The sequence below is a fragment of the Pantoea sp. V106_11 genome, from assembly GCF_029967885.1.
In the GTDB taxonomy this organism is placed as follows: Bacteria; Pseudomonadota; Gammaproteobacteria; order Enterobacterales; family Enterobacteriaceae; genus Pantoea; species Pantoea ananatis.
The window spans coordinates 690,227-805,569 of the sequence record NZ_JASCAK010000037.1 but is presented as its reverse complement, the minus strand read 5'-3'; the positions used below and the strand labels follow the sequence as shown (position 1 = coordinate 805,569).

The 115,343-nt window shown below is 54.4% G+C and carries 108 protein-coding genes (1 of these 108 cut by a window edge); 43 read left to right on the top strand and 65 right to left on the bottom strand.

Annotation, left to right across the window (positions count from 1 at the left end; translation table 11 throughout):
* The first annotated feature begins 266 nt into the window (after positions 1-266).
* Entirely contained in the window at positions 267-1,367 is a 1,101-nt protein-coding gene (locus tag QLG08_RS22595; protein ID WP_238493349.1) for an NADH:flavin oxidoreductase/NADH oxidase, read from the top strand.
* Between the two features lie 29 nt (positions 1,368-1,396).
* On the opposite strand, the gene QLG08_RS22590 is transcribed toward QLG08_RS22595, so the two are convergent.
* Both QLG08_RS22590 and QLG08_RS22585 read right to left on the bottom strand, forming a co-directional pair.
* The gene (locus tag QLG08_RS22590) at positions 1,397-2,071 is read right to left on the bottom strand and encodes a hypothetical protein (RefSeq protein ID WP_014605840.1); all 675 of its coding nucleotides are present in this window, start codon (positions 2,069-2,071) and stop codon (positions 1,397-1,399) included.
* A 142-nt stretch (positions 2,072-2,213) separates the two neighbouring features.
* Positions 2,214-2,606, bottom strand: a complete 393-nt coding sequence (locus tag QLG08_RS22585) for a VOC family protein (RefSeq protein ID WP_238493348.1) — start codon at positions 2,604-2,606, stop codon at positions 2,214-2,216.
* A 67-nt stretch (positions 2,607-2,673) separates the two neighbouring features.
* Here QLG08_RS22585 and QLG08_RS22580 point away from each other — a divergent pair, with 67 nt between their 5' ends.
* The 4 genes from QLG08_RS22580 (at position 2,674) to QLG08_RS22565 (ending at position 6,443) form a co-directional block, all read left to right on the top strand.
* Positions 2,674-3,270, top strand: coding sequence for a GNAT family N-acetyltransferase (locus QLG08_RS22580; protein ID WP_014605842.1), 597 nt, complete (start codon positions 2,674-2,676; stop codon positions 3,268-3,270).
* A 661-nt stretch (positions 3,271-3,931) separates the two neighbouring features.
* Positions 3,932-4,201, top strand: a complete 270-nt coding sequence (locus QLG08_RS22575) for a hypothetical protein (RefSeq protein ID WP_227022863.1) — start codon at positions 3,932-3,934, stop codon at positions 4,199-4,201.
* Between the two features lie 722 nt (positions 4,202-4,923).
* On the top strand, positions 4,924-5,637 hold the full coding sequence (locus tag QLG08_RS22570; RefSeq protein ID WP_014593707.1) for a bacteriorhodopsin: 714 nt from the start codon (positions 4,924-4,926) through the stop codon (positions 5,635-5,637).
* The gene (locus QLG08_RS22565; RefSeq protein ID WP_013025775.1) at positions 5,634-6,443 is read left to right on the top strand and encodes a Brp/Blh family beta-carotene 15,15'-dioxygenase; all 810 of its coding nucleotides are present in this window, start codon (positions 5,634-5,636) and stop codon (positions 6,441-6,443) included. The genes QLG08_RS22570 and QLG08_RS22565 overlap by 4 nt, the downstream gene beginning before the upstream one ends.
* A 284-nt stretch (positions 6,444-6,727) precedes the next feature.
* Here QLG08_RS22565 and ycgZ read toward each other — a convergent pair whose 3' ends face one another.
* Entirely contained in the window at positions 6,728-6,979 is a 252-nt protein-coding gene (gene ycgZ / locus QLG08_RS22560) for a regulatory protein YcgZ (protein WP_013025774.1), read from the bottom strand.
* Positions 6,980-7,289: 310 nt separating this feature from the next.
* Here ycgZ and QLG08_RS22555 point away from each other — a divergent pair, with 310 nt between their 5' ends.
* The 3 genes from QLG08_RS22555 (at position 7,290) to arsC (ending at position 9,495) form a co-directional block, all read left to right on the top strand.
* On the top strand, positions 7,290-7,643 hold the full coding sequence (locus QLG08_RS22555) for a metalloregulator ArsR/SmtB family transcription factor (protein WP_013025773.1): 354 nt from the start codon (positions 7,290-7,292) through the stop codon (positions 7,641-7,643).
* Positions 7,644-7,733: 90 nt separating this feature from the next.
* Positions 7,734-9,017, top strand: coding sequence for an arsenic transporter (locus QLG08_RS22550; RefSeq protein ID WP_238493347.1), 1,284 nt, complete (start codon positions 7,734-7,736; stop codon positions 9,015-9,017).
* 49 nt (positions 9,018-9,066) lie between these two features.
* A complete protein-coding gene (gene arsC / locus QLG08_RS22545) occupies positions 9,067-9,495 on the top strand; it encodes a glutaredoxin-dependent arsenate reductase (protein WP_014593704.1) in 429 nt (142 codons plus the stop codon).
* Between the two features lie 410 nt (positions 9,496-9,905).
* Here the strand turns inward: arsC and QLG08_RS22540 are convergent, their stop codons facing one another.
* Genes QLG08_RS22540 through QLG08_RS22530 form a run of 3 tightly spaced genes read right to left on the bottom strand, consistent with a single transcriptional unit; the run spans position 9,906 to position 12,170 of the window.
* Positions 9,906-11,009 (bottom strand): M20 peptidase aminoacylase family protein, encoded by a 1,104-nt coding sequence (locus tag QLG08_RS22540; protein ID WP_029570007.1) that lies wholly within the window; start codon positions 11,007-11,009, stop codon positions 9,906-9,908.
* Positions 11,010-11,026: 17 nt separating this feature from the next.
* A complete protein-coding gene (locus tag QLG08_RS22535) occupies positions 11,027-11,494 on the bottom strand; it encodes a YjiG family protein (RefSeq protein WP_013025769.1) in 468 nt (155 codons plus the stop codon).
* Complete coding sequence (locus QLG08_RS22530) at positions 11,487-12,170, bottom strand: nucleoside recognition domain-containing protein (protein WP_014593702.1); 684 nt, start codon at positions 12,168-12,170, stop codon at positions 11,487-11,489. Before QLG08_RS22530 ends, QLG08_RS22535 begins: the two co-directional genes overlap by 8 nt.
* Positions 12,171-12,544: 374 nt before the next feature.
* On the opposite strand from QLG08_RS22530, the gene QLG08_RS22525 reads away from it, so the two are divergent.
* Complete coding sequence (locus tag QLG08_RS22525; RefSeq protein WP_019105226.1) at positions 12,545-13,441, top strand: LysR substrate-binding domain-containing protein; 897 nt, start codon at positions 12,545-12,547, stop codon at positions 13,439-13,441.
* A 190-nt stretch (positions 13,442-13,631) separates the two neighbouring features.
* Here QLG08_RS22525 and QLG08_RS22520 read toward each other — a convergent pair whose 3' ends face one another.
* The gene (locus QLG08_RS22520) at positions 13,632-14,354 is read right to left on the bottom strand and encodes an SDR family oxidoreductase (protein ID WP_019105227.1); all 723 of its coding nucleotides are present in this window, start codon (positions 14,352-14,354) and stop codon (positions 13,632-13,634) included.
* A 98-nt stretch (positions 14,355-14,452) separates the two neighbouring features.
* Between QLG08_RS22520 and QLG08_RS22515 the strand changes: the two genes are divergently transcribed.
* Positions 14,453-15,352 (top strand): LysR family transcriptional regulator, encoded by a 900-nt coding sequence (locus tag QLG08_RS22515; protein ID WP_116584504.1) that lies wholly within the window; start codon positions 14,453-14,455, stop codon positions 15,350-15,352.
* Between the two features lie 233 nt (positions 15,353-15,585).
* Positions 15,586-16,023 carry a VOC family protein gene (locus QLG08_RS22510; RefSeq protein ID WP_234033875.1) on the top strand — a complete coding sequence of 146 codons (438 nt, stop codon included), beginning with the start codon at positions 15,586-15,588 and terminating at the stop codon, positions 16,021-16,023.
* A gap of 137 nt (positions 16,024-16,160) precedes the next feature.
* Here QLG08_RS22510 and QLG08_RS22505 read toward each other — a convergent pair whose 3' ends face one another.
* A complete protein-coding gene (locus tag QLG08_RS22505; protein WP_028715127.1) occupies positions 16,161-16,547 on the bottom strand; it encodes a hypothetical protein in 387 nt (128 codons plus the stop codon).
* A 486-nt stretch (positions 16,548-17,033) separates the two neighbouring features.
* Between QLG08_RS22505 and QLG08_RS22500 the strand changes: the two genes are divergently transcribed.
* Positions 17,034-17,639, top strand: coding sequence for a sugar O-acetyltransferase (locus tag QLG08_RS22500; protein ID WP_041930794.1), 606 nt, complete (start codon positions 17,034-17,036; stop codon positions 17,637-17,639).
* A gap of 395 nt (positions 17,640-18,034) precedes the next feature.
* Here the strand turns inward: QLG08_RS22500 and QLG08_RS22495 are convergent, their stop codons facing one another.
* Positions 18,035-19,111 (bottom strand): LacI family DNA-binding transcriptional regulator, encoded by a 1,077-nt coding sequence (locus QLG08_RS22495; protein WP_238493346.1) that lies wholly within the window; start codon positions 19,109-19,111, stop codon positions 18,035-18,037.
* 195 nt (positions 19,112-19,306) lie between these two features.
* Between QLG08_RS22495 and QLG08_RS22490 the strand changes: the two genes are divergently transcribed.
* The 6 genes from QLG08_RS22490 (at position 19,307) to QLG08_RS22465 (ending at position 25,382) form a co-directional block, all read left to right on the top strand.
* The gene (locus tag QLG08_RS22490) at positions 19,307-20,128 is read left to right on the top strand and encodes an ABC transporter substrate-binding protein (protein ID WP_014605854.1); all 822 of its coding nucleotides are present in this window, start codon (positions 19,307-19,309) and stop codon (positions 20,126-20,128) included.
* A 73-nt stretch (positions 20,129-20,201) separates the two neighbouring features.
* Entirely contained in the window at positions 20,202-21,008 is an 807-nt protein-coding gene (locus tag QLG08_RS22485; protein WP_014605855.1) for an amino acid ABC transporter permease, read from the top strand.
* A 1-nt stretch (position 21,009) separates the two neighbouring features.
* Positions 21,010-21,756, top strand: a complete 747-nt coding sequence (locus QLG08_RS22480; protein ID WP_028715124.1) for an amino acid ABC transporter ATP-binding protein — start codon at positions 21,010-21,012, stop codon at positions 21,754-21,756.
* Positions 21,756-22,829: a Gfo/Idh/MocA family oxidoreductase gene (locus QLG08_RS22475; RefSeq protein WP_116584508.1), complete on the top strand. Its 1,074-nt coding sequence runs from the start codon at positions 21,756-21,758 to the stop codon at positions 22,827-22,829. The genes QLG08_RS22480 and QLG08_RS22475 overlap by 1 nt, the downstream gene beginning before the upstream one ends.
* A gap of 28 nt (positions 22,830-22,857) precedes the next feature.
* The gene (locus tag QLG08_RS22470) at positions 22,858-23,979 is read left to right on the top strand and encodes an FAD-binding oxidoreductase (protein WP_015700323.1); all 1,122 of its coding nucleotides are present in this window, start codon (positions 22,858-22,860) and stop codon (positions 23,977-23,979) included.
* A 371-nt stretch (positions 23,980-24,350) separates the two neighbouring features.
* Positions 24,351-25,382, top strand: coding sequence for an NADP-dependent oxidoreductase (locus tag QLG08_RS22465; RefSeq protein WP_238493345.1), 1,032 nt, complete (start codon positions 24,351-24,353; stop codon positions 25,380-25,382).
* A 50-nt stretch (positions 25,383-25,432) separates the two neighbouring features.
* Here QLG08_RS22465 and QLG08_RS22460 read toward each other — a convergent pair whose 3' ends face one another.
* The 6 genes from QLG08_RS22460 to QLG08_RS22435 all read right to left on the bottom strand — a co-directional run bounded on the left by QLG08_RS22460 (position 25,433) and on the right by QLG08_RS22435 (position 31,753).
* Positions 25,433-26,290 (bottom strand): PfkB family carbohydrate kinase, encoded by an 858-nt coding sequence (locus tag QLG08_RS22460; protein ID WP_238493344.1) that lies wholly within the window; start codon positions 26,288-26,290, stop codon positions 25,433-25,435.
* A 2-nt stretch (positions 26,291-26,292) separates the two neighbouring features.
* A complete protein-coding gene (locus tag QLG08_RS22455; RefSeq protein ID WP_014605861.1) occupies positions 26,293-27,150 on the bottom strand; it encodes a MurR/RpiR family transcriptional regulator in 858 nt (285 codons plus the stop codon).
* Positions 27,150-28,121: an ABC transporter permease gene (locus tag QLG08_RS22450; protein ID WP_014605862.1), complete on the bottom strand. Its 972-nt coding sequence runs from the start codon at positions 28,119-28,121 to the stop codon at positions 27,150-27,152. The genes QLG08_RS22455 and QLG08_RS22450 overlap by 1 nt, the downstream gene beginning before the upstream one ends.
* Positions 28,122-28,150: 29 nt before the next feature.
* Entirely contained in the window at positions 28,151-29,650 is a 1,500-nt protein-coding gene (locus tag QLG08_RS22445) for a sugar ABC transporter ATP-binding protein (RefSeq protein ID WP_014593689.1), read from the bottom strand.
* A 16-nt stretch (positions 29,651-29,666) separates the two neighbouring features.
* Positions 29,667-30,707: a substrate-binding domain-containing protein gene (locus QLG08_RS22440; RefSeq protein WP_089517357.1), complete on the bottom strand. Its 1,041-nt coding sequence runs from the start codon at positions 30,705-30,707 to the stop codon at positions 29,667-29,669.
* Positions 30,708-30,772: 65 nt separating this feature from the next.
* Positions 30,773-31,753, bottom strand: coding sequence for a TIM barrel protein (locus QLG08_RS22435; protein WP_014593687.1), 981 nt, complete (start codon positions 31,751-31,753; stop codon positions 30,773-30,775).
* A gap of 321 nt (positions 31,754-32,074) precedes the next feature.
* Between QLG08_RS22435 and QLG08_RS22430 the strand changes: the two genes are divergently transcribed.
* Entirely contained in the window at positions 32,075-33,541 is a 1,467-nt protein-coding gene (locus tag QLG08_RS22430; RefSeq protein WP_210531824.1) for a catalase, read from the top strand.
* 53 nt (positions 33,542-33,594) lie between these two features.
* Here QLG08_RS22430 and QLG08_RS22425 read toward each other — a convergent pair whose 3' ends face one another.
* The 19 genes from QLG08_RS22425 to QLG08_RS22335 all read right to left on the bottom strand — a co-directional run bounded on the left by QLG08_RS22425 (position 33,595) and on the right by QLG08_RS22335 (position 49,884).
* On the bottom strand, positions 33,595-34,224 hold the full coding sequence (locus QLG08_RS22425) for a DapH/DapD/GlmU-related protein (RefSeq protein ID WP_238493343.1): 630 nt from the start codon (positions 34,222-34,224) through the stop codon (positions 33,595-33,597).
* Positions 34,225-34,850: 626 nt separating this feature from the next.
* Positions 34,851-36,152: a sorbosone dehydrogenase family protein gene (locus QLG08_RS22420; RefSeq protein WP_014593685.1), complete on the bottom strand. Its 1,302-nt coding sequence runs from the start codon at positions 36,150-36,152 to the stop codon at positions 34,851-34,853.
* 12 nt (positions 36,153-36,164) lie between these two features.
* Positions 36,165-36,572 carry a hypothetical protein gene (locus QLG08_RS22415; RefSeq protein ID WP_014605867.1) on the bottom strand — a complete coding sequence of 136 codons (408 nt, stop codon included), beginning with the start codon at positions 36,570-36,572 and terminating at the stop codon, positions 36,165-36,167.
* 115 nt (positions 36,573-36,687) lie between these two features.
* Positions 36,688-37,155, bottom strand: a complete 468-nt coding sequence (locus tag QLG08_RS22410) for a thiol-disulfide oxidoreductase DCC family protein (protein WP_089517358.1) — start codon at positions 37,153-37,155, stop codon at positions 36,688-36,690.
* Entirely contained in the window at positions 37,106-37,747 is a 642-nt protein-coding gene (locus tag QLG08_RS22405) for a glucokinase (RefSeq protein ID WP_238493342.1), read from the bottom strand. Before QLG08_RS22405 ends, QLG08_RS22410 begins: the two co-directional genes overlap by 50 nt.
* Complete coding sequence (locus tag QLG08_RS22400) at positions 37,744-38,181, bottom strand: PTS sugar transporter subunit IIA (RefSeq protein WP_089517360.1); 438 nt, start codon at positions 38,179-38,181, stop codon at positions 37,744-37,746. The genes QLG08_RS22405 and QLG08_RS22400 overlap by 4 nt, the downstream gene beginning before the upstream one ends.
* Positions 38,182-38,190: 9 nt before the next feature.
* On the bottom strand, positions 38,191-38,460 hold the full coding sequence (locus QLG08_RS22395; RefSeq protein ID WP_013025741.1) for a hypothetical protein: 270 nt from the start codon (positions 38,458-38,460) through the stop codon (positions 38,191-38,193).
* 66 nt (positions 38,461-38,526) lie between these two features.
* Complete coding sequence (locus tag QLG08_RS22390) at positions 38,527-39,369, bottom strand: class II fructose-bisphosphate aldolase (RefSeq protein WP_014605870.1); 843 nt, start codon at positions 39,367-39,369, stop codon at positions 38,527-38,529.
* Entirely contained in the window at positions 39,356-40,723 is a 1,368-nt protein-coding gene (locus tag QLG08_RS22385; RefSeq protein WP_238493341.1) for a PTS sugar transporter subunit IIC, read from the bottom strand. Before QLG08_RS22385 ends, QLG08_RS22390 begins: the two co-directional genes overlap by 14 nt.
* Complete coding sequence (locus tag QLG08_RS22380) at positions 40,716-41,030, bottom strand: PTS sugar transporter subunit IIB (protein WP_013025738.1); 315 nt, start codon at positions 41,028-41,030, stop codon at positions 40,716-40,718. Before QLG08_RS22380 ends, QLG08_RS22385 begins: the two co-directional genes overlap by 8 nt.
* Before the next feature lie 9 nt (positions 41,031-41,039).
* The gene (locus QLG08_RS22375; protein ID WP_014593680.1) at positions 41,040-42,020 is read right to left on the bottom strand and encodes a 6-phosphofructokinase; all 981 of its coding nucleotides are present in this window, start codon (positions 42,018-42,020) and stop codon (positions 41,040-41,042) included.
* 521 nt (positions 42,021-42,541) lie between these two features.
* Positions 42,542-43,126, bottom strand: a complete 585-nt coding sequence (locus QLG08_RS22370) for a YceI family protein (RefSeq protein ID WP_022622759.1) — start codon at positions 43,124-43,126, stop codon at positions 42,542-42,544.
* A gap of 118 nt (positions 43,127-43,244) precedes the next feature.
* A complete protein-coding gene (gene pqqF, locus QLG08_RS22365) occupies positions 43,245-45,506 on the bottom strand; it encodes a pyrroloquinoline quinone biosynthesis protein PqqF (protein WP_238493339.1) in 2,262 nt (753 codons plus the stop codon).
* Positions 45,506-46,648, bottom strand: a complete 1,143-nt coding sequence (gene pqqE / locus QLG08_RS22360) for a pyrroloquinoline quinone biosynthesis protein PqqE (RefSeq protein ID WP_072138043.1) — start codon at positions 46,646-46,648, stop codon at positions 45,506-45,508. Before pqqE ends, pqqF begins: the two co-directional genes overlap by 1 nt.
* Complete coding sequence (pqqD, locus tag QLG08_RS22355; RefSeq protein ID WP_013025733.1) at positions 46,635-46,913, bottom strand: pyrroloquinoline quinone biosynthesis peptide chaperone PqqD; 279 nt, start codon at positions 46,911-46,913, stop codon at positions 46,635-46,637. Before pqqD ends, pqqE begins: the two co-directional genes overlap by 14 nt.
* 2 nt (positions 46,914-46,915) lie before the next feature.
* A complete protein-coding gene (pqqC, locus tag QLG08_RS22350; RefSeq protein ID WP_013025732.1) occupies positions 46,916-47,671 on the bottom strand; it encodes a pyrroloquinoline-quinone synthase PqqC in 756 nt (251 codons plus the stop codon).
* Between the two features lie 3 nt (positions 47,672-47,674).
* On the bottom strand, positions 47,675-48,592 hold the full coding sequence (gene pqqB, locus QLG08_RS22345; protein WP_014593676.1) for a pyrroloquinoline quinone biosynthesis protein PqqB: 918 nt from the start codon (positions 48,590-48,592) through the stop codon (positions 47,675-47,677).
* Between the two features lie 52 nt (positions 48,593-48,644).
* A complete protein-coding gene (pqqA, locus tag QLG08_RS22340) occupies positions 48,645-48,716 on the bottom strand; it encodes a pyrroloquinoline quinone precursor peptide PqqA (RefSeq protein ID WP_009090272.1) in 72 nt (23 codons plus the stop codon).
* A 145-nt stretch (positions 48,717-48,861) separates the two neighbouring features.
* Positions 48,862-49,884, bottom strand: a complete 1,023-nt coding sequence (locus QLG08_RS22335; RefSeq protein WP_089517364.1) for a dipeptidase — start codon at positions 49,882-49,884, stop codon at positions 48,862-48,864.
* 186 nt (positions 49,885-50,070) lie between these two features.
* Between QLG08_RS22335 and leuA the strand changes: the two genes are divergently transcribed.
* Positions 50,071-51,735: a 2-isopropylmalate synthase gene (gene leuA, locus QLG08_RS22330; protein ID WP_064373745.1), complete on the top strand. Its 1,665-nt coding sequence runs from the start codon at positions 50,071-50,073 to the stop codon at positions 51,733-51,735.
* On the opposite strand, the gene QLG08_RS22325 is transcribed toward leuA, so the two are convergent.
* A complete protein-coding gene (locus tag QLG08_RS22325) occupies positions 51,707-52,489 on the bottom strand; it encodes a helix-turn-helix transcriptional regulator (RefSeq protein ID WP_015700336.1) in 783 nt (260 codons plus the stop codon). The genes leuA and QLG08_RS22325 overlap by 29 nt on opposite strands.
* Positions 52,486-53,346, bottom strand: coding sequence for an NAD(P)-dependent oxidoreductase (locus QLG08_RS22320; RefSeq protein WP_042676632.1), 861 nt, complete (start codon positions 53,344-53,346; stop codon positions 52,486-52,488). Before QLG08_RS22320 ends, QLG08_RS22325 begins: the two co-directional genes overlap by 4 nt.
* 385 nt (positions 53,347-53,731) lie before the next feature.
* Here QLG08_RS22320 and pqqU point away from each other — a divergent pair, with 385 nt between their 5' ends.
* Positions 53,732-55,858, top strand: coding sequence for a TonB-dependent receptor PqqU (gene pqqU / locus QLG08_RS22315; protein WP_282473178.1), 2,127 nt, complete (start codon positions 53,732-53,734; stop codon positions 55,856-55,858).
* A 910-nt stretch (positions 55,859-56,768) separates the two neighbouring features.
* Here pqqU and QLG08_RS22310 read toward each other — a convergent pair.
* Together QLG08_RS22310 and QLG08_RS22305 are read right to left on the bottom strand one after the other, a co-directional pair.
* Positions 56,769-57,326 carry an isochorismatase family protein gene (locus tag QLG08_RS22310; protein WP_238493337.1) on the bottom strand — a complete coding sequence of 186 codons (558 nt, stop codon included), beginning with the start codon at positions 57,324-57,326 and terminating at the stop codon, positions 56,769-56,771.
* Between the two features lie 152 nt (positions 57,327-57,478).
* On the bottom strand, positions 57,479-58,024 hold the full coding sequence (locus QLG08_RS22305; RefSeq protein WP_014605881.1) for a helix-turn-helix domain-containing protein: 546 nt from the start codon (positions 58,022-58,024) through the stop codon (positions 57,479-57,481).
* 92 nt (positions 58,025-58,116) lie between these two features.
* On the opposite strand from QLG08_RS22305, the gene QLG08_RS22300 reads away from it, so the two are divergent.
* The 4 genes from QLG08_RS22300 (at position 58,117) to QLG08_RS22285 (ending at position 66,142) form a co-directional block, all read left to right on the top strand.
* Complete coding sequence (locus QLG08_RS22300; protein ID WP_033776305.1) at positions 58,117-59,292, top strand: benzoate/H(+) symporter BenE family transporter; 1,176 nt, start codon at positions 58,117-58,119, stop codon at positions 59,290-59,292.
* 162 nt (positions 59,293-59,454) lie between these two features.
* Entirely contained in the window at positions 59,455-60,804 is a 1,350-nt protein-coding gene (locus QLG08_RS22295) for an SrfA family protein (RefSeq protein ID WP_072138037.1), read from the top strand.
* Between the two features lie 2 nt (positions 60,805-60,806).
* Positions 60,807-63,770: a virulence factor SrfB gene (locus QLG08_RS22290; protein WP_238493336.1), complete on the top strand. Its 2,964-nt coding sequence runs from the start codon at positions 60,807-60,809 to the stop codon at positions 63,768-63,770.
* A complete protein-coding gene (locus QLG08_RS22285) occupies positions 63,767-66,142 on the top strand; it encodes a virulence factor SrfC family protein (protein WP_282473177.1) in 2,376 nt (791 codons plus the stop codon). The genes QLG08_RS22290 and QLG08_RS22285 overlap by 4 nt, the downstream gene beginning before the upstream one ends.
* Here QLG08_RS22285 and QLG08_RS22280 read toward each other — a convergent pair.
* The 3 genes from QLG08_RS22280 to QLG08_RS22270 form a co-directional block, all read right to left on the bottom strand.
* On the bottom strand, positions 66,139-66,402 hold the full coding sequence (locus QLG08_RS22280) for a barstar family protein (RefSeq protein WP_014605885.1): 264 nt from the start codon (positions 66,400-66,402) through the stop codon (positions 66,139-66,141). The genes QLG08_RS22285 and QLG08_RS22280 overlap by 4 nt on opposite strands.
* Before the next feature lie 2 nt (positions 66,403-66,404).
* Positions 66,405-66,842 carry a ribonuclease domain-containing protein gene (locus QLG08_RS22275; protein WP_282473176.1) on the bottom strand — a complete coding sequence of 146 codons (438 nt, stop codon included), beginning with the start codon at positions 66,840-66,842 and terminating at the stop codon, positions 66,405-66,407.
* A 96-nt stretch (positions 66,843-66,938) separates the two neighbouring features.
* Positions 66,939-67,286, bottom strand: a complete 348-nt coding sequence (locus QLG08_RS22270) for a helix-turn-helix domain-containing protein (RefSeq protein ID WP_013025716.1) — start codon at positions 67,284-67,286, stop codon at positions 66,939-66,941.
* Positions 67,287-67,588: 302 nt separating this feature from the next.
* Between QLG08_RS22270 and QLG08_RS22265 the strand changes: the two genes are divergently transcribed.
* The 3 genes from QLG08_RS22265 to QLG08_RS22255 all read left to right on the top strand — a co-directional run bounded on the left by QLG08_RS22265 (position 67,589) and on the right by QLG08_RS22255 (position 73,309).
* Positions 67,589-68,743, top strand: coding sequence for an efflux RND transporter periplasmic adaptor subunit (locus QLG08_RS22265; protein ID WP_013025715.1), 1,155 nt, complete (start codon positions 67,589-67,591; stop codon positions 68,741-68,743).
* A gap of 12 nt (positions 68,744-68,755) precedes the next feature.
* On the top strand, positions 68,756-71,911 hold the full coding sequence (gene oqxB, locus QLG08_RS22260) for a multidrug efflux RND transporter permease subunit OqxB (RefSeq protein ID WP_105087536.1): 3,156 nt from the start codon (positions 68,756-68,758) through the stop codon (positions 71,909-71,911).
* Between the two features lie 108 nt (positions 71,912-72,019).
* Complete coding sequence (locus tag QLG08_RS22255; RefSeq protein ID WP_238493333.1) at positions 72,020-73,309, top strand: CocE/NonD family hydrolase; 1,290 nt, start codon at positions 72,020-72,022, stop codon at positions 73,307-73,309.
* A gap of 142 nt (positions 73,310-73,451) precedes the next feature.
* Here the strand turns inward: QLG08_RS22255 and QLG08_RS22250 are convergent, their stop codons facing one another.
* Both QLG08_RS22250 and QLG08_RS22245 read right to left on the bottom strand, forming a co-directional pair.
* Positions 73,452-73,946: an Rrf2 family transcriptional regulator gene (locus QLG08_RS22250; protein WP_282473175.1), complete on the bottom strand. Its 495-nt coding sequence runs from the start codon at positions 73,944-73,946 to the stop codon at positions 73,452-73,454.
* Between the two features lie 187 nt (positions 73,947-74,133).
* Positions 74,134-75,318: an MFS transporter gene (locus QLG08_RS22245; protein ID WP_238493332.1), complete on the bottom strand. Its 1,185-nt coding sequence runs from the start codon at positions 75,316-75,318 to the stop codon at positions 74,134-74,136.
* 198 nt (positions 75,319-75,516) lie between these two features.
* On the opposite strand from QLG08_RS22245, the gene tus reads away from it, so the two are divergent.
* Positions 75,517-76,446 carry a DNA replication terminus site-binding protein gene (gene tus, locus QLG08_RS22240; RefSeq protein WP_014605891.1) on the top strand — a complete coding sequence of 310 codons (930 nt, stop codon included), beginning with the start codon at positions 75,517-75,519 and terminating at the stop codon, positions 76,444-76,446.
* A 33-nt stretch (positions 76,447-76,479) separates the two neighbouring features.
* On the opposite strand, the gene fumC is transcribed toward tus, so the two are convergent.
* Positions 76,480-77,877 carry a class II fumarate hydratase gene (fumC, locus tag QLG08_RS22235; protein ID WP_013025710.1) on the bottom strand — a complete coding sequence of 466 codons (1,398 nt, stop codon included), beginning with the start codon at positions 77,875-77,877 and terminating at the stop codon, positions 76,480-76,482.
* A 198-nt stretch (positions 77,878-78,075) separates the two neighbouring features.
* Between fumC and manA the strand changes: the two genes are divergently transcribed.
* The 3 genes from manA (at position 78,076) to add (ending at position 82,093) form a co-directional block, all read left to right on the top strand.
* Positions 78,076-79,251: a mannose-6-phosphate isomerase gene (gene manA / locus QLG08_RS22230; RefSeq protein WP_088900259.1), complete on the top strand. Its 1,176-nt coding sequence runs from the start codon at positions 78,076-78,078 to the stop codon at positions 79,249-79,251.
* A gap of 132 nt (positions 79,252-79,383) precedes the next feature.
* A complete protein-coding gene (locus QLG08_RS22225) occupies positions 79,384-80,883 on the top strand; it encodes a YdgA family protein (protein WP_013025708.1) in 1,500 nt (499 codons plus the stop codon).
* A 214-nt stretch (positions 80,884-81,097) separates the two neighbouring features.
* Positions 81,098-82,093: an adenosine deaminase gene (add, locus tag QLG08_RS22220; protein WP_022622741.1), complete on the top strand. Its 996-nt coding sequence runs from the start codon at positions 81,098-81,100 to the stop codon at positions 82,091-82,093.
* A gap of 43 nt (positions 82,094-82,136) precedes the next feature.
* On the opposite strand, the gene QLG08_RS22215 is transcribed toward add, so the two are convergent.
* From QLG08_RS22215 to QLG08_RS22195, 5 genes are all read right to left on the bottom strand, one after another.
* Complete coding sequence (locus tag QLG08_RS22215; protein ID WP_015700355.1) at positions 82,137-83,177, bottom strand: oxidoreductase; 1,041 nt, start codon at positions 83,175-83,177, stop codon at positions 82,137-82,139.
* A 78-nt stretch (positions 83,178-83,255) separates the two neighbouring features.
* Positions 83,256-84,173 carry an arabinose operon transcriptional regulator AraC gene (araC, locus tag QLG08_RS22210; RefSeq protein WP_014593654.1) on the bottom strand — a complete coding sequence of 306 codons (918 nt, stop codon included), beginning with the start codon at positions 84,171-84,173 and terminating at the stop codon, positions 83,256-83,258.
* A 72-nt stretch (positions 84,174-84,245) separates the two neighbouring features.
* The gene (gene araH / locus QLG08_RS22205; protein WP_013025704.1) at positions 84,246-85,232 is read right to left on the bottom strand and encodes an L-arabinose ABC transporter permease AraH; all 987 of its coding nucleotides are present in this window, start codon (positions 85,230-85,232) and stop codon (positions 84,246-84,248) included.
* Between the two features lie 12 nt (positions 85,233-85,244).
* Positions 85,245-86,765: an L-arabinose ABC transporter ATP-binding protein AraG gene (araG, locus tag QLG08_RS22200; protein WP_013025703.1), complete on the bottom strand. Its 1,521-nt coding sequence runs from the start codon at positions 86,763-86,765 to the stop codon at positions 85,245-85,247.
* Between the two features lie 143 nt (positions 86,766-86,908).
* Positions 86,909-87,892 carry an arabinose ABC transporter substrate-binding protein gene (locus QLG08_RS22195; RefSeq protein WP_013025702.1) on the bottom strand — a complete coding sequence of 328 codons (984 nt, stop codon included), beginning with the start codon at positions 87,890-87,892 and terminating at the stop codon, positions 86,909-86,911.
* 365 nt (positions 87,893-88,257) lie between these two features.
* Here QLG08_RS22195 and QLG08_RS22190 point away from each other — a divergent pair, with 365 nt between their 5' ends.
* Both QLG08_RS22190 and araA read left to right on the top strand, forming a co-directional pair.
* Positions 88,258-89,943, top strand: coding sequence for a ribulokinase (locus QLG08_RS22190; RefSeq protein WP_015700357.1), 1,686 nt, complete (start codon positions 88,258-88,260; stop codon positions 89,941-89,943).
* A gap of 11 nt (positions 89,944-89,954) precedes the next feature.
* Entirely contained in the window at positions 89,955-91,445 is a 1,491-nt protein-coding gene (gene araA, locus QLG08_RS22185) for an L-arabinose isomerase (protein ID WP_014593649.1), read from the top strand.
* Positions 91,446-91,776: 331 nt separating this feature from the next.
* Here araA and QLG08_RS22180 read toward each other — a convergent pair whose 3' ends face one another.
* Together QLG08_RS22180 and QLG08_RS22175 are read right to left on the bottom strand one after the other, a co-directional pair.
* The gene (locus QLG08_RS22180) at positions 91,777-92,514 is read right to left on the bottom strand and encodes a hypothetical protein (protein WP_078828660.1); all 738 of its coding nucleotides are present in this window, start codon (positions 92,512-92,514) and stop codon (positions 91,777-91,779) included.
* Between the two features lie 210 nt (positions 92,515-92,724).
* A complete protein-coding gene (locus tag QLG08_RS22175; protein ID WP_015700360.1) occupies positions 92,725-93,447 on the bottom strand; it encodes an SDR family oxidoreductase in 723 nt (240 codons plus the stop codon).
* Positions 93,448-93,540: 93 nt separating this feature from the next.
* Here QLG08_RS22175 and QLG08_RS22170 point away from each other — a divergent pair, with 93 nt between their 5' ends.
* Both QLG08_RS22170 and QLG08_RS22165 read left to right on the top strand, forming a co-directional pair.
* Positions 93,541-94,476 carry a LysR family transcriptional regulator gene (locus QLG08_RS22170; protein ID WP_014605897.1) on the top strand — a complete coding sequence of 312 codons (936 nt, stop codon included), beginning with the start codon at positions 93,541-93,543 and terminating at the stop codon, positions 94,474-94,476.
* A 156-nt stretch (positions 94,477-94,632) separates the two neighbouring features.
* Complete coding sequence (locus QLG08_RS22165; protein ID WP_014593645.1) at positions 94,633-95,331, top strand: RluA family pseudouridine synthase; 699 nt, start codon at positions 94,633-94,635, stop codon at positions 95,329-95,331.
* 101 nt (positions 95,332-95,432) lie between these two features.
* Here QLG08_RS22165 and QLG08_RS22160 read toward each other — a convergent pair whose 3' ends face one another.
* Entirely contained in the window at positions 95,433-96,368 is a 936-nt protein-coding gene (locus QLG08_RS22160) for an alpha/beta hydrolase (RefSeq protein ID WP_024471575.1), read from the bottom strand.
* A gap of 97 nt (positions 96,369-96,465) precedes the next feature.
* On the opposite strand from QLG08_RS22160, the gene QLG08_RS22155 reads away from it, so the two are divergent.
* On the top strand, positions 96,466-97,056 hold the full coding sequence (locus tag QLG08_RS22155) for an ABATE domain-containing protein (protein ID WP_029569975.1): 591 nt from the start codon (positions 96,466-96,468) through the stop codon (positions 97,054-97,056).
* Positions 97,057-97,144: 88 nt separating this feature from the next.
* Here the strand turns inward: QLG08_RS22155 and QLG08_RS22150 are convergent, their stop codons facing one another.
* Both QLG08_RS22150 and QLG08_RS22145 read right to left on the bottom strand, forming a co-directional pair.
* Complete coding sequence (locus QLG08_RS22150; protein ID WP_014593642.1) at positions 97,145-97,684, bottom strand: DUF2058 domain-containing protein; 540 nt, start codon at positions 97,682-97,684, stop codon at positions 97,145-97,147.
* A gap of 392 nt (positions 97,685-98,076) precedes the next feature.
* Positions 98,077-98,559 carry a cold shock domain-containing protein gene (locus QLG08_RS22145; protein WP_013025692.1) on the bottom strand — a complete coding sequence of 161 codons (483 nt, stop codon included), beginning with the start codon at positions 98,557-98,559 and terminating at the stop codon, positions 98,077-98,079.
* A 292-nt stretch (positions 98,560-98,851) separates the two neighbouring features.
* Here QLG08_RS22145 and QLG08_RS22140 point away from each other — a divergent pair, with 292 nt between their 5' ends.
* From QLG08_RS22140 to QLG08_RS22120, 5 genes are all read left to right on the top strand, one after another.
* Positions 98,852-99,517 carry a haloacid dehalogenase type II gene (locus QLG08_RS22140; RefSeq protein WP_104933356.1) on the top strand — a complete coding sequence of 222 codons (666 nt, stop codon included), beginning with the start codon at positions 98,852-98,854 and terminating at the stop codon, positions 99,515-99,517.
* 115 nt (positions 99,518-99,632) lie between these two features.
* Positions 99,633-100,598, top strand: a complete 966-nt coding sequence (locus tag QLG08_RS22135; RefSeq protein ID WP_228225216.1) for a phosphotransferase — start codon at positions 99,633-99,635, stop codon at positions 100,596-100,598.
* Between the two features lie 14 nt (positions 100,599-100,612).
* Complete coding sequence (locus QLG08_RS22130) at positions 100,613-101,980, top strand: aspartate aminotransferase family protein (protein WP_029569972.1); 1,368 nt, start codon at positions 100,613-100,615, stop codon at positions 101,978-101,980.
* A gap of 10 nt (positions 101,981-101,990) precedes the next feature.
* On the top strand, positions 101,991-102,494 hold the full coding sequence (locus QLG08_RS22125; RefSeq protein WP_013025688.1) for an Lrp/AsnC family transcriptional regulator: 504 nt from the start codon (positions 101,991-101,993) through the stop codon (positions 102,492-102,494).
* A 144-nt stretch (positions 102,495-102,638) separates the two neighbouring features.
* Complete coding sequence (locus tag QLG08_RS22120) at positions 102,639-103,022, top strand: hypothetical protein (protein WP_202631234.1); 384 nt, start codon at positions 102,639-102,641, stop codon at positions 103,020-103,022.
* A 456-nt stretch (positions 103,023-103,478) separates the two neighbouring features.
* On the opposite strand, the gene QLG08_RS22115 is transcribed toward QLG08_RS22120, so the two are convergent.
* The 5 genes from QLG08_RS22115 to QLG08_RS22095 form a co-directional block, all read right to left on the bottom strand.
* Positions 103,479-104,306, bottom strand: coding sequence for an MBL fold metallo-hydrolase (locus QLG08_RS22115; protein ID WP_013025685.1), 828 nt, complete (start codon positions 104,304-104,306; stop codon positions 103,479-103,481).
* Between the two features lie 106 nt (positions 104,307-104,412).
* Positions 104,413-105,120, bottom strand: a complete 708-nt coding sequence (locus QLG08_RS22110; RefSeq protein WP_041457621.1) for an alpha/beta hydrolase — start codon at positions 105,118-105,120, stop codon at positions 104,413-104,415.
* Between the two features lie 104 nt (positions 105,121-105,224).
* On the bottom strand, positions 105,225-105,806 hold the full coding sequence (locus QLG08_RS22105) for a histidine phosphatase family protein (protein ID WP_013025683.1): 582 nt from the start codon (positions 105,804-105,806) through the stop codon (positions 105,225-105,227).
* 172 nt (positions 105,807-105,978) lie between these two features.
* The gene (locus QLG08_RS22100; RefSeq protein WP_014593636.1) at positions 105,979-107,085 is read right to left on the bottom strand and encodes a mechanosensitive ion channel family protein; all 1,107 of its coding nucleotides are present in this window, start codon (positions 107,083-107,085) and stop codon (positions 105,979-105,981) included.
* Positions 107,086-107,647: 562 nt separating this feature from the next.
* The gene (locus QLG08_RS22095; RefSeq protein WP_013025681.1) at positions 107,648-108,535 is read right to left on the bottom strand and encodes an SDR family oxidoreductase; all 888 of its coding nucleotides are present in this window, start codon (positions 108,533-108,535) and stop codon (positions 107,648-107,650) included.
* A 79-nt stretch (positions 108,536-108,614) separates the two neighbouring features.
* On the opposite strand from QLG08_RS22095, the gene QLG08_RS22090 reads away from it, so the two are divergent.
* The gene (locus tag QLG08_RS22090) at positions 108,615-109,562 is read left to right on the top strand and encodes an AraC family transcriptional regulator (RefSeq protein WP_013025680.1); all 948 of its coding nucleotides are present in this window, start codon (positions 108,615-108,617) and stop codon (positions 109,560-109,562) included.
* A gap of 89 nt (positions 109,563-109,651) precedes the next feature.
* On the opposite strand, the gene QLG08_RS22085 is transcribed toward QLG08_RS22090, so the two are convergent.
* The 6 genes from QLG08_RS22085 to QLG08_RS22060 all read right to left on the bottom strand — a co-directional run.
* Positions 109,652-111,082 carry a cytosine permease gene (locus QLG08_RS22085; protein WP_238493330.1) on the bottom strand — a complete coding sequence of 477 codons (1,431 nt, stop codon included), beginning with the start codon at positions 111,080-111,082 and terminating at the stop codon, positions 109,652-109,654.
* Between the two features lie 512 nt (positions 111,083-111,594).
* Positions 111,595-112,488 carry an N-acetylmuramoyl-L-alanine amidase gene (locus QLG08_RS22080; RefSeq protein WP_282473174.1) on the bottom strand — a complete coding sequence of 298 codons (894 nt, stop codon included), beginning with the start codon at positions 112,486-112,488 and terminating at the stop codon, positions 111,595-111,597.
* Positions 112,489-112,764, bottom strand: coding sequence for a LuxR C-terminal-related transcriptional regulator (locus QLG08_RS22075; RefSeq protein WP_104933353.1), 276 nt, complete (start codon positions 112,762-112,764; stop codon positions 112,489-112,491).
* 684 nt (positions 112,765-113,448) lie between these two features.
* Positions 113,449-113,697, bottom strand: coding sequence for a helix-turn-helix domain-containing protein (locus tag QLG08_RS22070; RefSeq protein ID WP_013025676.1), 249 nt, complete (start codon positions 113,695-113,697; stop codon positions 113,449-113,451).
* 52 nt (positions 113,698-113,749) lie between these two features.
* Positions 113,750-114,454: a fimbria/pilus periplasmic chaperone gene (locus QLG08_RS22065; RefSeq protein ID WP_105080206.1), complete on the bottom strand. Its 705-nt coding sequence runs from the start codon at positions 114,452-114,454 to the stop codon at positions 113,750-113,752.
* On the bottom strand, positions 114,426-115,343 hold the 3' end of the coding sequence (locus QLG08_RS22060; RefSeq protein WP_238493329.1) for a fimbrial biogenesis outer membrane usher protein. 1,443 nt of this gene lie beyond the right edge of the window; 918 of the gene's 2,361 nt are visible here — the last part of the coding sequence; its start codon lies beyond the right edge, outside the window; the stop codon is at positions 114,426-114,428. The genes QLG08_RS22065 and QLG08_RS22060 overlap by 29 nt, the downstream gene beginning before the upstream one ends.

Below are 115,343 nucleotides of genomic sequence, written 5' to 3'. Positions count from 1 at the left end.
CAATGCGTTATTAGCCACCCTGAACCCTGCTGTTATCTTCGACAATAACAGCAGGGGTTCCCGTTTTCCCCTGCTTACGCAACGTTATCTCATTTTTTTCAGGCCGTGATCGCTTTACATATTCTGCCTGATCTTCACCTTTCTTATGTATGCTGTAACTAAATAAGACTGTTCAATAAATTGTTACGCTGCCAGAAGTACGCGTTTGCTCATCAGCCACTATAGTTTTCAACACACTTTCCCCCTGCGCCGACAATGAGGTTTTTATGAGCAAGCTCTTTTCCCCTTTCTCTCTGGGTGAGTTAACCCTGGATAACAGGATAGTCATTGCGCCAATGTGTCAGTATTCGGCTGATGAAGGCAGTGCGACCGCCTGGCATCGTATTCATCTGGGCCACCTTGCCTTATCGGGTGCAGGCTTGTTGATTATTGAAGCTACCGCCGTTGAGGACATCGGCCGGATCACCTATGGCGATTTAGGCTTATGGGACGATGAAACAGAAACGGCGCTGAGCGAGGTTCTGCAGGATATTCGTCAGTACTCAGATATGCCGATCGGCATTCAGCTCGGCCATGCCGGGCGTAAAGCATCCTGCACCGTTCCCTGGGAAGGTGGCGAACAGATTGCGCCTCAGGATGGCGGCTGGCAAACCCAGGCCCCTTCTGCCCTGTCGTTCAGTGATGGCGAGCATCTTCCGCTGGAGATGCAGGCCAGCGATCTCGAGCGCGTTAAAAATGCCTTTGTCGCAACGGCAAAACGCGCGGTTCGTCTGGGAATAGAATTAATTGAAGTTCACGCCGCGCATGGCTACCTGCTCCACCAGTTTCTCTCTCCCTTATCCAACAAGCGAAGTGATGAATACGGCGGCTCGCTGGAAAACAGAATGCGTTATCCCCTGGAAGTGTTTCATGCGGTACGTGAAGCCGTACCCGCAGAGATTCCGGTTGGGGTGCGTATTTCGGCCAGCGACTGGGTAGAAGGCGGATGGGATGTCGGCCAGTCCATTGCCTTCTCTAAGCAGCTTGAATCCCTGAACTGTGCCTACATCCACGTATCCAGCGGCGGATTGTCGGAACAACAGCAGATTAAGGTCGGGCCAAATTACCAGGTTCCTTTTGCACGCGACATCCGCCAGCAGATTGGCATTCCGGTGATTGCGGTAGGCTTAATTACCGAGCCACAGCAGGCTGAAGATATTTTGCAACAGGAGGAAGCCGACCTGGTCGCCCTGGCGCGCGGCATGTTGTATAACCCACGCTGGCCATGGCACGCCGCGGCCGAATTCAATGCCAATGTCAAAGCACCGCCGCAGTATCTGCGCTCAGAACCCCATGGCGCGAAAGGAACGCTGACGCAGGACGAATAACTGACCCTGGCCGCAACCCGGTTGCGGCCTTAACGGTTAGCCTGCTGGTGACACTGCAGCAGCGCCAGATGCGGACCTGACAGGGGCTGACGTTCAGGCGGAAACTGCTGCGCAACCGGTGCCATCGAACTCTGTGCCAATACCACCCGCTCTGCGCCCTGCTGCCAGGCATGTTCCACCGCTGTACGTACGCAGTGAAAATATCCCGCTCCATCTCCCGCTTTAAAGCGCTGCCAGGCTTCGGGAATCAGGCGGATGTCCGGCGTTTGCCCATCGGTACAGAACAGCGCACGCGTTGCGCCAAGCGTGGATTCTGCCGCACAGAGCACCACCGTTTTCTTTGCGCTCTGATGCACGGCTTTTGCCAACATGCCGTCGGTACGCCAGACAGCGCAGGGTTGTCGGGATGAGGTAAAGGCTTCGGAAACCGGCCCTAATGTCGAGCAGGTGATCAGAATGACATCGAAGTGCGGTTGCAGATCCCGTAACAGAGCAACCAGCCGCTCGTGCAGTCCTGCGGTCAGGCCGCCGCTGGCTTCAGCTTCAGCCAGCAGGTGCGGCATGACCAGATGGCTGAGCTGCAGATGGCCCAGCTCAAGCTGACGGGCAGCATCGTCAAAAATGGCGATATTGCTGGCGGCGGTATGTAAGCAGGCAATATTGATCACGTGTTGGCTCTTACGCTGAAAGATGTCCCTCATCATGCCACGCGTTTACCCGGCCACCAAGCCCTTGCCAGCCTGACATATTTGGCGGTTTTGCGTCAGTCGTTCACGTTAACCGCACGCTCACTACTTGCCCCCTGTGACGTCAGGCAGGTTCAAGGGATGAGGCTGAAAAAGAGGACTACAATCGCCAGGTGCCGTGCTGAAGCACCGTACGATAACCGTCTTTATCCTGGAAGGTAGCGCCGTTTTCCGCCCAGTAGGGATTAAACGATGTTACGCGCGTAAAACCTGCGCGGGTCAGGCTGAGGCAGCGTTGCTGCCAGTCCGCTTCACTGGGCAAATACAGCACCAGAAGATCCTCGGCTGTTGAAGCCGGTTTGACGGGATGGTGATGGCAGTGGGTAAATTCCAGATGCCAGAAAAGGGTTTCATCGCCCAGCATCACCCCACTAAATCCCTCGTGATCGGTGAATTCCCCAATGGGCATCAGGCCCAGGCCCGAACAGTACATTGCGCTGCTCTCGGCTAAATCCGTAACGGGTCGGGCAATACGCAATTGCTGAATCGTCATCTCTTTTCCTCGTCGGGTAAACGCGCTAATAATATGCCATTCAGATGGCCTTACACTGAGGTTTATAGTGCATCTTCAGACCCCGCGTTTATTGCTCAGAGCTATGCGCCCTTCCGATGACAAGGATCTGTTCAGGATTTACGGTGATCCCGCGACCAATACGTTTAACCCGGCAGGCCCTTATCCTGACCTGGCTCACGCGCAAAAGGTGCTGGCCGACAGACTGCGATCGTACCAGCGTTATGGCTATGACAGCTGGGCGATAGCAACCCAGGATGCACCGGATACCCTTATCGGTTTCGGCGGGCTGAGCGTTCGCATTCACGGTGACGAAACCATTCATAATCTTGGCTATCGGTTTGCCACCAGCGCATGGGGTAAGGGCTACGCTACGGAGCTGTCGCGCTTTGCGCTGGAGTATGGTTTTCGCGAACTGGGGTTGGATATGATATCAGCCCGGGTAAGAAGCCATCATCAAGCCTCTATCCGCGTGCTGGAAAAAACCGGGTTGCGATTTCTTAAAGAGATTCATGATGTGGATAATGCGCCGCCCAGCCTGTTTTATTCGATCACACAGCAAGCATGGCAGGCGCTGGTGGCAGCAGATAATGCGGCTGATATTCACGCTCGTTGCCTTTGCAATGACGCACAGCGCCTTCCCTGACCATCAGGCTCAAAGCGGCCCGTCTCAATAAAGCCTTTCTTTTTGTTAAAGGCAACCCCCTGATGATTCTGTTCATCAACATCAAGTTGATTAACGCCCTGATCATGACTGGCCTGTTGCAGGAGTAATGTGTATCTCCCCCACGGGATGGCATCGACAAAGCGCATCTCTGCAAAATTTCCACTGGCTCTGGTAAACCCGATGATTGAGCCGTCATGACTACAGACGGAATACTCACTGACCCGAACCATAAAGGACTGGCTGGACAGAACGACAGATATGAAGTGGGCCAGTATAGATGCGGAGCGGCAGGTATCGTGATGATAAAGCCGAAGGAAAACGCAGGATGATTAAATCTCGCTAATTATAATTAAGCAAACATTAACTTTTTCAGCCCCTTAGTGCCCTTTTATATGGAATTTCGCGCCGGAACTCCATATAATTTATTAATAATGGTTAAGTATAAGGGTCTCTGATGCAACTTATAAAAACTGAATACTCTCTCAATTCCGGTTATCCGATTGTCAGGCGCACGCTGAAGGACAAAAAGAAACGAGTGGAACAACCTGGTTTCGGTCCTGAGTCTTGCTGTGCAGTAGTCGAGTACAGGCTTCGGGGGAATATTCGTTATGCGTTCGGAAACAGTCGGATGCAGGTAAGCATGCCACCAGGAATCTATACCCATAACTGGGTCAGGCTACATGGCGAAATGGCGGCGCTAGTTGCCGCGATAGACCGCATCGAGCGCTATTCCACCGATGATGTAATACCCATCACGGCTGCCTATATTGAATTGCGGCCCTGCGAGGCCAATTGTATGCAGGCACTGCGTAATATTCTGCCTGAGGATGCTCGCGTCTATTACTCTTTTGAACATCCCGCTCAGGTTGACGAATGGAAAGTAAGTGCCAACGAGCTTTGTCGCGTTTGAAATTTTCCACCAAAACATTTTCCGGGCAAATCAGAAACGATATCCCCATAATTTATGGTGACGTAGTGGGTGAATGAAAACGCAGACATTTCCATTAAGAGCTACCCCGCTGGTTGCTCTCAGACAAAATTGCACTGAATTCATGTCCGCTCTGTGTCAAGAGCGGACATGACTAAAATCGCGATGTATTTTCAATGAGAGTAGGTCACGACCGCCATATTAAGCCAGCTGAATTCTTTTAGAAATCATGCCAGCGACGTAGTAACGACCTGTTATTATACAAATTGCCAATTAACACAGCGCCATTGACCTGTTTGGAAACCTTGTCCTTTACTTAGTACAGTGTTTTATTTTCTCTAGCGAATAATATAATTCTTTCTCTTTCATATTAATTACCTTCAAATTCCTCAAGACCAAGAAAACAATTTAACCACATAATATTAAAAGAAAAAATAAAATGGTCCCATTTTTTTATTGGATACAAATTGTTAAAAATGAAAGTTAGTGAAACAGATTTTTACATTTATCCCTCCGGACTCGACGAATAAAGAATCACTTATTCAATGTATTTCGCCGAAGTTTCCGTCCACACTGTTGCATCATTAGCAATTTGAACGGCACGTCATATACTTTATGCATATTCTCATTCGGAATATAAAAAAATTTCAATTTATGGCAGCGCAAACGGCCCTGTGAGGGCGTCTGTGCAAGGAGAAAGTATTATGGATCAAACCGCATTTTTGATCGGGTTTTCGGTCATGGCACTTGCGTCATTGGTGATTTATGCCTCAGGCAAAAAAATATTCCCCCTCCGGCATCATACGTTAATGCATGCCTCGGTCCCTTTTATTGCGGCAACCGCTTATCTGGCAATGGCATTTGGTTTCGGTAATCTGGCGACCGAAAGTGGCAGCATCGTTTATCTCGCCCGCTATGCTGACTGGTCCGTCACTACACCTGTATTACTGGCGGGGCTGGTTATGGTCGCCTTTCATGAACAGAGTAAACCGGGTGAGATGGGTGGTTTTTTAACGGCTATCATCATTCTGGATGTGATGATGATTATTACCGGTCTGGTCTCTGCACTGGCGACAACGTTCGCCGCAAAATGGGTGTGGTATCTCTGGTCCTGTGCTGCGTTTCTTGGCGTGGTTTACCTCCTGTGGGGACCGCTGCGTACGATTGCCGCTGGACGCGGCAGGGCGATGGCGGTCGCTTACAACAAAAACGTCGCATTGCTGACGGTGGTCTGGTTTATCTACCCTATCGTTTTCCTTGTCGGTCCGGAAGGATTAAAAGTCATCACCGACCCTGCGTCCGTATGGGCATTCCTGGTTCTTGATATCATCGCCAAGGTGTTTTACGCCTTTTACGCTGCATCCAGTCTTGAAAAAGCGCTGCGCCATTCCACATCAGATGGTGCTGTGCGGGTATGAGTCTGCGGCAAACTGCCAGCTGGACAGGACTGTGGGGGGCAGCGCTGGCTGCCTCTTTCAGTCCGCTGCGCGTACAGTTAATGTTTGCCATAGTAGCAATAGGTGTGATTGGCATGGCACACGGTGCCAGCGATCTGGCAATAGTAAAACGCGGGCGTAAGTTGCCATTCCTGGCGGCTTATGGCGTGATCATCCTGCTTTGCCTGTTCTGGTGGCACTGGTCGCCGGCACTGGCATTACCCGGTTTCTTGCTGGCATCTGCGCTGCATTTTGCCCTTGAGGATGCGCCAAAGGGAGGGATGTCAGAGCGCCTTGCCAGAGGAGTCAGCATGATAGCGACCCCAGCCTTCTTCCACCTGCGAGAATACAACATCATCCTTCACCAGGCAGGACTGACACCCTCACTGCTCAGTTCCGTGACGTTTTTCATGGCTAACGCGGGCGCACTTTGTACCCTTAGCCTGGTTATCACCGGATTGATTCGTCACGATGTGCGGCTCATTACCGGAACGCTGGCCTTGCTGATCCTTCCACCTTTTGTCGGCTTTTCCATGGGTTTTTTAATTCTGCATGCCCTGCCGCAAACCCGGTTACGTCGAATTCAGTTGGGTTATGCTCATTACACAGGTTACCTTTATGCGACCTGGCCGGTGCTTTTAGCGGCAATTCTGCTGGCGGCCGTGACAACCTGTATCATGTACCCCTCTAGTGACGCAGACATTAAATCGCTATTTGCTGCGCTCGCTTCTCTCGCTATTCCTCATATGCTGATTACTCCGTACTTTGAGCCAGGTAACAGTGAATAATCTCAGAAGTAACAGGTACGCTTCGCAGTAAGCAGAGAGTTAACTGGCGTCAGCATATAAATGTCCGGTTTTGAGACATGATAACCAGGGGGTATCACTTTTCGATGTAACCACTGCGCGCGTTTCAGCGTTCCCCTGAATATCTCCAGGCCACGGCTCTGAACATGTGAGTAATGACGGCGTAAGATTATGCCTCAGGAATTATGCAGCGGCAAAAGCGGTCAACGTGAGGGAGATGAGTGGGAAAAACGAGTATTGGGGTTCAGCCTTGCAGTCGTAGGGCATCAGTTCCCGGCTTTAGGGCCGAATAAAATACGAAGGAGTTCACAGTAGTGCTGCTCTTCTTCTGCACTTCCTGCCAGTTCCAGGCGACGGACAAGCTTGCTACAAATGGCCGTGCGGTTCAGGCTTTTTCCTGCGCGAAGGATTTCTGACGCAATGCTTCCCAGCGTTTCCTGCTGAGTAGGCAGTGACGCACTGTCGAAGTAGCGTGCAATGGCGCTCATGGCGTCGGGCTTGGAGGCGTTTTTGTACAATGTCAGCTCTGGGAACGCGATTTAAGGGTTTACTGTTACTTGTTTATAAAGTTGTAGGCTTGATATCAGCTGTTGAAGTGTATTTTAGGAAACGATCGTTCTCTTTAGCAAAACGTGCCTTTACGCAATATGATTTAATCCCCTTTACCGAATCGTAAATGATCCCTGGCTTTACTGTGCAGGTAAACCCTGGACGGAATATCCGAAGATGAGCCATGAGTGAGTCAATACATATGAATTAGCAAATATGTTATTGACTCGCCGTAGACAGACAGCAACAATGTCTTCTGTTCCGTAATCAGGAGTCAGCATGCCTCAACTTCAGCCTCTTCAGCTTTTCAAAAATTTTTCGGATGAAACACGCCTCAGTCTGGTACTGCTGTTGCGTGAAAAAGGCGAGCTTTGCGTCTGTGAACTCACGTCAATCCTGAGGCAAAGTCAGCCTAAAATTTCACGGCATCTGGCACTGCTCAGAGACAGTGGTCTGCTTATTGACAGGCGTGACGGCAAATGGATTCATTATCGGTTGTCACCACACATGCCCGCATGGGCTGCTATGGTGATCGAGCAGGCTTACCTGTGTCAGCGCGATGACATTCTGCAACTCAGCCAGCAGGCTGAAAGGAATAACGCGACCACCAACGGCAAGCCTGTCTGCATTTAAAAATTTACTCAAACACATATGATTTTTCATATCTGTTTGCAGGGCTGTCTTACGTCCTGTTTACCAGACTTTGTATTAAAAGGAAAAAGTATGTTTCTGGCAGGCGCTATATTCGTCCTGACACTGGTACTGGTTATCTGGCAGCCAAAAGGGCTGAGTATTGGCTGGAGTGCTGTTATCGGGGCTGCGCTGGCCCTGCTGACGGGCGTAGTGCATTTCGGCGATATTACGGCCGTCTGGCAGATCGTTTGGAACGCGACGGCCACGTTTATCGCGGTGATTATCATCAGCCTGCTGCTCGATGAATCTGGTTTTTTTGAGTGGGCTGCCCTGCACGTTTCCCGATGGGGTGGCGGTAAAGGCAGGCTGCTGTTCACGTATAGTGTTCTGCTGGGTGCGGCAGTGGCGGCCTTGTTTGCGAATGACGGGGCGGCACTGATCCTGACGCCTGTTGTCATTGCCATGCTGTTGGCGCTGGGCTTCAGCCCCGGCGCAACGCTGGCGTTTGTGATGGCGGCAGGTTTTATCGCTGACACATCCAGCCTGCCACTCATCGTATCGAACCTGGTTAACATCGTGACGGCGGACTTTTTTAAGCTGGGATTCAGCGAATACGCGTCTGTCATGATGCCGGTCAACATGGCATCCGTGGCGGCCACGCTGGTTATGCTTCACTTCTTCTTCCGTAAAGACATCCCGGTCGCCTATGACATGGCAAAACTAAAGGTACCACGGGAAGCCATTCGTGACGTGCGAACCTTCAAAGCCGGATGGCTGGTTCTGTGTCTGTTGCTGACCGGTTTTTTTGCTCTGGAGCCGCTCGGCGTTCCGGTCAGTCTGGTTGCTGCGGTCGCGGCATTTATTCTGTGGCTGGTTGCCCGTAAAGGACAGGTGATTGATACCCGTAAAGTCCTGAAAGGCGCGCCCTGGCAGATCGTCACCTTCTCGCTGGGTATGTATCTGGTGGTTTATGGCCTGCGTAACGCCGGACTGACGGATTACCTCTCGTCCGCCCTGAACGGGTTTGCAGAGCATGGTGTATGGGGAGCCACATTCGCTACCGGTTTTCTGACGGCCTTTCTGTCATCGGTGATGAACAACATGCCTACCGTCCTGGTCGGTGCCCTTTCCATTGATGGCAGCACGGCTGAGGGTGTGGTGAAAGAGGCGATGATTTACGCCAATATCATCGGTTGCGATCTTGGTCCGAAAATCACCCCCATCGGCAGCCTGGCGACCCTGCTGTGGCTACACGTTCTGGCGCAGAAAAATATCACCATCAGCTGGAGCAACTACTTCCGCGTGGGCGTTGTGATGACCCTGCCGGTACTTTTTGTCACGCTGGCGGCGCTGGCCATGCGTCTTTCTGTTTAACCTTTACAACGTGACTGCGCCAGCGTAGCCCCGTAACGGAGTGCCATTTATGACTAACATCATCATTTACCACAACCCGGCCTGTGGGACGTCGCGTAACGCCCTGGCGCTTATCCGCAACAGTGGCGTGGAGCCAACAGTGATTTTATATCTGGAAACGCCACCCTCCCGCGACGAGCTTAAAAAACGGATAGCGGATATGGGGATCCGCGTGCGCGATCTGCTGCGCAAAAACACAGAGCCGTATGAACATCTGGGGCTGGCCGAAGATCGGTTCAATGATGATGAACTGCTGGATGCTATGCTGGCTCATCCTGTCCTCATCAACCGTCCGATAGTCGTGACGCCGCTCGGCACAAGGCTCTGTCGTCCGTCTGAGGCCGTTCTGGGCATTCTGCCTGAGTCACAGAAGGGAGCCTTTACGAAAGAGGATGGCGAAAAAGTTATTGATGAGTACGGCAACCGGACCGGTCACTGATTTTTCAGCGTTTTGCCGACAAGCAGCAAAAAACATAGCCGACGCTTTGTCCCGTTTTTACCCTGTGGCGCACGACAAAAAAACCCGATTCGCCATTTCAGGCAGAGGCGTTCGGTTAGGCATTCGTCGCCATCTGTGCCACCAGCCCATCCGGTAACCGATATCGCTAAAGAGGGTGAAATTGGCCCCCCGTGACGGTGACGGATACCGGTGACCTCCTCCCCGGCAGACAGCAAAGCCCGGCGAAAAGCAACGTTTACGCTTGGGTACAAGTCACAGGGCCACTCACCTGAAAAGGATGCCCGTAACGGCTTCACGATGATGGCCGCGAACGTCGGACAGCATTGTCGGCCCTCTCTTCTGCAATACTGATATCCGACGAGCACGGCACGTCACTGTAATGCTGATCGTCAGCCCAGCACATCCTCCACACAGGCTTTAAACACTTTCACTCCCAGCGCCAACGCATCGCGGTCAAAATGCATCTCCGGATGATGCAGGCCGGGCGTCAGGTTGGCGCCCAGTCCCCAGAAGCCGCCTTTGATTTGAGGCCGAAGACGCAGATAGTGGAAGAAATCTTCACTGCCTGGTGTCGATTTAGCCGCGATAAGGCCGGTTTCACCAAACACACTGCGGATAGCACGTGTGATAACCGCTGTTGCCTCGTCATGGATAATCGCGGCGGGCATCTCTTTCAGAATGCGAATTTCCGCGCGCGCACCATACGCGGCGGCGCTGCTCTCAATCGCGCGTATTACCTGAGGTTTGAGGCTATCCATCGCTTCGTTCTCTGCGGCGCGCAGATCCCAGCACACCTGCGCGCGATCAGGAATCGAGTTGGTCACGCCCGCATCGCAGAGAAAACGCGTCGCTTTCGCGCTCCATGTCAGCGAGGGCGCAAGATGAATGCCGTTTACCGCCTGCACCGCATGGGCGGCGGCATCCAGCGCGTTAACGCCTAAGTGCGGGCGCGCAGCGTGCGCCGCTTTGCCATGAAACATCACTTCCACCGTGGCGGACGCGGAGTAGTACATTGCCGGCACGGCCTGGCCCATCGGGCACTCCTCCAGCGGGCGCAGATGAAAGCCAAGCAACATATCAACATCATCCAACACGCCGCCTTCGGTCAGGGCTATCGCGCCGGTGCCTAACTCCTCAGCAGGCTGGAAGATCAGCTTCAGCCTGCCCTTTTTCACTCGCTCCTCAGCCATCACCTCCTGGGCCGTGGTCAATACGACGGTGGAGTGACCATCGTGCCCGCAGGTGTGGCGCGCCACATGTTTGCCGTCAATGATATGCCCCAGCGCATCCATATCGGCGCGCAGCGCTAAGGTCGGGCCGGGCTTACCGCTGTCCAGCACCGCGACAATACCGGTGGTGTTATTAACCTGGCGCGTGACCTGGTAGCCTGCCGCCTCCAGCACGCCCGCGATGTAGGCGGACGTCTTGTACTCTTCGAACCCCAGTTCCGGGATCTGGTGCAGGTAATTAAAGTGCTCAAGTGTAGGTGACACGTCTTACTCCTTAATGCTCAGGCAATAACGCGCATAATCAACATGGCGATTACGGCATTGAGAATGCTGACCGCCATCAGTAGCGGCCAGTACTTTTTCGGTACATCGGCCACGCCCAGCAGGCGCCCCATGTACTGGAGTTGCGAACCCATCAAAAAGATGGCGGGCGCAAGAATCGTGATCTGCCCGATATCAAGCTGGCCTTTGCTCAGCAGGCTGATGGCAACGCCGGTTCCGGCAGATGACGAGAGCCAGGCGGTTAACAACACGGTGATCGCCTCACCGGGCAGGCCGAATAGCCCCATCAGCGGTGCGCACACGTGGCCAATAATCTGCATCACCCCTAACAAATTAAGCATTTCGGCGATCACGTAGGCCATTAATACATTCGGCATCAAATTATTAATGGCAATATTAAAACCCTTGCGCGCACCAATTACGAAAATATCAAACGGATTACTGGAGACTTTTGCCTGATTACTCATTGTCGAAATCTCGCTTATAAACAGTATTTAATGCCAGTCGGACCACGGCTGCGCCAACGAATTTAAGCACAAACATTAAAACCAACGGAATAATAATCGGGATGGTGAGTGAAGCGAACATCGCCGAGCCGATAGAAAAATAGTTATTAATCAACCCGGCGCCGGAGTATTGCCAGGATCCCATAATCACCACGTCTTTGCGGGTGATCTTTTTGCTGTCATAGAGCTCTTTCGTTAATGCCGCGCCGGCATCGGTACTTTGCAGGTCGGTAATCAGCGCAAGGCCGGTATAACCCGGAAGGCCGAGCAGTGGTTTTAACAGCGGCGTGAGTAATTTATGTGCTGCGCGGATCGCGCCATAATGGGTGAAGATTTCCAGCAGGCCAAGTGCCAGCATCACCGTGGGCACCAGCGAAAGCGCGAAGAGGAAACCCGCTTTGGCACTGATGCCGCCGCTGCCGATAAAGGTGTTGGTTTCCGGCGTCTTCATGGTGCCGAACGCGCCGCCAAGCGTGGTGAAATCAAACGCGCCCAGCCATGCCATGCCGTCAACCTTGAAAAAGAAGCCTGAAAAGACAAGCAGCACGATGACCAGTGAGATCCACGCGCCAGGCCCGACGTTCCACGCCTCTGTGGCCTCTTTTTCTGGCTCATTCAGTGTTTTTGGTTCGCTCATATCATCTCTCTTTACATCTGTAAGGGAAAAGTCCTGATACTAAGCAGGATCCATGCCTGAATAGCCCAGCCGTAAAATAAATGCCTTTTATTAAGATTAATGGCGCAATAAAACCCCCTCGCTAAAACTCGCAAGAAATTTATTTTTTTGCCGGGAATTGCTATTTCATTACGCCTGCTTCGAATCGCAACAAAGTATTCCCTCACCCTTTTGGGGCGCATTTTTGGTGCAATAAGAGCACTTTTACTTTTTTATTTACGCTCTCTCAACGCCTGGCCATTAATTTGATTATCACTATTTAAACGGCTTGATAAATAGCCATCAAATGATGTTATTGTTGCTCTCTGGTCAACAGTAACGAGGAAGTGTGGCAGATGTTCCAGGATAAACAGGTGGGTTATCTGTATGAAGTCGGTAACCAGGGCGGCATTCGCCGCGCGGCAGATATCCTCGGCGTTAACGCATCCGTGGTCAGCCGGCAGATTGCCCAGCTTGAACGTTCGCTGCAGCTTCCCCTGCTGGAACGGCGCGGGCGTAATGTGGTGTTGACCGAAGCGGGACGCCTGCTGGCGGCGGATTATTTTACCAGCCGTCAGCGGCGCGAAAAGCTGGAGAGTCAGCTTAAAGATCTGCGCCATATGCGCGGCGGGACGATTTCGGTGCGCATCGGCGGCGGATTGATCACGGCGTTTATTGAGGGCGTCATGCGTGAGTTTGCCCAGTGTTACCCGCAGGTGTTTGTCGATATTGTCGTGGGCAGCATGCAGGAGATGATGAACGATATCGTGAGCGGCGAAGCGGATATGGCGCTGGCCTTTGGCCCGATCGGCACACCGGAACTCAAGCGCCACAGCTTTCAGTGGGGGCCGATTTGTGCCGTCGTCGCGCCGCAGCACCCCATTGCCAATCGCGCCAGCATTACCATTGAAGAGTTGACCGCTCACCCGCTTATTGCCCTGACGGAGAACTTCGGCCTGCAGCGGCACATGAATGCGATGTTCAAAAGCCAGGGTTTGCAATTTCACCCGGCCTACCGATGCAACCTCTTCTCCACCGCCATGCACCTCAGCCAGGCGGGGCTCGGCGTCTCGTTTATGACGGCCTACGCCGCTGCCGATCCTATTCGCCAGGGCGCGCTTGTCGCCGTTCCACTCGACCACCCGATCGCCAGTAGCGCCCAGTGTCACCTGCTACGGAACTCGGACAGGCGCTTTACGCCAGCAGCTCATCATATGTGGCGACTTCTGCACAATGCGTTTCGTGACAAATAAATATTGAGATCCCTGTCTTTACTGAAGGCCACATTTTTTGAGATGCGTTCATGCTGATGCATGCCTGTTGATAACAGAGATGTGCTTAACACCCAGCATCCACAGCGTCAGATAACAGACAGAACGTTACCCTGTAAATGTTGCTCCCGATGTATTGAATGAAAAGTGCACATGACAGTTAACTCACGCTTCAGTTTGGCGACGCTGTGGGTCTGATAGTTATTTCTGTTGTGTCAACGTTTTCAGGCGCTTCAATAATGTGCCTTACGGCACGGGCAATATCCGCGGGTTTAAGGGCAACAGAACGGTAAGCGTCCATTGCCGCCATCGTTTCCGCATGGGTAATCGTCGACGCCAGTTCACTTTCTACCACCCCTGGATTGACACAGGTCACGCGGATTTTTGAGCTTTCCTGCCGCAGGCCATCAGAAATAGCCCGTACGGCGAACTTGGAGGCACAGTAAACCGCGGCGGTGGGTACGACAGAAAGGGCGCCAATCGAGCCAATATTGATTATCTGTCCGGAACCCTGCGCTTCCATCAACGGAAGTACGGCACCCATTCCCCACAGCACGCCCTTGATATTTACGTCAATGATGCGTTCCCATTCGTCCTGTTTTCCGGCTGCAAGCGGTGAAAGCGGCATAACGCCCGCATTATTGATGAGAACATCAACCCTGCCCCAGTTATCCAGCGCGGCCTGAACAAAAGCGGCCATAGATACCCGGTCTGTGACATCCAACAAATGTGCTTGCGCGATACCGCCTGCGCTGCAGATTTCCGCTGCAATGGCTTCAATACGCGCCAGTCTGCGTGCTCCCAGTAACACCTTCGCGCCTGTCGCCCCTAACTCTCTGGCAATACCTTCCCCAATACCACTGGATGCGCCGGTAATTAATATAACCTTATTCATAACGTTCTCCTTCAAATGGGTTCGGAGAGAGAATAGGACGTTACGATAAGTTCAGGTATCCTGCTTTCAATGTACTCAGTGGTTAGCAGCATTAAACAATGAAAATCGATCTTAACCTTTTGCCCGTTTTTATCGCGGTAGCAGAAGAAGGTAATTTCAGTAAAGCCGCCGCACGGCTGGGTGTGACTCGTTCGGCGGTCAGTCAGGGAATGAGACGGCTTGAAGATACTTTCGGGACGATGCTTGTCATGCGCACCACCCGCGCGGTTAATTTAACGGAAGCGGGAGAACGACTGCATAAATCGCTGTCATTACCTTTAACCGGAATTAACGCTGCGTTCGAAGAGATCGTTTCTGACCCTGCGCCACGTGGACTTCTCAGAATCGCGGTGACATCGATAGCGGAAGAATTCCTGTCAGGTCCGTTGATCGCTTCGTTTGCAGCGGCCAATCCGGCCGTGACGCTCGATATTGTTGTGACGGACGAAGAGTTTGATATCGTGGCTGCAGGTTACGATGCCGGCGTAAGGCTTGGAGAAGTCATTGAAAAAGACATGATTGCGGTTCCCCTGACCGGTGAGCAACGCGAAATGGTGGTCGCATCCCCTTCCTACTTCACTGCCAACGGCCTGCCTGTTCATCCGCGCGATCTTGTACATCACCAGTGTATCGGCTGGCGCCAGTCCCCGCATATTCCGCCTTATCGCTGGCCATTTGAAGAGAACGGAAGCGCGTTCGACCTTGCGATTGAGCCGCAAATTACCACTAATGATCTGCGTCTGATGTTGAGGCTGGCTCTAACCGGCGGAGGCATCACACTGGCCACTCAGGAAACGTTCAGGCCCTATATTGAGAGCGGTGAGCTTGTATCCGTACTTGATGACTTTCTGCCAACATTTCCAGGCTTCTATCTGTATTTCCCTCAGCGTCGCAATATGGCCCCAAAGCTTCGCGCCCTGATTGACCACGTCAGGAAATGGCGGCAACAATCGACGTAAATTCCTGAACAGGTTCTGTTTCATATCAGACCCGCGTGTTGAAGAAGGGGCGGTGTTGGAGGTGGGTTGAATAACCCTTTACAGGGATGATGCTTCCGCAACGGCACCATAACAGGACGCAGTTTGTCCCATTCGAATATTTTCAGCGGCTCAAACCGGTCTTTAAGCTTGACCTAAACTTAACCTGAGCTTTTAGAATGCATGTTTTGCTACGCATTGGGCGGATTGGGTATATGAAAATAGTCGATGTTGGTTTTACGCACGTTGCATTCGCTGTCAGAGACTTAGATAAGAGCATTGCTTTTTATGAACGCTATGCCGGTATGGTTGTTGTCCACCGTCGCGAACCCAACGTTCCGGATGCACGTAAAGTGGCATGGCTCAGTGATCACAGCCGTCCATTTGCGCTGGTTTTGGTTCAGTCAGACAAGGTCACAGACACGCCCTTAGGTCACTTTGGGCATCTCGGCGTGGCATGTGCCAGCCGGGAAGAAATGGATAAGAAAATTAAAATGGCGCGCACTGAAGGTGTTTTGCGTAAAGAGCCTGAAAATGCGGGTGATCCTGTGGGTTATTACGTTTTCTTCGCTGATCCTGATGGCAATACGCTGGAGCTTTCTTACGGACAGCGAGTGGGGCTTGAGGCCATTGGCAGCATGGCTTCTGATTAAAAGCCCGTTAACAAAAGCGATATTATTTCAGCAGGATGCGTGCCACCTGCTGTCCGGTATCGTTCTCTGTCCACTAACGGTATTTGATGACCATGCTGAACGGATCATAAAGCCTGCATTCCCGGTGCTCAACATCGTTATTTTGCCAAAGAACGTCGCGCCATGATGTTTTGTGCATAACCTTCAATACCAATATGGTGATCATGACTGATCTGAGAGATAAAGCTCTGCAGGAATTCGGGTGTTGAGTGAAGCGTGTCGGCAACGAGGTTATCGAAATCGCGCTGGGTTAAGCGGTCATTTCCTTTTAGCGTCGAATGCTGAAGCACTGTATGCGCAGTAATTTCGAGAACGGCGCGTCGGTAATTATCAGTCAGCAGGACATCAAGATCTTCCCGCTTAATCTCAAATGCAAATTCATAGGTGATAAATCCCGAATCGACAGGGAGTGAGTAGACCAGTTTGCCCCCTTCCTGATCGACATGAGGTTCATAGCCTTCTCCCATAAGATGCACTGACTGCATATCTCGCTCCTTTTTTGTCCTAAAGTATTGAAGATGACTCGCTGAAATAACAACGCTTTTATGTCTTATCGGCTTGATGGCAGGCGGCAAGGTGCTCTGCATCCGTGCCCTTCACGCCCATAATGACACAGGTCTCCCGCAGCGTCGCGACACGAAGTCGCTACGCTTCATACGTCGAAGTGGAAACGGCTGTTCAGGCCTGCATTTCCCCCTGCCCATGAGTATCAGCATCTCAAACGTAAGGCATGACGTTGTTAATGATTAAATGATTTCTTTGAATGAAATACCGATAAATGCGCGGGGATTTAACGAAATGATTTTCGCACAATAGATTATGGATGGGGCATAACATGCAGATTTTAAAAACGTTGCGGTGCAACGTTATATCATTGGTGCTGCCAGGGTAGCCCTTTCGTCCCTGAGGCAATAAAAATCGAATACACTGTCTTCTGGACAACGATCTTCAAAAAAATGATAAGGAAGCCGATGAACGATGTAACCTGTGTACCTGATGGTGATCTCTACGATGCCACTCACGATGAGCGCATTCTTCATCTCCGGGATCAGGCTAAGGCACTCTGTTATGACTATAACCTGAGTCGACCCGACAATAAGGAAGCGCGCCTGGCTATTCTGCAGCGGCTTCTTAAAAAGTGCGGCAACAACCCTGTTATTGAACCGCCTTTCTACTGTGACTATGGCGCTAACATCAGGGTTGGCGACAATTTTTATGCTAACCATCATCTTGTTATTCTTGATGGGGCGGACGTGGTGATCGGGGATAATGTTTTTCTCGCCCCAAACGTCGGTATTTATACCGCAGGCCATCCTCTGGATTCTGAACGCCGTAATCAGGGACTTGAATATGCGCTTCCCGTGACCATCGGCAATAATGTCTGGATCGGCGCAGGTGTCAGCATTGTTCCGGGCATTACCATCGGCAATGACGTTGTCATCGGGGCGGGAAGCGTCTTGGTCAAAGATATTCCGTCAGGCGTACTTGCTGCAGGCAACCCTTGTCGTATTATTCGCGAAATCAATGATGAAGACCGCGCCCGCACGGCATTTTGCCCCAGGAAAGCCCCAAGGTGAGATCGGCATTTTGCGTGATCGAACAGGAAATATTGCTATGGCCGGACAGGTCAGTCAGGCCGGGAAGTCAAAACCAGGGCAGGCTATTGCCGGTATTGCACCAGCGTCCTGAGCAGCGACGCTGGAGAGGGCTTACTGGCGAGCCTGGGCCAGAAGATAAGCGAGGCTGCCGCAGTGCTTTCTGCACACTGTGGCTATTCGCCACTCTGATTCAGGCCTGACCGCGTCGGGAAAGCGGTAACACCGGCGAGGAATAACGATGCGTTTGTGCCAGGCGCCGATGTTGAGGTAAATCACGCGATAAACCGCCCCAGGGGCGTGCAGTTTTTAATGATAACCGCCAGGTCACGGCCTGGCGGTATCAGCGCACGGCTTGTTCTTGACCGGCGTACAAATCAGTCAGCGGCCCGTTTTTTACCAATGGAGCCTCTCACGACCATCCAGCTTTCAAATACAGGTAGTGCTCCGGCGGGTTGCTGTCGAATGTGGCAAATCAATCTACGCGCAGCTTCCCTGCCCATCTCATAAACGGGCTGAGCCACGACCGTAAGTGCGGGCGTCATCAGTTCCGTCCAGGGAAAATCATCATACATGACGAAGGAGATATCCTCTGGCACGCGCAGCCCGCGCTTTGCCAAGCCGCGTAATATTCCCATGGCGATAAGATTGTCAGAAGCAATCAACGCGCTGGGCGGTTCAGGAAGGGCGAACAGCTCCGTTAATAGTTGCTCAATACCGTCGTTGTTAATGGCATTCAGGCGAACCAACGCCGGATCCAGAACTTTTCCGGCTTCATGATGCGCATCGATCATTCCTTTTACACGTTGCGCGACGGGCGTCGGCCCCAGCGGCACGCTGTGGGAGTAAGCTGTAGCGATGCGCATACTCGAAAGATAAGCAATACGCTGGTGACCGGCGTTCAGTAGCAATTGCGTGGCCTCTTTCGCCACGGTCAAAAAGTTTGCCTGAATAGTTTCCACCTCCAGCCCCTCTACTGAGCGGTCAAACGTCATCAGTGCACGCCCTTCTGCCAGTACCTGCTTAAGATGGTCGTTGTCATGGGCTAGGGAGCTACAGGGGGCCACGATGATCCCATCGACCCGTTTATCCAGCATCACACGTACGGCTTCCCGCTCCTCTTCCACGGTTTCGTCGCTGTTACTCAGAAGCAAATGAAAACCCGCCTGGCGTGCAACGTCGGCCATACCGCGTAACGCCAGGCCAAAATGGGGGTTTTCGATATCGCCCACGATGACCCCAATCGTGTTTGAACGCCCGGTATTCATACTGCGCGCCAGCTCGTTTGGCCGGTAGCCCAGCGTTTCAGCCGCCTGGATCACGCGGGTTTGCACCTCCTCGCTGACGGAACCGTAGCCCCCTAAGGCTCGCGCTGCCTGGGCTTTTGAAACGCCTGCCTGACGTGCGACATCCGCTACCGTCGCTCCCCGTAACGGGTGCTTTTTTGTTGTCATAATAAATTCGAATCACAAGTTGATAACATCTGGATTGACGCTGTTTAACGCGTGTGCTTAATATCATTGTATCCACTTGAGACCGGTCTCACAACATGTACCGGTCTTATTTCGCCCCTTACTGAGACCGGTCTCAAAATAACGTGACCGACTGAGTGGACTCTGAAGTTTCACCTGCAAAATTGGAAGAGCTTTATGACATCGCATAAACGTTTTCCCCCTCTACCCGCAGCCCTGTTCGGCATGGCGTTAACGCTCTTAGCCAGCTTCAGCGCCCACGCGGCAAGTGATAATAATCCCTATGGCCTGATCGAACCGGGACAGCTGCGAGTCGCCAGCCTGGGGGATGCTAAGCCCTATACCTTTACTGATAAAAACGGCAACTTCACTGGATTTGACGTCGAATTTTTTAGAAATGTCGCCCATCGGATCGGTATCGATAAAGTGGACTTTGTCGGACAGGATTTCTCGGCCATCCTCCCTGCCGTTGCCAACGGGCAATATGACGCAGGCGTAGCCGCAATTGGCATCACGCCCGCCCGTGAAAAGACGGTCGATTTCTCAACAGGTTATCTGGCGGGTTACCTGACGGTGTTAACGCGTAAGGATTCCGGCGTGAAAAACGTTGAGACGCTGGCCCACAAGCGCCTCGGCGTCATTCAGGGAACGCTGCAGGAAAGCTATGCACTGCAGCACTTTACACAAACCGATCTGGTTCGCTTTCCCGATAACAACGCTGCCGTATCTGCGCTCAATAACGGCACGCTTGACGCCATGTTCCTGGATTACGAGGCCGCCAAAGATTATGCCACGCGTTTTTCCCTGGTGACCGCCGCTGATATCCCCTCTTTTGATGCGCCTGCTGGCGTGGCGATTGCGAAAAACAAACCCGCCTTCAAAGCGGCTCTGGATAAAGCCATTAAAGACGCAATGCAGGATGGCACCTGGAAGCAGCTTTATGAGAAGTGGTTCCCGGGTTCGCCGATGCCAAAACAGTATCTGCCTCAGCATCAATAATCCCCGCGCATCCTGTGCGTGTGAATGCATCCGGTGATGGGCTCGGCCTGTCACCCGCAACAGAGAGTCGGCTATGGATCTGATCACTATTCTTTCGCGTACCTTCTTCGATATCCCTGCGATGATGGACGTTCTGCCGCAGCTGCTGGCAACAGGTCTGGTTAATACCCTTATCATTTCAGTCGCGGCCACGCTGCTTGGCACCTTGTTTGGTCTGATCCTGGCGCTGATGGGGATCTCACCGTCGCGCTGGCTGCGCGTACCGGCCCGGCTTTATACCGATTTGTTTCGCGGCTTGCCCTCTATCCTCACCATTTTGCTCATTGGTCAGGGGCTTGCGCGTTTCAGTTATCAGCTGTTCGGCCCCACGCCTTATCCACTCGGCATCTTTGCGCTGAGCCTGATCGCAAGTGCCTATATGGGCGAAATCTTTCGTTCAGGCATTCAGAGCATCGAACAGGGACAGATGGAAGCCTGTCGGGCGCTGGGGATGAGTTATGGCCGGGCAATGCGGCTGGTGATCATTCCACAGGGGATTCGGCGCGTACTGCCCGCCATCGTTAACCAGTTTATCGCCATCATCAAAGACTCTTCACTGGTCTATTTACTGGGGCTGATGAGCAGTCAGCGAGAGCTGTTCAGGGTTGGTCAGGACGCGGCAGTACTGAGCGGTAATCTTTCTCCCCTGATGCTGGCTGGCCTGTTTTATTTGGTGATTACCGTGCCACTCACCCATGCGGTAAACCATATTGATGTTCGTTACCGCACCGGACGCCGACGTGCTTCAGCTCCCCAAAGTGGTCTGAAGGAAATTGATGAAGTCGATGTGAAACGGGCGGTGGCACCCACGGCCTCGCTGACCAGCGGACAAGGACACTGATATGGCAACGTCTTCTGCTTTTCATGGTGCCAGCCTTGAGCTGCGTAACCTGACCCTGGCTTATGGCCCGATTGAAGTGCTACGCAATGTGTCGTTAACCGTCGCGCCCGGCACCACCACCTGCATCATCGGCCCTTCCGGGTCGGGAAAGTCAACCTTGCTGCGGGGCATTAACCGGCTGCACGAACCCAAGAGCGGCGATGTGTTGCTTGCCGGCCGTTCGGTATTAAAGGACAAACCCGATGCACTGCGTTTACGCATCGGCATGGTGTTTCAACACTTTAACCTGTTTCCCGATCACAGCGCGCTGGAAAACGTGGCGCTGGCCCCCTGGAAAGTACAAGGCCGCTCTAAAGCGGAGGCACAGGCTATTGCCCTGCAACGTCTGGCCGAAGTGGGATTAGCGCAACGTACCGATCATCGCCCCCGCGACCTTTCCGGTGGTCAGCAACAACGTGTGGCTATCGCGCGTGCATTGGCGATGGAGCCCGAAGTGATGCTGTTTGATGAAGCAACCTCGGCGCTCGATCCGGAGCTGGTGAAAGGCGTCCTGACGTTAATGGCCGAACTCTGCCAGCGCGGCATGACGATGGTGGTAGTCACCCATGAAATGGGATTTGCCCGTCGGGTTGCCGATCAGGTGGTGTTTATGGATGAAGGCGAAATTGTCGAAGCCGGCACGCCCGAGCAACTGTTCGAACGTCCGCAGTCTGCACGTTTACAGCGTTTTTTATCGGAGGTGCTCTGATGGCACATCATCACGTTTCAGGCCCCGTTCGCACGGCGCTGGTGGGTTTTGGTATTGCGGGGAGTGTTTTTCACGCCCCGCTGATTTCGCATAATGCAGATTACCGGCTTGAGGTCATCGTCAGCCAGGATCCCCAACGCGTGGCAGCGGCACAGCAGCGCTATCCGCAGGCAAGAATAGTGCCGGACTGGCCCTCACTGCTGCAGCTTATCGACAGCGGAGAAGTCGCCCTGGACCTTGTTGTGCTGGCCACGCCTCCCGCCCAGCATCGCGATCAGGCTTTAGCGGCGATCCGCCGCGGTCTGCATCTGGTGGTGGACAAGCCCTTCGCACCTGACGCGGCGGCGGCAGAGGCAATGATTGCCGCCGCCCGACAGGCCAATACGCGACTGACGGTCTTTCACAATCGCCGCTGGGATGGGGATTTTCTGACGCTTAAACATCTGGTGCAGGAAGCGGCATTTGGCACGGTTAGAAGTTTTGAGTCACGCTTTGAGTGGTGGCGACCTGAAGGCTTTGGTAACTGGCGTGACAGCGTTTCACTTGAACAAGGTGGCGGCCTGCTGCTGGATCTGGGCAGTCATCTGATTGACCAGGCCATGCAGTTATTTGGCCCCGTACAGGAAGCCTGTGCCGAGCTGGCCCGCTATTCAGGGCAGCAGTCAGACAGTGATGAAGATTGCTTTGTCTCCTTACTGCATAAAAACGGCGTACGTTCACGGTTGTGGATGAATGGTCAGGCCGCACTGAATGCGCCGCGCTTCCATCTGCTGGGCAGCAAACGCGGTTTTACCCACTGGGGGCTGGATAATCAGGAACCCCAGCTTGCCGCGGGCTTGTCACCAACTGACAGCCAGTACGGCGTTACGCCGCCCGAAAAATCTGCCAGAGCAGGCACAGCGGGCGAAAGCGATGCCGTTGTCATGCAACGCGGTAACTATCCTGCATTTTATCAGCTGCTTGCCCGGGCACTTTTACATGGCGGCCCTCTGCCTGTTGAGACGGATGAGGCGCTTGCGGTACTGACGCTTATCGATCAACTCCATCGGCAAAACCACGTACGTTTGGCCTGACTGGCGAAACGTTTAACAGAAGGAATCAATGATGACTGAAAAATCTGAGGTCAAACGCGTTGTTGTGCTGGGCGGCGGTATCCTGGGTGTATCTGCGGCATGGCAACTGGTCAGCGCCGGGGCCAACGTCACGCTGGTCACCGAAGCCGAACTCTGTTCAGGTGCCTCGGGACGTTCACTGTCCTGGCTCAACTCTGCCGGTGAACGTTCGCAACCTTATCATGCGTTAAGAATGGCCGGTATTGATCGATACCGGACCCTGTTTGCGCGCTATCCCGATCGCGACTGGTTGCGTTTCGATGGCGCGCTGTTCTGGGCTGCAGACGATGATGCCGGGACAAAAGCACGCCATGATTATGAAAAAGCGCATGGCTACGCATCTCATCTTCTCGATCGAACCACAGTGAATCAGGTTGATCCTCAGGTGAACAGCACCGCGCTCGCCAGCGTAGCCATTGCTAATCCCGGTGAAGGTTGGGTCAGTCTGCCCCATCTTATGGACCATCTCATTGAGGCATTCAAAGCATCAGGAGGCGAAGTTATCGAGCACGCGGGAAAAGCAAGCGTGCTGACGGCCGCCGGACGGGCGACGGGCGTACGCAGCGAGAAACGGGGCGAATTCCATGCAGACCAGGTACTCGTCGCCTGCGGCCCCTGGACACCAGAGGTCATTGCCCCGCTCGGGGTGCGTATTCCAAACGCGTCCCCTGTCTCCATGCTGGTCACCAGCACCGCACAGGATCATGCGCTGCAGGTGGTGATGAACACCCCACGTGCAGCAATACGGCCTAATCCGGGAAACACGCTGGCGGTCGATCATGACTGGTACGAAGAGGATATCGTTGCACATGCCGATGGTCAGTACAGTATTGATCAATCGGTTATCCGTGAGTTAATGACGGAGGCGGGGAAACTGATTGGCGATGGCGCATCGCTCGAAGCCAGAAGCTGGAAAATCGGGCTGAAGCCTGTTCCGGGTGATGGAGAACCCGTGGTGGGCGAATTAGAGAAAGTACCGGGATGTTTTGTCGCCTTCACCCATTCAGGCGCAACCCTGGCGCTGATCCTGGGCGAGCTTCTTACGGAAGAAATGCTCCACGGTGCGAAACATCCCATGCTTGCCGCTTTCCGCCCGGAAAGGTTCAGTTAAGCTTTCCGCCAGCGCCACGAAAGTTGTGGCGCTGCAGATCCCCTGCTCTCGCCGCTGTCGCTGATCATTAACCCCGGCACACGCGAAAGACAATCCTGCAAAGGATGCGTTCGATGACGGCCGCCATCATCTCCTGCAAAAACAGCCGCCAACCGGCGCAGTGCACTCGCACCACCGCCTCCACGCCGTGGATTCAGAGCAATCCGAATGCCCCGTAAAAGAGGCGCTGCGCTTAGTGGCGCGCCCTTCTGACCCTTTCCCGCCGGCAGGTTAACAGCCAGCAGGGTTAAGCATGCTTTTTTCACTCATCTACACTTTAGCCATTCATTCCCGGCAAGCCTCAGCGGTTTGCCCATGCAAAGGACGACACTATGACTGAACAATCGACAACAAATCACGCCTGGCTTTTGGCTTCACGCCCACAGGGTGAACCAACGGAAGATAATTTCCGTTATGTTGCGCAGCCAACGCCTGAGATCAAAGAGGGCGAGATCTTACTGCGGACGATTTATCTGTCACTCGACCCTTACATGCGTGGACGCATGGACGAGGGAAAATCTTACGCGCCACCGGCAGAGCTGGATCAGCCGATGGTAGGCGGTACGGTCTGTCAGGTCGTCGCATCAAAAAACGGTGAGTTTAAAGAAGGCGACTGGGTTCTTTCACAGAGCGGCTGGCAGGAATATGCCGTTTCCAGAGGTGACGATGTTGCCCGCCTGGATAACGATCTGCCCCATCCTTCCTGGGCGCTGGGTATTCTCGGTATGCCCGGCTTTACGGCCTATATGGGGTTAATGGATATCGGTCAGCCGAAAAAAGGTGAAACCCTTGTGGTTGCCGCCGCAACGGGTCCAGTGGGCGCCACCGTGGGCCAGTTAGGTAAAATGAAAGGCTGCCGCGTGGTCGGCGTGGCTGGTGGTGAAGAGAAATGCCGCCATGCCGTTGAAAATCTGGGGTTCGATGCCTGTATCGATCACCACAGTCAGGATTTCGAAGAGCAGCTGAAAAACGCCTGCCCGGACGGTATTGATATCTATTTCGAAAACGTGGGCGGTAAAGTATTCGATGCCGTGTTCCCGCTGTTGAACACTGCCGCGCGCGTGCCGGTCTGTGGGCTGGTTTCCGCCTACAGCCAGAAAGAGCTGCCTGCCGGTCCGGACAGAACCTCGCTGATTATGGCAGGCATTCTGAAACGCCGTATTCGCATGCAGGGTTTCATTATTTTCCAGGACTACGGCGATCGCTACCCGGAGTTCCTGAAAGCCATGACCCCGCTGGTGGAGAACAAGAAAATTCAGTATCGCGAGCACGTCATTGAGGGCCTGGAAAATGCCCCTAAAGCCTTTATTGATATGCTGAACGGCAAAAACTTTGGGAAAACGGTCGTTAAAGTGGCCTCGTAATCCCGCTCTGGCTGGCAAAATGCAACGTCACTGACGTTGCATTTTTTTTATCAGGCCGGGCGGGAAACATGATCTGCCGCCGCATTGTTGGCTTTAGCGACCGCGCCCGCAAGTTTATCGCCAGCGTTAAGCGCCTGACACAGCACACCCATGAAGCAGTCGCCCGCGCCATGGGTGCTGACCAGGATGACCTGACGGGCAGGAAAAGCCTGCGTTTCCCCTGCTTCACTGAAGGCCACGCCGTGCTCTCCGGCAGTTACCACCACGCGGTCAAAACGCAGTGCCAGCTCTGCTGCAGCCTGCCTGGCTGAGGCCAGATCGGTCACCGCGATGCCAGTCATATCCCGGGCTTCAACCCCATTCACCACCAGCAAATCAATGCAGCGCGCAAATTCGGGAGAGAGTGGCCGGGCCGGTGCCGCATTAATGCACACCGGAATCTGCTGCTGCCGCGCCGCCTGCGCCGCGACCAGATTAATGGCTTCCGGCACCTCATTCTGCAGCACCAGCATGGACACATCCTGCCAGAAACCGGCCTGCATGAACGGCTCGGCAGCGATATGTTGATTGGCGTTGGATACCACCACCGCGCCGTAATCGCCTTCAGCATCGGTAATGGCAACGCTCATGCCAGACGCAATATCGTCAATCCTCGTGACCGCGTCGGTATTCACCCCTGCCTGGCGCAGCGTTTTCAGCAAAAACGCGCCCTGTTCATCGGCCCCTACCGCACCAATAAAACGGACATCTGCACCTGCTTTTGCGGCCGCTATCGCCTGATTGCCGCCCTTGCCCCCAAACTTGTAGTGGCAGGCGGTTCCCATAACCGTTTCGCCTTTTTCAGGCCGATGATGCGCATCCAGCATAATGTCGTAGTGAAGACTGCCGGTAACTGCAATTTTACTCATGCTCAGAATTCCCGCAGATCCTGAACCGCATGCTGGGTTTTCATCAGGTTTTTCTCCGCACGCGTTAAATCCTTTTTCGCGATGGCCACGAACAGCGCATCCAGTATATTCAGCTGGGCAATTCGTGATGCGGCATTTTCACCTAACAGATGCGATCCCTGAGAAGTTGAATTAAGTACCACATGCGCATGACGCGCAATAGGCGACTCGGCGTAATTCGTAATCACAATCACTCTGGCACCGTTACGTCCGGCTAATTTAACCGGATCGTTAACAGCACGCGTCGCACCGGAGTGACTAATCGCAATCACGACATCATCGTCAGATAACACGGCGGCAGACATCAGCATAATATGGGCGTCATCGTAGGCAGTGGACTTAATGCCGATCTTCAGCATCTTGTGGGAGAGATCGCGGGCAACCGTGGCCGATCCCCCTACCGCATAAAGATCAATATGACGCGCCTTAAAAATAATATCTGCTGCGCGGTTAAATTCAGATACATCTAAAATCGACAACGTTTCTTCAATAGCCTGAATAGATGTTCTGAAGACTTTTGCCAGTAATTGTTCCGATGAATCATCGGGCTCAATTTCCGCATGTAAACCTGCCACTTCAGAGGCGTTATAATAAATTAAACTGCTTCTGAAATTCCTGAACCCCGTGAAGTTAAGCTTTTTAGTGATCTTAACTATCATGGCTTCCGATACGCCGTTTTCCTGCGCAATCTCTTTTAAAGACGTGTGTTCGGTGATATCCGTTCTGGCAATGATTGCCTCAATGACTCGCCGTTCTAACGGCGTCAGTTGGGGTAATCGCATACGAATTTGAGCGCCAATGGCTCGCGGATCTTGCTTCATTACTTGCCTCGGGTCGCTCGGTCAATCAACATCGCTATGATAATAATAAGACCCGTAGCGAGCAATTGATAAAACGCCTGAATATTAAGCAAGGTCAGGCCGTTACGTAACGCCCCGAGAATAATCACGCCAATCAGGGTGCCAAAGATACTGCCTTTGCCGCCCATCAGTGACGCACCGCCGATGGCAGCGGCCGCAATGGCATCCAGCTCCCACAGGTTGCCGATGGTGGGTTCCGCCGCACCCAGACGGCCAATCAGAATCAGCGACGCCAGAGAGGCCAGCATGCCAGAGATCACGTAAACCGTGACTTTGGTGCGCTTAACCGGCACACCTGCCACGCGGGCCGCTTCTTCATTACCGCCAATCGCCAGAATGTACTCTCCCAGCGGGGTTTTATTCATAACCGTCCAGAGGCACAGCGCAATCACGGCGACCACAACGATCGGCGTGGGCACGCCGAACACCGTGCTGTTGATCAGGCTACGGAACGACATGGGAATACCGAATACGGGATTACCGCCGGTGGAGATCAGCGCAATAGCACGAAACAGCGACAGGCCACCCAGCGTGACGATAAAGGGTTGCAGGCCGGCATAAGCGATAAGCGTCCCGCTAAATATCCCGCTGACTGCGCCGACGCAAAGCGTGGCCATGATGGCCAGCGGCACCGGCACGCCAGACACCATCAGCGTGGCACCTAACACCGCAGAGAGCGCAGCCGTTGGCCCAACCGATAAATCAATTCCGCCTGAAATGATCACCAGCGTCATGCCCAGCGCAATTAAGGCATTAATGGAGGACTGCTGCAGAATATTGAGCAGATTCGGAACGGTAAAAAATACCGGCGACAGAAAAGAAAATGTCACCACAATAATCAGTAATCCAATTAACGTGCCGGCATCGCGCAGATTAAATTTTAACAGCGGTGAGGCGCGGCTCACCGGCTGCATGTTCGTTTCAGTCGTCATGGTTATCGCCTTTATATACAGGTATGAGATCAGGCAGTTTCAACATCTTTAATGGCAAAACGGGCAATATTGTCTTCGGTGATAGCCTCGCCCTTTAACTCTTTGGTTATTTTCCCTTCGCGCATAACCAGTACACGATCGGAGATACGAATGATTTCCGTCATTTCCGATGAGACAACAATAATGGCTTTACCTGCCTTCGCCAGTCGTTCAATTAAATTATAGATTTCTGACTTGGCACCAATATCAATGCCGCGCGTGGGTTCATCAAATAAAAAGACTTTTGCGTCAGCGGCTACCCAGCGTCCGATAATGACTTTTTGTTGATTACCGCCACTGAGCGTACCGATGGTTTTCTCAATATCCATGGGGCGCAGTTTAAGATCGCTCATCACCTCATGTGCTGCCCTGTTTAACCGCTGCTTATTGATCACGCCGCCCAGGGTGAACTGACGCATGGACGGCAGCGCCATATTCATTTTCACCGGGCGGGCTTTAATGATGCCCTCTTTTTTACGATCTTCCGGCACCAGACCAATCCCCGCTTTTATTGCCGCGCTGATATTATGGTTTGGAACGGAATACCCATTGACCTTCACCGTGCCGCTGCTGCGCCTGTCGATACCGGCAATCAGCTTAAGCAACTCGGTACGTCCTGCGCCGACCAGCCCCGCAATGCCCAACACTTCCCCGGCGTTGACGCTAAAATTAGCGGGCGATATTTCATTGCCACGCGCCAGATTTTCGACGCGTAATACTTCCTGAGCGGTGACAAAGGCGTTGTGATCGAGCCGTTCTATTTTGCGCCCGACCATTTTAGCCACGATGCTTTCTTCATCTTCATCGCAGATGTTCACCACCCCAACCTGTTTGCCATCGCGCATGATCGTCGCCCGGTCACAGACTCTGAAAATCTCGTTCATCTTATGTGATACATAGATTAAAGAGACGCCCAGCGATTTGAGGTCGGCGATCAGTTCAGCCAGCCGGTCAAACTCGCGCGGCGTCAGACTGGAAGTCGGCTCATCCATCGCGATGATTTTGGCGTCATCCAGCAACGCACGGGCTATTTCGACAATCTGCTGCTGCGAAACCTTAAGATGTTTAATCGGGCTGTTGGGATCGATCGTCGGATCGAGCCGTTTCAGAATCAGCGCGGCACGCGACAGCTGGGCTTTTTTATCCACCCACCAGCCTTTTGCTTTGGTCAGTGGGCGGCCCAGAAACATATTCTGCGCGACCGAGAGCTCAGGAACATGCTGCAGTTCCTGATGGATCATCGCGATCCCCGCATGACGCGCGCTGAGTGGGCTTTTCATCTGCACCGTCTGGCCGTTGACGCTGATTTCGCCACTGTCCGCGCCGCGCACGCCGGAGAGAATGTTTAGCAGCGTAGATTTGCCCGCGCCATTCTCACCGATCAAGGCATGCACTTCACCGGGCTTCACAAAAAAGTCGACATTTTGTAAAGCTGCGGCGCTGCCGTAGGTTTTGTTGATGCCGCGCATCATTAAACGATACTGTTCCATACGCTCTCCGCCAGGCTTACTGTTTAGCTAACAGTTGACGCAGCTTTTCCATGTCTTGAGTGGAAAACGCATCCGCATTCTCTTTGGTGATGAGCGCCTGCGGTGTGGACACCACGCGTGAGATTTTCTGGCCGTTAATCAAGCGCAGCATCACATCCATCGCCACTTCACCCGTCAGCACCGGGAAGCTGTCCACGGTACCGGTCAGTTCGCCGCGCTTGATGGAGGCATAGGCATCGGAGATCCCATCGGTTCCGAATACGGCCACCTGTTTGGCTTTGTCCATGGCGCGTACCGCTTCCACCACGCCCAGCGCCATCGTGTCGTTATTGGCATAAAAACCGATCAGGTCAGGATGCTGTTGCAGGATAGTGCTCGCCGCATTAAAGGCCTGCTCACGACTCCAGTTAGCCGGTACGCTGGCCACCACATTGAATTTGCCGTTGGCCTTGAGCGTTTCTTTAAAGCCGCTGGTGCGCTGACCGGCAGCATAGACGCCAGGCTGTCCTTCGATCACCGCAACCTTGCCGCCCTGCGGATGGTGCTCGATAAACCATTTCGCTACGCGCACGCCGTTGTCTTTCTGGACATTACCGACGTAGTGTTCCGCATTCGGCATCACCGCGTCATTGACGTTCACAACCGGGATTTTTTTACTGTTGGCGCTTTCCAGTGCAGGCTCAAGGTTAATGTCGGTTTGCGGAGAGACCAGCAGGCCATTATAGCCCTGAGAAATCATGGTTTCGGCAATCGACAACTGGCCCAGTTGATCGTCTTCATTTGCCGCAGCCTGATAAGCCACGGTGATGCCATATTTTTTGGCGGCGTTCTGGTAGCCTTCGCCCAGCAAACGCCAGTATTCATTGGTCAGGGTTTTGGATACGCCACCGATTTTGAGCGATTTATCAACTTTCGGCATCGCGCCATAGCGACTGTCGAGCATTGACCAGTCGGTGCGGTCCTGTTCCGTGTCGGACTTAAGCGGTGCCAGATCGGCGGCATAAACGCTGGCACACAAGAGCGACGAAGCGATAACGGCGAGTAAACGTTTTTTCATTTTTTCAGCCTTTTATTCTGCGTTTGTAGGGTAAGAAATTGCTGTTCTGCAGCCGGCGGCCTGCGTTAACGCGCAAGCATAATGTCGTTGACGATTTGCTGTGAGGCGACCGCATCCTGACGGCTGATCGCCTCTGCCAGCGCCGGATTATCATTAAGCTGGTCGCAAAGCTTGAGTAATCGCGTCACGGTGGCAATGTTGGTTTCGGCTTCACGTACCGGATCCAGTCCGCTGGCATCCGGGAAGGTGTCAAAATAGTAGGCGCCCTGATATCCATCACGCTGCATCTGCCACAGAAACTCCAACGTGGCGCGCGGATTAACCGATGCCGCCATCAGTCCGTCGTCACGTTTGCCCCAGCCGTCGTTTAAATCCAGCCCCAGCAGCCGGGAACGACGCGCCACCATGGCCGCCGCCCAGGCAGGAATTTCATTGGCGAACAGGACATGGGCAAAATCCAGCGTGATGCCGAGGTTCGGGCTTCCGGCCTCTTCGACGGCCAGCAGGCAGGTGGTCACGTTGGGAAAAATGCTGTAGGCACGCGGCTCGTTGGGTTTGTATTCAATGCTCACATCCACGTCCGGCGCGTAGTCGGCGATTTCACGCACCGCGCTGACGGCGTCTTCCCAGATTTTTTTGTAATCGACCTGGAAGCAGTAGTCGAAACCGTCCTGGCCCATCCATAACGTCATTAAGCGGGAGCCAAATTCCCGTCCGGTATCGATTCCCCGCTTGGTCAGGTCAATCGCCTCACGGCGAATTTTCGGATCCGGATGGGTAAATGCGCCAATTTTGAACTGCGGTGCATCCCACCGCATCTGCATGCCGTTGACCGCCAGCCCGGCATCCTCAATAGCCTGGCGCAGCGTTTTACTGTCACTGGTGAGGTGCTGGGGATAGTTGAGATCCAAATGCGTTAAGCCTTTAACCTTGCCCGCGCGCGCCACCATTTGCAGTACAGAGGGCTTGCCCTGCAAATCTGGCCAGTAGAGATGTGCCCCCGAAGCAAAGGAGTTAAGACGAGTAGCAAACTTTAAATCTGACATGAGGCTCAATCCTTAGTAACAGGGTTGTAATGTACTTTCCTTTTTCACAATTAACTGTGAAGTTATATTAGAATTTACGCTTCTGGCGTGAACACGCAATCCTTGTTGTCGCTGAAATAACCAAAATGCGAGAGCGGTCACGGATTAATCAGCGCGGGCAACGATCTGCGGGAGCAGCCAGTAAAACGTGGACGACTGCGCCAGGTCAGCCATGGCCGGCAGCAGTAAATGTGAAAACCCGGGAGGATTAGCCGATGCAATGGCCAGATATGCACTACGCTTAGTCCATGCATTACCCTTATAAAAATGGAGACTATTTCGATGAGTCATGATGAGCGTAAACCCACCACAACCGATGCCGGTATTCCGGTGGCCAGCGATGAGCATTCTCTTTCCGTCGGTCCCGATGGCCCCCTGGTGCTTCACGACCATTACCTGATTGAGCAGATGGCCAACTTCAACCGGGAACGCATTCCCGAGCGGCAGCCCCATGCGAAAGGAAGCGGCGCATTTGGCTTTTTTGAGGTGACTGAAGATGTGAGTCGCTACACCAAAGCCAACGTTTTTCAGCCGGGCACGAAAACTGACGTGCTGATGCGTTTTTCAACGGTGGCTGGCGAGCGCGGCAGCCCGGATACCTGGCGCGATCCGCGCGGATTTTCCATTAAGTTTTATACCCGCGAAGGCAATTACGACATGGTGGGCAACAATACACCGGTGTTCTTTATTCGCGATCCCATGAAGTTTCAGCACTTCATTCGCTCACAAAAGCGCCGCGCCGATAACAATCTGCGTGACAATGATATGCAGTGGGATTTCTGGACGCTGTCACCCGAATCCTCGCATCAGGTCACCTGGCTAATGGGCGACCGTGGGATTCCTAAAAACTGGCGTCATATGAATGGGTATTCCAGCCACACTTATATGTGGGTCAATGAACAGGGTGAAAAGTTCTGGGTGAAATACCATTTCCACACCGACCAGGGCATTGAATACCTGACGCAGGAGCAAGCCGATAAACTGGCAGGCGAAGATGGCGATTACCATACGCGTGACCTGTTTATGTCGATCAAAAACGGCCAATTCCCGAGCTGGACCCTGTACATGCAGATCATGCCGTTTGCTGAGGCTGACAGCTATCGTTTCAATCCTTTCGATTTGACCAAGGTGTGGCCGCACAGTGATTATCCGCTGATCAAAGTTGGCAAGCTGACGCTGAACCGCAACCCAACGGACAACCATGCGCAGATTGAACAAGCCGCATTTGAACCGAATAATCTGGTCCCTGGCATCGGGCTCAGCCCGGATAAGATGCTGATTGGTCGCGTGTTTGCCTATGCCGACGCCCATCGCGCACGGCTTGGAGTGAACTATAAACAGATCCCGGTTAATGCCCCGCAGTCGCCGGTAAACAGCTACAGCAAAGACGGGGCGATGCGGATGAATCCGGTATCCGACCCGGTTTACGCCCCCAACAGCAAAGGCGGCCCGGTGGCAGATGGCGACCGCTATCCCACCGACTCGGTCTGGTCAGCCAGCGGCGACATGGTTCGTGCCCCTTACTCACTGCGTCAGGACGATGACGACGTGGGCCAGGCAAATACCCTGATCAACAAGGTGATGGATGATGCCGCGCGCGACAGGCTGGTCAACAACGTTAGCGGTCATCTGCTGAACGGGGTTGAAGAGCCGGTGCTTTCGCGAGCGTTTCAGTACTGGCGCAACATCGACCAGACCATTGGCGATCGTATCGCCAGCAAGGTGCAGGAAGCACGCGCTAAGCGATAACCCGCACATCTGACGGTGGCGTAAGCCACCGTTACTCTTTTGCGCAAACGCGCTCAGCCATGTCTGGCACAAAACTGCTCAATATCCCCTGACTGAAAATCGGCCAGGTTAGCCATGATTTTTTCCAGCGGCCAGTTCCACCAGGCAATCTGCTGTAGCCGGGTTGCAATCGCCGGATGAAAACGAACGCGGATTGGTTTAGCCGGCACGCCACCCACGACGGTATAGGCTGCCACATCTTTGGTCACCACCGCACCTGCCGCCAGCACCGCACCATCGCCTACCGTCACGCCAGGCAGGACAATCACGCCATGACCTATCCAGACATCGTTGCCAATGATCACCCGGTCTTCGCGGCGGGCGCTGAAAAAACCGTGGTCGCGCGTGGCCGTAGCATCGTAATACTCCGGACAATAGGTAAAGCGGTGTTGCGACGCCCGATCCATCGGATGGTTAGGTGCACCGATGCGTACCTGATTGGCAATGGCGGTGAAGCGGCCTATTGCGCTGTCTGCGATGCAGCAGTGTTCACCGACGTAAGAGAAGTCGCCAAGGGTGCTGAATTCAAGGTAACTGTGCGCCAGAATTTCACACTGTGAGCCAATCTGGGTTTCGCGCGTACGTACGCTGGCGTCAATTTCGGTCTGCTGGAGTTTGGCGGGTTTGACAATGGCAAGTGACATGAAAAGGCTCCCGGAACTGGTCTGATGTCTGGATAAGTTGTGCCTTTCAGGCACCCGATTGCCGCGCCACTGTAGCCGGGAAAGATGACAGGCAATTGACAACGAAAAAGGCGGAGTGGTTAGCTCCGCCTTGGTCAAAGTTCCGGTTAATTTGCATGACCGGTCAGTTGCATAAGGGCAACGATGATCTGCAAGATGATCCGGATGATTTCCAGAATCAGCTTCGTCAGTTCCATCACTTTCCTTCTCCCGCAACAGGAGCGCGCTGTTCAGCAACCAGGGCCTTACCATTACCCGCCAGGTGCCTGAGCACAACTTTGTGGAGAGGGCTGAGCGGCACTCGGGGTTTAAGCCACAGGTCAGCACCACCTGTTACCTGCCGGGATTTGCATTACCGAGCTCCCCTGGAAGCAATCAGTTAACCCTGCGGCGATACCCAACACTCAACACATGTATAAATATACAGTATTTTCGCCAAACTTGAAGTCTTGCGCAGCCCTCTTTACAATCAATTTGTGGAGAGTGCTGAGCACCTCGTTCGCCATCCGGTTACCCGCCGGGCAACGAACGCATAAAAAAAGGATTTGGCGTAATGCCAAATCCTTTTTTTGTACCTGCAGTTTAGCTTAGTTCGCCGAACTAACGCGCCAGATTGTATCACCGGCGTCATCCGCAATGATCAGACCGCCCTGTTTGTCGCTGGCCAGACCGACCGGTAAGCCACGCACCTGTTTCTCGTCTTGGGTTAAGAAGCCGGATACCACGGTTTGCGGTTGCCCTACCGGTTTACCGTTCTCAAACTTCACCCAAATCACTTTGTAACCGTTGAGGGGTTTGCGGTTCCAGCTGCCGTGCTCACTGATAAATGCGCCACCGCGATACTGTGGCATGTTCTCAGCGCCATAGAACAGCAGTCCGAGCGGTGCGACATGCGAACTCAGCGCATAGTCAGGCTTAATCGCCTTTTCAACCAGGTCCGGCCGCTGTGGCTGCGCCCGCACGTCAACATGCTGGCCGAAATAGCTGTAAGGCCAGCCATAGAAGCCGTTCTCTTTAACCGAGGTCAGGTAATCAGGCACCAGGTCAGAGCCGATTTCATCACGCTCATTAATCACCGCCCATAGCTGCTTCGTCTGGGGTTCCCAGTCAAGGCCGGTGGGATTACGCAGCCCGCTGGCGTAGATCCGGCTGGCGCCGCTGGCGGCATCCACTTCCAGAATAGCGGCGCGGCGATATTCGGCGCCAATGCCGTTCTCGGTAATGTTGCTGTTGGAACCGACGCCGACATAGAGCTTGCTGCCGTCCGGGCTGGCCAACAGCGCTTTCGTCCAGTGGTGATTAATGGGCCCGCCAGGTAACTCGGTGACCCACTGGGGCGCGGTGCGAATTTCGGTTTGCCCTTCGCTGTAGGGGAATTTCACCAGACTGTCTGCGTTAGCCACGTACAGCGTGTTCCCCACCAGCTGCATACCAAAGGGGGCACTCAGGTTTTCAATAAAGCGATGCTGTTCCCATTTACCGTTTACGTTGCGCAGCAGCGTGATGCGGTTGCCGCCCTTGCCCCCTTTGCCCGAGGCATTTTTGACCAGCCCGGTGATCAGCTCTTTGGGCTTGGTGGTCGGTTTTGGCATGCCGTTCGATTCGGCGATCAGGATGTCGTTATTCGGCAGAACATAAACCTGACGAGGATGCTGAAGATGGTCGGCAATCTTTTCAATTTTCAGCCCCTGCGCCACGGTTGGCTTTTCACCGTTCTTCCAGGGTGCGCCTTCCGGTACCTGCATGGGCGGCACCATAAAGTTTTTGGCTTCCGGTAACTCGGGATTGGCACCGATTTGCTTTTGCGGATCGATCGTCGCACCGGTATCACAACCCGCCAGCAGGGCCATCATCGTCAGCGCAATAAGGGATTGTTGCGGCATTTTCATTATGGCTTCTCCTTAAGCAGTACGTTGACGTAGCGCAAGTTGCACGTTCGCCAGCAGCAGAAGTATCACGACCAGGGTCGACAGAATCGCCGCCGTTGGCACCACGGCATACGCATCACGGCTGTGAATAAAGGCATTGGCAATGGCCAGAATGATGGCGACCAGAGAGAGCCAGAAATGGGTTTTCTCTGGCGCAGTGCTGCCGCGAAACATATAAATCAGACTAATTATTCTGGGCAGGATGGCAATCACAAGGCCAATAGCGATTAACCAGCTGGCACTGATTGACCAGAGAATGATAAAGGTTTTCATATAGATGATATCGAACAGCCAGGCCGCCACGAAAAAGCCAAGCGGTACAGGCTCCAGAAGAGCATACAGCGTCACGGCGACGGCCGAACGTCCAGAGGTATTGCGCATATTTTTCTCCATTTTGAATAATATTACAGCTCAAGCACAGCGCATTACTTTTCCATCACGCCGTAAACCTGCCTGTAAAATATTAGTAAACCTGAAGAAAAATGGCGGTTTTAATTCACATTATCGCGGATTTAACCTGACCCACACCGCTGTCAGGCGGCGATGAGAGAAAACGCCCCGGATAATCGGCCGTAATCGCCTGTTCCAGGGTATGGCGCCCAAACAGCCTGTAGCGGTTGAGCGCGATACCGTTGTAGAAAAAATTACTGATGGGGTCGGGAAACGCGCGCAGGACGCTCAGCGCCCGCCACGGCAGCGGTAACTGCTGCATCACCCGCAGCACCGCCTGGGCACGCAGCCAATGACCCTCGCTATGGATATAGACGATCGTATTGATATTATCCTCGGGCAGGCCGGCCCATTTCAGCAGCCCTTTGCCCTGTTCACTTTGCACGGAAGCAAAACGAACCTGCCGCGCCAGCCGATGGCGCAGCAGAAAACGCACCCAGCCCGTACAGAGTTTACATACGCCATCATAAAGCACGACGCTCTCGCCCGCTTGCAGATAGGGTGGCTGTGGCATGCTGCTCTTCCTCTGTTTCATCCTCAACAGAAGCAGTATAGCCTGCCCTCCTCAGATGTTGAGCCAGCCACTGGCCCACCGCGTGCTCGTCAATGGCACTGGCATTGACTTTCAACATCGGCCCCAGCGCCATCGGCTGCGCCTCCTCCGCCAGGCGACGCAGCTCGGGAAGGTACTCGGCGCCCGGATGGCCCGGCATGCGCTGCGTGAGCCGTGACTGATAGCGCGCGACGGCGGCGTCCGGCGCTATCTGCATCCAGACCTCCAGCACCTCGCTCACGCCAGCCCGCTTTAATCCCTGCTCCAGTACGCTTTTGGGCTGAAACCCAAACCATGCATCGATCAGGAAGACGCAATCAGCCGGGGACTGAGCGACAATGTTCCAGATAGCCTGGTACGCTGCACAGCCCAACTGCCGGTTACGCTGGCGATCGACCGGCGCAAAGCTGGACATAAAAGGCTCCTTCAGGCTGTCCAGCGTGAGAACCGGCAGGGAAAAACGCCGTGACAGCGCACGGGCCAGCGTGCTTTTGCCTGAGGCGGGAATGCCGTTAACCAACACCACCCGCTTGGTGACAGTTTCACTGGTCATAGGATCTCCATCACTTCCGCGACGCTGCTGGCCTGACGTAACCTGACCAACGTTTCTTCATCCTCTAGCAGGGTGACAATCGCGCGAATCCCCTCCTCTATGTGGGCATTACTGTCACGGGCGCCAAACATGATCACAATATCCGCCTTGTCGCTGCCGTCAAACGAGACCGGCTCCGAAAGCAGTACCATGCTGAAGCAGTCGCGAATCACGCCCGTTTCCGGGCGGGCATGCGGGATGGCGATACCTTCTTCAAACACGTAATAGGCACCGTGAGTCAGCGTATTCTCGATCACCGCCTGAGGATAAGAGACCTGAATATAGCCGCCCTCCACCAGCGGCCTGGCCGCCATGGCGATAACCTGCTGCCAGTCCCTGGCGGCAATACCTACCTGAACAGCATTGGCTTCCTGTAATAACTGTTTAATGGTCATTACTGCTCCTTAAACTGATTTACGCACCAGATTGCGTAATTCATCAATTTTCACAAAAAGAGGATCAATGTCATCCCGGTAAAGGCGACTTTTCGCAAACAATGATAATGCACGGTTATATTCCAGCATTAATTGTTTTTGCGTTTCAGTGTCGCCTGAATTCGCTGCCAGCTTTGCTTCCAGCGCCGTTATTTTTTGACTGACCTGCTCTGCCTGACGATCGCGTTCTGCATCCTCTGAGGCCGTATTTTCCACTTTCTTTTTCATGAATCCAAACATAGCGTCTCCTGCCCCGAAAAGCGCCAGGGCACTTCAGGTTTATTCACGTCGGGATAATAAAAGTGCTTAACGGAACAGCTGCATTTTTTCTACTAATACATTGGTCACTGCATTATTCGCAGGCACAAGGAAATTACGCACGCTGTCGTTAACTTTGCCTTTTTCAAACGTTGCCTTGCATTGGGCGACCCACTGCACATTCATTTCCGTTCCCACGTTCACTTTTTCGATACCGCTGCCCACCGCCAGGCGCATGTCCTCGTCACTGACCCCGGTACCACCGTGCAGAACCAGCGGCGTAGCCGTGGCAGCCGTAATCTCCGCCAGCCGTTGATGCTGAATATGGGCTTTGCCAGTGTAGAGCCCGTGAACCGTGCCGATGGAAATGGCCAGCATATCCACGCCGGTTTCATTCACAAAACGTTTGGCATCCTCTACCGTGGTGAACGCAATATCGCTCATTTCCACACATTTCCCGTCTTCAGAGCCGCCAATTGCGCCCAGCTCCGCTTCCACAGAGACATTTACGGGGCGGGCCATATCAATCACCCTGCGGGTATTGGCAATATTCTCATCAAGCGGTAAATGTGACCCGTCATACATGACCGAACTGAACCCGGCTTGAATTGCCGTCTGAATCGCGTCTAAATCAGAACAGTGATCCAGGTGCAAACAGGTCGGAATATTTTTACTCTTTGACAGCGATTTAATTGCATCCACCAGTAATTCATGTCCCAAATATTTCGCTGTACCGGTTGAAATTTGAATCATTAATGGGCTGTTGGTATTTTCGGCAGCTTTAAAAAAAGCCGGTAACATTTCCAGGCAGTGTAAATTAAATGACCCTACCGCTTTAAATTGGCGTTCTTTGGCAATTTTCAGCAATTCGGTAAAGTTATAAAGTTTCATGCACGTTTTCCTCACTGGGTTTAGTGGATTTTCCGTTAACAAACCAGGCGATAGCGGTAACAAAAGCAATGAACACGGCAACGAACAGCCAGTTATTCTGGAAAGCATGTCCCAGCACCAGGCCGGTACTAATGACGTCGGAATCGCTGAAGGTCACGCCGGTAAAACCGTAGCTTTCCAGCATCGGCACCAGAATGGCGGGCAGGAAAGTGATAAACAGGCCGTGGACGAATCCGCCGATCATCGCCCCGCGTCGTCCGCCCAGCGCGTTACCGAACACGCCTGCCGTTCCGCCGGCAAAAAAGTTAGTCAGCAGACCGGGCAAAATCATCGCCAGACCAAACATCGGGAAAACCAGCATCCCCACCACAGAGCCCAGCGTTGTCGCGAGAAAGCCGACAATGACCGCGTTTGGCGCATAAGGGAACATAACGGGACAGTCGAGGGCGGGTTTCGCATCCGGCACCAGCCGCATGGCAATACCGCGGAAAGCCGGCACCAGTTCGTTCAGCAGCAGTCGCACGCCGCTGTAGAGCACAAACACGCCTGCCACAAACTGGATGGATTGCATAAAGGCATACATCAGGTAGTTGGTGCCGCTGCTGTACTGGGCGATAAAAGCCGGGCCTGCCGCCACGGCAGGAATCAGGTACATCGGCACCATCACCACCGCCATGGACAGATAGGTGTCCTGCAGAAACTTAAAGTTATCGGGCAGCTTTAAGTCTTCCGTCGAGCGTGAGCCTTTTCCGACCACCTTCGCCACTGCCGCAGTGAGCAGGTAACCAATGGTGCAGAAGTGACCGAGCGCGACATCGTCCGAGTCGGTGATACGACGCACCACCGGCTGCGCCAGCGCTGGCATCACAACAGCCATCACGCCGCCAAAAATACCGCCGGTTAAAATGAGCGGTAATCCGGTGAGGCCGGCTTTATAGCCGATAACCGCGCCAATGGTGGCCATCCACAGTAGCGCCTGGCCGGTCAGGAAGATGTATTTGAACGGTGTCAGGCGGGCAATGATGATGTTGACGATGAAGATCACCAGCAGCGTCATGGCCACTTCCGATCCCAACTCGCGGTTTGCCAGTCCGGCAATCGCCGCCACGTCGGTGATGTAGCCCTGCATCCCAAAACCATGGGTGAAGATGCTGTTAAGGAAGGTCAGCGCGCCCACGATGATGTTGATGCCGGCCATCATGATTAAGAACCCCAACAGGGTTTTAAACGTGCCTTCTACCACCTTGCCGGCAGATTTTTTTTGCAGGACCAGTCCGATCAGCGCAATAAACGCGATCAGAATGGATGCCTGCCCCAGTAAGTCTTTAACCAGAAAATTAATTACACTATTCATGATTAGCAACCTTCACATTACGCTCTTTTAAGAAAGCCACGATTTTTTGCTCAATTTCAGCTTTATCGGTGAGTTTATTTAATATAATTACGCGTTTAATCTGTTCTGGTGTGGCGTCGGCATTTAAGACATCCGCAAAGGCTTTTTGCGTTAGGATCATGTCGGATTTAAATGCGTTAGCTTCTGAAATCGTGGTGTGATCGATGTCGGCGTCAATCTCCAGTTTTTTTAAAACGGCTTTCGCACTCATTTCGATAGCGAAACTTGACCCCAGACCACAACCACAGACACATAAAATTTTCAGCATGTTTTCTCCTCACAATATATGCAGTTGTTTAGCGAGTTTATAATGATGCCCTTCTGTATCGACCAGGCGTTTTTTCATGCTTATTAAGTCAATCGGAATAGGCTTATTACTGCCGTTAATAATCACGGCTTTATTGCGCATTCCGGATTGAATACAACGAACCACTTCACTTGCCATAATGGTGCCCTGATAAATTTCCTCACAGGTGGGATCGCCATTTCGCAGTCCATAGCCGACGATCGTTTTGCGAATGCGCACGCCGATCAACGGTTCAAGCTGCTTAATTAATGTGTCAATCGCCCCCTGAAAGCCCGGTGAATATTCCCGTGTGTAACCTTCTGAGCAGAGGATTACCACGCTGTTTTGTTCGCTGAGGCGCTGAGTGATGCGTTCTGCCAGCACGTTTGTGGGGATCTGGCATTCCGGGATCAGCGCAAAGTCGGCGTTGGATTTGAGCGCTGACTGAAGCGTCAATTCGCCACAGTAGCCGCCGAGCAGTTCCACCATAAATACCCGGCCCGTTAATGCCCGACCGGTGTTTCTGAGCTTTGCCACCTCTTTTAAAACCTGCTCACAGGCGGTGGAAAAGCCCACCGTGTAATCACTGCCGTAGACATCGTTGTCAATCGTCATGCCGATGCCAAAACAGTTCACACCAAATTCACTGAGCGTATGCAGAAATTGCAGCGATCCGTCGCCTCCAGCCAGAATTAATACGTCGATGCGTAATGCTTTTAACTGCCGGGCGATCGTTTCATATTCGCTACGAATTAATTTTCGCGCGGTTCGGCCTGACTGCATTACCGGAAGAGAGGTAATGGAAAAATCCACTAAATCGCGCTGAGAAATTTCCTGGCAGACATTATCCAGCAAGCCTGGAATGCCGCCGTTAAATAATATCATCTCCGCCTGCGTCATCCTGGCTATCTGGAAAATGAAATTATTAATGCCGGTGACGTCGCCGCCGCTAATGACCATTCCGATTCTCATCCTGACATCCTTCTGGCTTAATGCGTCTGAAGCTATTGTTTCGGGATATCAGCCTGGTATTTGCAAGTGAGATCACAAAAACGAGAGGAATTTATGCAGGCAATATATTGACAGCCCCTTGAACCAGCTTATTTATGTGAAACAAATCACATTTACTGATTCAGGAAAGACGATTAGCTTCACGTTATAAAACAACAGGTTAAATATAGGGATCGGAATAACTTTTCTGTCAATACGGCATTACGCCGTTGCCAATAAAATCTCGATGTGAATTTGTGATTCTGACCTCATTTTTTTAGGTTCGGCAGGCGATCTGTTATTTCCGAAACAGACGAAGGCGTGGTGAATCCGCAGGAACACCATGATGAGATGCATTTTTTAGCGCGTACTGTCGCAGGGCGAAAGGATGCCGAGGGGTGAGTGGAAGGACGACGAATGGCGCTTAGCCTGGCCGGCGGCGGCGTAATCTGCTGCAAAAAAAAGCCCGACACCTGGGTGCCGGGCCGGAAAAGTAACGGAATTTACTTGGCGTACGCTTCCGTAGAAATAGTCAGTGTCACGTCATCACTGACTGCTGGGACATATTTGTCCAGTTTGAAGTCAGAACGCTTAATGGTACCGGTGGCGTCAAAACCAATCGCCTGCTTCTTGACCATCGGATGCTCACCCTGCTTATTCAGCGTGGCATGCAGCGTCACAGGTTTGGTAATGCCTTTCAGAGTGAGGTTCCCTTCAACATCAAATTTGTTATCGCCTTTGGCAATAACTTTGGTGCTGCGGAAGGTTGCACTGGGATACTTCGCCACGTCGAAATACTCCGCGCCTTTGAATTCCTTGGTCAGGGCAGGAACATGGCTGTCGATTTTGCTAACCGGTAACGTGACGTCAACGCGCGACTGCTCAGGCTTGCTGCTGTCAAAAACCAGAGAACCTGTCGTGTCTGGAATGTCAGCAGTCGGATGGGAGAAGCCGAAGTGCTCCCAACTTACCACAACAGAGGTATGTTGCGGGTCGAGTTGATAATGCATGGCTTCAGCCTGAGAAACCGGAACATACAGTGCAGCAGCTGCGAGCAGTGGCAGCGTGAAACGTTTTACATTCTTCACTTTTACTTCCTTATTTTATGACATCACCTTGAGTCTGAGCCATATAAGCAGGAAGTAAAAGTGAACAGATTTGGCGTAAACAATCAAAATTATTCAGCAATATCAATGTGTGATTATTCTAATTCTTACCTTTAGCATACAGGATCTGCCAGCGGTGCCGATCGGTCAGTAACTGTTGCTGTAACTGCTTCACCTCTCCCTCAGTGAGTGCGGCTATCTTCTCCGCCTCCAGGTTTGGCAACCCATTCGCCTGGCGTAACGCCACTCCACGTGCATCTTCTTTCACCTGCAAAAGCGGCGTTTTGAGCGGATCGATTGCCTGCTGGGCAATGTAGATCGCTATGTCACGCAGAAAGTCTTCGCAGAATTGGATCAGGGTCGATGCCGGACAATCCGGTGACTGAAGCGCAAAGAGAAGACCATCACTATCCGTACTGCGATGGTAGCGGCAACTGACGACGTAGCCGATCGGCTGTTCTACCCGGTAGCGCTGATAAAAGCGTGGCTCACAGATCAGCGCCAGCGCGCGAAGTGCGGCCAGCTGCTGTGGGTCGCCCAAGGGAATAAACAGCAGAACGGCACTGTCATCGCTGGGATGGGGAATACAGGTTTCACCGCCTACGCAGCGGTACTCAGGGCGCGTAGGTGAATTCACCGTCAGCACACTCAACTGCCGGGACACGAGCCGATGCTGTTCGGCATTGCCCCCGAGCAGGACGGCACGCCAGCATTGCGGATTGAGTGACGTCGCCAGCCGGAGCGGCAGCTGGCGCAGCAGTTCGCGTATCGCAATGCCCGGTATCACCGGCGTGGATACGCTGTGTGTCTGCATCAGGCATTGCACAAGCTGCCCCAGTGCCGCACTGAGCAGCGTCTTGTCTGACGGCAGGCGCAGGGTGAGTTGCCAGACGCCCTGAACCTCACGCCACTCTCCGCTGCCGGAAAAATGCCGCAGCACCGCAAACACGGGGCGTAACTCAGGCTCGCAGGCCGCGCCGGCTGCCCATGTTGTATAAAGTTCAGGACGCAGCACCAGCGTGCCCTGCGTCTCATCCGGTGTGATATGGGGTAACACGGCCTGACCGGTCGGCTCTGCACGCAGCGGCAAGGGATTCGGCTGCGGGTAAAATGTCCACCTGACGGGCGGGCAATTCATCACGGGCTTTTGCCAGGCTGTCAGTGACAGGTCATAACCCTGAACCCTGTGCGTTTCACCTTTCACCTCGGCGGCGCACATCAGCGTGGTCGCCGTGTCGGCGTGCATTTCGTTCAGTAAGGCGTCCAGGTCGGGACAGTCGCCCACGGCCGCAAAGCCCAGCGCGCGCGCCTGAAGTTGCAGCAGGGGCGACTGTGCGGTCAGGCGCTGCTGCGCCAGCTGCCAGTAGTGCTGCCGCTGCACCAGCGTGGTATGGCGCAGCGCCTCAAGAAAGGACGCGATCAGGGGCGGAACAGCGGCCGGATCCTCCGTGACGAACGTGACCGCCAACCAGATGTTCGCGTCCGACTGATAAAGCCATTTCACGTCAGGCTGGCTGGCCCGCGTGCGTGCATACAGCGTTTCCAGCAGCCCGCCAGGGGCATCATCAAGGAAAAACTCGCGCAGTAAAGTGACGCTGTCACGAAATTGCGCGGGTAAAATCCAGCTTTGCCATAGTGCTGATGGCCCTTCCTGCTGTAACGCCAGCGCCCTGTTGGGCGAAAGCGTTACCGGGGCATCGGGCCGCCTGGCACTGTTGCGTGGCTGAAACGCAGCGGCAAACGCCTTCGCCAACGCGGTGAGCTGTTCCAGCGACTGTGGGCCCTGCAGCCACAGCGTCAGGTTGTCTGAGTGAAAGAAGCGCTGATGAAAAGCCCGCAGCGCCGCCTGCAAATCAGTGACGTTGTCACCGAACGACATCCTGTTCCCTACATGAAAGCGTTTAAACTGCGCCGGAGACGTCACTGGCGTAAACATGGCGGCTTCCGCGCGGGCCGCAGCATGGCGCTGCAGCAGGCGGTACTCTGCATCAATCACCGCGATTTCCTGGCTGATGGCCTCGCGGGTCAGGCTCGGCGCACTCAGCATATCCTGCAGGCGCAACAGGCCTTCACTGAAGTTGTCGGGGGTGACCTCAAAAAACCAGGCGCTTTCGCGTGCCTGGGTGGTAGCATTCACCTGTCCGCCGTTCGCCTGAACCCAACTCATCAGCCGCCCATCATGCGGCCAGCGCTGACTGCCGGTAAAAAGCAGGTGCTCCAGCAAATGCGCGAGTCCAGGCCAGCGCTCTGGCTCGTCATGGCTGCCTGCCGCCACTTTGACCAGCGCCGCCGCCTGGGTGGCGTCCGGCTGGTGGCACAGCGTTACGTTCAGTCCATTGAGTTGCAGGCAGCGTGAATGCATTACAGAATCCGCGTTTTATAGATCAGCTGAGAATTGCTGCGATTGCGGAACTGAAGCTGACCAATTTTAATGTCGCTGCAGTCGGCTTCACGGCGGGCATCAAGGATTTTGCCATGGTGCGGCGATTTGCTGCAGACCGGATCGGCATTGTCTGCATCGCCGGTAAGCATAAAGGCCTGACAGCGACAGCCGCCAAAATCTTTCTCTTTTTCGTCACAGGAGCGACAGGGTTCCGGCATCCAGTCATAGCCGCGATAGCGGTTGAAGCCAAACGAGTGGTACCAGATATCCTCCAGGCTCTGTTCAAGCACAGAGGGAAAAGCCACCGGCAGCTGGCGTGCGCTGTGGCACGGAAGCGCGGTGCCATCGGGCGTGACGCTCAGGAAGATCGCGCCCCAACCGCCCATGCAGGGCTTGGGACGTTCTTCATAATAGTCAGGCGTCACGAACAGCAGATTGGTGAGGCTACCGCTGTCGCTCATGCGCGCACGGTACTGATTCACGATGCCTTCGGCCCGGGCGATCTGCTCACGGGTAGGCAGCAATCCCTCACGGTTTAACTGCGCCCAGCCGTAAAACTGACAGGTCGCCAGCTCCACATCATCGGCTTCAAGCTCGATGCACAGGTCGATAATCTTATCGATCTGATCGATATTGTGACGATGCAGCACGAAGTTCAGCACCATGGGATAGCCGTGGGCTTTGACCGCGCGCGCCATCTCCAGCTTCTGCTGAAACGCCTTCTTAGAGCCGGCCAGCGCCGCGTTAAGGGTTTCATCACTGGCCTGGAAACTGATCTGAATATGATCCAGTCCCGCGTCGCTGAAAGCCTCAAGCTTTTTCTCCGTCAGGCCAATCCCGGAGGTGATCAGATTGGTATAAAAACCTAAGTCACGTGCCGCTTTGATCAGGTCGGGCAGGTCTTTGCGCGTTAACGGCTCCCCGCCGGAAAAGCCGAGCTGAACGCTGCCCATGGCGCGTGCCTGGCGAAAGATGTCGATCCACTGTTCAGTGCTCAGCTCTTTTTCCTGCTGGGCAAAATCCAGTGGATTTGAGCAGTACGGGCACTGGAGCGGACAGCGGTACGTCAGCTCGGCCAGCAGCCACAGGGGCGGATTGACGCCGGGTTTATGCTGGTTCACGAAACTGTATCCACTTCTGTTCATAGGCTGACTGCAGGAATTCTTTGACATCCTCGCCCACACCGCCGGCCTCGGGGAAACGCGCATCCAGAATGGCAATGATCGCGGCGATATCCTGCTTGCCGTCAACCAGCTCCAGAATGGCGGCGGCGGTTTCATTGAGTTTCGCCATGCCTTCCGGGTAAAGCACGACGTGGCTGTCCTGTGCCGCTTCCCATTGCATACGGTAGCCCCGGCGAAAGGCGGCAATTGTGTGTTCGTTCATCGTTATACCAGTCGGGTTGTGTGCCAGGCCGCTTTATCCGTCACGCTATGATAAGGCGGGCGTTGAAGTTCGTAAGCCATGGTCATGGCATCCAGCATGGTCCACAGAATATCCAGCTTGAACTGCAGGATCTCCAGCATGCGGTTCTGTTTTTCCGCGGTGTCGCAAAACGCCAGCGCCAGCGCCAGGCCGTGCTCCACGTCGCGGTTGGCCTGACTCAGGCGGCTACGGAAATAGAAGTAACCTTCTTCTTTGATCCACGGATAGTGCTGCGGCCAGCTGTCGAGCCGCGACTGATGAATCTGAGGCGCAAACAGCTCGGTCAGCGAGCTACAGGCCGCTTCCTGCCAGTTTGCGCGACGGGCAAAACTGACATAGGCATCAACCGCAAACCGGACGCCCGGCAGGACATGCTGCTCCGAGACCAGTTCATCCCGGCTTAAGCCCACCGCTTCGCCCAGGCGTAACCAGGCCTCAATGCCGCCATCTTCGCCCTGGCTACCATCATGATCCAGGATGCGTTGTACCCATTTACGTCGGGTTGCCGGATCGGGGCAGTTGGCCATGATCGCCGCGTCTTTCAGCGGAATGCTGGTCTGGTAGTAAAAGCGATTCGCCACCCATCCCTGAATCTGCTCAGGCGTAGCCTGACCGTTATGCATCGCAATATGGTACGGGTGATGAATATGGTAGTAGGCGCCTTTATCACGCAGCGCCTGTTCAAAGGCCTGCGGCGACAGGGTTTCCGTAATCAGCATCGTTTAGTCCTGAAGATGTATCGCCATCCCGTCGTGACTCACCTCAATGCCCTGTTGTGTCAGGTACTGCCGCTGAGGTGACTGTTCGTTGAGAACGGGATTCGTGTTGTTAATATGGATTAAAATCTTTCGTTTTGCTGGCAGACGGGCGAGCAGTGCCATCAGCCCCTGCTCTTCGGCCAGCGCCAGGTGGCCCATGGCCTTGCCGGTATTTTTACCCACGCCCGCGGTCAGTAATTCATCATCCTGCCATACCGTACCATCAATCAGCAGGCAGTCGGCCTGCTCAAGCCAGGGCAGGATCACCGCATCCGGCTCCCCAAGCCCAGGGGCATACAGGAGCGTCTGGCCGTTGGCGCGGTTTTCAATAAACAGCGCGACGTTGTGGCCCGGTAACGGACGGTCACGGTAAGGTGAATAAGGCGGTGCATTGCTGAGGATCGGGATAGCGGTAAACTGGAGATCCGGACACACATCCACGTTAAACGGCGTTAACGGACGAATGGGCCGGTGTTGAAGTCCGCCATTCCAGTGTTTCAGCATGGTAAACACCGGGAAACCGGTCGTCAGATCGTCATGCACTTCGGGTGTACACCACACCTGATGCGGGCAGCCCTCACGCAGGCTGAGCAGCCCGGTGGTGTGGTCAATCTGACTGTCGGTAAGAATAATGCCGCCGATCGCGGTCCCGCGCAGAACGCCCTTTTTCACTAATTCAGGCGTGTGCAGTATTTGCTGGCTGATGTCAGGTGAGGCATTGCAGAGAACCCAGTCTTCACCGTTATCACTGATGATGATGGAGGACTGGGTGCGCGGGCTGGCCTGCAGAGTCCCGTTACGCACACCATCACAGTTGGGGCAGTTGCAATTCCACTGAGGGAATCCACCGCCTGCAGCCGATCCAAGGACTTTAATAAACATGAAAGGAACCAGGTGTTGAAACAAAATGCCCGCACAGACGGCGGGCAAGTGATTAGCGGTTGGAGATGTACAGCGTCACTTCCAGACCGAGGCGCAGGTCAACAAACGTTGGTTTTTTCCACATAACTTTCTTCCTTATAGATTGAGATAAACAGACAAATGAATGACTGCAAGACAGCATTGTGACAGGGGTTAAAATGCGAACCTTGTCACACTATTTTCACGCAGACGGCCAGGTGAAATCAATGAAAAGCCCGTAAGAAAACGTGTTAGTGCAGTCCGGTGTGTTGCAAAACCCGTAACCAGTTTCCCCACGTTAATTTTTCCAGCATGCGTTGATCATAGCCCGAGTCACGAAAAACGGCGAGCAATCGCGGCAGACCGCTAACGTCACCTAACGCCTCAGGCGGCGAGATCCCGTCAAAGTCTGAACCGAATGCCACGTGATCTTCGCCCATTATGTTAATTAAGTGATCGCAATGTTTGACGATTTCTGTCAGATCGGTATCACTGTCGCGTTTTCCATCAGCACGAAGGAACGCATTGCCAAAGTTTATGCCAACCAGCCCACCGCTGGCACGGATCGCCTTAAGCTGGTTATCGGTCAGGTTGCGCGGCTGAGCACATAAAACGTGAGCATTAGAGTGGCTGGCCACCAGCGGCGCAGCGGAAAGCCGGGCCGTATCCCAGAAGGCTTTTTCATTCATATGCGACACATCAATCATCATGTTTAAGGCAGCGGCCTGCCTGATAAGCGCTTCCCCTTCTGCCGTCAGGCCTGGCCCCGTATCCGGCGAACCTGGAAAACTGCCGTTAACCCCTTCGCCGAAGCGATTTTTCAGATTCCAGAATGGGCCGATAGAGCGAACACCTGCCTGGTAGAAGGCGTTTAGCGTTTCGCCCTCCGCATCCAGCGCGTCGGCCCCTTCAATATGCGCCACCAGCGCCAACACGCCCTCAGCACGGCAGGCTTCAATCTCTGCAGCGCTGTGGCATAGCCTGGCACGGCCCGCTGACTGCGCAGCGATCTGCTGCAGTATCGCCAGCTGCTGCCACATGATTGTCAGCGGATCATAGGGTTCTTGCGCGGCGCGAGCCGGGGCGACCTGAGCGAGATAGTCCTGCGGCGGCACAAAAACAGCAAACAGCCCACCGGCAAAACCGCCCTGCTGCATACGAGGAAAGTCGAGGTGACCTTTTGGCACGCCCGCATAGAAAGCCTCTGCGGGCGCATCGCGATGGTACAGCCACAGATTGAGTAACAGATCGTTGTGCCCGTCGAAAACCAGCATAGGGGAACCACCTTGAGAAACATCAGGTTATGCTACCGCTCTCTTTCCTCTTCAGCAAACGCCTGCGCACTCAGCGCCACAAGGCGTCAACAAAATTGTCACTTTTGCGCTTCAGGTTGTCAGTTTTCCGCGCGCGGCGGGCGTAACGCCACGCCACACTGGATTAACACCTACAAGGAGATGACTATGTTGATGCATCCGGCTGAGAAATATCGTCCGTTCCCGTCCGTTGATCTGGCCTCTCGCCAGTGGCCTTCACAGCAGATCACCCGCGCGCCGCGCTGGCTGTCTACCGACCTGCGGGATGGCAATCAGGCCCTGGCAGAACCGATGAATCGTGCGCAGAAACTGCAGTTCTGGCAATTATTACTGGACTGCGGCGTTAAAGAGATTGAAGCCGCCTTTCCTTCTGCCTCGCAAACGGATTTTGACTTTGTGCGGGATCTTATCGAACAAAAGCGCATTCCTGATGACGTGACGTTGCAGGTGTTAACGCCAGCACGTCACGACCTGATTGACAGAACATTCTGCGCACTGGAAGGCGCACCGCGCGCCATTGTGCATTTGTATAATGCCACCGCCCCCTTATTTCGCGAACGCGTGTTTAATCAGAGTAAAACACAGATCGTGGCGCTGGCGACCACGAGCGCAAGACAGATTCGTGCTGCATGTGAGGCCGCGCCTGACACACAGTGGAGCTTTGAATATTCACCCGAAACCTTCTGTTTTACAGAGCCGGCCTTCGCGCTGGAGATATGTGAGGCGGTAGCAGAGGTCTGGCAACCCAGCCCGGAACGTCCCATGATCATCAACCTGCCCGCCACTGTTGAAGTGAATACGCCCAACGTCTATGCCGATCAGATAGAGTTTTTCTGCCGTCACTTTAGCCGACGCGACGCGGTATGTATCAGCGTTCATCCTCATAACGACAGAGGAACGGGCGTCGCCTGCGCGGAACTGGCCCTGCTGGCAGGCGCGGATCGGATTGAAGGCTGCCTGTTTGGCAATGGTGAACGTACAGGTAACGTTGATTTGGTGACGTTGGCGTTAAATCTTTATACCCAGGGCATTGCGCCGGGACTGGACTTTAGTGATATGGCGCGGGTTATTGAGGTGGTGACCGACTGCAATAAACTGCCGGTTCATCCCCGTCATCCCTATGCCGGTGAGCTGGTATTTACCGCTTTTTCCGGCTCGCATCAGGATGCGATTAAGAAGGGATTCGCTTACCGCCGCCAGCATAAGGAAACGCAGTGGCAGATCCCCTATTTGCCACTCGACCCTGCCGATATCGGCTGCAGTTACGAAGCTGTAATTCGGGTAAACAGCCAGTCGGGTAAAAGCGGCGCCGCCTGGTTGCTGGAGCAAAATCATGGCCTGCAACTTCCCCGCCCTCTGCAGCAGGATTTCAGCCGTTGCGTTCAGCAGGAGAGCGATCTGCACGGTAAAGAAATGACGCAGCACGCTGTCTGGCAGCTTTTCTGCCGTCACTATCAGATTGAGCAGCCCGCTCTGCGCCTGATGGAAGCGCACAGTCAAAGCGAGTCGGGCGAGCAGACGCAACTGCGTGCCCACGTCCATCATCAGGGCCGCACTCTGCGTCTGACAGGCCGCGGTAATGGCCTGCTTTCCGCCGCTGTGACGGCACTCCGTCAGTCCCTCGACCTGGCGCTGACCATTGAAGATTATCATGAGCATACGCTGGGAAAACGTAGCGACAGCCGCTCAGTTGCCTATGTCAGCTGCATCAACCTTCAGGGCGAACGCCACTGGGGCGTCAGCATCGACAATGATACGTCGCGCGCCGCACTGCAGGCGTTGCTTAACGCGGCAAGCCACTTTCTGCCGTAGGAAAATAGTCCGTTGGCGATACACCCAGCAGACGGCGAAACATGGCGCTAAAGGCACTCGGGCTTTCATAGCCCAGATCCAAAGCCACGCGCAATACGCTGTCGCCCTGCGCCAGACGCGTCAGGGCAACAGCCACGCGCGCCCGCCGGACCCAGTCACTGAACTGCAGGCCGGTTTCACGCACGAAATGGCGAGCCAGCGTCCGGCCAGACAGGTTGAGCCTGGCGCTGGCCGCCGCCAGAGACCAGTCGCCCGCCAGATCGGCCTGAATCTGCATGCACAGCGCCCGTAAACGTGGGCTCTGTGGCAGGGGCAACGCATAAGGCAGCGCATCCATGCCGCGAATTTCATCCAGAATCAATTCATAAATCCGTTCGCTACGGCTGGCTGGCGCATAGGACACGGGCAAATCGATGGCGTGGATGATCAGCTCGCGCAGCAGCGCTGAAATCTGCACGACCTGGCAGCTGGCGGGAAGATCGGCTCTGGCAAGGGGATCGATAAACAGCGTGCGTGCGGCGACTGCGCCGGTAATGTACAAGCGATGACGGGTAAAAGCGGGCAGCCAGACGCCACGACTTGGCGGTACGGTCCAACTGCCCTGTTCTGTTTCCACGCGCACGACGCCGCTCAGCGTATGAATAAGCTGCGCGCAGCTGTGATGGTGCCAGGGTTCTGTCGCACCATGCGAATAGTCGTGCGCCAGCGGCACCAGCGGGCGCGTGCTGAAATCAAAACTGACCCTTGAACTCATTGCGACTTAAGATATTTATAGATCACGGCTAAGTCCTCTTCACCATGACCGGCTTCCACGGCCTGCTGCCAGACGCTGGCGATATTTTCCAGCGCGGGCAGTGAATTGTCTGAGGCGTCCAGTGCCAGCTTCGCGTCTTTAAGCGCCCATTGCAGATGCATCTGCGGGGTATAATCATCGCTGGCCATCATGCCCAGCTTCATTTTGGCATAAGGCGCCGCCAGCGGGCCACCGTCCAGCACCTGCCACAGATCGTCGGTTGAGAAACCAAACTGGTCGGCAAGCCGGGTACTTTCGGCCAGGCTCTGCATCAGACCAATCAGCCAGCTGTTGATGACCAGCTTCATGCGCGCGCTCTTGCCCGCCTCACCCAGCCACTGCGTGCCTTTACCTATCGCGTCGAAGACGGCCTCTGCGGCCTGAGCACGGGACCGATCGCCACTGGCCATCACCAGAATCTGGGCGTTCTCTGCGGGCGCCTTGGTACCGGAAACCGGCGCGTCGATAAACACCACATCGGGACGAGCCTGAGCAAAGAAAGTGATCAGCGCATCCGTTTTTTCAACGCCGATCGTGCCCATCTGGCACAGCGTTGCGCCCTGTTTCAGCGCCGCTTTCGCCTCGTGCAGGACCTGCTCTGTGGTCTCGCCGTCGGACAACATGGCAATTACCACGTCCGCCTTCTGCACGGCTTCCGCTGCGGAATCGGTTAACGTCAGCCCCGCCGCAATCAAATCCTCCCCCCGCGCACGGGTGCGGTTCCAGCCGTACACCCTGAACCCCTTTTTCAGTAAATTAGCGGCAAAGGCATGCCCCATCGCCCCTAATCCCAGTACTGCAACATCAGGTTGTTTCATGCTGATTTCCTTCGTTCTGATTATGGGTATCCGTCTTCTGTATACCTGACGGCGCAGGCTCAAATGTAGCATCTGTTACCCGGCGCGTCCCGTCGGCACGCCGTGACCCGCGCGTAACGGGCCATGAAGACACCGTGGCCCGACAGGCCTCTTCGCGGCGTCGAGCCGGTCAGAGAATAACAAGGTTGGCGACGATGCGATCACATAAACCGGCCAATCATTTACGCTTTCCAAACCTCTGACAAAACCAGTAACATGTGTCGCGATTGTTCCAGTTGGTTCATTTAGTACCACCATTTTCGCGACCTGCCGATAGCCACCGTTGTTTTCGTCACTCTGGCAGGCGACATATACCCAGGGATCCACGCTTTCAGGCCAAATACCGATGAATATTAAGCGATCACGCCAGGCAAGCCTGCCGTTATTAGTGCTGCCTGCCCTCTTTCCGCTGCCGCTGTTTGCGGCAGATGGCGGTAATACCCTTGTTGTCAGCGCCGCGCCGCCAGCAAAAGGCCTTAATGAACTTGATACGCCTGCCGCCGTGAGCGTGGTAAACGGCGACGATATGCGTCAGGCCGCCCCGCGCGTTAACCTGTCAGAAAACCTGACCAGCGTACCGGGGTTGCAGATCCAAAACCGGCAAAATTATGCACAGGACCTGCAGTTGTCCGTGCGCGGCTTTGGTTCCCGTTCGACTTACGGGGTCCGTGGCCTGCGCATTTATGTCGATGGCATTCCGGCCACCATGCCGGATGGTCAGGGACAAACGTCCAATATTGATATCGGTTCGGTCGATCGGGTGGAGGTGCTGCGTGGGCCGTTTTCTGCGCTGTATGGCAATGCCTCCGGCGGCGTCATTAACGTTACCACTCAGACCGGTCAGCAGCCCCCCACGCTTGAAGCAGGCAGTTGGTTTGGCAGCTACGGTAGCTGGCGCAACAGCGTGAAAGCCAGCGGCGCCACCGGCGACGGCACAAAAGCCGGCGATGTCAATTACACGCTTTCCGCCTCGCGCTTTACCACTCACGGTTATCGCGACCACAGCGCCGCGCAAAAAAATCTGGGTAACGCAAAGCTGGGCGTACGCATTGATGACGTCAGCACCCTGACCTTACTGTTTAACAGCGTACATATCGACGCGCAGGACCCGGGTGGGTTAACGCCTGACCAGTGGCGCGCGAATCCCCGTCAGGTTGTTAGTAATGTCTCACTTTACAACACCCGCAAAACCGTCGATCAAACCCAGGGCGGCCTGCACTATCAGCGTCGGATGAGCGAAAACGACGACCTGAGCGTGATGATGTATGCCGGGATGCGTGAAACGACGCAGTTCCAGCCCATTCCTGCCAACGTGCAGCGAAGCCCATCGCATCCCGGCGGCGTGATCGCGTTGACCCGTCACTATCAGGGCATTGATACCCGCTGGACACACCGTGATGATCTGTTTTCGGTTCCGGTCACGCTGACTGCCGGGCTGGATTACGAAACCATGAGCGAACAGCGCAAAGGTTTTGAGAATTTCACTACGGCCAACGGCGTGACGCAGTTCGGTGAGCAGGGAAATATGCGGCGCAACGAACGTAACCTGATGTGGAATCTTGATCCCTATTTGCAGACCACCTGGCAGCTCAGTCAAAAATGGTCGCTGGATGCAGGCGTCCGTTTCAGTACGGTCAGTTTTGACTCCAACGACTTTTACATCACGCCAGGCAACGGCGATGACAGTGGCGATGCCCGTTATCACAAATGGCTGCCCGCCGCCGCGCTGAAGTATGCGTTTGACGACAGCTGGAATGCCTATTTATCTGCCGGCCGTGGATTTGAAACCCCGACGATTAATGAGCTGTCCTATCGTTCAGACGATCAGTCCGGCCTGAATCTGGGGCTGAAACCCGCGACCAGCGACACGGTTGAGTTAGGCAGCAAAAAACGTCTGGGCAATGGCCTGCTCAGCGCTGCCGTTTTCCAGACCGATACTCAGGATGAAATTGTTGTCGACAGCAATAGCGGCGGACGCACCACATACAAAAATGCCGGAGAAACCCGTCGGCGTGGCCTCGAACTGGCGTTCGATCAGCAGGTTAACTACGACTGGCGACTGAAAATGGCCTATACGCTGCTGGATGCGCGCTATCGCAGTAATGCCTGCGGCAACGCCAGCTGCGACGGCAACCGTATTCCGGGCATTGCGCGCAATATGCTGTATACCGGGCTGGCTTATGCACCTGAAGAAGGCTTTTATGCCGGAGCGGAATGGCGTTATATGAGCAACATCGCAGCGGATGACAGCAATGCGGTCCGTGCGCCTTCCTATGCCATCACCTCGGTCAACAGCGGCTATAAGTGGCTTGTCGATGCCTGGACGCTGGATTTGTTTGGTCGGGTGGATAACCTGTTTGACCGCAACTACGTTGGCTCGGTGATCGTCAATGAAAGCAACGGTCGCTACTTTGAACCGGCTCCGGGGCGCAACTACAGCGTGGGCCTGACGGTCAGTTACGCTTTCCAGTAGTGAACATGGCCGCCGCGTGAGCACAACGCGGCGGCGCAGCGTGGCGACCTCTCAGGTTATTCTCATCGCGCCTGGCACAATCCCCTGACGCATTACCCTCTTTCGCCGTCAACGTCGGCCTCCAGAATACCTATTTGCGAAAGCACTCGAATTTTTGTTCAAAACTCGCTCAAACAAAGTCCACGATCCTAAAATCCATGCAGTAACGTAACGACATCATAAGGAGCACGCACGTTGAGCAGTAAAATCTGTTTCAGTCGTGCCTTTAATCAGGATGTTACCAATGCGAAAAAAGAGGCGGAGGAAGGTCCAGTGTACATCACCGATCACGATAAACCCGCTCATGTCCTGTTAACGGTTGAGGCATATCCGAGGTTAACAGGCGGTAAAAAAAACTGGCCATGACGCTGGCAATGCCTGAAACGGCAGATGTCGATTTCGCACCTGAACGGCCTGTCATCACCGGACGAGATGCCGGCTTCTGATGCGTTATCTGCCGGATAACCCTATCTTCTGGGTTGCGTAAGGCAGGCACGCCGCGTATTGATCCCCATGTCCTGGCAGGGCTAATGCTATTGACCTTGACAGCACGTTCATTTCAGCCCTGACGCGGCTGGAAACAGAGACAGGTATTTTGCGTCTTGAACGGCGGAATGGGGAGCAGGCACAACGTTTGCGCCACGGGTATCAGATGCAGGAGCCTGAGGCGGATCGCCAGCGAAGGTTGCCGATCGATGGCCTGTTCGCAGGCCGGTGCGCCATGCTGCACCTGCCCGACTGACGTTCCGCAACCGATGCGCTGATCGCGGCAACGACGCTACAGCACGATGTCATTCAGGTCACACGTAACCTGAACGATTTCCAGGGACTGGGCGTGATGCTGCTCAATCCCTGGCCTGCATGACAGGGTTTACAGTGCGTTCAGTTTGGCAATCACATCATTATAGCTGCCCGTTTCACCCAGGCGGGGAAAGACGCGCTTGATGCTGTTTTCGTGCGTATCACTATTGAGATCGGTCATCGCATCCACTGCAAGCGTGACGTTGTAACCTGATGCATACGCCTCACGCGCCGAAGATTCCACGCCAATACTGGTGGCAATGCCGCAAATGACCACCTGGGTAATGCCACGCTTTTGCAGTTCATCATGCAGTGCGGTGTCATGAAACGCGCCCCAGGTTTTTTTGGTGATGGTCAGATCGTTATGCTGCGGTGTCATGGCGGGCACCAGGGTCGCCCAGTTTGCAGGCAGCTCGCCTTCGTGACGCGGCTGTTCATTGCGACCAGGCGCACCGCCTGCCACGTTGACGAGCACGACGGGCAGATCCTTTTCACGAAAAGCGCTGGCAAGTCGTGCGCAGCGTTCAATCACCGGCTGTGGCTCGTGCACAACTGGCAGCGCAACAATCCCCTCTTGCAGATCGATGACGATCAGAGCGGTTTTCGCATCAAGTGTGGTTATAGCCATAGTCATTCCTCACAAATCGGTAACAGATAAAGCGTCAGTATGGCGCAGACGCCGGGGGTTGATATACCCTGCAAAGCGCGCCATACAAGGGAAACGAAGTATACAAATGCCGGTCGGGCCTGAACAGACGCGGCTGGTTTCAATTTGTAAGCTCAGGTTCGGCCCAGATAGTGGATCAGGCTGTGAAACCGCAGGCGGCGGTCAAGGGGATTACGATAGCTGTGGGCAACGTCGGCTCGGAACTGAAAGGCTTCGCCCTGTTTAAGCCGTCGCCAGGTCTCTTCCACGCCTAACAACAGTTCCCCTTCCAGTACCACCACCTGCTCAATCACCCCTTTCTCATGGGCAGTGGAGTCGCTTTGCGCACCCGCTGCCAGCTCAACCGCCAGTAAATCAAAACGCAACCGGGCGTCGTAAGGCAGCAGCGGCGTAACCGCCATCTGCGCATTCTGCTGCCGGTAACAGGTCACCTCGCCTGCGGAATGTGTCCCGGAATGAACAAAAAATGAGAACGGAACGTTGAAGCCGGTCGCTATTTTCCACAAGGTCGCGACCGTGGGGCTGGACTCGCCGCGTTCAATCTGGCCCAGCATCGCCTTACTGACGCCCGTTTTTTCTGCGGTTAAGCTCAGGCTCCAGCCATTGGCTTGGCGCAATTGTTTTAGCCCATCGCCAAGATATTGATGCAAATTTTCCATGTTATCTCCTGCTTTACCGCTCTAGTGTAACACTTGTGCGTTATAACGCCCTGTGCGAGGATGTGCGCTATAACGCACAAGAGGGTTACACCATGTCAGCACGCCGCGCACCCTTTCCCGTTACCCTGCCCATGGCCGTTTCCGGCCTGGTGGCGGTATTAGTCGGCTACAGCAGTACCGGTGCGATTATCTATCAGGTTGCCCTGTCCGCGGGCGCCTCATCCGCGCAAATTGCCGGCTGGCTTTCCGTCATTGGCCTGGCGATGGGCATTGCTTCAGCGGGGCTCTCTCTGGCGTACCGGATGCCGATCTTAGCCGCCTGGTCCACGCCGGGCGCGGCATTACTCGCCACCAGCCTACAGGGCGCATCGATACACGAAGCCGTCGGCGTGTTTGTTTTTGCCAATGCCCTGATTGTGTTGTGCGGGGTGACGGGCCTGTTTGCCCGACTAATGAACTACATCCCTGCCTCGCTGGCCGCCGCCATGCTGGCCGGGATTTTACTGCGCTTTGGCCTGCAGACGTTTAGCGATTTAGCGGTAAATTTTACCCTGGCGGGCGCAATGTGCTGTGTTTGGCTACTGGCACGCCGGTGGTTGGCCCGCTACGCCATTCTAATCGCGCTGCTGGCAGGTCTGGCTGTCGCATACGGGCAAAACAGCCTCCATTTTCCCGCGCATGCGGCGAGTTTCAGCCTTCCCGGCCCTGTCTGGCCGACCTTTTCATGGCCTGTACTCATCGGTGTTGGCCTTCCCTATTTTCTGGTGACCATGGCGTCACAAAATGCACCGGGCATCGCCACATTGCACGCCCATGGCTACCGCCCCCCGGTCTCCGCGTTGATGAGCTGGACAGGACTGCTGGCCCTGGTCTTGTCACCGTTTGGCGGGTTTTCGGTATGTGTGGCGGCGATTACGGCGGCCATTTGCATGGGAGAAGATGTGGATGTCGATCCCCGTCGCCGTTGGATAGCTGCCGCGCTGGCCGGTTTTTTTTATCTGCTGGCTGGCTTTTCCGGCGCGTTAATTGCCGTGTTATTCAGCGCACTGCCTGCGGTAATGGTGCAGGTGCTGGCGGGGCTGGCACTGCTTGCCACGCTCGGCGGCAGTCTGCAACGGGCGCTTGAGCAGCCCGAGGAGCGGGACAGCGCCCTGATAGCCTTTTTGATCACCGCATCCGGGGTAACGCTCTGCGGCATCGGCGCGGCGTTCTGGGGCCTGGTCGGCGGTGTGGTTGCACATCTGTTATTAAAGCGTAAAACAGCGTAACATCATCTGGGCATTGGTTATTTTCCCGCCAGCGGGTCAAAAAACCACGCATTTATCCCCTTTTTCAGCGGTTTGATTTGCCATTGTCCCACGTAAAATCACCGTAATCGACGATAACACGCGATCTTCTGCCTCAGACAACGACCGATAAGGGCTTAACAGGTGGCAAAAACTTTTCTGCGCAGCGGCAATCTGGATGCGGTTCTGGCTTTGGGCGAGAACGGCCAGCCTGTATATGCGTCCGCCCTGCAAATCCGTGAAACCCTGCGTTTGCGCCGTCAGAGCGCGCTGGCAAATTGCCTGGCGATTCCACAAACGAACGAACGTGGCGACCGGCTTGACTGGTACTCGCCCTTCCCGGGCAAGGTTAAGTCCTGGATGGGCGCCAGCGATTATGAACGCCGCCAGGCTTTACAACATCTCACAGCCTGTCAGCAGGATCTGCAAGCCATCAGCGCCAGCGCAAGCGGTGCGGCCAATCCGGCAATGCGCCTGTTCGGCGCGCTGTTAGGCAAAAGCTTGCAGTTTCCCAATCAGCAATATGTTTATCTGGTCAACGGCAAACCCGTCATTACCTTTTGGGGATTTGTTGACGCGCAGGAGCGGAATCGCGACGATGCGCTGGCCTGCCTGCGAGACAGTCTTGAAGAGTCGCTGCCAACCGTGCTGGTTGAACCGCCGCCCGAACCGGTGACGATCCCTGCCGCCTCCGAACCCGAACCTGTTATCGCACCGGAGCCGGAGATCGTGACGCCGCCGGTCCAGGAAAGCGCGGTTCAGGCCCCAGAACCTACGCCCACGGCGACAGCGCGTCGTCGGCCTTTCCGCCTGTGGTATTTACTTCCAACCCTGGCGGTTGCCGCGGCAACAGCGACCGCTGTGATCTTGCATCTGCCTCAGTCAGAACCGGTGACGGTCACGCAACCGGTCGCGCAAAACACCCCGGCTCCCGCGCCGGTTACCGCCACTAAGCCACCGGCGGTCGTCGCGTCTGCTGAAAAACTGTCTGCCACGCTGCCACAGAAACCGGCGGCGGTGGTCGCAAATGCATCAACTGCGGCTGCACCGACTTCCGCTGCGCCCGCGCCCTCATCAACCCTTTCAAATGTGGTGGTGCCTGCTGTGCCCGCCAAACCCGACGATCTGGTGGTGACGCCGGATGCCGTGCGCGATGGACAGGTACAGGTCATTGATGGCCGCTGGCGTGTGGATATTGAACAGATCAAAACCCCGACCGGTAAACCGCCGGTGATGCGTTTCCAGTTCAATAAAGGGAAAGGCAGCGTGCAGATCAGCCAGGGCAATACCACCTGTAAGGCCGACGTGACGGCCGCGATGACCAGCGCAGGAAACCTGGTGATTGAGAGCCGCTTTACTGCCCGGTGCGCGGACAAATCCCGTTACCGTATGCCATTGTTAGTGTGTCATTCCAGCATTGGCGCGGCCGTCTGTGAAGCGCAGTACAGTGCGGATCGTGTGTATCCCATTACGATTAAGCGTGAGAGTAAGTAACTATGTTGGCTCCCCTGATCGATGATAAGCAGAAAATTTCTCTGATTGAGAACAGCGGCGTGCAGTTCCTGGATTTTGGTCTGCAGCTTTCCGCGCCCCAGGCACGACGCCAGTTTGTGCGCCAGACGGCAAACGGCCCATTGCTGCGACTGAACGTGGACGGCAACAGCGGCAAATTTTTACTTTACCCACAGGACGGTGGCGCGCCTGAAGTGGTTCGTCCTGAAACCGACATCGCCCTGTCAGACTCGCTGACGCTGCTGGAAGCCTGCTGGTTGCCCCTGCCGATGCTGCGTTGCGCATCGGGCCGCCGCTTTATTGGCGGCCCTGAAAACTGGGCGCGCATGCGTCTGGTGGCCCTGGATAAACCCGACAGCACCGGCAATACGCACCGCGTCACGCTGGCTTTCGATACCCGCTGTGTCGCTGATGAAGACGGCGGCGAGCAACTCGGACTCACGCCTTCCGATGCGCAGAACGGCGTGACCTTTGCGCTGGCCTGGCATAACTACGAGCTGGGCGAATTCCTTGACCATACCTGGGTTGATGGCTGGTTGCGTGAGTCCTTCACCGACCGCGTAGCCGATCGCCGGGAGCAGGCAATCAGCCAGGCACTGCGCGAGTTTGAATATCAGGCGCATTACCTTAACCTGCTGGAATTACTGGGCGAGCAGCTTAACCTGACCGAGATCCACATTCAGGCCGCCACGCTGCAAACCCCGGCGGTCAACGTCGATATTATTCTCGACGTAGGGAATTCCCACACCTGCGGCATTCTGGTGGAAGACCATCCGGAAGAGAGCAACGGCCTGAAGCAGACCTATGAACTGCAAATGCGCGACCTGTCTCAGCCACATCGGGTGTATAACGAACTGTTCGACAGCCGGCTGGAATTTGCCGAAGCGCGTTTTGGTAAAGCCAATTTTTCGCTGGAAAGCGGCCGCGAGCAGGCTTTTATGTGGCCCTCGTTAACCCGCGTCGGGCGTGAAGCCAGTCGCCTGGCCCTGCAACGCGCCGGTCTGGAAGGCAGTACCGGCCTGTCCAGTCCACGCCGTTACCTGTGGGATGAGGCACGCTATCAGCCGGGCTGGCGCTTTAATCAGCAGAGCCCGCAGGGGGAACCTCAGGCCTGCGCCGCGCCGTTTACCTCGTTAATGAATGATGAAGGTCAGCCGCTGTACGCCCTGCCCGTGGATGAACGCTTGCCGGTGTTCTCCGCCCACTACAGCCGCAGTTCGCTGATGACCTTTATGTTGTGTGAGTTGCTGGCTCAGGCGCTAATGCAAATGAACAGTGCGGCACAGCGCCAACGTATGCCGCAAAGCCATGCCCCGCGTCAGCTGCGCCACGTTATTTTGACCCTGCCGTCCGCCATGCCAAAACCTGAACGGGAGATCTTCCGCCGCCGCATGCAGGAAGCCATCGCCCTGGTGTGGAAAGCCGAGGGCTGGCACCCGGCCGATGAGGATTTTACCGAGCAGAGCCAGGCCCAGAGCAGCAAGCCCGTACCGGATGTGCAGATGGAGTGGGACGAAGCCACCTGTGGCCAGATGGTGTGGCTGTTTAATGAAACACAGGTGAACTTTGCCGGACGGGCAGAAGATTTCTTTAGCAGCATGGCACGTCCCGACCGCCCGCGTGAGGTGGATGAACTGCCGGGCAAGAGCCTGCGTATTGCCTCTATTGATATAGGCGGCGGCACCACCGATTTAGCGATTACCCAGTATCGTCTTGACGACGGCCAGGGTAATAACGTCAAGATCACCCCGCGCCTGCTGTTCCGTGAAGGCTTCAAAGTCGCCGGTGACGATATTCTGCTGGACGTGATCCAGCTGTGGATTTTACCCGCTCTGCAACAGAGCCTGCAAAAAGCCGGGCTGACCCTGGCGGAGCCGCTGATCAACAAGCTGTTTGGTCACGACAGCCGCATGGACGGACAGGCCACGTTACGCCAGCAGGCGACGCTGCAGCTGTTTATCCCGCTGGCTCAGGCGGTGCTGGAGCGCTACGAAAACTGGGATCCGCTGGAAAGCCACGCCGAGATCAATGCGCTGTTCGGTGAACTGGTCGATCAGCGCCCTGCCGATGCGGTGCTGGCGTTTGTTAACGGTGAAATTCAGCGTGAACTCGGCGGCAACAGCCGTTTTGATCTGCTTGAGGTGCCGCTGGTGGTCAGCATGGCTCAATTGCACGGTGAGTTTATGCAACATCGCATGGCAATCATTCCGGCGCTGCGCTCTATGTGTGAAGTGGTGTCACTCTACCAGTGTGACGTCCTGTTGCTGACCGGACGTCCTTCGCGCTTCCCCGGCATTCAGGCGCTGGTACGTCATCTGCAGCCGCTGCCGGGCAGCCGTATTTTATCGCTTGAGGGCTATCACACCAGCGACTGGTATCCGTTTAATAAACATGGTCGCATTGATAACCCCAAATCGACCGCCGCGGTCGGCGCAATGCTGTGCCTGCTGGCGCTGGATTTGCGCCTGAGCAGCTTTTGGTTCCGTGCAGGCGACTTTGAGCCTTATTCAACCATTCGTTATCTCGGTATGCTGGACGAAAATCAGGCGCTGACGGACGAAAACCTGTGCTACAGCGAAATCGACCTCGACGATCAGCAGTTTTCGCTGGATCGCAAAACCAGCTTTCGTATTCGCGGCAACGTGTGCCTGGGATTCCGCCAGTTAGATAATGAGCGCTGGCCTGCCTCGCCCCTCTACAGCCTGACGCTCGATGATGCGGCGCTGGCGCGTAAGGTTGCGGGGGAAAGTGTCCTGCGCGTCAAGCTCGCCGTGAAGGCCGGTCCGGGTGCGCCCGGCCCTGAAAATCTGGTGTTAAGCGAGGCTAAACTGGATGATGGCACGCGTGTTCCGCTTGAACATCTGAGCCTCAAACTCAATACTCTCTCCGCCACGGGCAATGCCAATGCGCAATACTGGATTGACAGCGGGAGTGTGTGTAAACGATGAGATCGGTAAAACCCCGCCAGCCGCAGACGCTGGCAAAACGCCTGAGTTTATTGCAGGACGCCCTGAACGGCAGCCTGGCCTGGATTGAGAATACCCGCGAGCAGTCGCCCCGTCTGGCTCTGGAAGCCGAAACCCTGACCCTGCAGCTAAGGCAGGCTCGTGTACAGGCCCAGGCCCTGGCGCAGCAGGTTGCGCGCCCGGTGACGCTGGCGCTGTTTGGCCAGTCCCAGGCGGGTAAAGCCTGGCTGTTGACGGAAATGGTGGCCGATGCACAGGGCCAGTTGATCACCGCGTTAAGTGATAAACCGGTGAATTATTTTCAGAATGTGAATCCCGGCAATCTCGACTTCGCCACCGCAACGCGTTTTACCCACCAGCGGGAACCCCTCTCTTCAGAGTGGCCCGTTGAGCTGACGCTGCTAAGCGAGGCCGACGTGCTGCGCCTGGCCATCTCCTGTGGTGGAGGTGTCACCCAGCCCGACACCGCAAAAATTGACAGCGTGTTGCAACGCCTGCAACGCCATCGCTTAACCACGCCACTGCCGGGTCTGGAGAGCGACGCGCTGGTCACGCTCTGGTCCTGGTGCCGTCGTCATCACCTGTATGACGCACAGCTGGATCGCCACTTCTGGCCACAGGCTGTTGAACTGGCACCCTGGCTGAGCGTTGACGACCGCGTGCAGCTGTTTTCACTGCTGTGGCCAGCCGAGCCCGCCCTGAATGAGCTGGTGCGGAGTTTACTGCATCTGCGCCATCAGCTTCGTAACAGCACCCGGGTACTGGCTCCGCTTAGCCTGCTGACGGATAACGCCCTGTTGCCCGCGGAGCAGCTGATTGTTCCCGCCAGCGAGCAGGATCAGTCGCTGCCAATCGAGGTTTGCCCGTTAAACAGTAACCGTCTGGGTAAACCGCAGAACGTGGCGTTGGGATTACTTGCCCTGCTCACGCTTGAGGTCACTATTCCCCTTAGCTCCACCCCGCGCACCGCGCTCTATGATGATGCAGACATGCTGGAGCTGCCCGCACCGGGTACGCCCAGCGATCCGGCCCTGCGCGAAGAGCGCCAGCGCCTGCAGCAGCAGGATGCATTACGCGCACGCCTGCTGGAGCACAAACGTACACTGATACCGGGCATTTATGCCGCCCGCCAGAGTATCGATTTGCTGTTAATCTGCACCGCCGCCAGCCAGCGTCAGGATGTTGACGTCGCCAGTCAGGCGTTACGGGAATGGCAGCGTCACCAGCCGGTCAATGAGGCGGGCGAGAAACCCCGTCTGATTTGGGCTATTACCCCTTACGATGCGCGGCATCAGCAGATCAACGTCGACGAGGCAGTGCAGCGTCAGGTGGGGCAGCCGGGTCAGCAATGGGGTTCCATGCTGGCACTGGATCGCGCAGGCGTGGACCGGATGTCTGACTGGCTACAGGAAGAAATGCAGCCTGAAGCCCGTCGCGATATGCTGATCGCCCAACTGGCACAAATTCAGCACACCGTTGTCGAGCGTCGCCTTCAGCCCTGGACGGAAGCGGGTGCATCGCCCGACCAGGCGGCACGCAAGCAAAGCATCGCCGATACACTGCTGAAGTGTTTACAACACCGCACCGGTTTACATGGCGAACTGCTTGAGCGCTTACAGCCCTCCCGCGAGGCCCTACGTCAGCTCTGGCTCAACCAGTCCACCTCATCCGTTCCGGCGGCGACGTCCAGCATTCAGGCCCCGGAAAATCAGTTTGGTATTGGCTTTGAATTTGATTTGTTCAGCGATAACGAAGTTGAACAGCCCGCCCCGAAGCAGACCAGCTTCGGTCAGGGCTCGGCACAGTTCCCGCGTCAGGTGTTTAGCCTGTGGCTTAACCACCTGCGCCAGCTGCCGGAAAATCAGAGCCTCCTGGCTTTACTGAATATTGATAAAGCCACGATGGAGTGGTTGATCGAAGAGTTGATCACGGCCAGCTTTCGTACCGGTATTCTGCAGTCCCTGCAGCAGGCGCTGCATGAACCCGATGCGCAGAGCATGACGCATGAATCACGTGCTGACCGTCAGGTCACGCGCGCGATGACGGTGCTGGGGGATTTTGTGGCCTGGCTGGGCTTCCTGCAGCGTCCGGAATCGGAACGTCCTGGCAGCCGGGTCAATCGCGGGCAGCCTGTTTTCTCGCGCCCGCCGGCACCCAGCGTTAATTTCAGTGCAGGACAGCGCCTGACGAAGCTTTCCGCCGCGCCAGCAAACCATACGGCCTACTATATTTACGACTGGCTGGTGGGGCTTAACACCGTGATTATCGAAAACAATGGCTATACCGGTGGGGGCGACCTGCCGGTGGCAGCGCGAGAGTCACTTACAGCCCTGCTTAAGCCACTGCGCCACTAACCGTAAATCAGGCGCAGCTCGCCCGCCAGCGACTGCGCCGCCTCTTCCAGCAACGCCACTACGGGGGCCAGTTCCTCATTGCGCCGTTCTGCATGCAGCAGATGAATCGTGGCGGGCAACGCCATTCCTCCGGTCAGCCAGTCCCATAGCGCATCCAGATTATTGCCAAATCCGGCAGGACAATCGCTCTGCGCCGCAAACGCATGATAGAAAGCCTCGCGATCGATGAGCTGGCGCAGATCAAAGCTTAAGGTCAGCATGGTTACTGAACCGGCTTAAAGGTGCGATAGTGGTCGGTCGAGAGGAAAACCAGACCATCAGAGGAGTAGACCAGCCTGTCAGCCTCACGGTGACCACAGCGGTAGTTCACATCCGCCTCGAACCACTGGCGATCGGCGCGTTCAGGCAATTTTCGTTCCCGGTTGGAAAAGCGATCGCCGCCGATGGCCCGCCCCGGCAATACCTCACACAAGTCCCCTTTCGCTGGATTCCAGCCAAGGCGACGCGCCTGCTTTTTGGTAATGTAGTAATCGGGCAGTTGCTGATGCTGCAGCACCCAACGGGCGACCGTTCGCACATCCGTTAAGGCAGCGATATCCGAGGCCGACGTTTTGGCTGGTGCAGACGTCAGATAAGGTCTTAACCCCACCCAACAGAGAACAAGGATTAGAACCAGTCCAACCCACATTTTTTTTGACATGATGGCATCCCTTTAAACAGGATGCAGATGATAACAGCTTTAGCGGGCGATAAAAAAGCGCGGGCCAGATTGCCTGGCCCTGGCGGTAAACTGCTTTTACTGCATGGCTGACTGCGAAGGCACAGTGTGACGGCGCCATGCACCTGGGGCAACACCATACTGACGCTTAAAGCTGCGGTTAAAAGACTGTTGCGAGTCAAATCCCAGCGATATCGCTACATTCAGGATAGGCTCGTTGGTGCTGGTCAGACGGTCGGCCGATTTTTTCAGCTTCTTCATGCGAATGTATTCACCCAGTGGATAGCCGGTGTGCTCTTTAAACATCCGTTGCAGGTGCCATTTTGAATAGCCAGCGCGCTCAGAAACGGTGTCGAGATCGAGACGTGCTTCGATATTGTTATCGATCCAGCTAATCAGGTCGTGAATAAAAGCGTTACTCATCATGTTTATTCTCCCGTCGCGGTGCGAACAGTATTAGTATCAGTTGCAGTTACACTTAAAGCGTGGCTGACAATGCCATTTAATGCAAGTTTAATTAATACATTAAATGCCGCACTTTTTATGGGGCTTATTTTTGGCTGCTGTCATGCACCGATCGCGGCGTTGAAAACCGCACATAAAGTGTATCAGTAATTCTTGCAGTTCTTAGCCGCACAAGCCTACACTCCTCGCGATAAATTGCAACCATAGAAGTTGCAAATATTGGCCTTCGGGCCTTATTTCACTGTCATCGCGGGATCACAAAAATGATTACTCACTGGGTTCGTCAGGGATCTTCCCTGCTGGGAATGGGGCTGCTGGTTAGTCTGCTAAGCGGTTGTGACACGGGCCAGGCTAAAAATGCCCCGCCGCCGCCGCCCGACGTCAGCGTTGCGGATGTGTTGGTGAAGCCTGTCAGTCAATGGGACAGCTTCAACGGGCGCGTGGAAGCCGTAGAAAGCGTGCAGCTCCGGCCTCGCGTTTCGGGTTATATCGACAGCGTTAATTATCATGAAGGCGACGAGGTCAGGAAAGGTCAGGTCCTGTTTACCATCGACGATCGCAGCTACCGTGCCGCACTGGAACAGGCAAAAGCGACGCTGGCCCGCGCGCGCAGTCAGGCCAGCCTGACACGCAGCGAATCGGCACGCACCGAGAAGCTGGTGGGTACACAGGCGGTGTCACGCGAGATGTGGGAACAGCGACGTTCAACAGCCAGTCAGGCTCAGGCTGATGTCCTGGCCGCCGAATCCTCTGTCGACATGGCTCAACTCAATCTGGATTTTACCCGCGTCACCGCGCCGATTGACGGACGGGCCAGCCGGGCCATGATTACTGCCGGTAATCTTGTCACCGCTGGCGATAGCGCCAGCGTACTGACCACATTGGTTTCGCAGGACAAGATGTTCGTCTATTTCGACGTCGATGAGACCACCTTCCTGCACTATCAGGCAATGGCACGTCAGGGACAACAGCGGCATGCCCTGCCCGTTGAAATCGGCCTGGCCGGAGAACAGGGTTATCCACATCGCGGCAACGTCGATTTTCTTGATAACCAACTTAATGCCAGCACCGGTACGATCCGCATGCGCGCCCTTCTGGACAACCGCCAGCGCACCTATACGCCCGGCCTGTTTGCCCGCGTTCGCCTTCCCGGTAGCGCGCAGTTTAATGCCGTGTTAATCGACGACAAAGCCGTGCTGACCGATCAGGACCGCAAGTATGTCTATGTGGTCGATGCACAGGGTAAAGCCCAACGTCGTGATGTTCATCCCGGCGCGATGGCGGACGGATTACGCATCGTTACCACCGGTTTGCAGGCGGGCGATCGGGTTATCGTTGCCGGCCTGCAAAAAGTGTTTATGCCTGGTATGCCGGTAACGGCAAAAACCGTCGATATGGCCGCGACTGCCGCGCGATAACCTGAGGTTGTTATGGATTTTTCCCGCTTTTTTATTGATCGGCCGATCTTTGCCGCCGTGCTGTCCGTCTTGATTTTTATGACCGGGCTGATCGCCATCCCGCTGCTGCCCATCAGTGAGTATCCGGACGTGGTGCCGCCCAGCGTGCAGGTGCGTGCCGAATATCCCGGCGCTAACCCGAAAGCCATCGCCGACTCCGTGGCAACGCCGCTGGAAGAGGCGATTAACGGCGTTGAAAACATGATGTACATGAAGTCCGTGGCCGGTTCTGACGGTGTGCTGGTGACCACCGTGACCTTCCGCCCGGGTACCGATCCGGATCAGGCGCAGGTTCAGGTGCAAAACCGCGTAGCCCAGGCCGAGGCGCGGTTGCCGGAGGACGTGCGACGTCTCGGGATCACGACGCAAAAAATGTCGCCGACCCTGACCTTAGTGGTGCATCTGTTTTCCCCTAATAACACCTACGATTCGCTCTATCTGCGTAACTACGCCACGTTGAAAGTCAAAGATGAGCTGGCCCGTCTGCCGGGCGTGGGGCAAATCCAGATTTTTGGCGCGGGTGAATACGCGATGCGCGTGTGGCTCGATCCCAACAAAGTGGCGGCGCGCGGCTTAACCGCCTCGGACGTTGTGAAAGCGATGCAGGAGCAGAACGTACAGGTTTCTGCGGGACAACTTGGGGCGGAACCGTTAAAAAAACAGAGCGATTTTCTGCTGTCCATTAATATGCAGGGACGGCTGGAAAACGAGCAGCAGTTTGGTGATATCATTCTGAAAACGTCAGAGGACGGCTCACTGGTCCGGCTGCGTGACGTGGCGCGCATTGAAATGGGTTCAGGCAGCTATGCCCTGCGTTCGCAGCTCAATAACAAAGACGCCGTCGGTATTGGTATTTTCCAGGCACCGGGCGCCAATGCTATCGATCTGTCAAACGCTGTGCGTGCCAAAATGGATGAACTGGCCACCCGTTTCCCCAACGATGTGAAGTGGGCTGCGCCTTACGATCCCACCGTGTTTGTTCGCGACTCCATTAAGGCTGTGGTGCAAACCCTGCTGGAAGCGGTGTTTTTAGTGGTGCTGGTGGTGATTCTGTTCCTGCAAACCTGGCGCGCTTCCATTATTCCCCTGCTGGCGGTTCCGGTATCCGTAGTCGGCACCTTTAGCGTGCTGTATCTGCTTGGGTTCTCGCTCAACACGCTAAGCCTGTTCGGACTGGTGCTGGCCATCGGTATCGTGGTGGACGATGCCATCGTGGTGGTGGAAAACGTTGAACGCAATATTGAGATGGGACTGTCACCCAAAGCCGCTGCCCATCAGGCGATGCGTGAGGTATCCGGCCCGATCATTGCCATCGCCCTCGTGCTGTGTGCGGTGTTCGTGCCCATGGCGTTTCTGTCGGGCGTGACCGGTCAGTTTTACAAACAGTTCGCCACCACGATTGCGATTTCAACCGTGATCTCCGCCATCAACTCACTGACCCTGTCTCCCGCACTGGCCGCGATGTTACTGAAGGATCATCAGGCCCCCAAAGATATGCCGACGCGCCTGATCGACAGGCTGTTTGGCTGGATTTTCCGCCCGTTTAACCGCTTCTTTCAGCGTAGCGCGCACGGCTATGAATCGATGGTGGGGAAAACCCTGCGTCGTCGCGGCGCGGTGTTTGGTGTTTACCTGGTGTTACTGGCTGGCGCGGGCTGGATGTTTCATGCGGTGCCGGGCGGGTTTATTCCCACTCAGGACAAGCTTTACCTGATCGGCGGCGTCAAAATGCCGGAAGGCTCGTCGCTGGCGCGCACCGATGAAGTGATTCGTCAGATGAGCGAAATCGGCCTGCAAACGGAAGGCGTGGCCTATGCGGTGGCCTTCCCCGGCCTGAACGCGTTGCAGTTTACTAATACGCCGAACAGCGGCACGGTCTTTTTTGGCCTGAAGCCGTTCAGCGAACGTAAACAAACGGCGGCGCAGATAAACGCGGAGATCAATGCGAAAATTTCCCGCATTCAACAGGGATTTGGCTTTTCAATTATGCCACCGCCTATCCTGGGGCTAGGCCAGGGTTCGGGCTATTCCCTTTACGTTCAGGATCGGGCCGGACTGGGCTATGGCGCACTGCAGACCGCGATTAACACCCTCTCGGGCGCGGTTATGCAGACGCCGGGCATGCACTTCCCGATCTCCTCTTATCAGGCCAACGTGCCACAGCTGGAGGTGCAGGTAGACCGCGATAAGGCGAAAGCACAGGGCGTAGCGTTAACCGATCTGTTCAGTACGCTACAAACTTATCTGGGTTCATCCTACGTTAATGACTTTAACCGTTTTGGGCGCACCTGGCGCGTGATGGCGCAGGCCGACGGGGAATTCCGCGACAGCGTTGAGGACATCGCGAACCTGCGTACCCGTAACGACCGCGGTGAGATGGTGCCGATTGGCAGCATGGTGCATATCACCACGGCCTACGGCCCCGATCCGGTGATTCGTTATAACGGCTATCCGGCGGCTGACTTGATCGGCGATGCCGATCCACGCGTGCTCTCATCGGCCCAGGCGATGCGTCAACTTGAAACGATGTCGGGTCAGCTGCTGCCGAACGGCATGAATATCGAATGGACCGATCTCAGCTATCAGCAGGCGACGCAGGGTAATACGGCCCTGATTGTTTTCCCTGTCGCTGTCCTGTTGGCGTTTTTAGTGCTGGCTGCACTGTATGAGAGCTGGACGCTGCCGCTTGCGGTGATCCTGATTGTGCCGGTGACCATGCTGTCTGCCCTTGTGGGCGTCTGGTTAACCGGTGGGGATAACAACGTATTCGTGCAGGTTGGACTGGTCGTGCTGATGGGGCTGGCCTGTAAGAACGCCATTCTGATTGTGGAGTTCGCCCGCGAACTGGAGATTCAGGGCAAAGGCATTACAGAAGCGGCGCTGGAAGCCTGCCGTCTGCGCCTGCGTCCTATCGTAATGACCTCTATCGCCTTTATTGCCGGCACGATCCCCCTGATTCTGGGTGAAGGTGCGGGTGCTGAAGTGCGTGGCGTTACCGGCGTTACCGTGTTCTCCGGTATGTTAGGCGTTACGCTGTTTGGCCTGTTCCTGACGCCGGTGTTCTACGTGACGCTGCGCAAGCTGGTGACGCGTAAAGCCGCTCAGCAGCGCTTACAGAACGCACCATAACGGAGTCGACAGCAGGCGATGAAAAACCGCCTGCTGTCATCCCTCCGACTTCATGCTTTCCCACCTGCTTAGCGCACCGCTTTTGCTTTTAAAAATAAAACCCCGTTAATGGGCGAGGCAGAATTTCGCCGTCGCATGCATGACATAGTTATGGCTGATAATGTGACGGACGCGATATCCCGCATGATTGATAATCTGTCGCCCGCTCCTGTGACCTTCAAAAGCAAAAAGCAAAAGGAAATGTTCAGAATGCCGTTTCGTTTTCAGCGCAATATGATGATTCTGAGCCTGCTTGTGATTTCACTTCCTTCAATTAGCTTGCCCCTTTCGCAATACCAGCAATTTGATGGACTGATAAGAGCGCCGCTTACCCTTGAGGTGACGCTGAGCAATGGCCAGTTCGCTGAGCTTGATGCCTTTGTAACCCGACCCAGCGGAACCGGTGCCGCACCGCTGGTCTTGATAACTAACGGGACTGAAGGCTCCCGGGCCTTTGATCGCGGCATCATGAATCCAAACCGTATGTCAGGCACGGCTCTGGCGTTTGCACGCCACGGCTATGCTGCAGTGGTGGTGTTACGCGAAGGCTATGGCCACTCAAGCGGAAACGCAGAATATGCGGGCGGTTCATGTGAGCAGCCGCGCCATCAGCTGGCCGGGCAGCGAGATCGGATGGATCTGCTGGCCGCGCTGGCTGTACTGCAAAGACAGCCCTGGGCATCGCGGGAAAACGCGATTCTGGCTGGCATGTCTTCCGGCGGCTTTGCCGTTCTGGCAACCAGCGCGGCGAATCCGCCTGGCGTTAGCGCGGTCATTAATTTTGACGGCGGCCGGGGCGCGAATAAAGATAAATCGCTTTGTGATGGACCGGGTCTGCTTACCGCATTCGAACGCTACGGTGCAACGGCACGTCTCCCCTCGCTCTGGCTCTACTCTGCCAACGATCAGGATTTCTCGCCTGACATGGGAAGAACGTTTTATGACGCCTATCGACGTCAGGGCGGCAGCGCTGAATTTCGTGAAATGCCCCCCTTTGGTAAGAATGGGCATGTTTTCATGGATAGTGCGCCTGAAGCATTTTGGTGGCAGACGGTTTCCGCGTTTCTACAGGCGAATCATCTGCCTTACCAAGAGGTTGTCTCTCTTCCCGACACCACCTTGCCCGTGCCTGCGGCGTTAAATAAAGCCGGGGCGGAGGCGTTTAAACATTACACCTCGTCCCGTCTGTATGAAAAAGCCTTCGCGATCGGTCCGGAAGGCGCATGGGGAAGCGCCTATTGGGCCAGAACCGGCGACGATGCGGCCAGCATCGCCCTCGAATATTGCAATACCTTTAACCGTGGTGATAAAGGCAGTTGCAGGCTGTATGCCATCGGTGATGCGGTTGTTTTACGCTAAGCCTGCACGCTAAAAAAATGATGGGCCGGGCAGAAAGGAAAGTGCCCTGTAACAGGGGGGATAATCATGGTGACAGGCAAAATGTGACGCGCGGCAAAGCGCTGTTTCCTTGAGGGACAATCAACACATAAAAAAAGCCGCATCAGCGGCTTTTTTTGCAATCGCTTTCAGGCTCTACCACATCCGGTTCCGGTACGGCGGTGCAGTTGCTGGTATCGTGGGTTTTCAGCTCATTTAAGGCATCGGCCACCGTGCGTTTGGCCAGGACCGCGAGTGAGGCCTGCTCGGCTTCTTCTGCGATAGATTTAAAATACCAGCACAGGTTGGCGCTGACCAGGCAACGCGGCGCGACGTTCGGGCGCGCAGCCCAGAGTTTTTTATCATCAGTGACGGAAACATAAATATCACGCAGGGTGATGTCTGCCGCCGGTCGGCCAAGATGAATGGAGCCGGTGCGTCCCAGCGTAGACACAATAATGCCGTCACGCGTTAATGGCACCATCAACTTGCGGATAAAACTCGGGTTTGCTTCAAGCCCGTAAGCGAGAATCGCGCTGGTAGAGCGTTTTCCCATTTGCTCCGCCATCGCCACGCTCAGAACCATTTGCAAAGCTGTCGGGAAGCGATAATCAAGCATCTTTGTATCCTGAATTGCGGTGCGTTTTTGTTGTTGTATTGCCGCATGAGTGAACAATGAATCAGCTGTAAATATAACAAAGGCGGTGGGTTTTTAGAAGCAAGAGGCCCGCGACAAGGCACATATTCACCACACTGAAGCCGTCAACAGCACAAGGTGCTTACCGCCATTCTGCTTGCCGATTCGCTTAAGGCGCTGCGTTGACCGGTGCGGGAAGCCGTTTTTTTAACGCCACCACCAGCAGCAGGTTCAGCACGGCGAGCGTGCAAAGCAGCCATAAGGTGGCGTCTGCGCCCAGGGTGGCAAACATATAGCCAAACACCAGCGGCGTTATTGCCTGGCCCATTAGCGCCGGGCGCGCCATTCTGCCTGCGAGCACGGCATAGGCTTCCGGCTTGACCATCACCAATGGCAACGTGCCCCGCACTATCGCACGCAGGCCGTTGCCTGCACCGTAAAGGATCATGCTGAACAACGCCGTTTGAGGAAACAGCGCCAGCAGCACCAGGCCCAACGCGACGAATCCAACAGAAAAAAACGTGGTCCAGATGGGGTGACTCCCTTTGAAAACCATATCGATAATCCGCGAAGCCACCTGGCACGGCCCCAGTATGGCGCTGATCGCCAGCGCCGAGGCCAGGCTGTAACCGCTCGCTTCCAGCAGGGTAATAAGCTGCACGGAGATGGCCGTCATGATGACCGATGCCAGGGTGAAAATGGCACACAGCAGGCGAAACAGTACCACAGGCAAATCGGCCTCAGCGGGAGGCAGGCTTTGACGTTTAACCGCTACGGGCAGACTGCTCTGCGGCAGTGCAAAGAGATAAACGGGCAGAACGCAAACCAGTAACAGTCCGGCGATGGCAAAACAGGCGCCGCGCCAGTCAAGCCAGTGGATCAGCAGTGCCGTTCCCGGCCAGACCAGGCTGGTGCAGAAACCGGAAATAAGCGTTATGCCGGTTATCGCGCTGCGCGCGTGTCCGCCATAGCGAGTGCCCAAGGTGGCAAAGAGCGCATCGTACAGCCCCATCGCCATGCCCACGCCAATGATGACCCAGGCCAATAAAAACACAGGTAAATGATGGCTGAACCCCATGAGGATCAACCCTGCCGCCATCACAAAGCCATTTAACGCCAGCATCAAACGCCCGCCGGTCCGGGCAATCATGTGCCCACAGCGCGGGGCCAGTAGCCCGGAAACCAGAATGCCTAACGAGAGCCCACCATAAACCCACTGTTGCGACCAACCGGTCTCCGCCACGATGGGCGCGGCCATCACCGCCATCAGATAAAAGGATCCGCCCCAGGAGAGGATCTGAACCAGCCCCATAAGGACAATGCTGAATGAACCGGGCTTTTTGATTACGTCCATGTCGGGAATCCGTTAGCGAGCGAAGCGTTTTTATAACATGTTAATGCAATGGAAAAAACGGGGGCCACTTTTTCCTGCCTGCGCCGAATGGCGGCACGGTTTTAACAACACGACTAATAGTATGTTGTAACTACATTCGCTATTGCAGCGCCTTGCGACTTCTGCCACATTGAGCATGTTGTAACTATGGAGAACAGAATGGCGCGCTACGATTTAGTGACTGATATGCAGCAATGCGTAAAAGATCTTGAGCAGGCGTTAGGTGCCTTGCGGCAGCAGATTGAGTCGCTACCGCTATTGATTGCCCGGGTCTTTCGTTTACCGCCCGTCGAAAAAGGTCATGAGCACGATCCTGTGACGCAACTTGCCGTTGAGCAGCTGCTTGGCATTCAGGCGCGAGACATGGCCATGAATCACTACTGCCGGCTGTTTATGCAACATCAGTCGGAAAAGCTCAGTACTAAAGCCGCCGTGCGCTTGCCAGGTGCGCTTTGTCTTGCGTGCAGCGAACAGGAAGAAACGGAGCTCACTGAGCGCATCGCGGGAATCAATCACCTTAAAGCCCGACTGGAGCACCTGATTACGGTGGAGTCCGGCCTGCCCTCTGAAGCCCGCTTTGAGTTTGTCCATCAGCATTTGCGAGGGCTAATCACCCTGAATGCCTACCGGACCATCACTGCGATCCCGGCACCGGAAAGTGTACGTTTTGGCTGGGCCAATAAGCAGGTGATTAAAAACGTGAAACGGGAAGAGATCGTTGCCCAACTGGAAAGAAGCCTGAAAGCAGGCCGCGCCCAGGCGCCCTGGACACGAGAACAGTGGGCAGAAAAGGTTCAACAGGAGCTGGCAGATGTCCGCGCCCTGCCCGCCTCAGCACGTCTCAAGATTAAACGCCCGGTGAAAGTGCAGCCTATTGCGCGTATCTGGCGCGCAGAAGAGAAAAAGCAAACCCAGCTGGCCTGCCCGTCACCGATTCTGGTGCTGTGCCGCGACCGCAGCCAGGTGCCGCAGTTGGGTGAGCTGCTGAATTATGATGCCGACAATATTACGCATCGCTATAAACCAGCCGCCGAACCGCTGTCTTTGCTGATCCCCCGGCTGCACTTATGGGTTGATTGTCTGGTGTGATATCAGGGCCGTGAAGGCCCTGACGTGCCTGACTCACTGCTTCATGCTGCCAACCATCTCTTCCGGGCGAACCCAGGCATCAAACTCGTCTTCAGTCAGATAACCCAGTTTCAGCGCCGAGGCTTTAAGCGTTAAGCCTTGCTTGTGAGCCTGCTTGGCAATTTCCGCCGCTTTGTCATAACCGATGTGGGTATTTAACGCGGTAACCAGCATAAGCGATTCGTTGAGTAACTGTTCAATTCGCTCACGCACCGGCTCAATACCGGTCGCGCAGTGGTGGTTAAAGCTGTCCATGCCGTCGGCCAGTAAACGAACCGATTGTAGGAAGTTATGAATAATCATCGGACGATAAACGTTCAGCTCGAAGTTGCCTGACGCACCGCCCATGTTAATCGCTACATCATTTCCCATCACCTGGCAGCACAACATTGTCAGGGCTTCACACTGGGTTGGATTTACTTTGCCCGGCATAATGGAGCTGCCCGGTTCATTTTCCGGAATAGCGATTTCACCGATACCACAACGTGGGCCCGATGACAGCCAGCGCACGTCGTTGGCAATCTTCATCAACGACGCCGCCAGCCCTTTAAGTGCGCCGTGCGCATGCACCAGCGCATCGCAGGTTGCCAGCGCTTCAAATTTGTTGGGCGCGGTCACGAAGGGTTGTCCGGTCAGGTCGGCCAGAGCTTTAGCCACGCGAACGGCATATTCAGGATGCGTATTCAACCCGGTTCCTACCGCCGTTCCACCCAGCGCCAGTTCTCCAAGGTGCGGAATGCTCTGTTCGATGTGCCTGAGGTTATGCTCAAGCATGGCAACCCAGCCCGAGATTTCCTGTCCCAGTGTTAACGGCGTGGCGTCCTGGAGATGGGTGCGGCCAATTTTAACGATGTCTTTAAACGCCTCAGATTTGGCGCTCAGCGTTTGTTTAAGCACGTTCAGCTGTGGGATCAGATGTTCACGCACCGCAATGACGGCCGCCACGTGCATGGCGGTGGGAAACACATCATTCGAACTCTGGCTCTTGTTAACATCGTCGTTAGGATGCACGAGGCGCGACATACCGCGCTCTCCGCCGAGCAGCTCACTGGCCCGGTTAGCCAACACTTCATTCATGTTCATGTTGGTCTGGGTACCTGAACCGGTCTGCCAGATTGCCAGGGGGAATTCGTCACTGTGCTTGTCCGCTAACACCTCATCGGCGGCGTTCACGATCGCTTCCGCCCGCTCGGCCGGTAATAAGCCCAGATCCCGGTTAACGCTCGCGGCGGCGCGCTTGGTCATTGCCAGCGCATGAACCAGCGCGACAGGCATTTTTTCTGTCGAGATGCGGAAGTGCTCCAGTGAGCGCTGTGTCTGAGCGCCCCAAAGTTTCTCAGCCGGTACATCAATTGGCCCCATTGAATCTTTTTCAACGCGATTGGCTGCCATGATTCTCTCCTTAGCACAGTTTTAGATAAGACTTAGCGTCATCGGTTGTCGATTAGCCCCTGTCTGACGCGGTTAAACTTACACAATTTTTTAACATCCTCCGAGCTTAGCATCCTTCTTGCGCGGGATATGTATTTTCCATGGCGGTTTCTGGTTTAATAAGCGCAGTCTTTTTCCGCCAGTAAGGCAATTAAAAAAATGAAAAAAATGATTAACTCCCTGCAAAACTATGCATGGGGCAGTAAAACCGCTTTAACCTCGCTGTATGGCATAGCCAATCCAAAGCAGTTACCGATGGCTGAATTGTGGATGGGTGCGCACCCTAAAAGCCCATCGACTGTGGAAGAACATGGCAAGCCCCGTTCGTTACGTGATGTGATTGCGGCCAATCCGCAGCAGATGCTGGGCGATGCCGTTGCTAAGCGCTTTGGTGAGCTGCCTTTTCTGTTTAAAGTGCTGTGTGCCGATCAGCCGCTGTCCATTCAGGTGCATCCCAGCAAACGCGCCGCCGAAGAGGGTTTTGCGCGTGAAAATGCCGCGTCAGTCCCTCTCAATTCCGCAGAACGCAATTATAAAGACGCTAATCACAAGCCCGAACTGGTCTATGCGCTGACGCCCTTCAAAGCCATCAACGGTTTTCGCGAACTGAACGAAATGGTTTCGCTGCTGGAGCCGGTTGCCGAGGCACACCCGCAGATCGCCCATTTCCTGCGCCAGCCCACTTTGGCGAATCTTGCCCAGCTGTTTTCCACCCTGCTTTCCCTTGAGGATGATGAAAAAACTCAGGCGCTGCGCGTACTGATGACCGCCGCACAGCAGCATCATGGCGAGCCATGGCAGACTATCAACGACATTGCGGAAGTGTATCCGCAAGACAGCGGCCTGTTTTCACCGCTGCTGCTTAACGTGATCACGCTGCAACCCGGCGAAGCCATGTTCCTGTTTGCCGAAACCCCGCACGCCTACCTTCACGGCGTCGCGCTGGAAGTCATGGCCAACTCTGATAACGTGTTGCGCGCGGGCCTGACGCCGAAATATATCGATATCCCAGAATTGATGGCCAACCTTGCATTTAAAGAAAAGCCGGCCAGTCAACTGCTCACGCAACCCGAGCAGCACGAAAACAGCCTGCATTTCCCCGTACCCGTGGAGGATTTTTCGTTCTCTATTCATGCGCTTACTGATAAGCCGCTTTCTGTCCATCAGGACAGCGCTGCGTTGCTGTTTTGCGTTGAAGGCGAGGCGACGCTCGTCTGTGGTCAGCAGCAGCTGGTGCTCAAACCTGGCGAATCCTGTTTCGTGGCAGCCAGCGATCCGTCTCTGACCATTGCAGGTCACGGCCGTGTTGCACGCGTATTTAATGAGTTAAGCTGAGACGGCTGACGTCACCGCGCTTAACTGCTATTATTTCAATCTATTAGCTAAAAATGCCTGTGGGCGCTTTTTCATCCGCCGTTTGGCGCGGTCTGTCAGGCGGGTGAAATCAAGGATAAGGACGATTCAGCAATGAAAAAGACTCAAGTTGCCGTTGGTGTGGTAGTTGCTCTGGGCGTAGTCTGGACAGGTGCGGCATGGTTTACCGGCAAAAAGCTGGAAAGCAATATGGATCAGATGATCCAGAACGCCAATGCCCAGTTAACGGCGATGGCCCCGAACAGTCGTCTTAAAGTGAGCTATCAGGATTATCAACGCGGCATTTTCAGCAGTAAAATGAATGTGGTTATCCAGGCGAGCTCGCAGACGGAAGACAACCCGCTGCTAAAACCCGGCCAGAGCATCATTCTGAATGAACAGATCGATCACGGTCCTTTCCCGTTTGCCCAGCTGAAAAAATTCAACCTCATTCCCAGCATGGCCTCTGTTCACACCACGCTGGCAAATACCGATGCGGTTAAAAAACTGTTTGAGCTGACTAACAACCAGTCGTTTATCAATGCTGAAACTCGCGTGGGATACAGTGGAAGCACCGATACCGCGGTGAATATTCTGCCCATCGATTATCAAAATGCACAAACGGCGCAGCGTGCGGCCACCAGCGGCGGCACGGTGAATATCAGCGCAGATAACAAAGGCGATAAAGTTTCGCTGGACAGCGACATCGACAGTATTGCGATCACCAGCAAAAACCAGGTCGATCAGCCGGTCATGTTTACGTTAAACGGACTGAAGCTTAAAGCCGATACGCACCTGACCAGCGAAGGCGTTCGCATTGGCGATCAGTCAATCAGCGTGGATAAACTGGCTGCCGCCGTAAACGGACAGGACGCGGTGATCCTCAATAAGATGGTCGGTGATTCTGCTTTTGATAATAAAGCGGGCAAAATCAGTGGCGACATCAACTATAAAATTGATGGCGTGGAAGTGCAGAAACAAAATCTGGGCCAGTTCGCATTAAAAATGAAGCTGTCTCAGTTCGATGCGCAAAGCGTAAAAACCTTCTCTGACAACTACAACGCACAGCTGACAACGCTGATGAATCAGCCGGGCGTGGAAGATGATCCGGTTCGTTTCCAGAACGGTGTTCGTGCCATTCTGCTGAATAATCTGCCTACCCTGTTAAAAGGTGCGCCTACCGTTAGCGTTGCACCGCTGAGCTGGAAGAACGATAAAGGCGAAAGCACCTTTAATCTGAACGTTAATTTTAACGATCCGTCGACGGTAACGGGCGAGCCGCAGACGCTGGCCGCATCGGTTGATCGCGTGCTGAAAACGCTGGATTTAAAACTCTCTGTGAATATGCCAATGGCAACCGAAACCATGCGCCATATTGGCCTGGCTGAGGGCTATCAGGCGGACGACGCGCAGAAGCTGGCGGATCAGCAGGTCAAAGGCCTGGCAGCGATGGGACAGATGTTCCGTCTGACACAAACCCAGGACAACAATATCGTCACCAGCCTGCAGTATGCTAACGGCCAGGTAAATATGAACGGCGACAAAATGACGCTGGAACAGTTTATGTCGCGTTACATGCTGGGCGTGCCAACCAACGAAGGCATGCCAGAGTAAGCGTTATCTTCTGGAATCAGGCGGCCTTTGGCCGCCTTTTTTATGCCAATGCCTGGCGGGTGTGCCGCTGCTGGTAAATTCATTCAGTGCCCATCACGCAACTTTGCGCAATTTATCAGCACCTGACTCACTTGTTGCGCAAATTGCTGGCGTTGTTGCGCAAGATATTTTTATAATGCTCTGCACTTTACAGATACCCGGACGAGTGCACTCCATGATTGATTCAAAACTTCCGCTTACCGACATTCATCGCCACCTTGATGGCAACATCCGTGCACAAACCATTCTTGATTTAGGCCGCCAGTTTAACCTGTCCTTGCCTGCCACTACGCTTGAAGCCCTGCGCCCGCATGTGCAGGTAACGGAAACACAGCCGGATCTGGTGAGCTTTCTGCAAAAGCTGGACTGGGGCGTAAAAGTGCTGGGCGATCTTGACGCCTGCCAGCGCGTGGCGCGAGAGAACGTGGAAGATGCCGCCAGAGCAGGCATTCATTACACCGAGCTGCGTTTCTCGCCGGGCTACATGGCGATGACCCATAATCTGCCGATTGCAGGCGTGGTCGAGGCGGTCATTGATGGCATAAAAGCCGGATGCCAGCAGCATGATATCGACGTGCGTTTAACCGGCATCATGAGCCGCACGTTTGGCGAACAGGCCTGTCTGGATGAGCTCAACGGTTTACTGGCCTTCCGCGACCATATCACCGCCGTCGACTTAGCCGGTGACGAGCTGGGTGCGCCGGGGAGTCAATTCCTCAGCCACTTTGCCCGCGCGCGTGATGCCGGTTTTCGCATTACGGTTCATGCTGGTGAAGCAGCAGGCCCGGAAAGCATCTGGCAGGCCATTCGTGAATTAGGCGCTGAACGTATCGGTCACGGCGTGAAAGCAATTGAAGATCGCGCGCTGATGGATTACCTGGCGGAGCACGCGATCGGCATCGAATCCTGCCTGACCTCCAATATTCAAACCAGTACCGTGTCCTCGCTGGCCCAGCACCCACTGAAAGTCTTCCTGGAGCACGGCGTTCTGGCTACGATTAACACCGACGATCCTGCGGTACAAGGCATTGAGCTGGCCCATGAATACCTGCATGCCGCCCCGGCGGCAGGGCTAAGCCAGGCACAGATGCGACAGGCCCAGGAAAATGGCCTGAAGATTGCCTTCCTGAATGAGGCGGAAAAAGCGGCCATTCGGGCGAAGGTGCAGTAAACAACAAGGCCGCTGATTCAGCGGCCTTTTTTTTGCGTATTGACTATTTTAAAGACACCGTCTGGCGTTTTTCTGCAGACTGTAGCCCTCGCTCAATCAGCTCCATCACCTGAATTGCCTCTTCAGCAGTGACCGGGTTCGCGCCTCGTCCGTTAATGGCATCACGGATCCCCGCATAGTAGGCCGGATAGTTGCCGGGCTGTGTCAGGCAGGTTTTCTCGGTCATGCTATCACCCTCAACCTGCGTCAGCGTGCCATCGCGCATATCGTAGCCCCACTCTTCGCTCGGCGGAAAATCACCGGCTTTAAGACGATCTTCCTGCGGGTCCAGACCGTATTTCACGTAGCTGCCTCGCGTACCGTGAACCGTATAGCGCGGTGACTCTGCCGCCGCTAACATGCTGGCATGGAGTACCACGCGTCGCTGCGGATAGGTTAACGTGGCGTGGAAGTAGTCGGTCGTTTGTGCGCCGGGACGCAGTTCAGCTAAATCCACATTGATCGCCACCGGTGGTCCAAACAGCTGCAGCGCCTGGTCCAACAGATGCGGGCCTAAATCGAACCAGATGCCGCTGCCCGGCCCTTTCATTTCACGCCAGCGTTGGCGAACCTCCAGCCGGAAGCGGTCAAAGTGCGATTCAAAATAGCGCACCTCCCCCAGCTCGCCCTCGGCAAGTAAGGCTTTTAGCGTCAGGAAATCGCTGTCCCAGCGGCGGTTGTGGAACACAGACAGCAACAACCCTTTGGCTTTGGCTAGCGCATCCAGCTCGCGCGCCTGTGACAACGTCACGGTAAAGGGCTTATCAACGACCACGTGCTTGCCCGCATTCAGTGCCGCTTTGGCCAGGGGAAAATGCGTATCGTTGGGGGTGGGGATGACAATCAGTTGTAGGGTGGGATCGTCCAACAGCGCCTGAGGATCGGCCACCACCTTTACGGAGGGCCAGTCGGCATTGACTTTGCTGGCATCGCTGCTGGAAATGGCTGCCAGCTCAACATCCGGCGTTCCCGCAATCAGCGGGGCATGAAATGTTTTACTGGCAAAGCCATATCCAATGAGTCCAACTCGCAGTTTCTCGCTCATTCCTTTTCCTCTCTATTCGCTAACCAGACTGATTTAAGACTAATAGTCTCGTCAGGACAAGGAGGATTCCCCTTAAAATCAGGAGACTGTGCTGCGGGCGACTGTCCAGGCGTGCTGACTGGCTAAATTATCGTGCACGTCCTGATTACGTCGACGAAAATCACTGGGGCTGACGCCCACGCGTTTACGGAAGACGCGCGAGAAATAAAGCTGATCGTCATAGCCCACTTCGCGACCAATGCTGGCAATCGGCTCCTGCGTGGTCTGCAGCAGCAACTTGGCCCGTATCACCCGCTGATCTTCACGCCAGCGAAGGAGATTCACGCCCATCTGCTCACGGAACAGGTGCGCCAGCCGCGAAGGCGATAAGCAGACGTGGCGAGCCACTTCTTCAATTTTCACCTCGCTGGCGAGATGATTGTTCACATACTGACAGGCTTCGATGATGCGCGGATCGCGAATTTGCTGGTGATTTCGCGGATCTTCCTCCACCGCACGAAGCAACAGGCGCTCCAGCAAATTCATCGCCAGTTCTTCGGCAAAGCGGCGTGAGGAGTTATGGGTTTGTTCAATGGTGGCAAACAGGCGATCGAATTCGCCACGCAGGGATTCAGGCAACCGCAGGCGCCCTACACCTTCCTGCTCATCCTGCCAGCGCAGCCAGTCATGCCAGTAAGCGCGCGGACGGAAATAGACCCAGCGGTGAAACCACTGCGGGCTGTCGGGGGCACGACCGTAATAGTGGGCGGTTTTCGGCTGAAACAGCAGCATTTCACCGGGTTCACAATCAAAGGCTTTTTCGCCATCGAATACCCGGCCTTTGCCTTTGATGGTCAGGTTAAGAATATAGCCCTTCATGCCGTGCGGGCGATCGATAAAGAAATCCAGCGGACCATCCGCGGTGATAGGCGTTAACCCCGCCACCAGCCAGGCATTAAACGCGTATCCGGGCAGCAGGGGATTTTGCTGCTCTGCCGGTAATTCACGGTGATACATAATGTCCTCACTTCGTCGTTGAGTGATCACCCGCGGACGCCTTTCGCGTCCGCGGGAAGGTTTCACGCCAAATCAGACTTTATTTTTTTGTTTGTAGCGGTCAAATATCACCGCGGCTAACAGTATCAAACCACGCACAACATACTGTGAGAATGGCGAGATATTTAACAAATTCATCGCATTCTCGACGGTGCCAAGAATAAGCACGCCCGCCACCACGTAGGAAATTTTACCGATTCCGCCCTTGAGGGATACGCCGCCCAGGACGCAGGCAGAAATGACCACCAGCTCATAACCGATGGAGGTCATCGGCTGTCCGCTGGTCATACGGGACGCCAGAATGATGCCCGCCGCGGCGGAAACCAGACCTGAAAGGATAAAAATAATGATACGGGTCCGCACTACCGGCACGCCTGCCAGTCGCGCGGCTTCTTCATTGCCGCCGATAGCCAGCGTGTTGCGTCCAAACGTGGTTTTATTCAGCAGGAAGGCAAAAATCACCATGGTGGCCAGGGTGATCCAGATGGGTGCAGGTACGCCCAGCCAGTTGGCGAAGCCCAGTACAAAGAAGCGCTCGTCTTCGATGCCGACCGCTTTGCCATCGGAGAAGATGTAGGCCAGACCACGCACGATCTGCATTGTCGCCAGGGTCGTAATCAGGGCGTTAATCTTCAGTCGTGCAATCACGAAACCGTTGATAAAGCCGGTCGCCATTCCAAGCAGCAGCCCGGCCCCCACGCCAATCCACAGGCTTTCGGTCATGTTAATGACCACCGCCGTTACTACGCCTGCACAGGCGATAACGGAGGCAACCGAGAGATCGAAATCGCCGGATGCCAGACAGAACAGCATGCCGCAGGCGACCATGCCGGACATCGACATGGCCAGCCCCAGGCCTTTCATATTGATAAAGGAGCCGAAGTTGGGCACAAACACAGCACAGGCAATAAACAGCAGTGCAAAGACCACCAGCATGCCGAAATTGTCCCAGATGCGACCAAAATGCAGACCACGGCGTGGCGCTGCTGGCGGCGTATTAGATGTCGTGGATGAAGTCACGGTACTCTCCTGTCAGGCCACGGCGGCCGCTTGTGTCGTTTTAGGCATAGCCAGGCTCAGCGTCTGCTGCTCCGTAGCCTCGTCATGCAGTATTTCTCCGGCGATAGCCCCTTCACGCATGACCACAATGCGGTCAGCAAGGCCCATCACTTCCGGAAGATCGCTGGAAGCAAACAGCACCGCAATGCCCTTGTTTGCCAGCGCATAAATCAGGTTATAAATTTCGTGCTTGGCCCCAACGTCAATGCCGCGCGTGGGCTCATCCAGCAGGATCACTTTCATCTCCTCTGACAGCCAGCGCCCCAGAATGGCTTTTTGCTGGTTGCCGCCAGAGAGGTTCATGATCAGCTGATCGGCACTCGGTGTTTTGATGTTGAGCGAACGAATATGACGGTCAGCGTTCGTGGCTTCCCAGCCGTTTTTAATCAGGCATCCGGCGGTCAGGTTATGGCGACGGGCGCTGATGTTGATATTGTCGCGGACCGAATGTACCGGAATGATGCCTTCGGCTTTGCGATCTTCCGGGCAGAGCATCACGCCAGCACGGATAGCATCGATTGGGGCGCTGAGCTTCAGCGGTTCGCCATCCAGCAGCACCTGACCGCCACGCAGTCGCGTTGCGCCAAACAGCCCTTTCAGCAGCTCGCTGCGCCCTGCGCCAACCAGGCCAAATAAGCCAACAATTTCGCCCGCGTGCACATTGAGCGAAATCGGCGTTCTGACGCCCTTCGCTTCCACATTCTGCAGTTCGAGCCGCACGGCGCCTTTTTCACGCGGCGAATATCCATAAATGTCGCCCAGATTACGCCCGACCATCGCCTGAACCAGATCGTCGTGATGCGTGTTGGCCATGTCTGTAAAGGTTCGAACATAGCGGCCATCTTTAAAAACGGTGATGGCGTCGCTGAGGGCAAAGATCTCTTCCATACGATGCGAAACGTAGAGCACCACGCGCCCTTCTGCCCGCAGCTGACGGATAACCCGGAACAGGTTATCGATTTCCCGTGCAGACAGTGAACTGGTGGGCTCATCAAACGCGATGATGCGCGCATTGCGCGCCAGCGCTTTGGCAATTTCCACCATCTGCCATTGCCCCAGAGACAGGTATTTCAGCGGCATGTCGGGATCAACGTCCATGCCTAAGTTTTTCAGTTGCAGTCCGGCTTCGTAACGCAGCAGTTTTCGGTTGACCAGCCCGCGCTTGTGCGGCAACTGACCGAGATAAATATTTTCTGCCACGCTCATTTCGGGGACTAAATGCAGTTCCTGGTAGATAATCGCCACGCCCGCGTCCAGCGCGTCAGTGGTGTGCTGAAAATTAACCGGCTTTCCTTTGATACGAATTTCACCGCCGCTCGGCAGATAGCTACCACTGAGGATTTTAAGCAGTGTCGATTTACCGGCACCGTTTTCTCCCATCAGCGCATGCACCTGACCACCGTGGCACTCAAAAGAGATGTCCTGTAACGCTTTGACGCCGGGAAAGGTTTTACTGATGCCATGAAACGACAGAAAGGCTGAATCAGTGTTCATGGTTTCTCCAAAAAATGGCGTTGATGATTCGGGCCACCGGCAGTTAAGGATTTATCCTGTTACCCATTGGGTAACGCTGTAAAACCCCTGCTTTCTCTGTGGCCCGATAATGACTTTACCTGTGCTGCCTCAGCAGCCTGCTGTTACATCAACCCTTTCTTCGCCAGCTCGGCTTTAAAGTTGTCGCGGGTGATTAACACCACGTCGGTGACTTCAGTGAATTTCGGCGGTTCCTGACCTTTGCTCACCCAGTTGTAGAGCATCTGGCTGCTCTTATAACCGTGGATATCCGGGCTTGGCAGCAGAGATCCATAGAAGCCGGTTGCGTTGGCCTTCGACAGTTCACTCACCGCATCCACACCGTTAATACCGATACCGATGACGTCAGCGGCTTTAAAGCCCTGTCCTTCGGTTGCGCGCACGCCGCCCAGCACGGTGTTGTCGTTCATGCCGACAATCAACCAGTGTTTCACTTCCGGGTGCTGAACCAGCAGAGAGTTACCCGCATCGAATGCACCAGGGATATCATTGGACTTGGTCGGCACCTGGTAGATCTGTTTTTCCGGGAATCCTGCGGCTTTTAGCGCATCCATCGAACCCCCGGTACGACGACGGGCGGTATCCAGCTCGTTCGCCGTAATCGCCATCACCGCCGTGTCTTTTGCGTCCCAGCCGCGTTTTTGCATTTCTTTATAGAGTTCCTGACCCTGACGCTCACCAATCTTGGTCGCCGCCATCATTACTAACGGCACGCTATCCATGGGTTTGCCTTTGGCGTTGACGAACTGGTCATCCACCGCAATCACTTTCAGTCCGTAGCCCCGTGCTTTTGCCATAATGGCCGAGCCCAGCTTGGGATCCGGTGTACAGATAACAAAACCTTTCGCGCCGCTTGCCGCAAGGCTGTCTATCGCATTGAGGGTTTTCTCACCGTCCGGAACGGCAATTTTGATGACCTCGAAGCCCAGATCTTTTCCGGCCTTATCGGCAAATTTCCATTCCGTCTGGAACCACGGCTCCTCGGGTTGCTTGACCAGAAAACCCAGCTTCATGGTCTCGGCGATAGCTGATTGTGACATAACCGCTGCCAGCCCAATGGCTGCCAACGCTTTAGTGAATTTATGCATGATGCTCTCCGGCGCTAGTTGTTTTATCGCTGTTAAAAACGAATTGGTGTAAACGCTACCAGTTAACTTTCTTTTAGGGGTACAGAATTAAATCAGGACGTTAGCGCGAGCCGCGATGGTAGCCTGCTTAAACGTTGGCCTATTTTTAGCGGGAATGGAGAAGAAAAATGTAGAGCGGTATCACATCTTAAAATCACGACAGAATGATCCATATATTCAGCGAATTTAACCGTCTCTTAACTTTTGCAATGGATCACAATTTCACTGCTGATGGCAGAAAAGTGCATATTCTCAGCCAGCCGTGACTAACCGTTATTTCTTACACATCACAGGATAAGGAGGTTTATTCATAACAGGAGATTCAAATGCGTACTGAAGCCATCACCCTGGGACTGGACTTTGGTAGTGATTCGGTGCGTGCGCTGGCGGTGGATTGTCACTCTGGTCAGGAGCTGCAAAGTGCCGTGGCAAACTATGCACGCTGGCAGCAAGGCCTTTACAGCGATCCTCACAGCAACCGCTTCCGTCACCATCCACAAGACTATATTGATGCCATGGAGCAGGCGATGCTCGAGGTGTTAAATGCGTTGAGTGAAGAACAACGCGCTGCCGTCGTCGGTATCGGCGTTGACAGTACCGGCTCCACACCCGCGCCTGTTGACCGTGACGGCAAGGTTCTGGCGCTGCGGCCTGAATTTGCTGAAAACCCGAACGCGATGTTTGTGCTGTGGAAAGATCATACGGCAATTGAAGAAGCCGAAGAGATCAATCAGCTGTGCCGTAGCGGCCGCTTTACCGACTACAGCCGTTACATTGGCGGCATTTACTCTTCTGAATGGTTTTGGGCAAAAATCCTTCACGTGACGCGTCACGATGCAGCGGTGCGCGAGGCCGCAGTCTCCTGGGTTGAACTGTGCGACTGGGTACCGGCATTGCTCAGCGATACCGTTGCCCCAGAAAAACTGCGCCGTGGACGCTGCGCCGCCGGTCATAAAGCACTGTGGCACGGCGACTGGAACGGCTTGCCGGATGTGGAATTTCTGAATGCGCTCGATCCCCATCTTACTCAGCAGCTTGACTCCCCGCTGTTTAAAGACACCTGGACCGCGGATTTGCCGGTGGGCACGTTGAGTCCCGAGTGGTCACAGCGCCTGGGCTTATCCCAGCAGGTGACGATTTCAGGCGGTGCCTTTGACTGTCATATGGGTGCAGTGGGCGCAGGCGCACGGCCCTACACGCTGGTGAAAGTGATTGGCACCTCCACCTGCGACATTTTGATTGCGGATACTGAGAAGGTGGGCGACCGCGCGATCAAAGGCATTTGCGGACAGGTCGATGGCAGCGTGGTGCCGGGCGCCATGGGTCTGGAAGCCGGACAGTCGGCGTTTGGCGATATTTATGCCTGGTTCAGTCGTCTGCTCGGCTGGCCGTTACAGCAGGCGGCGCAGCACCATCCTGAACTAAAACCGCAACTGGCAGAGATGCAAAAGTCGCTGATCAAAAACCTGACTGACGCCTGGGCCGCCAATCCGCAATTGGATCATATGCCGGTGGTGCTGGACTGGTTCAATGGCCGCCGCACACCGAACGCCAATCAGCGCCTTAAAGGTGTGATCACCGATCTTAATCTCGGCACCGATGCGCCTGCCCTGTTTGGCGGCCTGATTGCGGCGACCGCATTTGGCGCCCGCGCCATCATGGAGTGCTTCGAGCAGCAGGATATTCCGGTTGAGAACATTTTGACCCTGGGCGGCATTGCCCGTAAGTCTCCCGCCATTATGCAGGCCTGCTGCGACGTGATGAATCGCCCGCTGGATATCGTCTCTTCAGATGAATGCTGCGCCCTGGGCGCCGCCATCTTCGCCGCCGTGGCCGCCGGTGTTCACCGCGACGTCGAGCAGGCACAGAACGTGATGGCCAGCCCGATTGACGTCACGCTGCAGCCCGATCCGCAGCGCGTCGCGCGCTATCAGGAACTTTATCAACGCTATCAACAATGGTGCGTGACGGCAGAACCTCATTATGCCGCACGTTCCGCTTCCGCTAAGTAAAGGAGTGGTTTATGCAACAGTTCAACGTGTGGTTTGTCATTGGTACACAGCACCTCTACGGAGCGGAAACGTTACGTCAGGTTGAGCAGAATGCCCGTCAGGTGGTGGAAGGTCTGAATCAGGCGGGATTGCCTGTGCGCCTGGCACTCAAACCGCTGGTGAAATCGCCAGATGAAGCGCTGTCGCTGTGCCGTGACGCCAGTCACGATCAAAACTGTGTGGGCATCATTACCTGGCTTCATACTTTTTCGCCGGCCAAAATGTGGATCGGCGGTTTAAACGTATTAACGAAACCGTTATTGCAGTTTCATACCCAGTTTAATGCCGAAATTCCGTGGGACAGCATGGACATGGACTTCATGAACCTGAACCAGACCGCTCACGGCGGTCGTGAGTTTGGCTTTATCGGCGCACGTATGGGCCTGCAGCACAGCGTGGTGACCGGCCACTGGCAGGATAAACACAGCCAACAGCGCGTGGCCAACTGGATGCGTGCCGCGCTGGCCAAACAGGCCAGTCAGCACCTGAAAGTGGCCCGTTTCGGCGATAACATGCGTGAAGTGGCCGTAACGGAAGGCGATAAGGTCGCGGCACAAATCAAATTTGGCTATGCCGTCAATGGCTGGGGCGTGGGCGATTTGGTCGAAGTGATTAACGGCGTCAGCGATGGCGATGTTAATGCACTGGTCGATGAGTATGAGAGCCAGTACCGCTTTACCGATGTCGCCGCCGTCGGCGGTGAAAAGCGGCAAAACGTTCTGGATGCCGCGCGCATTGAGCTGGGCCTGAAGCGTTTTCTGGACGATGAAGGCTGTATGGCATTTACCACCAACTTCCAGACGCTGCATGGCATGACCCAGCTACCCGGCCTGGCGGTACAGCGCCTGATGGGCCAGGGCTATGGTTTTGCAGGCGAAGGGGACTGGAAAACGGCCGCCCTGCTGCGCATTTTCAAAGTGCTGGCGGGCGATCGTCCCGGCGGAACCTCCTTTATGGAGGATTACACTTACCACTTCTCACCGGGCAACGATTTAGTACTGGGTTCACATATGCTGGAGGTGTGCCCGTCCATCGCGCTGGAAGAGAAGCCGCTGATTGACGTTCAGTTCCTGGGCATTGGCAACAAAGCCGATCCGGCACGACTGATCTTCTCAACACCGGCAGGCCGTGCCATCAACGCCAGCGTGATCGATATGGGTGACCGCTTCCGTCTGCTGGTGAACGTAGTGGACGCCATTGAGCAGCCCAAACCTCTGCCAAAACTGCCCGTGGCCCGTGCGCTGTGGAAAGCTCAGCCATCGCTGGCAACGGCCTCTGAAGCCTGGATCCTGGCGGGCGGCGCGCACCATACCGTGTTCAGTCAGGCACTGAGCCTGGATGATATGTATCTGTACGGTGAGATGCACGGCATTGAGGTGCTGGTGATTGACGAACATACCCAGTTGCCTGCGTTTAAGGATGCCCTGCGCTGGAACGATGCGTACTACCATATGAAGCGTTAAGATTGCTGAGACGTTGCGAACGGGCCAGCTTGCTGGCCCGTTTTTTTATGGCTTGCCGCCGACCTTATCAACTCAGGCGGTCAACCGTGAATCACCCGAGGTAATACAATCGGATCAGTATGCCTTGCGTCACGGCTTTGCTCTTCTTTCGTCTCTGTCTCGTTATGAGGTTCTGCGTCAGTTCGAGCCTGTTTCTGTGCAGTCAGTAGGCTGATGCAAAAGGGTTATCTGGCAGCAGAAATTAACATACGGGCAAGAGGTTCTTTGTACAAAGGGCACAGGCCTGGATCACTCATTGCCTGCCACGTTACAGCGGCAGGCAGATCTGGATTTATTTTTTCAATAAACGTGGCAGTTGATTATCAAGCTCAAGAATACAGGCATCCATCATCTTTTGCGTTTCCTGGGTCACTTTAGCGTAATTGTTGGCCTTCCAGTCACTGAGCGGTGCTGTCGCCGGTTTCGGTGCACACTCTGATACCACATAGGCGCTGAGAATATTGCCGCCTTCCGGACGTTTATAGAACAGTACGCGGTAGGTTAAATCGTAGTTGCTGTTATTGGCCGACATATCGCTATAAACCAGTGACCATTGCGCCGCGGCAATGAACAGCGGCTGTGTATAAGCATATCCGTTGCCATTTTTATCGAGCCAGCTTTTTATTTTCACTACGGCTTTTGGGGTAAAATAGTGCGCCGTAGGTTCGGGCAGCGCATCAACAGAGGTGCCTTTATAACTGTTTTTGTCAAAGGAGCCGGTGCTGATTCCCCCACCTAACACTGCCGTTAGCACAGACATGCCCACACCCGCACCCGTACTCACCGGTGTGACTTCGCGCAGTTTTACGTCTGAGTAATGATTGTTATTCATATCCACTGGCGCATAAATCGTCTCAACAGTCAGCGTGCTGCCGTTATCGGCCTTAACGACCTGAGCATTATTTTTACCTGCGCATCCCACCAGAAAGACTAATGACAACGTACCCGTTATTAATAACTTGCTCATATTTATCGCATTCCCTTTACGTAAAAAGCCCTTGTTTCCGATTGTCTCTTTAAGGATTTCCAACCGGATTCCAGCTTCTATAACGGGTAAAAGGGAAAAAGCTTTAGGATTTTTTCATTAATTTTTGATGAATACTCATGGCTTAGTGTCGGTTAAGCATGATGGTACGCGGGAACCTTCAGGCAGCTGACGGGCACCTGTGGTTCAGCAGTGCCCACGGATGCCCTCACAGAAGAGGCCTGAATATCACCCTTTCCATCACTGAATGGCGGTTTACCACGTCACCGGCTTGCCAAAGCGATCCAGATACTCCAGCCCCGGTCGGCCCCGCTTGTGCTCGATGACGTTCACGATATCAGGCAGGGTTTCCTCAAGGCTAAAGGCCCCCTCTTCACCGCCCAGAGCCGTGCGGATCCAGCCCGGTGCCAGCAGTAATAAAGCCCGGTCCGGATGAGCGCGCGCCTGCCGTGCCGCATAGCTTCGCATATATTGATTCAGCGCGGCTTTAGAGCCGCGATACACTTCTCTTCCCCCTTTCACATTATCCCCCACGCTACCTTGACCGGATGACATGACGCCAATCAGTCCGTTGGCTCTGACCCGATCCTGACAGGTTTCAACAACCCGCATTGGCGAAAGCGCATTCGTTACCATGACGTGAATAAAATCTTCGGTACTGACCTCTCCAATCGTCTCACTCTGGTTGGGATTCGCCGTTCCGGCATTCACAAAAAGCGCGTCATAGCAACGATGCTGCAACCGCGAATTAAGCTGAGAAATTTGATCGGTATCGTTGATGTCCAGTTGTTCAATGGTAAGTGCATGCGGATAACGTGCAGACAAATCCTGCATAGCCTCGGGATGGCTGTTACGCACCGTTGCCGTCACTTCCCAGCCGCGGCTGAGCAGCTCACTGGTCATGGCCAACCCGATACCTCGTGAGGCACCTATTAATAACATTTTGGGCTTGTCGGCCTGAGATGAATGAAGCGTCATAAGAGTTACTCCTGCTGGTTGCGGAAATAACGACTTTAATGCGCAAAGAACAGTTGAGCCAGACGCACAGGATGCAATAATAGATTGCGTCTGATGCAAGGGTCTGACTTTATGCCTGATATTGATCTGAATTTACTCACTGCGCTGGATGCTTTGCTGACAGAGTGCAGCGTGACACGCGCAGCGAAACGGTTGGGGCTCAGTACCTCAGCCATGAGCCGCACGCTAGGCCGCTTACGCCTGGCGACCGGCGATCCGCTACTGGTTCAGGCCGGGCATAATATGGTTCCAACGCCCTATGCCACTGAACTGGCCACGCGCGTCCATGAGACGACTATGGACGCGTTCGCCCTGCTGCGCCCCGCAGATAAACGCCTCGATCTTTCTACAACCGCGCGCAGCATCGTTATACGGGCGAATGAAGGATTTATCGATTTAACCGCCGCCGCGCTGCTTAACGAGCTTCGCCAGACCGCGCCCAGGCTACGACTCATTTTCGTCAATAAATCAGATAAAGCGCCGCAGGCGTTGCGTGAAGGCAAGATTGATCTTGAAATTGGTGTGCTGGGTACGGATGCGCCGGAACTCAAAACCAGGCTGCTATTCAGCGACCACTTTGTGGGCATCTGCCGACGCGATCATCCGCTGCTGGATAACCCAGGCGTGACGGCAGAGCGCTATGCCAGCTTTTCGCATATCGTCATGTCCAGAAATAATGCCCGCTCTGGGCCTGTTGACGCCGCGCTTGATGCGCTTCAACTGCGCCGGGACATTCTGATGTCCGTTCCGACTTACAGCAGCGCCATCAATATTGTTTGTCAGACAGACCTCATTGGACTGGTACCCTCATCCGCGCTGGTCGGGCCCAATCGGCGCGCCGACCTGGTGCATTTCGACCTGCCGGTAGCTACACCGGTGATAAAGGTGCTGGCTATCTGGCATCCAAGACTGCACGCGGACCCGGTGCACCGCTGGCTTCGTGATACGATCGTCGCCGTTTGCCGCCGGGAACAGGGTAAAACCAAATGAATAGCGCGATGTGATACCGGGTCGACACAGAGACTCGCGATCTTGCAAGCCGGTATCAGACTTTTTTCCTTTCCGGGCTGACGCTTATAGCGCCCCATTCGCCTGGGGGGTGAAAATTCGTTATCATCAGCGCCTGTTCACGCCTCAGGCCCACTGATGTCTACGATTGTTGATACTTTTATTGCCCCGCCGTGCCATGAGGAGATACGCATTCTCTATCAGGACGACCATCTGGTGCTGATCGACAAGCCCAGTGAGCTGTTGAGCCTGTCAGGCAAAAACCCCCAAAACCTGGACTCGGTACACTATCGCCTGGTGACGATCTTCCCCGGCTGCACACTGGTGCACCGGCTGGATTTTGGCACCTCCGGGTTGATGGTTGTGGCGCGTAACAAAACCATTAACGCGGCGCTCAGCCAGCAATTCAGCGCGCGCACGGTGGCTAAGCACTACAGCGCCCTGCTGTGCGGGCATTTACCGGATGAAGAAGGCATCATTGATGCTCCCATCGCGAAAGACCCAGCCCGGTTTCCACGGATGTCTATTTGCGCCGAATGGGGCAAGCCTGCCCGTTCCCGTTATCGGGTTGTTGAGCGTTTTAACCTTAAACGGGATGACGCCAGAGTGATTCCCCTGACGCGCGTGACGCTGATCCCAGAAACCGGTCGCACTCATCAGTTACGTATTCACTGCCAACTGCTGGGCCATCCGATTTTAGGCTGTGACCTCTACGGGGGGCTTTTGCTGCCGGGCATGGAACAGACGCCAAGGTTAATGCTTCATGCCAGTGAACTGCAGTTTATTCATCCCGTTACCGGTGAGCCCTTTCACATCGTCAGCCCCAGTCCGTTTTAACGCAACGCCTTTACATTGGCGCCAGGAACACGGCTGACATTGTTGTGCCAGGCCGCTTCAGCCCGCAAACGCCTCTTGTTGTCACGGCTCACGGCACCGGTTTACTTCAGGTGCAGGTTATTCAGAAAGTCGGTAATAGCCGCAGCGATCGCCAGGCCGTGCGTTTCCAGCGCAAAGTGTCCGGTATCATAGAAGCGAATCTCCGCATCGGGCAGATCCCGTTTCCACGCCTCGGCACCAGCCGGCAGGAAGAAGGGATCGTTTTTCCCCCACACCGCAAGCAAGGGGGGCTGAAACTGACGGAAGTAGTTCTGAAACGCCGGGTACAGCGCCACGTTTGATGCGTAATCCAGCAGCAAATCGAGTTGAATCTCCGCGTTACCCGGCCGAAGAATGTGCAAACCCTCAAGCGTGTAACCATCCGGTGAGACACGACTTTTATCGGGCACGCCCTCAAGATATTGCCATTTGATCGAAGCTGGCGTTGGGAAGTCTCGCAGCGCGTCACGGTTTTCCTGGCTGGGCTCCTGCCAGTAGCGCTGGATCGGTTTCCAGCCCTCACCCAGTCCTTCCTCATAGGCGTTACCATTTTGAGAAATAATGGCCGTAATCCGTTCGGGATGACTGACGGCAAGCCGCCAGCCGACGGGGGCGCCATAGTCATGAACCATCAGCGCATAGCGCTCCAGCTTAAGCTGTTGCGTTAACTGCTCAATAGTGATTGCCAGCTGGCTGAAGGCGTAAACGTATTCGCCTCGTGCCGGAGATTCCGTGAAGCCAAACGCAGGCAGGTCGGGTGCAATCACGTGGTAGTGCCCGGCAAGATGCGGGATCAGGTCTCTGAACATAAACGAGGATCCCGCGAAGCCATGCAACAGCAGTATTGTCGGCCTGTTGGGATCGCCCGCTTCGCGGTAAAACACATTGACGTCGCCAACCTGTTCGTAGCGGTATTTTACGCCATCCCGTTGCTGTGCATCGTTAACGTCTTGCGTACGCAAACTGTCTGTCGTCGTAATGGATTTTGAAGCCGCCATGATGTTTCCTTATGATGTAACCGTTAAAGTTATTATTTGAAGGTTACGATCTGTTTTGCTAACCTGTCAAATATGTTTTTAACAGTTACAGGCAGCTATGAATTCAGATCTCAACACCCACGACTTCCTTTTCCTGGCGGATAACCTCGCACTGGACTTTATCAATAGTGAATACGGCGTGGACGAGCAGCGACATGACTGTTTCAGCGACGATCGACGCGTGATGCTCTGGCTGGAGATGGCAGGGATCTTGCCGGATGGCGCGCCTTTGCAGGCACCTGATGGGCTGTTACATGAAGCGCGGGCGCTGCGCGACAGTGCACGTGCACTTGTCGATGCTGCGATGAATGGCTTATCTGCGGATCTGACTGTTCTTAACAGGCTCTATAAGGACGGGCGCCCGACGAAGCGACTGGCGTGGGATGATGACGCGCAGCGATACCAGATCGCGGTTAGCCACGAGGAGATAAGCATAGCCATCCTGCTTTGGCCGGTGGTCAACGCACTGGTCGAGCTTGTTGTCAGTGACAGCTTTACCTACGTGCGCCAGTGTGAAGCACATGACTGTATCCTGCTTTTCCATGACCTCAGTAAATCGCACCGCCGCCGCTGGTGCAGCATGGCGACCTGTGGCAATCGCATGAAAGTCGCGGCGTTTCGATCCCGAAAGCGATCGGATCAGGTTTGATTATGGCTGCAAACGGCACGAGCCCTGCGGCGAAAGTGCGCAGCACTTTGCAGCAAGGCTCAGCGGTTATCCCGCCTGATTGCAATCATTACCACATCAGATCATCGGGTACTTTGAAATCGGCATAGGGATCGTCTTCATCCTGGGCTTCCTGACTCAGCGCACTGTTTAAGACAATACTGTTGGCATCACGTTGGGCAATTTTATCAGCCACGCTCGCGGGAATAATGGCGTAATGGCTCTCTTCGCTGTTATCAACCTGCAAACGTGCGATCGCCAGACGGCCATTGATAAGTTGTGCCTGGGTGGGCTTATCCACCATGATTTTTTTAATCAGGTTGTTATCTGTGAAGTTAAAACCGATATCACCTCGGGAAATGTCGATTTTGTTCATGTCAATCAGCTGCTTCACCTGCGCCTTGTACTCTTTTGAAAGCACAGCCTGCCGTTGTTGTTCATTAAGCTGCTTGTCACGCTCTTGCTGGGCTTTTTTGTTCTCTTCTACAGCTTCGCGCGCCTCGCGGGCCTGAACACGCGATTTTTTGGCCGTTCTCTGGACCTTGTCCATTTTCTTACTGGTGACTAATCCTGCTTTTAACAGCTGCTCTTGTAAGGTGAGTTTTGCCATCTTGTTCTCTGAATCTGATGAGGAATGGGCGGGATTATACCTGAGGCGATAGCAGATTGCAGACGCTGATGTAGTGCGCACTTAAGACTCGAGCGGACGTTGTATGCGCGAAGTCGTGAGGTTCCCCACGTCGGGTCCGGTATCCGTCAGTCGCTCATCCCCGGGTTAGCGTCCTGCAGATGCTGGCTGAGAGGGAGCCGGTGGTTCGCTAACGCAATCGGCTATGCGCAACAGAGACGACGTTGAGGGAAGTCTGTAAACTTATCAAGACGCGCACTGGAATATAACAAACCTGTTAGTCACAGGCGGTAAAGCGCGAAGAGAGATAAAAAGAAGGGATAAACGCCGCCAGCGCCCTGTCAGGCGAGCACTGGCAGACAGGTCTGATGATGTCAGACCTTGAGCATTTTTACTGTGGCATCAATGTCTATCTCATCTTCAGAGAAGATTAGGGTTGCGCCCTGAAAGGTGGTGATGGCCAGTTTTTTCAACGTACGCATCTCATCGGCCTGGGCTGCGGATTTAGGTTTGATATTGTTCATTAAGATGCCCACAGACAGCACCGTATTTTCTTTATCGATACGGCTGCTGGCAGGCACTTCCTCGCTGAAGACCACATAAGACTTAATGGCAGTGAGCTTGATTCGCTCACCCGCGATAAAAATGTATTTGCTCTCTGGCAGGACTTTCACCGCAAAGGCCGACAGCCCTTTATTGTTGGTGGTGGGTTCAAACGTCACCGCCGCATCTTTCTTAATCAGATCAGGGTTGGCGACCTTAATCACGTGAAAATACCGGTTATCACCGTTTTCATCTTTGATAAAGCCAAAGCCTTTATCCTGAAACCAGGTTGTGATTGTTCCATTCATCGCCATTACCGCCTACCTAATCGTTTATCTACTCAATTTTTTCAGCGCGCAGTGTAAAACACAATGCGGGTGCAAACTACGTCTTTGGGCTAAGTGTGGCCGATAAATTTCTGCTCTGCACCTAAGCTTTTCGGGCAGAGAGGTCGGGAAGACCATGAGGGCGTGGCTGGCGGCAGATGAATAATGCCGCCCCCCACTGTGAATTGAGCAAAAACCACTCCGTTACCGGGTCAATAAGAAATTATCTGTTCGGTCACAGCGATATACTTCTTTAAAACAAATTAAAGAGGTTAATCGCATGATTTATCAGCCAAAATTTATCAGCTTCGACTGCTACGGAACGCTCATAAACTTTGAAATGGGGCCGACCGCTAAGGGGCTTTTTGCCGACCGGATTGCAGAACAGCGAATGCCTGCGTTTCTGGACAGCTTCCGTTTCTACCGGCTTGATGAAGTGCTGGGTGACTGGAAGCCGTTTTTTCAGGTCGTTGAAAACGCTATTCAGCGGGCCTGTAAAGCGCATGATGTGGAGTACCGCGATTCTGATGCACTCACTCTCTATAACGCGGTGCCGACCTGGCAGCCACATCCTCACGTTGTGGAAACGCTGGAATTGATCTCTCAACATATTCCGTTAGTGATTTTGTCGAATTCGATGGTGGATCTTATTCCCCACAGCGTCGCCCATCTTAAAGCGCCTTTTCATGCGGTGTACACCGCTGAAGCGGCTCAGGCTTACAAGCCGCGTGCACAGATTTTCGAATACATGTTTGACCAGTTGGGCTGCGGACCCGAGCAGATGATGCACTGCTCCTCCAGCTTCCGTTATGACCTGATGACGGCATCCGACCTTGGCTTTATGGCCAAAGCGTTTATCGATCGTGGGCATGAACCCGCCTTAGAAGGTTATGGCGTTGATCGGCTCACCGACTTCCGCCAGCTTGCCGGCCTGCTTGGTATTTAATGCGTCTCTGGGTGCGGAGAAACGAGGAAATATGATGCCTGATGAACAGAGGCCCAAGGCGGTTGCACTCAGCACAGCTGCGCCAGCGCTTTCGCTGCCGGCTATCCAATCTTTAGTGTCTGAAAAATATGGCATTGAGGGCAACGTCCTGCCGCTGGCCAGTGAGCGCGATCAGAACTGTTGCATCGAGCAGGCCGACGGCACGCGCTATGTGTTAAAGATCAGTAATCCCTCTGAAGCGCTGTCCATCGTGGATTTTCAGATTGCCGCGCTTAATCACATCGCCGAGGCTGCGCCCGGGCTGTCCACGCCGCGCGTCGTGCGAACGCTAGAGGGCTCCCTGCGTGACAACGTCACTCTTGACGGAGGAGAAATAACGACCGTCAGAATGCTGACCTATTTAGACGGTATACAGGTTAAGGATACGGAGAGAACCCCAGCACAGCGTTGCGCGATGGGCACCTGTCTGGCCCGGCTTGACCTGGCTTTACAGGCATTCAGCCATCCCGCTGCCAGCCACGATCTTCTCTGGAACGTTTCAGCCGCGCATCGCCTGATGGATAAGCTGGAAGACCTCGTGGATCCCACCCGTCGCAGGCTGGCTGAAAAATTTATGACACGTTTTATCACCCATATCCTGCCGCGCCTTCCGGCGCTGAGGGCGCAGGTTATCCATAACGACTTCCATCTCTACAACGTGATGGTTGCGCCAGAGGCGCAGGATCATATTACGGGCATTATCGATTTTGGCGACATGCTTTATGCCCCCCTGGTCGGCGAAGTCGCAACCGCGGCGGCCTTTCAGATGACAGGCAGCGTCGATCCTTTTGCCGGCGCCGCCCAGTTTGTCGGCGCCTACCACCAGACGCTCCCGCTTACCGATCTGGAGCAGGCGGTCGTGACCGATCTGATGGCGACCCGTCATCTGATTACCGTTTTGATTACCGAGTGGCGCGCGGTTCGCTATCCACACAATCGCGCCTATATCATGCGGCACAACCCAGCCGCGTGGGAGGCGCTGTCTTTAATGGCGGATCTGTCTCGCGATACGGCACGTGACCGACTGCTGGCTGAACTCTGAAACCGGAGAATTGTATGAAAAGCACGACAGATCTCAATATGGTAAACGCCTATATCCCCGGCCAGGTCGACGTGGGGCCGGTCACCGCCGCGATGATTCAACGGCGCGATGCGCTGCTCGGCCCAGCCTATCGCCTGATGTACGAGCATCCCTTACATATCGTGCGCGGTGAAGGCGTGTGGCTCTTCGATCCTGAGGGCCGTCGCTATCTGGATATTTATAATAATGTCACCTCGCTTGGGCATTGCCATCCTGCCGTCACCGAGGCCATCTGTCAGCAGGTTCAGACGCTGGCAACAAATACCCGCTACCTGCACGACACCATTCTGGAACTGGCCGAACGCCTGCTGGCCACCGTGCCGGAAACCGCGCTTGCGCATCTGATGCTGACCTGCACAGGCAGTGAGGCCAATGACCTGGCTTACCGTATTGCCAAAGTTCGTACCGGGGGCACCGGCATTATTGTGACCGAGACGGCCTATCACGGCATCACGGACGCGGTTTCTCAGTTTTCGCCCTCTTTAGGCACGTCGGTGGATCTTGGCGCCCATGTGCGCCTGATTCCTGCCCCACGGCTTTATCATGCTGAGGGAGCCGATCTTAGCGAGCGCTTCACGCGCGACGTGGAAAACGCTATCGCCGACCTGCAGCGTCACGGCATCAAACCCGCCGCGCTGATCGTCGATTCCTTGTTCACCAGCGATGGCATCTTGCCTGGTCCGGTGGGCTTTATGAAAGGTGCAGTTGAAGCCATCAAGCGGGCCGGTGGCGTGTTTATTGCCGATGAAGTTCAGCCCGGCTTTGGGCGCACAGGCGAGACAATGTGGGGCTTCCAGCGCCACGGCATTATCCCGGACATGGTGACGCTGGGCAAGCCGATGGGCAACGGTCAGCCGATTGCCGGTCTGCTGGCCACCGCTGATGTGCTGGCGGAGTTTGGTCAACGCTCACGGTATTTCAATACTTTTGCGGGCAATACCGTTTCCTGCGCAGCCGCACTGGCCGTTCTGAAAACCATTGAAAGGGATGGCCTGGTTGCCCATGCGCGCGATGTCGGCAAACAGCTGCTTGATGGCATAACCGCGTTGGGTAAAAAGCATGAGGCGATCGGTGATGTTCGCGGTGCCGGCCTCTTCGTTGGCGTTGAACTGGTTTCCGATCGTCTGTCGCGCACCCCGGATCGCTGGCTGACCAGTCAGGTGGTGAACAGAATGCGTCAAAAAGGCGTGCTGCTGAGCGCATGCGCAATGGGCCACAACGTGCTGAAAATTCGCCCACCGCTGGTCTTGACGGCAGATCAGGCGGGAATGATAATCGATGTCGTCGATCAGTCGCTGACAGAAGCGACGGCCGCCAGGGCTTCCCAGTCTGTTCTGAGGTAATCACCTGACCATGACGCACATTAAACCCCTCGATCGTACCGATATCAGAATACTTGAGCATCTTCAGCGCGAGGGGCGGTGTTCGATAGTGGAACTGGCTGAGGCGATCAGCCTCAGCCCCAGTCCCTGCCTGGCGCGCACCCGACGCCTGGAGCAGAGCGGAATTATTTCGGGTTACGCCGCCAGGGTTACGCTGAACAAACTGGGTAATAACCTGGTTGTGTTCTCCGAAATCACCCTGAACAGTCATTACCCGTCCGATTTTATCAAATTCGAATCCGGCGCCTGTAAGTACCGGGAGATTGTAGAGTGCTACAACATCAGCGGAGGCTATGACTATCTGTTAAAAATCATCGCCCCGAATCTTCACAGGTTTCAGGACCTGATGGATCGTTTGCTGGACGATGAGATCGGTATTGCCAAATTCGCCAGCCGGGTCGTTCTTCGGCAACCCTGGCAGTGGCGCGAAGAGCCACTGAGCGAGATTGCAACCGGGCAGGCAAGCTGGTCGTAATGCCTTGTGCAGGCTGACGGCACATCATGTTACCCCCGGCTTTTCGACCGTAGCTGAGGGTGACTTTAGGGATGAGCCTGATGCAGCGGTATTATCCGCAATAAACCAGGCCGAACGTTAAGGCTTTGAGCGGTGAAAATGATCATGCGATATCAGATGGCTGTCTTGTTGTTTGCAGGAACAACCGCTGCGCTGGCAGCGCCCCCCGTTGCCAATGTCTGGCAGATCTATCAGGCTGAACTCGCTCGCCAGTGCCCAGCTAAACATCTTGAATGGCTCGCACCGGCTGACATTCGTGATGCGCTTGATGACTATCAATCCCATCTGAGTACCGGTTTACAAAGTGCGATGACGACCGCCGAACGTCACCGCTGCCGCGATGTGTCGGCAGGTGTGACATGTGACAATGTCGGTGACCTGGATATTGCCTGGAAAAACGATTTAATGCCCGCTGTTGCGGCCTCTTTTTGTCGCCGTTTTACGATGTGCCGAAAACAGTCGGACTGCGACAACCTTGCTGCACCTTAGCGCTCGCCTACCCGCCACCGACGCGAAACCTAAGCGCATGCCGGAATCCGCAGAAGCCTTGCGATCCTTTTTAAGACAATCAATAACTGCGCGCAACGGCGCAGACATCAACCGGCGGGGAAAATAGCGCCAGGGGCAGGCAAAAAAGGCCCACCACGCGTCAGGCAGCGGCATAAGTTCGCCTGTCTTAACGTGAGGCAGCCGTCCGTTTTCGAACGTCGCGGTCACGCCCTGGCCTTTTAGGGTCAGATCGCTCGCACCAGATACACCGTTAACCCCGATAGTCAGGCGTCCGGGCGCATCCATGCGAACCGTTTCTCCATTGCGCGCAAACGTCGCGGGGACGCGTGCAACGTGGGGAAATCCTAGATTGATGCCGCCTGCCCCGGCACCGCCATTCAACTTGGGGCGCACTGAGGTCAGGCAAGGATGACAACGTGAGATAACCCAACCGGCTCAGACAAAACGCCATTCAAAGCCGTTTGCCGTTTTGTTGATATAACCGGCGGAACTTCGGGCAAAGTGAGCGCTGAACCATAGCGCCTGATTCTCGACAGCCCATTCCATCGCCCAGCGGCGTTGAACTTCAGCCTGCTCTGCATTGGCACAAAAGCGTGAGGCCAGATGAGGCTGCCTGACCTGAAGCTCATTATGCATCAGGTCACCGCTGAATAAGGCATATTCCCCCGCACTGTGCAGGATAATCGACGCATGATCGTGGCTGTGCCCCGGCGTCGGGACAACGCGTAACACTTCTGCGAAATGCGGCGTTTGACTCACATCGAACGTCTCAAGTAAACCGGCATCGATCACCGGGTTAAAGCTGTCTTCTAAAACCGTTTTTCTTGCCGGATCGTTTTGCCAGCTTTTCAGGCCAATAGCGGAACAGTGATAGCGCGCATTTTTGAAAAATGGCGTCCACTTGCCTTCAACCTGATGAGTATTCCAGCCAACATGGTCGCCATGCAGATGGGTGAGCAAAACGATGTCCACCTCATCGGGATCAATGCCTGTCTCGCGAAAACGTTGTTCATAAGGCGTATCCAGTTGGTGGGAAAGCGGAGAGCCGGGACGCTCACGTCCATTACCACTCGCTGTATCAATGACAATGACGTTATCCGGCGTCCGGACAATCCAGCTATGCACCGAAAGCGCGATATTTTCAGGAGAAAGGCCGTCCAGCTGCTGGTCTGGATACAGCATGCTCACAGATAATGACGCCTCAAGTTCCGAAACCTTGAAGACGTCACAGTCACCCACGCGATAGTTCGATTTCTGTTTCACAGTAGCCCCTAAGACAGGATGAAATGATGCTTTTGATGAGTATGATTGAATCGTATCAGCTGGAAGAGGTTATCCCTGCAAAAATCTCATCGCCCCGCCCTCTGTGCTAATCCGTCACCAGCCGGGCTATGTTTTCGCCCAAATCTAAAAGAAAGGCCTCTCGCGACGGATGTGAATCGGTTACCTGCGGAGGCAAGGTATTCATGAAGGTAAAATGCCCGGCCTCTGCCATCACACAGAGATAAGTCTGCGTGTAACCCTCCAGTGCCTGTTTAAGAAAGCAGGCCTGGGACGGGGGCGTCAGGCTGTCCTTTTCACCTGCCCAGATGTGAACAGGTACGTTCACCGCTGCCAGCGCAGACGGAGCCTGGAAAAAATCGGCGGGCGGTGCCAGTAAAATAAGTCGATGCAACATTCGGTCGCCGGCGAAAACAACCGATTCCCCTGCGCTTGTCATCGCTACAGCCCCGGTATTCAGCAATAAAATTACGCTACCCAGGGAGTGGCCAACACCGGTAACCGACGCATAACCGCTACAAAATTCATTCTGAGCCCGCGCAAGCCGCTGGCAGCGTTCCAGTAATTCAGCGCTGGCGGGCACGGGTGAGGTCAACCGTTCAAAGTGTGGCGCGACAACGGAAACGCCATGGCGGGCAAAGGTCTGGAGAAGTTCAAGATGGCGCAGCGGACTGCCGCCCAGCCCCGCAGCAAAAAGGATACAGCGCGTCGCCCCCTTAACCTGCAATAAGGTGACGTCAAACGCCTCTTCCCCATGTTTGATCCGAGACGTTTCCGTGAGATCACTTTTGTCCATCAAAACGCATCCCGCTTAACCGATTGTCAAAAATATTAACAGGCTCTCGCCACCTTTACGCGTTGGATGCCATTCTGCCACACAGCAAACCCCGGCTTGGTCAATTATGACTGGTCAGGACATTGGGATGAAACGTCATTGAGCCCCTCTGCATCCTGAGTAAATGATTTGAAGTGCTGGCGATCGTCAATTTTCACCACATAAATTGAATCAAAATCCGCTGACGGCCAGTCAGGTACAAGCCCCGCATCTCCGCCCGTTTTTTCAACAAGTGTCCGGGCAGCAATGACCAGATTTTTATGCTCCCAGGCGATCATGGTCAGCGGAACGCGTTTCTCATTGAGAAGGTCAGAGACCAGTTTACGGGGTTTATCCGCGTGAAAGCGCAGTATTACAGGCCTGGAAACCTGCACCGCCAGAGGGATCAGAGTGGAGAGTGGCCGCAGCGAACTCCCTGTTTTATCCTCTTTTGGTGCAGAGGCGTAAAGCGCATCCGGGTTTCCATAGCGGCTCAGCAACACTGCAGGAAGTTTCAAGGCCCGATTGAGACCTTTGCAGGTCAGTTGACCACTTGCGTTGTCGGGTTTTTCGCCATGACGAAAAAAAACATAGGTACTGTCGGCCTCAGCACTCAAGGGGACAAGGACAGTACACGCAAACACTAAAGCCAAAAATTTCTTCATCATGACGTCCTGTGAGTCATAAATTCGCCAGTAAGGGCCTGATTTCAGAGCAGTTCACTAACAACAGATAAACGATCGATGAACGAATGAATCTGCTGACTGGCTGCACAAGTGCGCCAGACACAGGCACAATAGCGCTTATGCCCCGTCCGGCGCATCTGTATTCTGTGCGCTGTCACCCAAGCGAGCCGGGTTGCGACCTGGCCTCCTGGCCGTTCATCTCCGAATCGGTCAGCGTCGCTCTGACATGCGGCAAACTCTGCGGATAATGTTGCTGAATAAACTCAATCATTTTCTCACGTACGTAACAGCGTAAATCCCAGGCCGTGGGAGAGTTCTGTGCGGTCATTAACAACCTGATGGTCATGGTTTTTTCGCTGGTATCGGTGACCTGGAGCACCTGCGTCTGCTGATCCCAAAGCCTCGTTTCACTGAGTACTTTTTCAAAATGCTGGCGGAGAGGTTCCAGCGGCATGGAATAATCCACGTAAAGAAAAACCGAGCCGAGTATTTGCGCGTTATTCCGCGTCCAGTTCTGAAAGGCATTTTCGGTAAAGTAGGTAATGGGCAGAACCAGTCGGCGCAGGTCCCAGATACGCACGACAACGTAGGTCAGATTGATCTCCTCAATCCAGCCCCACTCTTTTTCCACGACAACGGCATCGTCAATTTTTATCGGTTGCGTGAAGGCAATTTGGATTCCGGCAAACAGATTCACCAGCGACTTCTGCAGGGCAAAGCCAATGATGATTCCGGCTACGCCAGCACCCGCCAGAATCGTCGTGCCAAATTTACGCACACCCGGAAAGCTCAGCAGAATCATGGACAGACAGAATAACACCAGGATGACGATGGCGACCTTTTTGACATACATTAATTGCGTACGAATCTTGCGGGCGCGAAGGTTATTCGACAGATTAATGTCATAACGGATAAAGAGCATATCCTGCGCCACATTCGTCAATCGAATCAATACCGAGCAGACCGACAGGATAATAAAAATATTGGCGGTGGCGGTGATAAAATTCAGGGATTTTGGGGGGATATTAATATAATTCACCCCGATATTGATGAGCAGTAGGGGAATAAAAAGAAACAGGGATCCACGTAGATGCTTTTCAAGCGATTTGAACAGTTTTCTGTCGCGATTTTGCCAGTAGCGAATAAACACAAAAAGAACAAATCGGGACAGAAAGCCCACAATTAACGAAAAGATAACCAGTAAAACCGCAGGCACCCAGGTTGGCACCCCTGAGAACTCATCAAAGATCAACGACATCATTTTCCCTTCTCAAGCAATCGACAGCCTTCGGCTGTATGAAAGGTCACTAAAATCAGTAACCGCTGTTTTCTCGGTTATCTGCGAACGACGTGATTACGTATAGTAGTCTATGAAAAATTTGACCCACTGCCTCTTTAATCGGATAAAAACCGTTAAAGGCGGCCAGTTTTAGCGGCGTTGTGATCATAACCGACTGAAAATAAGACTTATTTACTTTCAGGCAAGCAAGATATCGCCCTCAGTTTCACTCAACCGACATTCTCTGCTGGTAGCGGGGAAAATACGCGAAAGCGCAGCAAGGCCTGGCTTCGGTGCAAAAGCATTGCCGAGCGAGACAGGCACGATTGCCGCACAACCACCACGTCAAACGCAAAGCCGTCATCTTGCAGAAGGCAAACACTCCTACCCGTCAGTTGAAAAAGGGGTTTTTCCCGGGGAAAGCACACCACCTGGTCGCCTGCGGTCGGCGACGCGCAGAACGATGTCGCTTTGGCGGGGCATATTACGTTGAGTAGGTCCACTAAGGGTGCAGCGGACCTGGCAGAGCAGTGTTGTTATCCCTTTAACGCAGACGAACCTGCTCAAGGTCAGCCAGTAAGCCGGGCCCCTGTGGCTTCCAGCCCAGATCCCTGCGGGTGATTGCAGCCGAAGCAGACATGTCCTCTGCAACAAATTTGCTCAACGCGCCAAAGTGTGCTGATGCTTCACTCGCCTCAATGCGTACCACCGGCACATCAAGCACCTGTCCAATCGTTTCGGCAATGCTGCGCAGGGGAATACCTTCTTCTGCTACGGCATGATAGCGCCTGCCCGCCAGATTTTTTTCAAGGGCGAGGACATAAAGCCGTGCAGCATCACTGATATGTACTGCCGACCAGCGGTTCTGACCCTCGCCCACCCAGGCCGAGACGCCCTTTTGCCGGGCCGTTTCAATCAATGAGGTCACTAGCCCTTGTTTCAAGGGATTATGCACCTGAGAGAGCCGGATGACGGCAACATTGATCCCTTTTTCTAAGACCGCCATTACGCCCCGTTCTGTCGCCTTACGCGGATTGCGGTGTTCAACGTTAACGTGGTTTTCAACTGCCAGGCTGCCAGACCCTGCTGAGCCCAGCGCGACGGCGGACGTGACGATCAGCGGCCGCTGCGTTCCCGCCAGGGCTTCACCCAGCGCCTCAACCACCAGCCTGTCTTTTTCGCATTGGGCGACAAACGTGGAAAAATCATGATTAAACGCTGTGTGAATAACCCCGTCGCTTAGTGACGCGCCGCGCCGCAGGCATTGAAGGTCGTTAATGTCGCCAAAAAAGGGTTCGGCACCCGCAGCAGCCAGCACTTCCGCGCCTTTTTGGCTTCGGGTCAGCCCTGAAACCTGGTAGCCGGAGGCAATAAGCTGAGCGGCAACCGCGGTGCCGATAAATCCCGTCGCGCCGGTAAGAAAAATTCGCATCCTGTCCGTCCTTACTGTGAATCAGCCATCATTTAACAACCCGATGCAGCTAATTTAGACGGGAGGCGTAATACATTCTATGCTGGAACGTCGCTGTTTTATGTCCGATCGTCCGGAGCAGACTATGGACCCGCTATCACAGTTGTTATCGCTACTCAAAACTGAAAGTTACGTTTCAGGCGGTGTTGTTCTTGATCCTGCACAGGCAGTCCAGTGGCCCGCTCATGACGGGGTCAAATGCTATGCCGTCGTGTTTGGATCCTGCTGGCTGTCCGTTGAGGGACTGGCAGAGCCCGTCAGGCTCACCGCTGGAGAGTGTTATCTTTTACCTCCCGGCCCCCCTTTCAGACTGGCAACAGACTTAACGCAAAAACCGGTCGATTTTCAGACCGTCCGGACTGAAATGATTTCCGATATCGCAACCAAAACGCACGAAACGTCAGGTTGTTTTCTGGTAGGCGGGCATTTTTTACTGGCTGGCCGCGCTGCACGCCTGCTTTTGCATTCCTTATCACCCGTGGTGCATCTTCACAGAGACGCAGATAAAAAGGCGATGTATTGGGCACTTGAACGGATGGCTCAGGAAGTGCGCGCCCCTCAACCGGGCAGCGAGCTTATCGTGCAGCAACTGGCTTTTATGCTGGTCATACAGGCCCTGCGATTGCACGCCGATGACAGCAAAACTCCCCGCACTGGCTGGCTCTTTGCTCTCCGCGATAAAAAGCTGAGCGCGGCGATAGCCTGTATGCACGATGCCCCCGGACAGGGCTGGACAGTGGAAACGCTCGCCACGCAAGTGGGAATGTCACGTTCGGCGTTCGCACAACACTTTAGCCAAACCGTCGGTATGGCTCCTGCTGCCTATCTCACCCAGTGGCGAATGCTGTTGGCCTGCGACCGCTTACAACAGACTGATGACTCTGTACTGCATATTGCCACCTCGCTGGGATACGAGTCAGAAAGTGCATTCAGAAAAGCCTTTAAGCGCGTCATCGGCTGCACACCTGGAAAATTCCCCGCAGGGTAACAGGTTCAAGCCTGCCCTGGCAGACGGCGACAGACGGGAATGTTGGACATGATGCGAGACAATCGCCGCGGTTGGCGATCGTCTCGCGGTTATTCGGCCGGGCAGACAGACGCTTCAAGTTTGCCCCGCCGATCCCACCGGCAGGCAAGCAGCCACAGCAGCGCCGTCACAATCCAGCCGATGATCCACGAGATGTCGTTGCCGGCAAAGATCCAGGTCAGCGAACCATGATAAAGCGGGTTATCGATAAACGGCAGTTGCACCAGCACGCCCAGAAAGTAGACCGAAATACCGGCCCCGTTCCAGCGCCCATAGCGCCCGTCTGGCTGCGACAGCGCCGGGATATCTACTTTGCCATGGGTGATGAGATAAAAATCAGTCAGGCTTATCGCGCTCCAGGGCACAAAGAAAGCCAGCAGAAACAGCAGGAAGTGCGTAAAGGATTTCAGGAAAGCCGGTTCACTCAGCAGGGCAATCACGCAGGCCAGCGTCACCATTGAGGTGACAAACATAACGCGCCCCGCCCGACTGAGCGAGGTTTGCTGGCGAAAACCCGACACAATGGTCGTCAGAGACATAAAACTGCCATAGGCATTTAACGTGGTGAACGTAATTTTGCCAAAGCAGATGGCGAAATAGATCACCATCGCCATGGTGGCGCTGCTGCCCAGACTCACAATATAGCCAACCTCATTGCCTGAAAATGCCTTACCGGCGATCGCGGCAACGATCACGCCCAGGGTCATTGATGCCTGGGTGCCGGTCATGCTGCCAAAGAACACCGAGCAGAACAGCGTCTTTGCGGAAACATCAGCGGGAAGATAGCGCGAATAGTCAGAGACATAGGGGCAAAACGCAATTTGCCAGGAGGAAGACAACGAGACCGCCAGCAGAAAGTTAGCCAGTGTAAAATGGCGATTCTGCCATACCGCCGATAAATCGTGAGTGGAGAGCAGCGTGATGAATAAATAGGCAAAGGCCAGGACGCCGATCACGCTCGCCAGTTTCCCCAGTTGATGAATCACACGATAGCCCAGCACCGCAATCACCACAATAAGGGCGCTAAACACCACCATTCCGGTCGCGTTGCTGACGTGAATAAGCTTCGCCAGCGCCTGTCCCGCCAGCACCGTACCACTGGCAGAAAAGCCGACGTACATTATACAGACCAGCACCAGGGGAATGACCGCACCGAATACACCAAACTGCATGCGGCTGGTGATCATCTGCGGTAACCCCAGGCGCGGGCCCTGAATGGCATGCAACGACATGATGCCCGCCCCGATGATTTGGCCGACCAGCAGCCCAACCAGCGACCACACCACATCGCCGCCCAGAACCACAGCCAGCGCGCCCGTGACAATGGCGGTGATTTGCAGATTACCGCCAAACCAGAGGGTAAACTGGCTGAAAGGCTGCCCGTGACGTTCGCGCGGCGGGATGTAATCAATCGAACGGGTTTCTGACAGGCGCGGTTTCTTTGCGCCTGAATAATCTGCTGCAGGTGATTCAGCTGGCATAGTTTCCTCACTGGAACACAGCATACGCGGTGCGTTGAGACCTATTGTTGAACGGATGGATGCGTAAACGGTAGTACATGTATATACATGTAACGATACTGTCACGCGAGTTGAGAAGTTACAAGATGACGCGTCATTGGAAAATGTGATGGTGCAGGCAAGCCTGACAGGTGACCGCGCATCGCATGCTAGCATGTCGGGCGTGAAAACGAACAATTGCGCTGGCTCCTGCCCTCAACCCGTCAGATTGACATATTGAAGGCAAAGCCGAGTACAGGCGAAACGCGCCACATGCCTTACCAGGTGTTAAATCCACAACAGCCAACACGGGAAAATTGCGATATGAATCTCCGTCTGGCTCCGTTCACAAACTGACAGGAGCCCTTATAAGGAGTCAGCCTAAACATAACGTTTGCCCGTTAGCCGCCCACCCAGCACACCCCTCTGCGTGACTGGCATGCGTAACAGCCCGATGCTCAAAGTCGCTGCCTGGCCTTGAGTTGATGATCCCTTCAATCAATGGCCTTTGGGCGATACTGTTCGTTAAGCGCCTGAGCAATTGCCTCTGTTTCCGCATCAGGTATGCCGTTATCAAGCGCCGGTCTGAAGTGCATTTGAAACGCCTGAATGGTTTTTATAGTCTCCTCGTCCAGCACACCCGTTTGTGGAATAGCATCATATCCATAGGTTTTAAGTAGCACCTGCATTTTATGAACATTCACAGGTGCGGTTGGCAGACGACCGTTGAGATATTTTTTTATTTTCTCTGCTTCCGGCCAGGCCCCGATCCCCTGAGCAGCCAGTTGTTTCCAGGGAAACAGCTTACCGGGGTCTTGTTTTCGCAGGGGGGCGATATCACTATGACCGACTACGTTATCAGGGGTAATATTATAACGCTGGATAATGCGCCTGGACAACGCGACAAGCGCCTTGATTTGTTTTTCATCGTAGGGATACCAGGTTTTATGTCCCAACATATTTTCTGAAAAACCACGATTAACAATCTCAATACCGACAGAAGAATCATTGAGATTGACACGCCCATTCCAGTTACTGACACCGGCGTGCCAGGCGCGCTTATCTTCATGGACCAGTTGATAGATGAGGGGTTTATCTGCTGTATTGTCAGGCGACTCAGGAATAAGGTAATGGGCGCTGACATTATTACCTGTAAGAAGTTTTAACGATGTCGCGTTATCAGCGGCCGTGTAATGAAAAACCAGGAAACGAATACGTTCGTTTTGGGCGAGTGAAGAATAATCATGGCTCAGCGTATAGTCTTGCCTGTTTGCTTTTGACGAAATGCTATGGCTACAACCTGTAAATGATAACAGTAAAAACAGGCTGGTAAGGATGCATCTTGCATTCTTTTTAATTCCCATATCAATTAAATCCTTTTGCAACATTTACTTTATCCTGATCGCTCTTTTATTCTGACGGAGGATAGAAAATTCAATCTCGCTCCTCTGATAAGAAAGCCTGTTTTCCAAAAACCACATAATGAATTCATTATCATTCTTCACGCCGATTTTTTTCATCACTCTCCGTTTATAATAACTGACTGCTTTCTCCGGCATACTCATCCATTCGGCTATTTGCCTTACTGTCATCCCGGTCATAAAAAACCAGGTAACCGCTACTTCATTTTCAGTAAATGTCAGACAACGTTTTGCATTATCCATAAAAGTCACAACCCCTCCACTGGAGCAATAATTTTTTATCTCTCCACAAACAACCAAAAAAAATATTTAATTAACAATCAACTTCAAATCCCAACCTGTCATTCATCATCCCAACGCCATATAAAAATGCCACCTTCCCTAACCTGGTGGTATTCAGTGAACGACTAGCCAAGATAATTCCGGATTGTACGTACCGGATTAACATGCCCCCCTCAACCCGGCATCATAATTTCTAAAAACGCCGCATTTAATTGATAGAAACCCTAAGCACGAAGCCACACAGAACAGATCTCCATTCTCAGAATATCGGATGTACTGTTTTTTTAGCCTCTCGCTATTTTCATATTCAATAAAGCGTTCATCTCAGAACATTGAGATAACAATTTTAGGACGTTACACAACCAGAAAGGGTATTATCTGCGCCTGTCTGTAACTCATCCCCGCCAGTTACAGAAAGGCGCAGAATCCTCCGGCAATATCTTTCCCCCCTACAGCGGCCAAAAGCCCCCTTTTCCTCGCAACGTTTTGCCAGCACCGCCTCCAACGCCATAAACCTTCCCTGCACCTGCCCACTTACATTGCGGAGAGGAAGGCATATCGCCGGCACAGTTCCGAGAGCGTTCGCCAAAATATTCAAACCACGTACACCCGTTGGTTATTAATTGGATGAATCCTCGTTTTGCACTAACCCTCCCTCTCCTCAAGACTAAAAGAGGGACGGTTGGCGATGAACCAGAGAATAAGTTCCTTATTGTTTTTCACACCTAATTTACGCATCACCCTGCGTTTGTGGTAACGAATTTTCAGCACATCCATGCCTGTCCTGCACGCAATCTGCTGTAATTTCATTCCGGTCATGTAAAACCCTATTACGGCAATTTCTTTGTCCGTTAAAAAAACATTTTCTCCATGTTTCCCGATAACCCTAAGCACATGTTATCTCCATAGCGAATCAGAAAATCTCAAACAGCGCGCCTGCAATAAACTACAGGGTGACTTTGTTTGTTTTTAACTCATAATTATAGTCACTGACGCTGGTGATGTTCAGATGCATACCCTTTGAAAGTGGATGAGAAGGTGTAGCGCACAACGTCTCCTGCGGAAGAACATAAGGCTTCGTAAAAGTGATTTTCGATCCACCTTCATCTGTATTAACCAAAGGTGATAAACGGAACACTTTAGCGCTGGGATTACTTATACAGAGATCGCCCCGGACTAACTGATATTGTACGCGCTGCCACATATCTTTTTGCTCGATATCTTTTCTGACGTTAACTACGACCGGCAGATCTTGCCCAATGAGAATTTTCACCTTTCCATCGCTGACCTCATCCTTAGGTGGTAATCCTGTAAATACTACGCGCGCGATATGCTCTTTTACATCCGGCGTATTGGTTCGGTAAATTACCCGAATGCTCTGGATGTCGCCCGGACCTATTACAATAGCCTGAGGTTCAGTATACAGTGTGCCACCGGCAAGATTATCGTCTGGTAGACGCCGGATTTTGCTGTAAAGCAGCACACTTTTATCGCCATTATTCTTAATATCAATAGTCGACTCCTGCTTACCTGACTCGATCAACACCGCTGATGATGAAGGAAGAATTTCGGCACTGGCATCATGAATAAGACCTGTAAATATGAAAACACTCATAGAAACGTTACGAAGCATGGCAGTTGAAAATAACATTTTTAATACTCTCCTGTTGATTCAGACGACGAGATGAAAGTTTACATTGCATATTTAAATGCGTAGGTGACGACATACCTTCTGATTCCAGCTTTCCGATATCTTTTTCATCGATTAAAAGAATATCTTTGTCGATGAAACGGGCAATTAATTTTCCAGAACCGTCATAAAAAAGATCACTCTGATGAATGTCAGAAGGTTTGTGGCTCCATTTCAACAGCATTGAACGGTTATCCGCTATGCCAAATTTAAAGAACGGCACCGAGCCGCGAACAGCTGAAAAATCTCTGACGTTGTTTTTAATGATTACACCTGATGGCAGACCTTCCGGGCTAACGCGAATAAAATCATTTCGTCCTTCAGCGACAGGCGTAATTATGGCTTTTCCATCATGATTGGTGACCGCGCTACTTTGTAATGAGGCGACATCAAGATAATGATGGACGCCTGTGTCGACCACCGCCCAGGTATTGCCAATACGGTTTGGTGAGAAAATAACGCCTTCTTTACTTATGGCAACAGCACCGGATAAATATGCCGCGGTGGTCTGCGATACGCCTCCGGCATCTCGTCCCTGGGAGAGCGAGACATCCGCAGTGGTGTAAGGTGTAATGACGGCATTATCCAGCGAGTAGCTTTCTGAACGACCCGCGCCCAACGTACGCATCTGGCTGGCAGTCACGGTATAGTTTTTAGATACCGGCGCACTGAGCGAATTCGACAGGCGCGCTCTGTTACCGTACGTGTAATACTGACTTCGCCAGTTAGCGCTGTGTTTGTTGAAACTTAGTGGAAGGCTCAAGAAAAGATTGAGGCTGATCTTATCTTTTTGCGTTTGTCCGGGGCTTAATGACATGTAGGAGACACCTACGCCCAACGAAGCTTTTCC

Bases quoted from the DNA above. Each gene is read 5' to 3' on its own strand.
- fumC (WP_013025710.1), bottom strand. From the start codon at position 77,877: ATGGCAGCCAATCGCGTTGAAAAAGATTCAATGGGGCCAATTGATGTA.
- QLG08_RS22520 (WP_019105227.1), bottom strand. From the start codon at position 14,354: ATGAATAAGGTTATATTAATTACCGGCGCATCCAGTGGTATTGGGGAA.
- QLG08_RS22475 (WP_116584508.1), top strand. From the start codon at position 21,756: ATGGCACATCATCACGTTTCAGGCCCCGTTCGCACGGCGCTGGTGGGT.
- QLG08_RS22130 (WP_029569972.1), top strand. From the start codon at position 100,613: ATGAAAAGCACGACAGATCTCAATATGGTAAACGCCTATATCCCCGGC.
- QLG08_RS22280 (WP_014605885.1), bottom strand. From the start codon at position 66,402: ATGCTGACCTTAAGCTTTGATCTGCGCCAGCTCATCGATCGCGAGGCT.
- QLG08_RS22140 (WP_104933356.1), top strand. From the start codon at position 98,852: ATGATTTATCAGCCAAAATTTATCAGCTTCGACTGCTACGGAACGCTC.
- QLG08_RS22490 (WP_014605854.1), top strand. From the start codon at position 19,307: ATGACATCGCATAAACGTTTTCCCCCTCTACCCGCAGCCCTGTTCGGC.
- QLG08_RS22385 (WP_238493341.1), bottom strand. From the start codon at position 40,723: ATGAATAGTGTAATTAATTTTCTGGTTAAAGACTTACTGGGGCAGGCA.
- QLG08_RS22420 (WP_014593685.1), bottom strand. From the start codon at position 36,152: ATGAAAATGCCGCAACAATCCCTTATTGCGCTGACGATGATGGCCCTG.
- QLG08_RS22165 (WP_014593645.1), top strand. From the start codon at position 94,633: ATGTCTACGATTGTTGATACTTTTATTGCCCCGCCGTGCCATGAGGAG.
- QLG08_RS22215 (WP_015700355.1), bottom strand. From the start codon at position 83,177: ATGAGCGAGAAACTGCGAGTTGGACTCATTGGATATGGCTTTGCCAGT.
- QLG08_RS22505 (WP_028715127.1), bottom strand. From the start codon at position 16,547: ATGCAGTCAGTGCATCTTATGGGAGAAGGCTATGAACCTCATGTCGAT.
- QLG08_RS22270 (WP_013025716.1), bottom strand. From the start codon at position 67,286: ATGATGAGTAACGCTTTTATTCACGACCTGATTAGCTGGATCGATAAC.
- pqqF (WP_238493339.1), bottom strand. From the start codon at position 45,506: ATGCATTCACGCTGCCTGCAACTCAATGGACTGAACGTAACGCTGTGC.
- leuA (WP_064373745.1), top strand. From the start codon at position 50,071: ATGTTGATGCATCCGGCTGAGAAATATCGTCCGTTCCCGTCCGTTGAT.
- QLG08_RS22175 (WP_015700360.1), bottom strand. From the start codon at position 93,447: ATGACGCTTCATTCATCTCAGGCCGACAAGCCCAAAATGTTATTAATA.
- QLG08_RS22525 (WP_019105226.1), top strand. From the start codon at position 12,545: ATGTTCCAGGATAAACAGGTGGGTTATCTGTATGAAGTCGGTAACCAG.
- tus (WP_014605891.1), top strand. From the start codon at position 75,517: ATGGCGCGCTACGATTTAGTGACTGATATGCAGCAATGCGTAAAAGAT.
- araA (WP_014593649.1), top strand. From the start codon at position 89,955: ATGCAACAGTTCAACGTGTGGTTTGTCATTGGTACACAGCACCTCTAC.
- QLG08_RS22380 (WP_013025738.1), bottom strand. From the start codon at position 41,030: ATGCTGAAAATTTTATGTGTCTGTGGTTGTGGTCTGGGGTCAAGTTTC.
- QLG08_RS22155 (WP_029569975.1), top strand. From the start codon at position 96,466: ATGAATTCAGATCTCAACACCCACGACTTCCTTTTCCTGGCGGATAAC.
- QLG08_RS22415 (WP_014605867.1), bottom strand. From the start codon at position 36,572: ATGCGCAATACCTCTGGACGTTCGGCCGTCGCCGTGACGCTGTATGCT.
- manA (WP_088900259.1), top strand. From the start codon at position 78,076: ATGAAAAAAATGATTAACTCCCTGCAAAACTATGCATGGGGCAGTAAA.
- QLG08_RS22390 (WP_014605870.1), bottom strand. From the start codon at position 39,369: ATGAAACTTTATAACTTTACCGAATTGCTGAAAATTGCCAAAGAACGC.
- QLG08_RS22065 (WP_105080206.1), bottom strand. From the start codon at position 114,454: ATGTTATTTTCAACTGCCATGCTTCGTAACGTTTCTATGAGTGTTTTC.
- QLG08_RS22310 (WP_238493337.1), bottom strand. From the start codon at position 57,326: ATGGCTATAACCACACTTGATGCGAAAACCGCTCTGATCGTCATCGAT.
- QLG08_RS22450 (WP_014605862.1), bottom strand. From the start codon at position 28,121: ATGACGACTGAAACGAACATGCAGCCGGTGAGCCGCGCCTCACCGCTG.
- QLG08_RS22430 (WP_210531824.1), top strand. From the start codon at position 32,075: ATGAGTCATGATGAGCGTAAACCCACCACAACCGATGCCGGTATTCCG.
- QLG08_RS22145 (WP_013025692.1), bottom strand. From the start codon at position 98,559: ATGGCGATGAATGGAACAATCACAACCTGGTTTCAGGATAAAGGCTTT.
- QLG08_RS22410 (WP_089517358.1), bottom strand. From the start codon at position 37,155: ATGCCACAGCCACCCTATCTGCAAGCGGGCGAGAGCGTCGTGCTTTAT.
- QLG08_RS22510 (WP_234033875.1), top strand. From the start codon at position 15,586: ATGAAAATAGTCGATGTTGGTTTTACGCACGTTGCATTCGCTGTCAGA.
- QLG08_RS22465 (WP_238493345.1), top strand. From the start codon at position 24,351: ATGACTGAACAATCGACAACAAATCACGCCTGGCTTTTGGCTTCACGC.
- QLG08_RS22440 (WP_089517357.1), bottom strand. From the start codon at position 30,707: ATGAAAAAACGTTTACTCGCCGTTATCGCTTCGTCGCTCTTGTGTGCC.
- QLG08_RS22085 (WP_238493330.1), bottom strand. From the start codon at position 111,082: ATGCCAGCTGAATCACCTGCAGCAGATTATTCAGGCGCAAAGAAACCG.
- QLG08_RS22325 (WP_015700336.1), bottom strand. From the start codon at position 52,489: ATGAGTTCAAGGGTCAGTTTTGATTTCAGCACGCGCCCGCTGGTGCCG.
- QLG08_RS22535 (WP_013025769.1), bottom strand. From the start codon at position 11,494: ATGAGTAATCAGGCAAAAGTCTCCAGTAATCCGTTTGATATTTTCGTA.
- QLG08_RS22095 (WP_013025681.1), bottom strand. From the start codon at position 108,535: ATGCGAATTTTTCTTACCGGCGCGACGGGATTTATCGGCACCGCGGTT.
- QLG08_RS22515 (WP_116584504.1), top strand. From the start codon at position 14,453: ATGAAAATCGATCTTAACCTTTTGCCCGTTTTTATCGCGGTAGCAGAA.
- add (WP_022622741.1), top strand. From the start codon at position 81,098: ATGATTGATTCAAAACTTCCGCTTACCGACATTCATCGCCACCTTGAT.
- QLG08_RS22275 (WP_282473176.1), bottom strand. From the start codon at position 66,842: ATGTCAAAAAAAATGTGGGTTGGACTGGTTCTAATCCTTGTTCTCTGT.
- QLG08_RS22100 (WP_014593636.1), bottom strand. From the start codon at position 107,085: ATGATGTCGTTGATCTTTGATGAGTTCTCAGGGGTGCCAACCTGGGTG.
- QLG08_RS22150 (WP_014593642.1), bottom strand. From the start codon at position 97,684: ATGGCAAAACTCACCTTACAAGAGCAGCTGTTAAAAGCAGGATTAGTC.
- QLG08_RS22320 (WP_042676632.1), bottom strand. From the start codon at position 53,346: ATGAAACAACCTGATGTTGCAGTACTGGGATTAGGGGCGATGGGGCAT.
- QLG08_RS22160 (WP_024471575.1), bottom strand. From the start codon at position 96,368: ATGGCGGCTTCAAAATCCATTACGACGACAGACAGTTTGCGTACGCAA.
- QLG08_RS22425 (WP_238493343.1), bottom strand. From the start codon at position 34,224: ATGTCACTTGCCATTGTCAAACCCGCCAAACTCCAGCAGACCGAAATT.
- QLG08_RS22530 (WP_014593702.1), bottom strand. From the start codon at position 12,170: ATGAGCGAACCAAAAACACTGAATGAGCCAGAAAAAGAGGCCACAGAG.
- oqxB (WP_105087536.1), top strand. From the start codon at position 68,756: ATGGATTTTTCCCGCTTTTTTATTGATCGGCCGATCTTTGCCGCCGTG.
- araG (WP_013025703.1), bottom strand. From the start codon at position 86,765: ATGAACACTGATTCAGCCTTTCTGTCGTTTCATGGCATCAGTAAAACC.
- QLG08_RS22495 (WP_238493346.1), bottom strand. From the start codon at position 19,111: ATGACAACAAAAAAGCACCCGTTACGGGGAGCGACGGTAGCGGATGTC.
- QLG08_RS22195 (WP_013025702.1), bottom strand. From the start codon at position 87,892: ATGCATAAATTCACTAAAGCGTTGGCAGCCATTGGGCTGGCAGCGGTT.
- QLG08_RS22485 (WP_014605855.1), top strand. From the start codon at position 20,202: ATGGATCTGATCACTATTCTTTCGCGTACCTTCTTCGATATCCCTGCG.
- QLG08_RS22550 (WP_238493347.1), top strand. From the start codon at position 7,734: ATGTTTCTGGCAGGCGCTATATTCGTCCTGACACTGGTACTGGTTATC.
- QLG08_RS22075 (WP_104933353.1), bottom strand. From the start codon at position 112,764: ATGGATAATGCAAAACGTTGTCTGACATTTACTGAAAATGAAGTAGCG.
- pqqD (WP_013025733.1), bottom strand. From the start codon at position 46,913: ATGAACGAACACACAATTGCCGCCTTTCGCCGGGGCTACCGTATGCAA.
- QLG08_RS22265 (WP_013025715.1), top strand. From the start codon at position 67,589: ATGATTACTCACTGGGTTCGTCAGGGATCTTCCCTGCTGGGAATGGGG.
- arsC (WP_014593704.1), top strand. From the start codon at position 9,067: ATGACTAACATCATCATTTACCACAACCCGGCCTGTGGGACGTCGCGT.
- QLG08_RS22335 (WP_089517364.1), bottom strand. From the start codon at position 49,884: ATGCTGGTTTTCGACGGGCACAACGATCTGTTACTCAATCTGTGGCTG.
- QLG08_RS22290 (WP_238493336.1), top strand. From the start codon at position 60,807: ATGTTGGCTCCCCTGATCGATGATAAGCAGAAAATTTCTCTGATTGAG.
- araC (WP_014593654.1), bottom strand. From the start codon at position 84,173: ATGTATCACCGTGAATTACCGGCAGAGCAGCAAAATCCCCTGCTGCCC.
- QLG08_RS22375 (WP_014593680.1), bottom strand. From the start codon at position 42,020: ATGAGAATCGGAATGGTCATTAGCGGCGGCGACGTCACCGGCATTAAT.
- QLG08_RS22555 (WP_013025773.1), top strand. From the start codon at position 7,290: ATGCCTCAACTTCAGCCTCTTCAGCTTTTCAAAAATTTTTCGGATGAA.
- QLG08_RS22470 (WP_015700323.1), top strand. From the start codon at position 22,858: ATGATGACTGAAAAATCTGAGGTCAAACGCGTTGTTGTGCTGGGCGGC.
- QLG08_RS22595 (WP_238493349.1), top strand. From the start codon at position 267: ATGAGCAAGCTCTTTTCCCCTTTCTCTCTGGGTGAGTTAACCCTGGAT.
- QLG08_RS22170 (WP_014605897.1), top strand. From the start codon at position 93,541: ATGCAAGGGTCTGACTTTATGCCTGATATTGATCTGAATTTACTCACT.
- QLG08_RS22455 (WP_014605861.1), bottom strand. From the start codon at position 27,150: ATGAAGCAAGATCCGCGAGCCATTGGCGCTCAAATTCGTATGCGATTA.
- pqqB (WP_014593676.1), bottom strand. From the start codon at position 48,592: ATGTTTATTAAAGTCCTTGGATCGGCTGCAGGCGGTGGATTCCCTCAG.
- QLG08_RS22565 (WP_013025775.1), top strand. From the start codon at position 5,634: ATGAGTCTGCGGCAAACTGCCAGCTGGACAGGACTGTGGGGGGCAGCG.
- QLG08_RS22250 (WP_282473175.1), bottom strand. From the start codon at position 73,946: ATGCTTGATTATCGCTTCCCGACAGCTTTGCAAATGGTTCTGAGCGTG.
- QLG08_RS22245 (WP_238493332.1), bottom strand. From the start codon at position 75,318: ATGGACGTAATCAAAAAGCCCGGTTCATTCAGCATTGTCCTTATGGGG.
- pqqC (WP_013025732.1), bottom strand. From the start codon at position 47,671: ATGCTGATTACGGAAACCCTGTCGCCGCAGGCCTTTGAACAGGCGCTG.
- QLG08_RS22080 (WP_282473174.1), bottom strand. From the start codon at position 112,488: ATGTTGCAAAAGGATTTAATTGATATGGGAATTAAAAAGAATGCAAGA.
- QLG08_RS22125 (WP_013025688.1), top strand. From the start codon at position 101,991: ATGACGCACATTAAACCCCTCGATCGTACCGATATCAGAATACTTGAG.
- QLG08_RS22120 (WP_202631234.1), top strand. From the start codon at position 102,639: ATGCGATATCAGATGGCTGTCTTGTTGTTTGCAGGAACAACCGCTGCG.
- QLG08_RS22400 (WP_089517360.1), bottom strand. From the start codon at position 38,181: ATGACCATTAAACAGTTATTACAGGAAGCCAATGCTGTTCAGGTAGGT.
- QLG08_RS22305 (WP_014605881.1), bottom strand. From the start codon at position 58,024: ATGGAAAATTTGCATCAATATCTTGGCGATGGGCTAAAACAATTGCGC.
- QLG08_RS22105 (WP_013025683.1), bottom strand. From the start codon at position 105,806: ATGATGAAGAAATTTTTGGCTTTAGTGTTTGCGTGTACTGTCCTTGTC.
- QLG08_RS22575 (WP_227022863.1), top strand. From the start codon at position 3,932: ATGCCACCAGGAATCTATACCCATAACTGGGTCAGGCTACATGGCGAA.
- QLG08_RS22445 (WP_014593689.1), bottom strand. From the start codon at position 29,650: ATGGAACAGTATCGTTTAATGATGCGCGGCATCAACAAAACCTACGGC.
- QLG08_RS22500 (WP_041930794.1), top strand. From the start codon at position 17,034: ATGAACGATGTAACCTGTGTACCTGATGGTGATCTCTACGATGCCACT.
- QLG08_RS22585 (WP_238493348.1), bottom strand. From the start codon at position 2,606: ATGACGATTCAGCAATTGCGTATTGCCCGACCCGTTACGGATTTAGCC.
- QLG08_RS22460 (WP_238493344.1), bottom strand. From the start codon at position 26,290: ATGAGTAAAATTGCAGTTACCGGCAGTCTTCACTACGACATTATGCTG.
- QLG08_RS22570 (WP_014593707.1), top strand. From the start codon at position 4,924: ATGGATCAAACCGCATTTTTGATCGGGTTTTCGGTCATGGCACTTGCG.
- QLG08_RS22480 (WP_028715124.1), top strand. From the start codon at position 21,010: ATGGCAACGTCTTCTGCTTTTCATGGTGCCAGCCTTGAGCTGCGTAAC.
- QLG08_RS22090 (WP_013025680.1), top strand. From the start codon at position 108,615: ATGCTGGAACGTCGCTGTTTTATGTCCGATCGTCCGGAGCAGACTATG.
- QLG08_RS22285 (WP_282473177.1), top strand. From the start codon at position 63,767: ATGAGATCGGTAAAACCCCGCCAGCCGCAGACGCTGGCAAAACGCCTG.
- QLG08_RS22255 (WP_238493333.1), top strand. From the start codon at position 72,020: ATGGGCGAGGCAGAATTTCGCCGTCGCATGCATGACATAGTTATGGCT.
- QLG08_RS22190 (WP_015700357.1), top strand. From the start codon at position 88,258: ATGCGTACTGAAGCCATCACCCTGGGACTGGACTTTGGTAGTGATTCG.
- pqqU (WP_282473178.1), top strand. From the start codon at position 53,732: ATGAATATTAAGCGATCACGCCAGGCAAGCCTGCCGTTATTAGTGCTG.
- QLG08_RS22300 (WP_033776305.1), top strand. From the start codon at position 58,117: ATGTCAGCACGCCGCGCACCCTTTCCCGTTACCCTGCCCATGGCCGTT.
- QLG08_RS22395 (WP_013025741.1), bottom strand. From the start codon at position 38,460: ATGTTTGGATTCATGAAAAAGAAAGTGGAAAATACGGCCTCAGAGGAT.
- QLG08_RS22590 (WP_014605840.1), bottom strand. From the start codon at position 2,071: ATGATGAGGGACATCTTTCAGCGTAAGAGCCAACACGTGATCAATATT.
- QLG08_RS22435 (WP_014593687.1), bottom strand. From the start codon at position 31,753: ATGTCAGATTTAAAGTTTGCTACTCGTCTTAACTCCTTTGCTTCGGGG.
- QLG08_RS22110 (WP_041457621.1), bottom strand. From the start codon at position 105,120: ATGGACAAAAGTGATCTCACGGAAACGTCTCGGATCAAACATGGGGAA.
- QLG08_RS22225 (WP_013025708.1), top strand. From the start codon at position 79,384: ATGAAAAAGACTCAAGTTGCCGTTGGTGTGGTAGTTGCTCTGGGCGTA.
- QLG08_RS22405 (WP_238493342.1), bottom strand. From the start codon at position 37,747: ATGACCAGTGAAACTGTCACCAAGCGGGTGGTGTTGGTTAACGGCATT.